Source organism: Mycobacterium sp. E2699 (assembly GCF_001666745.1).
GTDB lineage: Bacteria > Actinomycetota > Actinomycetes > Mycobacteriales > Mycobacteriaceae > Mycobacterium.
This window is the reverse complement of the sequence record NZ_LZJH01000035.1, coordinates 57672-168022: the sequence shown is the minus strand read 5'-3', so window position 1 is coordinate 168022 and position 110351 is coordinate 57672. Positions and strand designations below refer to the sequence as shown.

119 protein-coding genes and 1 pseudogene (2 of these 120 cut by a window edge) are annotated in these 110351 nt (G+C 68.2%); 67 read left to right on the top strand and 53 right to left on the bottom strand.

Annotation, left to right across the window (positions count from 1 at the left end; genetic code table 11):
- From aceE to A5696_RS04865, 7 genes are all read left to right on the top strand, one after another.
- On the top strand, positions 1-1094 hold the 3' portion of the coding sequence (aceE, locus tag A5696_RS04895; protein WP_067874230.1) for a pyruvate dehydrogenase (acetyl-transferring), homodimeric type. Its footprint begins 1696 nt before the window's first position; the window shows 1094 of its 2790 coding nt (coding positions 1697-2790); its start codon lies off the left edge, out of view; the stop codon is at positions 1092-1094.
- Positions 1095-1255: 161 nt separating this feature from the next.
- Entirely contained in the window at positions 1256-2572 is a 1317-nt protein-coding gene (locus tag A5696_RS04890) for a CdaR family transcriptional regulator (RefSeq protein WP_067874228.1), read from the top strand.
- A 152-nt stretch (positions 2573-2724) separates the two neighbouring features.
- On the top strand, positions 2725-3642 hold the full coding sequence (locus A5696_RS04885; RefSeq protein WP_067874225.1) for an ACP S-malonyltransferase: 918 nt from the start codon (positions 2725-2727) through the stop codon (positions 3640-3642).
- 81 nt (positions 3643-3723) lie between these two features.
- Positions 3724-4071, top strand: a complete 348-nt coding sequence (gene acpM / locus A5696_RS04880; RefSeq protein ID WP_003872368.1) for a meromycolate extension acyl carrier protein AcpM — start codon at positions 3724-3726, stop codon at positions 4069-4071.
- Entirely contained in the window at positions 4068-5318 is a 1251-nt protein-coding gene (kasA, locus tag A5696_RS04875) for a 3-oxoacyl-ACP synthase KasA (protein WP_067874222.1), read from the top strand. Before acpM ends, kasA begins: the two co-directional genes overlap by 4 nt.
- Before the next feature lie 36 nt (positions 5319-5354).
- Positions 5355-6608: a 3-oxoacyl-ACP synthase KasB gene (gene kasB / locus A5696_RS04870; RefSeq protein WP_067874218.1), complete on the top strand. Its 1254-nt coding sequence runs from the start codon at positions 5355-5357 to the stop codon at positions 6606-6608.
- A gap of 40 nt (positions 6609-6648) precedes the next feature.
- The gene (locus A5696_RS04865) at positions 6649-8070 is read left to right on the top strand and encodes an acyl-CoA carboxylase subunit beta (protein WP_067874215.1); all 1422 of its coding nucleotides are present in this window, start codon (positions 6649-6651) and stop codon (positions 8068-8070) included.
- A gap of 83 nt (positions 8071-8153) precedes the next feature.
- On the opposite strand, the gene A5696_RS04860 is transcribed toward A5696_RS04865, so the two are convergent.
- From A5696_RS04860 to A5696_RS04845, 4 genes are all read right to left on the bottom strand, one after another.
- Positions 8154-9692, bottom strand: a complete 1539-nt coding sequence (locus A5696_RS04860; protein ID WP_067874213.1) for an FAD-dependent monooxygenase — start codon at positions 9690-9692, stop codon at positions 8154-8156.
- An 88-nt stretch (positions 9693-9780) separates the two neighbouring features.
- Positions 9781-10398, bottom strand: a complete 618-nt coding sequence (locus A5696_RS04855) for a TetR/AcrR family transcriptional regulator (RefSeq protein ID WP_067874211.1) — start codon at positions 10396-10398, stop codon at positions 9781-9783.
- Positions 10399-10452: 54 nt separating this feature from the next.
- Positions 10453-11985 (bottom strand): glycerol-3-phosphate dehydrogenase/oxidase, encoded by a 1533-nt coding sequence (locus A5696_RS04850; protein WP_067874210.1) that lies wholly within the window; start codon positions 11983-11985, stop codon positions 10453-10455.
- Complete coding sequence (locus A5696_RS04845; protein ID WP_067874208.1) at positions 11982-12551, bottom strand: TetR/AcrR family transcriptional regulator; 570 nt, start codon at positions 12549-12551, stop codon at positions 11982-11984. The genes A5696_RS04850 and A5696_RS04845 overlap by 4 nt, the downstream gene beginning before the upstream one ends.
- A 47-nt stretch (positions 12552-12598) precedes the next feature.
- Here A5696_RS04845 and A5696_RS04840 point away from each other — a divergent pair, with 47 nt between their 5' ends.
- Together A5696_RS04840 and A5696_RS04835 are read left to right on the top strand one after the other, a co-directional pair.
- Positions 12599-14179 carry an FAD-binding oxidoreductase gene (locus tag A5696_RS04840; RefSeq protein ID WP_067874492.1) on the top strand — a complete coding sequence of 527 codons (1581 nt, stop codon included), beginning with the start codon at positions 12599-12601 and terminating at the stop codon, positions 14177-14179.
- Positions 14176-15102, top strand: a complete 927-nt coding sequence (locus A5696_RS04835; RefSeq protein WP_067874206.1) for a diacylglycerol kinase — start codon at positions 14176-14178, stop codon at positions 15100-15102. Before A5696_RS04840 ends, A5696_RS04835 begins: the two co-directional genes overlap by 4 nt.
- Here A5696_RS04835 and A5696_RS04830 read toward each other — a convergent pair.
- The 3 genes from A5696_RS04830 to A5696_RS04820 all read right to left on the bottom strand — a co-directional run bounded on the left by A5696_RS04830 (position 15083) and on the right by A5696_RS04820 (position 17593).
- A complete protein-coding gene (locus A5696_RS04830; RefSeq protein WP_067874489.1) occupies positions 15083-15595 on the bottom strand; it encodes a DUF3145 domain-containing protein in 513 nt (170 codons plus the stop codon). The two genes, A5696_RS04835 and A5696_RS04830, sit on opposite strands and share 20 nt — an antisense overlap.
- A gap of 160 nt (positions 15596-15755) precedes the next feature.
- Entirely contained in the window at positions 15756-16577 is an 822-nt protein-coding gene (locus A5696_RS04825; protein WP_067874204.1) for a serine hydrolase, read from the bottom strand.
- The gene (locus tag A5696_RS04820) at positions 16574-17593 is read right to left on the bottom strand and encodes a methyltransferase domain-containing protein (protein WP_067874202.1); all 1020 of its coding nucleotides are present in this window, start codon (positions 17591-17593) and stop codon (positions 16574-16576) included. Before A5696_RS04820 ends, A5696_RS04825 begins: the two co-directional genes overlap by 4 nt.
- A 180-nt stretch (positions 17594-17773) precedes the next feature.
- Between A5696_RS04820 and A5696_RS04815 the strand changes: the two genes are divergently transcribed.
- Complete coding sequence (locus tag A5696_RS04815; RefSeq protein WP_067874486.1) at positions 17774-18859, top strand: S-(hydroxymethyl)mycothiol dehydrogenase; 1086 nt, start codon at positions 17774-17776, stop codon at positions 18857-18859.
- Positions 18859-19482 (top strand): MBL fold metallo-hydrolase, encoded by a 624-nt coding sequence (locus A5696_RS04810; RefSeq protein WP_067874199.1) that lies wholly within the window; start codon positions 18859-18861, stop codon positions 19480-19482. Before A5696_RS04815 ends, A5696_RS04810 begins: the two co-directional genes overlap by 1 nt.
- A gap of 20 nt (positions 19483-19502) precedes the next feature.
- On the opposite strand, the gene A5696_RS04805 is transcribed toward A5696_RS04810, so the two are convergent.
- Together A5696_RS04805 and A5696_RS04800 are read right to left on the bottom strand one after the other, a co-directional pair.
- Entirely contained in the window at positions 19503-20558 is a 1056-nt protein-coding gene (locus A5696_RS04805; RefSeq protein WP_067874196.1) for a PE family protein, read from the bottom strand.
- Positions 20559-20718: 160 nt separating this feature from the next.
- Positions 20719-21429 carry an SHOCT domain-containing protein gene (locus tag A5696_RS04800; RefSeq protein ID WP_067874193.1) on the bottom strand — a complete coding sequence of 237 codons (711 nt, stop codon included), beginning with the start codon at positions 21427-21429 and terminating at the stop codon, positions 20719-20721.
- 97 nt (positions 21430-21526) lie between these two features.
- Between A5696_RS04800 and A5696_RS04795 the strand changes: the two genes are divergently transcribed.
- From A5696_RS04795 to A5696_RS04785, 3 genes are all read left to right on the top strand, one after another.
- Positions 21527-22483 (top strand): SDR family oxidoreductase, encoded by a 957-nt coding sequence (locus tag A5696_RS04795; protein WP_067874190.1) that lies wholly within the window; start codon positions 21527-21529, stop codon positions 22481-22483.
- Positions 22484-22496: 13 nt separating this feature from the next.
- The gene (locus A5696_RS04790) at positions 22497-23603 is read left to right on the top strand and encodes an SAM-dependent methyltransferase (protein ID WP_067874187.1); all 1107 of its coding nucleotides are present in this window, start codon (positions 22497-22499) and stop codon (positions 23601-23603) included.
- Positions 23604-23677: 74 nt separating this feature from the next.
- Positions 23678-24031, top strand: a complete 354-nt coding sequence (locus A5696_RS04785) for a hypothetical protein (protein WP_067874185.1) — start codon at positions 23678-23680, stop codon at positions 24029-24031.
- A gap of 13 nt (positions 24032-24044) precedes the next feature.
- Here A5696_RS04785 and A5696_RS04780 read toward each other — a convergent pair whose 3' ends face one another.
- Both A5696_RS04780 and A5696_RS04775 read right to left on the bottom strand, forming a co-directional pair.
- Positions 24045-25745 (bottom strand): Hsp70 family protein, encoded by a 1701-nt coding sequence (locus A5696_RS04780; RefSeq protein ID WP_067874183.1) that lies wholly within the window; start codon positions 25743-25745, stop codon positions 24045-24047.
- A 108-nt stretch (positions 25746-25853) separates the two neighbouring features.
- Positions 25854-26939 carry a dihydrodipicolinate reductase gene (locus A5696_RS04775; RefSeq protein ID WP_067874484.1) on the bottom strand — a complete coding sequence of 362 codons (1086 nt, stop codon included), beginning with the start codon at positions 26937-26939 and terminating at the stop codon, positions 25854-25856.
- Positions 26940-27024: 85 nt separating this feature from the next.
- Here A5696_RS04775 and A5696_RS04770 point away from each other — a divergent pair, with 85 nt between their 5' ends.
- From A5696_RS04770 to A5696_RS04760, 3 genes are all read left to right on the top strand, one after another.
- A complete protein-coding gene (locus tag A5696_RS04770) occupies positions 27025-27372 on the top strand; it encodes an MmpS family transport accessory protein (RefSeq protein WP_067874180.1) in 348 nt (115 codons plus the stop codon).
- Between the two features lie 11 nt (positions 27373-27383).
- A complete protein-coding gene (locus A5696_RS04765) occupies positions 27384-28679 on the top strand; it encodes a cytochrome P450 (RefSeq protein WP_067874177.1) in 1296 nt (431 codons plus the stop codon).
- An 86-nt stretch (positions 28680-28765) separates the two neighbouring features.
- Positions 28766-29305: an ester cyclase gene (locus A5696_RS04760; RefSeq protein WP_067874174.1), complete on the top strand. Its 540-nt coding sequence runs from the start codon at positions 28766-28768 to the stop codon at positions 29303-29305.
- A 21-nt stretch (positions 29306-29326) separates the two neighbouring features.
- Here A5696_RS04760 and A5696_RS04755 read toward each other — a convergent pair whose 3' ends face one another.
- On the bottom strand, positions 29327-30034 hold the full coding sequence (locus A5696_RS04755; protein WP_082968910.1) for a haloacid dehalogenase type II: 708 nt from the start codon (positions 30032-30034) through the stop codon (positions 29327-29329).
- A gap of 65 nt (positions 30035-30099) precedes the next feature.
- Between A5696_RS04755 and A5696_RS04750 the strand changes: the two genes are divergently transcribed.
- The 5 genes from A5696_RS04750 (at position 30100) to A5696_RS04730 (ending at position 33092) form a co-directional block, all read left to right on the top strand.
- Entirely contained in the window at positions 30100-30468 is a 369-nt protein-coding gene (locus tag A5696_RS04750) for a YidH family protein (protein WP_067874172.1), read from the top strand.
- Positions 30465-30785 carry a DUF202 domain-containing protein gene (locus tag A5696_RS04745; protein ID WP_067874169.1) on the top strand — a complete coding sequence of 107 codons (321 nt, stop codon included), beginning with the start codon at positions 30465-30467 and terminating at the stop codon, positions 30783-30785. Before A5696_RS04750 ends, A5696_RS04745 begins: the two co-directional genes overlap by 4 nt.
- A gap of 107 nt (positions 30786-30892) precedes the next feature.
- Complete coding sequence (locus A5696_RS04740) at positions 30893-31624, top strand: cutinase family protein (RefSeq protein WP_067874166.1); 732 nt, start codon at positions 30893-30895, stop codon at positions 31622-31624.
- A 68-nt stretch (positions 31625-31692) separates the two neighbouring features.
- Positions 31693-32211 carry a nitroreductase family deazaflavin-dependent oxidoreductase gene (locus A5696_RS04735; RefSeq protein WP_156738247.1) on the top strand — a complete coding sequence of 173 codons (519 nt, stop codon included), beginning with the start codon at positions 31693-31695 and terminating at the stop codon, positions 32209-32211.
- Complete coding sequence (locus tag A5696_RS04730; protein ID WP_067874163.1) at positions 32208-33092, top strand: alpha/beta fold hydrolase; 885 nt, start codon at positions 32208-32210, stop codon at positions 33090-33092. The genes A5696_RS04735 and A5696_RS04730 overlap by 4 nt, the downstream gene beginning before the upstream one ends.
- Here the strand turns inward: A5696_RS04730 and A5696_RS04725 are convergent.
- Positions 33071-33658: a TetR/AcrR family transcriptional regulator gene (locus A5696_RS04725; RefSeq protein ID WP_067874478.1), complete on the bottom strand. Its 588-nt coding sequence runs from the start codon at positions 33656-33658 to the stop codon at positions 33071-33073. The genes A5696_RS04730 and A5696_RS04725 overlap by 22 nt on opposite strands.
- An 88-nt stretch (positions 33659-33746) precedes the next feature.
- Between A5696_RS04725 and A5696_RS04720 the strand changes: the two genes are divergently transcribed.
- Positions 33747-34973, top strand: a complete 1227-nt coding sequence (locus A5696_RS04720; protein WP_067874160.1) for a S9 family peptidase — start codon at positions 33747-33749, stop codon at positions 34971-34973.
- Here A5696_RS04720 and A5696_RS04715 read toward each other — a convergent pair.
- From A5696_RS04715 to A5696_RS04705, 3 genes are all read right to left on the bottom strand, one after another.
- Positions 34970-35659, bottom strand: coding sequence for an Rv3717 family N-acetylmuramoyl-L-alanine amidase (locus A5696_RS04715; RefSeq protein WP_369803296.1), 690 nt, complete (start codon positions 35657-35659; stop codon positions 34970-34972). The two genes, A5696_RS04720 and A5696_RS04715, sit on opposite strands and share 4 nt — an antisense overlap.
- A gap of 77 nt (positions 35660-35736) precedes the next feature.
- Positions 35737-36075, bottom strand: a complete 339-nt coding sequence (locus tag A5696_RS04710) for a hypothetical protein (RefSeq protein ID WP_082956255.1) — start codon at positions 36073-36075, stop codon at positions 35737-35739.
- Positions 36076-36104: 29 nt separating this feature from the next.
- Positions 36105-37337: a condensation domain-containing protein gene (locus tag A5696_RS04705; protein WP_231964228.1), complete on the bottom strand. Its 1233-nt coding sequence runs from the start codon at positions 37335-37337 to the stop codon at positions 36105-36107.
- Positions 37338-37485: 148 nt separating this feature from the next.
- Between A5696_RS04705 and A5696_RS29095 the strand changes: the two genes are divergently transcribed.
- Entirely contained in the window at positions 37486-37854 is a 369-nt protein-coding gene (locus A5696_RS29095) for a ClpX C4-type zinc finger protein (protein WP_067874152.1), read from the top strand.
- 3 nt (positions 37855-37857) lie between these two features.
- On the opposite strand, the gene A5696_RS04695 is transcribed toward A5696_RS29095, so the two are convergent.
- The 5 genes from A5696_RS04695 to A5696_RS04675 form a co-directional block, all read right to left on the bottom strand.
- Positions 37858-38514, bottom strand: a complete 657-nt coding sequence (locus A5696_RS04695) for an enoyl-CoA hydratase-related protein (protein WP_067874150.1) — start codon at positions 38512-38514, stop codon at positions 37858-37860.
- Positions 38511-39143 (bottom strand): TetR/AcrR family transcriptional regulator, encoded by a 633-nt coding sequence (locus A5696_RS04690; RefSeq protein WP_067874147.1) that lies wholly within the window; start codon positions 39141-39143, stop codon positions 38511-38513. The genes A5696_RS04695 and A5696_RS04690 overlap by 4 nt, the downstream gene beginning before the upstream one ends.
- Before the next feature lie 181 nt (positions 39144-39324).
- Positions 39325-40119, bottom strand: a complete 795-nt coding sequence (locus A5696_RS04685; RefSeq protein ID WP_156738246.1) for a DUF3060 domain-containing protein — start codon at positions 40117-40119, stop codon at positions 39325-39327.
- 126 nt (positions 40120-40245) lie between these two features.
- Positions 40246-41484, bottom strand: a complete 1239-nt coding sequence (locus A5696_RS04680; protein WP_067874141.1) for a lipase family protein — start codon at positions 41482-41484, stop codon at positions 40246-40248.
- Positions 41485-41493: 9 nt separating this feature from the next.
- Entirely contained in the window at positions 41494-42435 is a 942-nt protein-coding gene (locus A5696_RS04675; protein WP_067874138.1) for a 2-oxo acid dehydrogenase subunit E2, read from the bottom strand.
- A 233-nt stretch (positions 42436-42668) separates the two neighbouring features.
- Here A5696_RS04675 and A5696_RS04670 point away from each other — a divergent pair, with 233 nt between their 5' ends.
- Positions 42669-43925, top strand: a complete 1257-nt coding sequence (locus tag A5696_RS04670; RefSeq protein ID WP_067874135.1) for a hypothetical protein — start codon at positions 42669-42671, stop codon at positions 43923-43925.
- A gap of 113 nt (positions 43926-44038) precedes the next feature.
- On the opposite strand, the gene A5696_RS04665 is transcribed toward A5696_RS04670, so the two are convergent.
- Positions 44039-44383, bottom strand: coding sequence for a helix-turn-helix domain-containing protein (locus A5696_RS04665; RefSeq protein ID WP_067874132.1), 345 nt, complete (start codon positions 44381-44383; stop codon positions 44039-44041).
- Positions 44376-44708, bottom strand: a complete 333-nt coding sequence (locus A5696_RS04660) for a type II toxin-antitoxin system RelE/ParE family toxin (RefSeq protein WP_082968906.1) — start codon at positions 44706-44708, stop codon at positions 44376-44378. The genes A5696_RS04665 and A5696_RS04660 overlap by 8 nt, the downstream gene beginning before the upstream one ends.
- 245 nt (positions 44709-44953) lie before the next feature.
- Between A5696_RS04660 and A5696_RS04655 the strand changes: the two genes are divergently transcribed.
- From A5696_RS04655 to A5696_RS28190, 5 genes and pseudogenes are all read left to right on the top strand, one after another.
- The gene (locus tag A5696_RS04655) at positions 44954-45652 is read left to right on the top strand and encodes a crotonase/enoyl-CoA hydratase family protein (protein ID WP_067874129.1); all 699 of its coding nucleotides are present in this window, start codon (positions 44954-44956) and stop codon (positions 45650-45652) included.
- Between the two features lie 7 nt (positions 45653-45659).
- The gene (locus A5696_RS04650) at positions 45660-46250 is read left to right on the top strand and encodes a TetR/AcrR family transcriptional regulator (protein WP_067874125.1); all 591 of its coding nucleotides are present in this window, start codon (positions 45660-45662) and stop codon (positions 46248-46250) included.
- Between the two features lie 43 nt (positions 46251-46293).
- Complete coding sequence (locus tag A5696_RS04645; RefSeq protein WP_067874122.1) at positions 46294-46566, top strand: type II toxin-antitoxin system Phd/YefM family antitoxin; 273 nt, start codon at positions 46294-46296, stop codon at positions 46564-46566.
- Positions 46566-46964: a type II toxin-antitoxin system VapC family toxin gene (locus tag A5696_RS04640; RefSeq protein ID WP_067874119.1), complete on the top strand. Its 399-nt coding sequence runs from the start codon at positions 46566-46568 to the stop codon at positions 46962-46964. The genes A5696_RS04645 and A5696_RS04640 overlap by 1 nt, the downstream gene beginning before the upstream one ends.
- A gap of 45 nt (positions 46965-47009) precedes the next feature.
- Positions 47010-47093 (top strand): annotated as a pseudogene (locus A5696_RS28190) (hypothetical protein); the annotation flags it as partial.
- 174 nt (positions 47094-47267) lie between these two features.
- Here A5696_RS28190 and A5696_RS04635 read toward each other — a convergent pair.
- Positions 47268-48191 (bottom strand): NADP-dependent oxidoreductase, encoded by a 924-nt coding sequence (locus A5696_RS04635; protein WP_067874471.1) that lies wholly within the window; start codon positions 48189-48191, stop codon positions 47268-47270.
- 112 nt (positions 48192-48303) lie between these two features.
- On the opposite strand from A5696_RS04635, the gene A5696_RS04630 reads away from it, so the two are divergent.
- Together A5696_RS04630 and A5696_RS04625 are read left to right on the top strand one after the other, a co-directional pair.
- Positions 48304-49098 (top strand): triacylglycerol lipase, encoded by a 795-nt coding sequence (locus tag A5696_RS04630; RefSeq protein WP_197516886.1) that lies wholly within the window; start codon positions 48304-48306, stop codon positions 49096-49098.
- Between the two features lie 157 nt (positions 49099-49255).
- Positions 49256-50092: an SDR family NAD(P)-dependent oxidoreductase gene (locus A5696_RS04625; protein WP_231964235.1), complete on the top strand. Its 837-nt coding sequence runs from the start codon at positions 49256-49258 to the stop codon at positions 50090-50092.
- Here A5696_RS04625 and A5696_RS04620 read toward each other — a convergent pair.
- Positions 50089-51048, bottom strand: coding sequence for an SMP-30/gluconolactonase/LRE family protein (locus tag A5696_RS04620; protein ID WP_067874109.1), 960 nt, complete (start codon positions 51046-51048; stop codon positions 50089-50091). The genes A5696_RS04625 and A5696_RS04620 overlap by 4 nt on opposite strands.
- Before the next feature lie 332 nt (positions 51049-51380).
- Between A5696_RS04620 and A5696_RS27565 the strand changes: the two genes are divergently transcribed.
- Positions 51381-53528, top strand: a complete 2148-nt coding sequence (locus A5696_RS27565; protein ID WP_156738244.1) for an McrB family protein — start codon at positions 51381-51383, stop codon at positions 53526-53528.
- 2 nt (positions 53529-53530) lie between these two features.
- Entirely contained in the window at positions 53531-55795 is a 2265-nt protein-coding gene (locus tag A5696_RS26900) for a DUF2357 domain-containing protein (RefSeq protein WP_082968905.1), read from the top strand.
- Between the two features lie 132 nt (positions 55796-55927).
- Here the strand turns inward: A5696_RS26900 and A5696_RS04600 are convergent, their stop codons facing one another.
- Positions 55928-56380 (bottom strand): VOC family protein, encoded by a 453-nt coding sequence (locus A5696_RS04600; protein WP_067874097.1) that lies wholly within the window; start codon positions 56378-56380, stop codon positions 55928-55930.
- An 86-nt stretch (positions 56381-56466) separates the two neighbouring features.
- Between A5696_RS04600 and A5696_RS04595 the strand changes: the two genes are divergently transcribed.
- The 3 genes from A5696_RS04595 (at position 56467) to A5696_RS04585 (ending at position 59257) form a co-directional block, all read left to right on the top strand.
- Complete coding sequence (locus tag A5696_RS04595) at positions 56467-57720, top strand: cytochrome P450 (RefSeq protein WP_067874468.1); 1254 nt, start codon at positions 56467-56469, stop codon at positions 57718-57720.
- A gap of 259 nt (positions 57721-57979) precedes the next feature.
- Positions 57980-58744, top strand: coding sequence for a potassium channel family protein (locus A5696_RS04590; protein WP_067874094.1), 765 nt, complete (start codon positions 57980-57982; stop codon positions 58742-58744).
- A 54-nt stretch (positions 58745-58798) separates the two neighbouring features.
- On the top strand, positions 58799-59257 hold the full coding sequence (locus A5696_RS04585) for a hypothetical protein (protein ID WP_067874090.1): 459 nt from the start codon (positions 58799-58801) through the stop codon (positions 59255-59257).
- A gap of 48 nt (positions 59258-59305) precedes the next feature.
- Here the strand turns inward: A5696_RS04585 and A5696_RS04580 are convergent, their stop codons facing one another.
- Positions 59306-60703, bottom strand: coding sequence for a CehA/McbA family metallohydrolase (locus A5696_RS04580; RefSeq protein WP_067874087.1), 1398 nt, complete (start codon positions 60701-60703; stop codon positions 59306-59308).
- 125 nt (positions 60704-60828) lie between these two features.
- Here A5696_RS04580 and A5696_RS04575 point away from each other — a divergent pair, with 125 nt between their 5' ends.
- Positions 60829-61683 (top strand): phytanoyl-CoA dioxygenase family protein, encoded by an 855-nt coding sequence (locus tag A5696_RS04575; RefSeq protein WP_067874084.1) that lies wholly within the window; start codon positions 60829-60831, stop codon positions 61681-61683.
- On the top strand, positions 61680-63059 hold the full coding sequence (locus A5696_RS04570) for an FAD-binding oxidoreductase (RefSeq protein ID WP_067874081.1): 1380 nt from the start codon (positions 61680-61682) through the stop codon (positions 63057-63059). Before A5696_RS04575 ends, A5696_RS04570 begins: the two co-directional genes overlap by 4 nt.
- On the opposite strand, the gene A5696_RS04565 is transcribed toward A5696_RS04570, so the two are convergent.
- Both A5696_RS04565 and A5696_RS04560 read right to left on the bottom strand, forming a co-directional pair.
- Positions 63056-64513, bottom strand: coding sequence for a serine/threonine-protein kinase (locus A5696_RS04565; protein ID WP_067874466.1), 1458 nt, complete (start codon positions 64511-64513; stop codon positions 63056-63058). The two genes, A5696_RS04570 and A5696_RS04565, sit on opposite strands and share 4 nt — an antisense overlap.
- 52 nt (positions 64514-64565) lie before the next feature.
- Complete coding sequence (locus A5696_RS04560) at positions 64566-65210, bottom strand: TIGR03085 family metal-binding protein (protein WP_067874079.1); 645 nt, start codon at positions 65208-65210, stop codon at positions 64566-64568.
- Positions 65211-65244: 34 nt separating this feature from the next.
- Here A5696_RS04560 and A5696_RS04555 point away from each other — a divergent pair, with 34 nt between their 5' ends.
- Positions 65245-66519: an alpha/beta hydrolase gene (locus A5696_RS04555; RefSeq protein WP_067874076.1), complete on the top strand. Its 1275-nt coding sequence runs from the start codon at positions 65245-65247 to the stop codon at positions 66517-66519.
- Here the strand turns inward: A5696_RS04555 and A5696_RS04550 are convergent.
- Entirely contained in the window at positions 66516-67109 is a 594-nt protein-coding gene (locus tag A5696_RS04550) for a TetR/AcrR family transcriptional regulator (protein ID WP_067874073.1), read from the bottom strand. The two genes, A5696_RS04555 and A5696_RS04550, sit on opposite strands and share 4 nt — an antisense overlap.
- Before the next feature lie 65 nt (positions 67110-67174).
- Between A5696_RS04550 and A5696_RS04545 the strand changes: the two genes are divergently transcribed.
- Positions 67175-67615 carry a DUF1707 domain-containing protein gene (locus tag A5696_RS04545; protein WP_067874070.1) on the top strand — a complete coding sequence of 147 codons (441 nt, stop codon included), beginning with the start codon at positions 67175-67177 and terminating at the stop codon, positions 67613-67615.
- 48 nt (positions 67616-67663) lie between these two features.
- On the opposite strand, the gene A5696_RS04540 is transcribed toward A5696_RS04545, so the two are convergent.
- The 3 genes from A5696_RS04540 to A5696_RS04530 all read right to left on the bottom strand — a co-directional run bounded on the left by A5696_RS04540 (position 67664) and on the right by A5696_RS04530 (position 69869).
- Complete coding sequence (locus A5696_RS04540; protein ID WP_067874067.1) at positions 67664-68461, bottom strand: lysophospholipid acyltransferase family protein; 798 nt, start codon at positions 68459-68461, stop codon at positions 67664-67666.
- A gap of 73 nt (positions 68462-68534) precedes the next feature.
- Complete coding sequence (locus A5696_RS04535) at positions 68535-68969, bottom strand: protease inhibitor I42 family protein (RefSeq protein WP_067874464.1); 435 nt, start codon at positions 68967-68969, stop codon at positions 68535-68537.
- Positions 68970-69059: 90 nt separating this feature from the next.
- Complete coding sequence (locus tag A5696_RS04530) at positions 69060-69869, bottom strand: SDR family oxidoreductase (protein WP_067874064.1); 810 nt, start codon at positions 69867-69869, stop codon at positions 69060-69062.
- Between the two features lie 85 nt (positions 69870-69954).
- On the opposite strand from A5696_RS04530, the gene A5696_RS04525 reads away from it, so the two are divergent.
- The 7 genes from A5696_RS04525 (at position 69955) to budA (ending at position 79067) form a co-directional block, all read left to right on the top strand.
- Positions 69955-71406, top strand: a complete 1452-nt coding sequence (locus A5696_RS04525) for a thioredoxin family protein (protein WP_156738243.1) — start codon at positions 69955-69957, stop codon at positions 71404-71406.
- Positions 71407-71577: 171 nt separating this feature from the next.
- Positions 71578-73170, top strand: a complete 1593-nt coding sequence (locus A5696_RS04520; protein WP_067874058.1) for a Na+/H+ antiporter — start codon at positions 71578-71580, stop codon at positions 73168-73170.
- A gap of 9 nt (positions 73171-73179) precedes the next feature.
- The gene (locus A5696_RS04515; RefSeq protein ID WP_067874056.1) at positions 73180-74337 is read left to right on the top strand and encodes an AAA family ATPase; all 1158 of its coding nucleotides are present in this window, start codon (positions 73180-73182) and stop codon (positions 74335-74337) included.
- A gap of 55 nt (positions 74338-74392) precedes the next feature.
- Positions 74393-75040, top strand: a complete 648-nt coding sequence (locus A5696_RS04510) for a TetR/AcrR family transcriptional regulator (protein WP_067874054.1) — start codon at positions 74393-74395, stop codon at positions 75038-75040.
- Positions 75033-76553, top strand: a complete 1521-nt coding sequence (locus A5696_RS04505; protein ID WP_067874052.1) for an FAD-dependent monooxygenase — start codon at positions 75033-75035, stop codon at positions 76551-76553. Before A5696_RS04510 ends, A5696_RS04505 begins: the two co-directional genes overlap by 8 nt.
- A gap of 26 nt (positions 76554-76579) precedes the next feature.
- Entirely contained in the window at positions 76580-78271 is a 1692-nt protein-coding gene (gene alsS, locus A5696_RS04500; protein WP_067874049.1) for an acetolactate synthase AlsS, read from the top strand.
- A 10-nt stretch (positions 78272-78281) separates the two neighbouring features.
- The gene (budA, locus tag A5696_RS04495) at positions 78282-79067 is read left to right on the top strand and encodes an acetolactate decarboxylase (RefSeq protein WP_067874046.1); all 786 of its coding nucleotides are present in this window, start codon (positions 78282-78284) and stop codon (positions 79065-79067) included.
- A gap of 31 nt (positions 79068-79098) precedes the next feature.
- On the opposite strand, the gene A5696_RS04490 is transcribed toward budA, so the two are convergent.
- Genes A5696_RS04490 through A5696_RS04480 form a run of 3 tightly spaced genes read right to left on the bottom strand, consistent with a single transcriptional unit; the run spans position 79099 to position 81165 of the window.
- Positions 79099-79491 carry a hypothetical protein gene (locus A5696_RS04490; RefSeq protein WP_067874042.1) on the bottom strand — a complete coding sequence of 131 codons (393 nt, stop codon included), beginning with the start codon at positions 79489-79491 and terminating at the stop codon, positions 79099-79101.
- 55 nt (positions 79492-79546) lie between these two features.
- Positions 79547-80218: a maleylpyruvate isomerase family mycothiol-dependent enzyme gene (locus A5696_RS04485; protein ID WP_067874040.1), complete on the bottom strand. Its 672-nt coding sequence runs from the start codon at positions 80216-80218 to the stop codon at positions 79547-79549.
- Positions 80215-81165, bottom strand: coding sequence for an LLM class flavin-dependent oxidoreductase (locus tag A5696_RS04480; RefSeq protein WP_067874037.1), 951 nt, complete (start codon positions 81163-81165; stop codon positions 80215-80217). The genes A5696_RS04485 and A5696_RS04480 overlap by 4 nt, the downstream gene beginning before the upstream one ends.
- Before the next feature lie 84 nt (positions 81166-81249).
- On the opposite strand from A5696_RS04480, the gene A5696_RS04475 reads away from it, so the two are divergent.
- Together A5696_RS04475 and A5696_RS04470 are read left to right on the top strand one after the other, a co-directional pair.
- Positions 81250-82032 carry a helix-turn-helix domain-containing protein gene (locus A5696_RS04475; protein WP_067874034.1) on the top strand — a complete coding sequence of 261 codons (783 nt, stop codon included), beginning with the start codon at positions 81250-81252 and terminating at the stop codon, positions 82030-82032.
- 91 nt (positions 82033-82123) lie between these two features.
- Entirely contained in the window at positions 82124-83239 is a 1116-nt protein-coding gene (locus tag A5696_RS04470; protein WP_067874030.1) for a glycosyltransferase, read from the top strand.
- A gap of 13 nt (positions 83240-83252) precedes the next feature.
- On the opposite strand, the gene A5696_RS04465 is transcribed toward A5696_RS04470, so the two are convergent.
- The 4 genes from A5696_RS04465 to A5696_RS04450 all read right to left on the bottom strand — a co-directional run bounded on the left by A5696_RS04465 (position 83253) and on the right by A5696_RS04450 (position 85608).
- Positions 83253-84092, bottom strand: coding sequence for a class I SAM-dependent methyltransferase (locus A5696_RS04465; protein WP_067874028.1), 840 nt, complete (start codon positions 84090-84092; stop codon positions 83253-83255).
- Positions 84089-84808 carry a TetR/AcrR family transcriptional regulator gene (locus tag A5696_RS04460; protein WP_067874025.1) on the bottom strand — a complete coding sequence of 240 codons (720 nt, stop codon included), beginning with the start codon at positions 84806-84808 and terminating at the stop codon, positions 84089-84091. Before A5696_RS04460 ends, A5696_RS04465 begins: the two co-directional genes overlap by 4 nt.
- The gene (locus A5696_RS04455; RefSeq protein WP_231964226.1) at positions 84792-85208 is read right to left on the bottom strand and encodes a hypothetical protein; all 417 of its coding nucleotides are present in this window, start codon (positions 85206-85208) and stop codon (positions 84792-84794) included. The genes A5696_RS04460 and A5696_RS04455 overlap by 17 nt, the downstream gene beginning before the upstream one ends.
- 118 nt (positions 85209-85326) lie before the next feature.
- The gene (locus A5696_RS04450) at positions 85327-85608 is read right to left on the bottom strand and encodes a DUF732 domain-containing protein (RefSeq protein WP_067874022.1); all 282 of its coding nucleotides are present in this window, start codon (positions 85606-85608) and stop codon (positions 85327-85329) included.
- 305 nt (positions 85609-85913) lie between these two features.
- Between A5696_RS04450 and A5696_RS04445 the strand changes: the two genes are divergently transcribed.
- Positions 85914-86762 carry a sulfurtransferase gene (locus A5696_RS04445; RefSeq protein WP_067874457.1) on the top strand — a complete coding sequence of 283 codons (849 nt, stop codon included), beginning with the start codon at positions 85914-85916 and terminating at the stop codon, positions 86760-86762.
- A gap of 19 nt (positions 86763-86781) precedes the next feature.
- Here A5696_RS04445 and A5696_RS04435 read toward each other — a convergent pair whose 3' ends face one another.
- A complete protein-coding gene (locus tag A5696_RS04435) occupies positions 86782-87684 on the bottom strand; it encodes a hypothetical protein (protein ID WP_231964225.1) in 903 nt (300 codons plus the stop codon).
- A 98-nt stretch (positions 87685-87782) separates the two neighbouring features.
- On the opposite strand from A5696_RS04435, the gene A5696_RS04430 reads away from it, so the two are divergent.
- From A5696_RS04430 to A5696_RS04400, 7 genes are all read left to right on the top strand, one after another.
- Entirely contained in the window at positions 87783-88589 is an 807-nt protein-coding gene (locus tag A5696_RS04430) for an alpha/beta hydrolase (protein WP_067874018.1), read from the top strand.
- The gene (locus A5696_RS04425) at positions 88586-89368 is read left to right on the top strand and encodes an SDR family NAD(P)-dependent oxidoreductase (RefSeq protein WP_067874015.1); all 783 of its coding nucleotides are present in this window, start codon (positions 88586-88588) and stop codon (positions 89366-89368) included. The genes A5696_RS04430 and A5696_RS04425 overlap by 4 nt, the downstream gene beginning before the upstream one ends.
- On the top strand, positions 89365-90249 hold the full coding sequence (locus A5696_RS04420; RefSeq protein ID WP_067874012.1) for an LLM class F420-dependent oxidoreductase: 885 nt from the start codon (positions 89365-89367) through the stop codon (positions 90247-90249). The genes A5696_RS04425 and A5696_RS04420 overlap by 4 nt, the downstream gene beginning before the upstream one ends.
- Positions 90246-90716 (top strand): hypothetical protein, encoded by a 471-nt coding sequence (locus A5696_RS04415; protein WP_067874009.1) that lies wholly within the window; start codon positions 90246-90248, stop codon positions 90714-90716. The genes A5696_RS04420 and A5696_RS04415 overlap by 4 nt, the downstream gene beginning before the upstream one ends.
- Positions 90716-91459, top strand: a complete 744-nt coding sequence (locus A5696_RS04410; RefSeq protein WP_067874006.1) for a hypothetical protein — start codon at positions 90716-90718, stop codon at positions 91457-91459. Before A5696_RS04415 ends, A5696_RS04410 begins: the two co-directional genes overlap by 1 nt.
- A 31-nt stretch (positions 91460-91490) precedes the next feature.
- Positions 91491-91979 (top strand): lipoprotein LpqH, encoded by a 489-nt coding sequence (locus A5696_RS04405; protein ID WP_067874003.1) that lies wholly within the window; start codon positions 91491-91493, stop codon positions 91977-91979.
- A gap of 167 nt (positions 91980-92146) precedes the next feature.
- Positions 92147-93136, top strand: coding sequence for an alpha/beta fold hydrolase (locus A5696_RS04400; RefSeq protein ID WP_067874000.1), 990 nt, complete (start codon positions 92147-92149; stop codon positions 93134-93136).
- Positions 93137-93145: 9 nt separating this feature from the next.
- Here the strand turns inward: A5696_RS04400 and A5696_RS04395 are convergent, their stop codons facing one another.
- Together A5696_RS04395 and A5696_RS04390 are read right to left on the bottom strand one after the other, a co-directional pair.
- On the bottom strand, positions 93146-94342 hold the full coding sequence (locus A5696_RS04395) for a cytochrome P450 (RefSeq protein ID WP_067873997.1): 1197 nt from the start codon (positions 94340-94342) through the stop codon (positions 93146-93148).
- An 8-nt stretch (positions 94343-94350) separates the two neighbouring features.
- The gene (locus A5696_RS04390; RefSeq protein WP_067873994.1) at positions 94351-94989 is read right to left on the bottom strand and encodes a TetR/AcrR family transcriptional regulator; all 639 of its coding nucleotides are present in this window, start codon (positions 94987-94989) and stop codon (positions 94351-94353) included.
- 166 nt (positions 94990-95155) lie between these two features.
- On the opposite strand from A5696_RS04390, the gene A5696_RS04385 reads away from it, so the two are divergent.
- Positions 95156-95941: a spirocyclase AveC family protein gene (locus A5696_RS04385; RefSeq protein WP_067873991.1), complete on the top strand. Its 786-nt coding sequence runs from the start codon at positions 95156-95158 to the stop codon at positions 95939-95941.
- Positions 95942-96011: 70 nt separating this feature from the next.
- On the opposite strand, the gene A5696_RS04380 is transcribed toward A5696_RS04385, so the two are convergent.
- Positions 96012-97205 carry a cytochrome P450 gene (locus A5696_RS04380; protein WP_067873987.1) on the bottom strand — a complete coding sequence of 398 codons (1194 nt, stop codon included), beginning with the start codon at positions 97203-97205 and terminating at the stop codon, positions 96012-96014.
- Positions 97202-98194 carry an LLM class flavin-dependent oxidoreductase gene (locus tag A5696_RS04375; protein ID WP_067873984.1) on the bottom strand — a complete coding sequence of 331 codons (993 nt, stop codon included), beginning with the start codon at positions 98192-98194 and terminating at the stop codon, positions 97202-97204. Before A5696_RS04375 ends, A5696_RS04380 begins: the two co-directional genes overlap by 4 nt.
- A gap of 199 nt (positions 98195-98393) precedes the next feature.
- On the opposite strand from A5696_RS04375, the gene A5696_RS04370 reads away from it, so the two are divergent.
- Positions 98394-99584 (top strand): MalY/PatB family protein, encoded by a 1191-nt coding sequence (locus tag A5696_RS04370; protein ID WP_369803294.1) that lies wholly within the window; start codon positions 98394-98396, stop codon positions 99582-99584.
- A gap of 52 nt (positions 99585-99636) precedes the next feature.
- On the opposite strand, the gene A5696_RS04365 is transcribed toward A5696_RS04370, so the two are convergent.
- Entirely contained in the window at positions 99637-100371 is a 735-nt protein-coding gene (locus A5696_RS04365) for a DUF2652 domain-containing protein (RefSeq protein ID WP_067873978.1), read from the bottom strand.
- 109 nt (positions 100372-100480) lie between these two features.
- On the opposite strand from A5696_RS04365, the gene A5696_RS04360 reads away from it, so the two are divergent.
- Positions 100481-101386, top strand: coding sequence for a haloalkane dehalogenase (locus A5696_RS04360; RefSeq protein ID WP_067873975.1), 906 nt, complete (start codon positions 100481-100483; stop codon positions 101384-101386).
- Between the two features lie 20 nt (positions 101387-101406).
- Here the strand turns inward: A5696_RS04360 and A5696_RS26895 are convergent, their stop codons facing one another.
- Positions 101407-101544, bottom strand: a complete 138-nt coding sequence (locus A5696_RS26895; RefSeq protein WP_369803289.1) for a hypothetical protein — start codon at positions 101542-101544, stop codon at positions 101407-101409.
- A gap of 10 nt (positions 101545-101554) precedes the next feature.
- On the opposite strand from A5696_RS26895, the gene A5696_RS04355 reads away from it, so the two are divergent.
- The gene (locus A5696_RS04355) at positions 101555-102001 is read left to right on the top strand and encodes a hypothetical protein (protein ID WP_067873972.1); all 447 of its coding nucleotides are present in this window, start codon (positions 101555-101557) and stop codon (positions 101999-102001) included.
- Positions 102002-102011: 10 nt separating this feature from the next.
- Here A5696_RS04355 and A5696_RS04350 read toward each other — a convergent pair whose 3' ends face one another.
- Positions 102012-102758, bottom strand: coding sequence for a 3'(2'),5'-bisphosphate nucleotidase CysQ (locus tag A5696_RS04350; RefSeq protein ID WP_067873969.1), 747 nt, complete (start codon positions 102756-102758; stop codon positions 102012-102014).
- A 121-nt stretch (positions 102759-102879) separates the two neighbouring features.
- On the opposite strand from A5696_RS04350, the gene A5696_RS04345 reads away from it, so the two are divergent.
- A complete protein-coding gene (locus A5696_RS04345; protein WP_369803288.1) occupies positions 102880-103497 on the top strand; it encodes a hypothetical protein in 618 nt (205 codons plus the stop codon).
- Positions 103498-103621: 124 nt separating this feature from the next.
- Here A5696_RS04345 and A5696_RS04340 read toward each other — a convergent pair whose 3' ends face one another.
- On the bottom strand, positions 103622-104797 hold the full coding sequence (locus A5696_RS04340) for a thiolase family protein (RefSeq protein ID WP_067873966.1): 1176 nt from the start codon (positions 104795-104797) through the stop codon (positions 103622-103624).
- 99 nt (positions 104798-104896) lie between these two features.
- On the opposite strand from A5696_RS04340, the gene A5696_RS04335 reads away from it, so the two are divergent.
- The gene (locus tag A5696_RS04335) at positions 104897-105280 is read left to right on the top strand and encodes a hypothetical protein (protein ID WP_067873962.1); all 384 of its coding nucleotides are present in this window, start codon (positions 104897-104899) and stop codon (positions 105278-105280) included.
- 202 nt (positions 105281-105482) lie between these two features.
- Here A5696_RS04335 and A5696_RS04330 read toward each other — a convergent pair whose 3' ends face one another.
- The 3 genes from A5696_RS04330 to A5696_RS04320 all read right to left on the bottom strand — a co-directional run bounded on the left by A5696_RS04330 (position 105483) and on the right by A5696_RS04320 (position 107035).
- Entirely contained in the window at positions 105483-105815 is a 333-nt protein-coding gene (locus tag A5696_RS04330; RefSeq protein ID WP_067873960.1) for a hypothetical protein, read from the bottom strand.
- Positions 105816-105924: 109 nt separating this feature from the next.
- Entirely contained in the window at positions 105925-106512 is a 588-nt protein-coding gene (locus A5696_RS04325; protein WP_067873957.1) for a TIGR03086 family metal-binding protein, read from the bottom strand.
- Between the two features lie 13 nt (positions 106513-106525).
- Entirely contained in the window at positions 106526-107035 is a 510-nt protein-coding gene (locus tag A5696_RS04320; protein ID WP_156738241.1) for a hypothetical protein, read from the bottom strand.
- Positions 107036-107139: 104 nt separating this feature from the next.
- On the opposite strand from A5696_RS04320, the gene A5696_RS04315 reads away from it, so the two are divergent.
- The gene (locus A5696_RS04315) at positions 107140-108027 is read left to right on the top strand and encodes a DMT family transporter (protein ID WP_067873954.1); all 888 of its coding nucleotides are present in this window, start codon (positions 107140-107142) and stop codon (positions 108025-108027) included.
- On the opposite strand, the gene A5696_RS04310 is transcribed toward A5696_RS04315, so the two are convergent.
- Positions 107998-108357 (bottom strand): VOC family protein, encoded by a 360-nt coding sequence (locus tag A5696_RS04310; protein ID WP_082956274.1) that lies wholly within the window; start codon positions 108355-108357, stop codon positions 107998-108000. The genes A5696_RS04315 and A5696_RS04310 overlap by 30 nt on opposite strands.
- Positions 108358-108604: 247 nt before the next feature.
- On the opposite strand from A5696_RS04310, the gene A5696_RS04305 reads away from it, so the two are divergent.
- Positions 108605-109936 carry a magnesium transporter MgtE N-terminal domain-containing protein gene (locus tag A5696_RS04305; RefSeq protein WP_067873951.1) on the top strand — a complete coding sequence of 444 codons (1332 nt, stop codon included), beginning with the start codon at positions 108605-108607 and terminating at the stop codon, positions 109934-109936.
- A protein-coding gene (locus tag A5696_RS04300; RefSeq protein WP_067873948.1) for an Nramp family divalent metal transporter crosses the window boundary here: on the top strand, positions 109933-110351 show its 5' end (the start). Its footprint extends 1228 nt past the window's final position; 419 of the gene's 1647 nt are visible here — the first part of the coding sequence; the start codon lies at positions 109933-109935; its stop codon lies beyond the right edge, outside the window. The genes A5696_RS04305 and A5696_RS04300 overlap by 4 nt, the downstream gene beginning before the upstream one ends.

Below are 110351 nucleotides of genomic sequence, written 5' to 3'. Positions count from 1 at the left end.
TCCCGTCGCTGAAGATCTACAACCGCCTCGGCCAGTTGTACACCGCCGTCGACGCCGACCTGATGCTGGCCTACAAGGAAAGCGAAGTCGGACAGATCCTGCACGAGGGCATCAACGAGGCCGGGTCGGTGGGCTCCTTCATCGCGGCCGGCACGTCGTACGCGACGCACAACGAGCCGATGATCCCGATCTACATCTTCTATTCCATGTTCGGGTTCCAGCGCACCGGCGACGGCCTGTGGGCGGCCGCCGACCAGATGGCGCGCGGCTTTTTGCTCGGGGCGACGGCGGGGCGCACCACGCTGACCGGCGAGGGCCTGCAGCACGCCGACGGCCACTCGCTGCTGCTGGCCGCCACCAACCCCGCGGTGGTGTCCTACGACCCGGCGTTCGCCTTCGAGATCGCCTACATCGTGGAGAGCGGGCTGGCCCGCATGTTCGGGGAGAACCCGGAGAACGTGTTCTTCTACATCACCGTCTACAACGAGCCGTACCCGCAGCCGCCGGAGCCGGACAACTTCGATCCCGAGGGCGTGCTGCGCGGCATCTACCGCTACCGCGCCGCCACCGAACAGCGCACGAACAAGGCGCAGCTCCTGGCGTCCGGCGTCGCGATGCCGTCGGCGCTGCAGGCCGCCGACATGCTGGCCGCCGAGTGGGACGTCGCCGCCGACGTGTGGTCGGTGACCAGCTGGGGCGAGCTCAACCGCGACGGCGTCGGCGTCGAGCGGGCCCGGCTGCGCCACCCCGACCAGCCGGCCGCCACCCCGTACGTGACCCGGGCCCTCGCGGGCGCCGAGGGCCCCGTGGTCGCCGTCTCGGACTGGATGCGGGCCGTGCCCGAGCAGATCCGGCCCTGGGTGCCCGGCACCTTCGTCACGCTGGGCACCGACGGGTTCGGCTTTTCCGACACCCGGCCCGCCGCGCGGCGCTACTTCAACACCGACGCCGAGTCGCAGGTTGTCGCGGTGCTCGAGGCGCTGGCGCGCGACGGCGAGATCGACCCGTCGGTGCCGGTGGCGGCCGCGCGTGAGTACCGGATCGACGACGTGCTGGCCGCGCCCGAGCAGACCTCCGACCCCGGCGTGGCCTGAGGGCGCCCCGCACCGCTCGGGGTGCCCCCGCCCGCCGAGCGTGAAGTTAGCTTCACGCTGGGCGCCGAGCGTGAGGCTAACTTCACGCTCACGGCCCGAACCGCCGCCAACACCCCGCCGCGTTGGCGGAAAGTTCCAGAAATCTGACGTAGATTTTAGGGATGAACGACAACGCCTTCGCCGGTCCGTTCGCCTCGGCGAGACCCAGGTCGCCGCTCGAACTGCTGGACCACGTGCCGGACTCGGTTTTGCGACGGCTGAAGCAGTACTCGGGCCGGCTGGCCACCGAGGCGGTCTCGGTCATGCAGGACCGGTTGCCGTTCTTCGCCGACCTGGAGGCCTCCCAGCGGGCCAGCGTGGCGTTGGTGGTGCAGACGGCGATCAACAACTTCGTCGAGTGGATGCAGGACCCGCACAGCAACGTCAGCTACACGGCGCAGGCCTTCGAGCTGGTGCCGCAGGATCTGGCCCGCCGGATCGCGCTGCGGCACAGCGTGGACATGGTGCGGGTCACCATGGAGTTCTTCGAGGAGGTGCTGCCGCTGGTGGCGCGCTCCGAGGAGCAGTTGACCGCGCTCACGGTGGGCGTGCTGAAGTACAGCCGCGACCTGGCGTTCACCGCCGCCTCGTCCTACGCGGAGGCCGCCGAGGCGCGCGGCACCTGGGACAGCCGGATGGAGGCCAGCGTCGTCGACGCGGTGGTCCGCGGCGACACCGGCCCGGAACTGCTGTCCCGGGCGGCCGCACTGAACTGGGACACCACCGCGCCCGCGACGGTCGTGGTCGGGATACCGGCGCCGGGTCGCGACGAGCCGGACGGCGAGATCGGCAGCCAGCGGGCCAGTCAGGGCGTGCGCGACATCGCCGCGCGGCACGGCCGGGCGGCGCTCACCGACGTGCACGGCACCTGGCTGGTGGCCATCGTGTCCGGCCAATTGTCGGCGACCGATAAATTCCTGGGCGATCTGCTGAACGCGTTCTCCGACGGCCCGGTGGTCATCGGACCGACGGCGCCCATGCTGACCGCGGCCTACCACAGCGCCAGCGAGGCGATCTCCGGGATGAACGCGGTCGCCGGCTGGCGCGGCGCGCCGCGGCCGGTGTTGGCCCGGGAGCTGCTGCCCGAACGGGCCCTGATGGGCGACGCGTCGGCGATCGTGGCGCTGCACACCGACGTGATGGGGCCGCTGGCCGACGCCGGGCCGACGCTGATCGAGACCCTGGACGCTTACTTGGATTGTGGCGGCGCGATTGAAGCTTGTGCCAGAAAGTTGTTCGTTCATCCAAACACCGTGCGCTACCGGCTCAAGCGCATCACCGACTTCACCGGGCGTGATCCCACCCAGCCGCGCGACGCATATGTGCTGCGTGTGGCCTCGACGGTCGGCCAACTCAACTACCCGGCGCCGCCGTCGAGCGTCGCCGCCAGGACCGTGGCGCCGGTTCCCCTGCCGGTCAGGAGCGGTACCACGGGTTAGCACCGGCGACAGTGATTTAGCCAACAGATCGCGCGCCGGTATCAAAAACGTAGCTTAAGAAGCCGTTTTGTAAGGTGTATACAAAAACCTAAGACGAGGTTCATAATCTGTTACACCCGCCAAAACCGTTTCCACAGTGTTCTCTTAGACACGTGATTGCATTGCTTGCGCCCGGACAAGGGTCGCAGACGGAGGGGATGCTGTCGCCGTGGCTGGAGCTGCCAGGCGCCGCCGACCAGCTCGCGCTGTGGTCGAAGGCCAGTGGCCTGGACCTGGTGCGGCTGGGCACCACCGCGTCGACCGAGGAGATCACCGACACCGCGGTGACGCAGCCGCTGGTGGTCGCGAACACGCTGCTGGCCCACCAGGAGCTGACGCGGCGCGGCCTGCTCAGCGATGAGGACCTCGCCGAAATCGTCGTCGCCGGCCACTCCGTCGGGGAGATCGCGGCCTACGCGATCGCCGGGGTGCTGGCCGCCGATGACGCCGTCGCGCTGGCCGCCACCCGGGGCGCCGAGATGGCCAAAGCCTGCGCCCTCGAGCCCACCGGCATGTCCGCGGTGCTCGGCGGCGACGAGGCCGAGGTGCTGACCCGCCTCGAGGAGCTCGAGCTGTTCCCCGCCAACCGCAACGCGCCCGGACAGATCGTCGCCGCCGGCCCGCTGTCGTCGCTGGAGAAGCTCGCCGAAGACCCGCCGGCCAAGGCGCGGGTGCGCGCCCTCGGGGTGGCCGGGGCGTTCCACACCAAGTACATGGCTCCGGCCCTGGACGGCTACGCGGCGGCCGCCGCCGCCGTCGTGACCGCCGAGCCCACCGCCACGCTGCTGTCCAACCGCGACGGCAAGCCCGTCGCCTCGGCGGCGGCCGCGATGGACACCCTCGTCGCCCAGCTGACCCAGCCGGTGCGCTGGGACCTGTGCACCGAGTACCTGCGTGCGCACAACGTGACGGCGATCGTGGAGTTCCCCCCCGCGGGGACGCTCACCGGCATCGCCAAGCGCGAACTTCGGGGGGTTACGGCTCGTGCCGTCAAGTCACCCGCAGATCTGGACGAGTTGGCAAACCTCTGAACCGCCGGCTTCTGCCAGTACAAATAACAACTGCAAACGTCAATCCGATTTGCACTCAACATATTACGAAGGGAATAGGCCGTGGCCGTCAGTCAGGAAGAAATCATCGCCGGTATCGCCGAGATCATCGAAGAGGTGACCGGTATCGAGCCGTCGGAGGTCACCCCGGAGAAGTCGTTCGTCGACGACCTGGACATCGACTCGCTGTCGATGGTCGAGATCGCGGTGCAGACCGAGGACAAGTACGGCGTCAAGATCCCCGACGAGGACCTCGCCGGCCTGCGCACCGTGGGTGACGTCGTCGCCTACATCCAGAAGCTCGAGGAAGAGAACCCCGAGGCCGCCGAGGCTCTGCGCGCCAAGCTGGAGACCGAGAACCCCGAGGCCGTTGCCAACGTCAAGGCGAGGCTGGAAGCGGACAGCAAGTGACCAAGCCTTCCACTGCCAATGGCGGTTACCCCAGCGTTGTGGTAACCGCCGTCACGGCGACGACATCGATCGCGCCGGACATCGAGAGCACGTGGAAGGGTTTGTTGGCCGGCGAGAGCGGCATCCGCGTACTCGAGGACGAGTTCGTCTCCAAGTGGGACCTGCCCGTCAAGATCGGTGGGCACCTCAAGGAGCCCGTCGATAACCACATGGGCAGGCTCGACCTGCGCCGCATGTCCTACGTCCAGCGGATGAGCAAGTTGCTGTCCGGTCAGCTCTGGGAGACCGCGGGCAGCCCCGAGGTCGACCCCGACCGGTTCAGCGTCGTGGTCGGCACGGGCCTGGGCGGTGCCGAGCGGGTCATCGAGAGCTATGACCTGATGAACGAGGGCGGCCCCCGCAAGGTGTCGCCGCTCGCCGTTCAGATGATCATGCCCAACGGTGCGGCCGCCGTCGTCGGTCTGCAGCTCGGCGCCCGCGCCGGGGTGATGACCCCGGTGTCGGCCTGTTCGTCGGGCTCGGAAGCAATCGCGCACGCGTGGCGTCAAATAGTCATGGGTGACGCTGACGTCGCCGTGTGCGGCGGCGTCGAGGGTCCCATCGAGGCGCTGCCCATCGCGGCGTTCTCGATGATGCGGGCCATGTCGACCCGCAACGACGAGCCCGAGCGTGCCTCGCGCCCGTTCGACAAGGACCGCGACGGCTTCGTGTTCGGCGAGGCCGGGGCGCTGATGATGATCGAGACCGAGGAGCACGCCAAGGCCCGCGGCGCCAAGCCGCTGGCCCGGCTGCTGGGTGCCGGCATCACCTCGGACGCGTTCCACATGGTGGCGCCCGCGGCGGACGGCGTGCGCGCCGGCCGCGCGATGACGCGGTCGCTGGAGCTGGCGGGCTTGTCCCCCAAGGACGTTGACCACATCAACGCGCACGGCACCGCGACGCCGATCGGCGACACCGCGGAGGCCAACGCCATCCGGGTCGCCGGTTGCGAGCAGGCCGCGGTCTACGCGCCGAAGTCGGCGCTGGGCCACTCGATCGGGGCGGTCGGCGCGCTGGAATCTGTACTGACGGTATTGAGCCTGCGGGACGGCGTGATACCGCCCACCCTCAACTACGAGACACCGGACCCGGAGATCGACCTCGATGTCGTCGCGGGCGAACCCCGCTACGGCGAATTCCGTTACGCGATCAACAACTCGTTCGGTTTCGGTGGCCACAACGTCGCGCTCGCCTTCGGGCGTTACTGAAGCACGGCAAGTACGGAAGGAACTTTCGTTAGACCCATGACCGAACTGGTAACCGGGAAGACGCTCCCGAATGTCGTCGTCACCGGCATCGCGATGACGACCGCCCTGGCGACCGACGCCGAGAACACCTGGAAGTTGCTGCAGGACGGCCAAAGTGGCATCCGCGTCCTCGACGACCCGTTCGTCGAGGAGTTCGACCTCCCGGTTCGCATCGGCGGGCACCTGCTGGAAGAGTTCGACAGTCAGCTGACGCGCATCGAGCTGCGCCGGACGGGCTACCTGCAGCGGATGTCGACCGTTCTGGGCCGGCGGGTGTGGGAGAACGCCGGCTCGCCCGAGGTCGACACCAACCGGCTGATGGTCTCCATCGGCACCGGGATGGGTTCGTCGGAGGAAATGGTCTTCAGCTACGACGACATGCGGGCCCGCGGGCTCAAGGCGGTGTCGCCGCTCGGCGTGCAGAAGTACATGCCCAACGGCGCCGCCGCGGCGGTGGGTTTGGAGCGGCACGCCAAAGCCGGTGTCATCACGCCGGTTTCGGCGTGCGCCTCGGGTTCGGAGGGCATCGCCCAGGCCTGGCGCAACATCGTGTTCGGCGAGGCCGACATCGCGATCTGCGGTGGTGTGGAGACCAAGATCGAGGCCGTGCCGATCGCGGCGTTCGCCCAGATGCGCATCGTGATGTCCACCAAGAACGACGACCCGGTGGGCGCGTGCCGCCCGTTCGACCGGGACCGGACCGGCTTCGTGTTCGGCGAGGCCGGCGCGCTCATGGTGATCGAGACCGAGGAGCACGCCAAGGCCCGCGGCGCGAACATCCTGGCCCGGCTGATGGGGGCCAGCATCACCTCCGACGGCTACCACATGGTGGCCCCGGACCCCAACGGCGAGCGCGCCGGGCACGCGATGGCCCGGGCGATCCAGCTGGCGGGCCTGTCGCCCAAGGACATCGACCACGTCAACGCGCACGCCACCGGCACCTCGGTGGGCGACGTGGCCGAGAGCCGCGCCATCAATAAGGCACTCGGCGGCCACCAGCCGGCGGTGTACGCACCGAAGGCCGCGCTGGGTCACTCGGTGGGCGCGGTCGGTGCGGTGGAGTCGATCCTGACCGTGCTCGCGTTGCGCGACCAGGTCGTTCCGCCGACACTGAACCTGGAAAACCTCGATCCGGAGATCGATTTGGATGTGGTGGCGGGCAAGCCGCGGCCGGGCGAATACAACTACGCGATCAACAACTCGTTCGGATTCGGCGGCCACAACGTGGCACTCGCCTTCGGGCGGTACTGAACCCGCTCCCCGCGAGCACCCTCGGAACAGGAGACCTGCGATGACACTCATGGCCCCCGAGTCGGTTGGCGAGTCGCTCGACCCCCGGGACCCGTTGCTGCGTCTGAGCAACTTCTTCGACGACGGCAGCGTGGAGCTCCTGCACGAGCGTGACCGCTCGGGCGTGCTGTCCGCCGCGGGAACCGTGAACGGTGTGCGCACCATCGCGTTCTGCACGGACGGGACCGTGATGGGCGGTGCGATGGGCACCGAGGGGTGCCGGCACATCGTCAACGCCTACGACACCGCCATCGAGGAGCAGAGCCCGATCGTCGGTATCTGGCACTCCGGGGGGGCGCGGCTGGCCGAGGGGGTGCGCGCTCTGCACGCGGTCGGCACGGTGTTCGAGGCCATGATTCGCGCGTCCGGCTACATTCCACAGGTCTCGGTGGTCGTCGGCTTCGCCGCCGGCGGCGCCGCCTACGGACCCGCGCTGACGGACGTCATCATCATGGCGCCGGAGAGCCGGGTGTTCGTCACGGGGCCCGACGTGGTGCGCAGCGTCACCGGCGAGGACGTCGACATGGCCTCGCTCGGCGGCCCGGAGACCCACCACAAGAAGTCCGGGGTGTGCCACATCGTCGCCGACGACGAGCTCGACGCCTATGAGCGCGGCCGCCGGTTGGTCGGATTGTTCTGCCAGCAGGGCCATTTCGACCGCAGCAAGGCCGAGGCCGGCGAGACCGACATCCACGCGCTGCTGCCCGAGTCCGCGCGGCGGGCCTACGACGTGCACCCGATCGTGACGGCGATCCTCGACACGGACGCGCCGTTCGACGAGTTCCAGGCCAACTGGGCGCCATCGATGGTGGTCGGGCTGGGCCGGTTGTCCGGCCGCACGGTCGGCGTGCTGGCCAACAACCCGCTGCGCCTCGGCGGCTGCCTGAACTCCGAAAGCGCCGAGAAGGCGGCGCGTTTCGTGCGGCTGTGCGACGCATTCGGAATCCCGCTGATCGTGGTCGTCGACGTCCCGGGCTACCTGCCGGGCGTCGACCAGGAGTGGGGCGGTGTGGTGCGCCGCGGTGCCAAGCTGCTGCACGCGTTCGGCGAGTGCACGGTGCCGCGCGTCACGCTGGTCACCCGAAAGACCTACGGCGGGGCCTACATCGCGATGAACTCCCGTTCGCTGAACGCCACCAAGGTGTTCGCCTGGCCGGACGCCGAGGTCGCGGTGATGGGCGCCAAGGCCGCCGTCGGCATCCTGCACAAGAAGAAGCTGGCCGCCGCGCCCGAGCACGAGCGCGAGGCGCTGCACGAGGAACTGGCGGCCGAGCACGAGCGGATCGCCGGTGGCGTGGACAGCGCCATCGAGATCGGCGTGGTCGACGAGAAGATCGACCCGGCGCACACCCGCGGCAAGCTCACCGAGGCGCTGGCCCAGGCGCCGGCGCGCCGCGGCCGCCACAAGAACATCCCGCTGTAGGTCACCTTTTCTTCCGCGAGCAGACGCAAAAGCCCCGCGACACGCCGAGTGTGGGGGGCTTTTGTGTCTGCTCGCGGAGGTGGTTACCGGCACACGATCGCCGAGAGTGCCTGGCGTAGTGCGCCATCCGGGTCGGCGGGAAACTCCTCGCAACGCCAGCCGACGAAATCGTCCGGGCGAACCAACAGCGCCCCGGACGCGTCGAGCCCGGTAATCGACTCCCACTCCGCGCTCCGGATGCGATGTGCGGCGACCGACACGGAAGCCGCTGCCGCACACCATCGCTCGTCCCCGGTCAGCACGGTGAACCCCGGACCGAGCAGGTCGAGCGTCGAGACGCCGTCGCGCACCCACACGTGCGGAACCCGGGTCCCCGGTTGCCCGCGCAGCTCCTCCACCAGTTGCACCGCATCAGCCGCGGGCTCGGCAGGCAACACCGCCGCCGAGCGGTACCGGTAGCCGATGAGCAACGAAAACATCGAACACTCCTCATCGGCGGGCAGTTGCGGCCGGTCGTCGCTCAAGGGCAGCACGGCCAGCGTCGGGCCGGTCAGCGACTGCCGGGCCGCGAAGCGCCCCACCGGATGACGCTCGGCGTGGTAGGTGTCTAGCAGTGCCGGACCGGCGGTCCCGTCCAAGACCGCGGCCAGCTTCCAGGCCAGGTTGTGCGCGCTCTGGATGGCGGTGTTGGCTCCCCCGGCCTTGAACGGCGGCATGGTGTGCGCCGCGTCGCCGACGAGAAAGACTCGCCCACAACGGAATTGGTCGGCCACCTGTTCGTAGGGCTGCCACGCCGCAACCTCGATGATCTCGGTGTCCAGCGGCTCGCCGAACGCCTTCGTGAGCGTCTCCCGGCAGCGTTGCGGCGTGAACTGGTCCGCCGTCTCGCCCTTGCCGGGGAAATAGGTGGTGATGAACATGCCGAGATCGCCCTTGGCCACCAGAAAGATGCCATCCACGTCGGCGTTCTTCACTTGCACGCCATCACCGTCACCGAGGTGCGGCACCAGCTTTCGCCACGGCGCGCGGAAGTAGATGAAGACGACATAGATCGGCAGCGCACCGTAACCAGACGTGTTGATGCCCAATCGCTTCCGGATCGGGCTGTGCACGCCGTCGGCGGCGACGAGGTAGTCGGCCCGGACCGTGTCGCCGCCGGACAGCACCGCGGTGACGCCGTCGTCGTCGACTTCGAGCGACGACAGTTCGGTCCCGTACCGCACTTCGCCACCGCGCCGTCGTGTCTCCTCGAGCAGCATCGGCTCGAGCCGGCTCTGCGGGCAGTACTGCGCGGCGGGCTCGGGGCTGAGCTTCTCCATGCCTGCGAAGATCGAGTCGACGTCGATGGCCAGCTTTTCGTCGGGGCTGTTCAGCGCCGGCTTGACCGTCATCGCCGACACGCGGTCGGCGACCGCATGGACTTCCTCGCTCAAGCCCAGGGCGCGCAGGATCTCCAGGCTGCGGAAGCTCAGGTTGCGGGCTTTCGGGTAGATGAAGGTTTCGCGCCGCTTCTCGACCAGCAGCGACCGAACGCCGTATTTGGCCAGCAGGGCCGAGCTGGCGAGCCCCGCCGCGCCGGCGCCCACGATCAGGACGGGGACGCGTGTGTCGTTGCTGCTCATGTCACCTCCGCGCAGTGTGCGAACCAGGCGGAACGTATCAGTTCCGTTCCACGGCTAGAGTCGCACGGATCGCGGCGCCACGCAAGCGCTAGTCGCCCGAGCCGGCCGTCGTCAGCGGCAGCAACAGCTGCTCGAGAGCGCGGCGAACGTAGACGCGATCGATCGGCCGTCCCGTCATCAGGCGCAACACGTTGAGGCCCATCAGCGCGTCGGGGACCAGGCTCACGTCGCGGCCCGGCGGAATCTCGCCGCGGGCAACCGCGTGGTCGAGGACCACCCTCATCATCTGGCGGGGGGCGGACAGCACGAGCTCGTCCAGCGCCGCCGCCAGGACCGGGTGGTGCATCGCCGCCGTCGCCACCCCGACGATCACTTTGATCGTGCTCAGGGCGGTTTCGTCGAAGTCGGGCACCGCGGCCACCAGCGCGTCGATGTCACCGCGAAGGCTTCCGGTGTCCGGCGGCTCGACCGGCCCGAGGCCCCGTCGCCAGTGGGCGATCGCATCGGCGACCACTGCGGCCTTCGACGGCCATCGGCGATAGATCGCGGCCTTGCCCACTTTCGCCCGCGCCGCGATGTCGTCCATGCTCATCCGGTCGTAGCCGCGTTCGGCCACCCCCTGCAGAGCGGCCTCGAGGATGGCGGCGTCGAGGGAGGGATCAAAGCGTCCGGGATTTCTCCCCACCGGTCGGCGTGCCGTGGTCAATGACGGGTATTCCTTCGCTTGAGGCGATACGTGTCAGTTCCGCCCAATCTATCATCAGCCCCGCAAGGCCAGGAACTCTTCCGCCACCGGCACCACCCGCTCCCGGTCCCCCGCCACCAGGCCGATGCGGGTCCGCCGATCGACGATGTCGTCGACGTCCAGCGCGCCCTCGTGGGTCACCGCGTACTCGAACTCCGCCCGCGTCACGTCGATGCCGTCGGCGACCGGATCGGCCGGACGGTCACACGTCGCGCTCGCGATGACCGTCGCCGCTTCACCGCCGTAGCGCGCCACCAGCGACGCCGGCACGGCACGGGACCCCGAGCCCGCACCCGGGTTGGCCGGCGCACCGATCAGCGGCAGGTCGCGGGTGCGGCAGTCGGCCGCGCGCAGGGGCCGCCGTCCGATCGCGAAGTCCAGCACGTCCTCGGCCATGTAGCGGTATTCGGTCAGCTTGCCGCCGATCACGCTGATGACGCCCGACGGCGCTTCGATGACGGCGTGCTCGCGCGACACGTCGGCGGTGCGGCCCTCACCGGTGTCGATCAGCGGCCGCAGCCCGGCGTAGGCGCCGGTCACGTCGCCGGCGCCGAGGGCGGTCCCGAGCGCGGTGTTCACCGTGTCCAGCAGGAACGCGACCTCCTTGCCCGACGGCTCCGGTACGTCGGGGATCGGGCCGGGCGCCTCCTCGTCGGTCAGGCCCAGGTAGACGCGGCCCAACTGCTCGGGCATTGCGAACACGAAGCGGTTGAGCTCGCCGGGGATCGGAATGGTAAGGGCCGCAGTCGGATTCCCGAACGCCCGTGCATCGAAGACCAGGTGTGTGCCGCGGCTGGGCCGCAACCGCAACGAACCGTCGATCTCGGCCGCCCACACGCCGGCCGCGTTGATCACCGCGGCGGCCGACACGTCGAACGACTGCCCGGTGCGCCGATCGGTCAACCGCACCGAGGTGCCCGTCGCCTCGGACGCCGCGACGTAGGTCAGGATCCGGGCGCCGTGCTGCGCGGCGGTGCGCGCGACCGCGGTGACGAGCCGGGCGTCGTCGATCAATTGGCCGTCGTAGGCCAGAAAGCCGCCGTCGAGGCCGTCGCGCCGAACCGTGGGCGCCATCTCCACGACGCGCTGCGCCGAAACCCGCCGCGACCGCGGCAGCACCGACGACGGCGTGCCCGCCAGCGCCCGCAACCCGTCACCGGCCAGGAACCCGGCGCGCACCAGCGCGCGCTTGCCGCGGCCCATCGACGGCAGCAGCGGCACCACTTGCGGCATCGCGTGAACCAGATGAGGGGCGTTGCGCGTCATCAGGATTCCGCGCTCGACGGCGCTGCGCCGGGCGATGCCCACGTTGCCGCTGGCCAGATAGCGCAGGCCGCCGTGCACCAGCTTGGAGCTCCAGCGGCTGGTGCCGAACGCCAGATCGTGCTTCTCCACCAGCGCCACCCGCAGGCCGCGCGACGCGGCATCCAGGGCGATGCCGGCGCCGGTGATGCCGCCGCCGATCACGACGACGTCCAGCGCGGCGCCGTCGGCGAGGGCATTCAGGTCGGCGGTGCGACGCGCGGCGTTCAGCGCGGTGGACCTCATGCCAGGTATCCGTTCAGCGAGTACGTGAGTTCGGCGGCCAGCGCATGGGCGTCGAGGATCGGCCGCACGATCCGCTCGGACTGGATCGTCGACTGGGCGATCAGCAGCACCATGGTGGCCATCTGCAGCGGATCGCCGGCGCGGACGCTGCCATGGCGCTGGGCGACCCGCAGCCGCTCGGCCAGGGCGTCGATCAACATCTGCTGGCTGGCCCCCAGGCGTTCGGTGATGTAGATGGGCGCGAGCTCCGAGTGCAGCACCGACATCACCAGCCGGTCGCGACGCAGCAGGTCGGCCACCGTAACGATCTGTCGCACAAGCGATTCCCGGTCATCGCCGAGCAGCGGGGCGTCGCGCAGCACGCCGGTGACGTGTTGGGTCAGCAGCGCCGCGACGATCGACTTGGTGTCGGGCCAGCGGCGGTAGACGGTCGGCCGGCTGACGCCCGCCCGACGCGCGATCTCGGCCAGGGTCACCCGGTCCACCCCGAAATCGACCACGCAGCTCGCCGCCGCCGCCAGGATCCGGTCCCCGGTGTCCGACGGAACGTTACTGATTGACAGCATGTGTAATACTGTAACGCATGACGCACGCCGAGGAACTCCTCCCGCCGATGAAATGGGACGCGTGGGGGGATCCCGCCGCGGCAAAGCCCCTGTCCGAGGGCATCCGCTCGCTGCTGGAACAGACTGTGGGCCTGCGGGATTCGCCCGAAGCCGAGCTCGGCGCCGACGACGTCAGGCTGCGACCGTCGGCGCTGTCGCCGGCCGACCAAGACGCGCTGGCCGGCATCGTCGGCGCCGAATACTGCCGCGCCGGCGACCGCGACCGGCTGCTGCACGCCGGCGGCAAGTCCACCCTCGACCTGCTGCGCCGCAAGGACCGCGGGATCCAGGACGCGCCCGACGCCGTCCTGCTGCCCGGAGACGACGACGCCGTCGCGGCGGTCCTGCGCTACTGCTCCGAGCACCGCATCGCCGTCATCCCGTTCGGCGGCGGGACCAACGTGGTCGGCGGGCTCGATCCCACGCGCGCCGGCTTCGACGCCGTGGTGTCGCTGGACCTGCGCCGGTTCAACGAGCTCATCGAGCTCGACGAGGTGTCGGGCCAGGCCGTCTTCGGCGCCGGCGTCACCGGGCCGGACGCCGAAAGTTTGCTTGGCGCCCAAGGCTTTTCGCTCGGGCATTTCCCGCAGAGCTTCGAGTACGCCACCATCGGCGGCTTCGCGGCGACGCGTTCGTCGGGTCAGGACTCGGCCGGCTACGGCCGGTTCAACGACATGGTGCGCGGGCTGCGGATGGTCACGCCGGTCGGCACGCTGGAGCTTGGCCGCGCGCCGGAATCCGCCGCCGGCCCCGACCTGCGCCAGCTGGTGCTCGGGTCGGAGGGCACCTTCGGCGTCATCACCCGGGTCCGGCTGCGGGTGCATCGCATCCCGGAGGCCGTGCGCTACGAGGCCTGGTCGTTCCCCGATTTCGAGACCGGCTCCGCCGCCCTGCGCGCCGTCACCCAGACTGGCACCGGTCCGACAGTCATCCGGCTCTCCGACGAGGTCGAGACCGGCGTCAACCTGGCCACCACCGAGGCGATCGGCGAAAGCCAGATCACCGGCGGTTGCCTGGGAATCACGGTGTTCGAGGGCGCCAAGGAGCACGTCGAAAGCCGACACGCCGAGACCGGCGCCCTGCTGGCGGCGCGGGGCGGCACATCGCTGGGTGAGGCACCGGCGCGGGCCTGGGAACGGGGCCGGTTCGGGGCGCCGTACCTGCGCGACTCGCTGTTGTCCGCGGGCGCGCTCTGCGAGACGCTCGAAACCGCCACCGACTGGTCGAACGTTCCCACGCTGAAAGCCGCTGTCACCCAAGCGCTTACCAGCGCGCTGGCCGAGTCGGGCACCCCGGCGCTGGTGATGTGCCACATCTCGCACGTCTACCCCACCGGCGCCTCGCTCTACTTCACCATCGTCGCCGGGCAGCGGGGCAATCCGATCGAGCAGTGGCGCGCGGCCAAGAAGGCCGCGTCGGACGCGATCGTCGCCAACGGCGGCACCATCACGCACCACCACGCCGTGGGCGCCGACCACCGACCCTGGATGCGCGACGAGGTCGGCGAGCTGGGCGTCCAGGTGTTGCGCGCGGTCAAGGCGACGCTCGATCCGGCCGGAATCCTCAACCCCGGCAAGCTGATTCCGTGATCGGGCGTGAGGTCGCCAAGGTGACTGCGCTGACGAATCCCGTCTCGGGACACGGCGCCGCGATCCGCGCGGCCCAGGTCGCGATCGCCCGGCTGCACGAGCGGGGGGTGGAGGTCACCGAGATCATCGGCGACGACGCGCGGGACGCGCGTTATCTCGTCGGCGCGGAGCTGGAACGCGGGACCGATGCGGTGATGGTCACCGGCGGTGACGGCGTCGTCTCCAACGCGCTGCAGGTGCTGGCGGGCACCGATGTCCCGCTCGGCATCGTCCCGGCCGGCACCGGCAACGACCATGCCCGTGAATTCGGGATCCCGACAAAGGATCCCGCGGCCGCCGCGGACGTCGTCGCCGACGGCTGGGCGGAAACCATCGACCTGGGCCGGATCCGGTGGGGCGACGACGACAAGTGGTTCGGCACCGTCGCGGCCACCGGCTTCGACTCGCTGGTGACCGACCGCGCCAACCGGATGAGCTGGCCGCACGGGCGGTTGCGCTACTACCTCGCGATGCTCGCCGAGCTGTCGGCGCTGCGGCTGCTGCCGTTCCGGCTGGTGCTCGACGGCACCAAGGAGATCGACGCCGACATCACGCTGGCCGCATTCGGCAACACCCGCAGCTACGGCGGCGGGCTGCTGATCTGTCCCAATGCCGATCCCACCGACGGTTTGCTCGACATCACCATGGCGCACTCGGCGTCCCGGACCAAGCTGGTCCGCCTGTTCCCCACCGTCATGAAGGGCACGCACGTCGACCTCGACGAGGTGACCACCGCGCGGGCCACGACGATCCACGTCGAGTGTCCGGGCATCAACGTCTACGCCGACGGCGACTTCGCGTGCGCGCTGCCCGCCGAGATCTCGGCGGTGCCCGCGGCGCTGCGGATCCTGCGGCCGAGTGCGCCTAGCCGACGCCCCGGCTGAGCCAGGTCACCTCGCCGGCGTCGCCGCCGTCGCGATAGACCTCGAGCGCCTCGTCCCACGCCGTGCCCAGCACCGAGTCCAACTCGGCGGCCAGATAGTCGGCGCCCTGCGCCATCATCGAGCGCAGCCGCATCTCGCCGACCATGATGTCGCCGTTGGCGCTCATCGACCCGCTCCACAGGCCCAGTTGGGGGGTGTGGCTGAACCGCTGGCCGTCGACCCCGGGGCTGGGATCCTCGGTGACCTCGAAGCGCAGCACCGACCAGGACCGCAGGGCGTTGGCCAGCCGGGCGCCGGTGCCGACCGGCCCGACCCAGTTGGTGACCGCGCGCAGCTGCCCCGGCATCGCCGGCTGCGGTGTCCAGACCAGGTTGGCCTTGGACTGCAGGGTCGATGACAACGCCCACTCGACATGCGGGCATACCGCCGCCGGCGAGGCATGGACGTACACCACGCCTGTCGTCACGTCGGCGAATTGGTTCGACGCACGCATCTCCTGCTCCTTCGGTTCCACGAGGGACGTCTTCCCCAACGACCTGGTGGACCGCTCGAAGCGGGATGCATGGCGGATATCCGCCCGTATTTTTTGTGTCCTGCGTGTCTATTGTGCCCTCTGATACCCCTGTTGCGCTAGTGTGCGGAGTGGCTGAATATCACTGGGCCAAGACCCGGTCCGAAAGCGCAGGCCACGGCGCCAAAGCCCACTCCCCGAAATCGCGGTCGGTGAGGACCACCAGCGCCAGGTCCGCCTCGGGATCCACCCAGATGAAGCCGCCCGCCTGGCCGAAGTGGCCGTACGTCCGCGCCGAGTTGCGCGCCCCCGTCCAGTGCGGCGACTTGGCGTCCCGGATCTCGAAGCCCAGGCCCCAGTCGTTGGGTCGCTGCACCCCGTAACCCGGCAGCACCCCGTCCAGGCCGGGGAATTGCACGGTCGTGGCCTCGGTGTGCAGCTGCGCCGACACCGTCGACGGGCGCAGCAGGTCAGCGGCGAATAACGCCAGGTCGGCGACCGTCGACGTCGCCCCGAACCCGGCGGCCTCGGCGCCGCCGACCAGCCGGGTGCGCGCCATGCCCAGCGGCTCGCACACGGCCTCGGTCAGGTAGCGGCCGAATTCGATGCCCGACTCGGCCTGCAGGGTCCGGGCCAGCACCTCGAAACCGTAGTTCGAGTAAATCCGCCGGGTGCCGGGCCTGGCCAGCACTCGATCGTTGTGCATCGCCAGACCCGACGCGTGCGCCAGCAGGTGGCGGATCGTGGCGCCGGGCGGGCCGGCCGGGGTGTCCAGCTCGACGACGCCCTCCTCGATCGCGACGTGCGCGGCCCGGGCCACCAGCGGCTTGGTGACCGACGCCAGCTCGAAGACCCGCCCGGTGTCGCCGTGGCCGGCCAGGAGCCCGTCGGGCCCGACGATCGCGGCGGCCGCATTGGCCACCGGCCAGTCGGCAATGAAGTCGAGCGCGTCGAGGGCGGTCACTTCCTGGCGATGTAGTAGTTGTTGATCGGGTCGCCCTCGACCTCGGTCACCCGGACGTCGTCGAACCCGGCGTCGGCGAGCATCGAGGTGGCCAGCTGCGTCCCCCAGGCAGTGCCCAGCCCGGCGCCGTCCAGCGCCAGCGACACCGTCATGCAGTGCATCAGCGAGACGGTGTACAGGTAGGTACTCATCGGGATGCCGACGTTCTCCTCGAGCCGGCTCGACGCCTTGATGTCGGCCATCAGGAAGACACCGCCCGGCCGCAGCGCGCGGTAGATGTTCTCCAGCACCCGCGCCGGGTGTGCCTGATCGTGGATGGCGTCGAACACGGTGATGACGTCGTAGGCCTCGCGCTTGTCGAGCTGCGTCAGGTTGTGGCTCTCGAAGGTGGCGTTCGTCAGGCCGAGGGCGGCCGCCTCGGCGACGCCGGCCGCGACGGCCTCCTCGGAGAAGTCGATGCCGGTGAACCGGCTCGCCGGAAACGCCCGGGCCATCACGTTGATCGCGTGGCCGCTGCCGCACCCGAAGTCGGCCACGTCGGCCCCCGCCCGCAGCCGTTGCGGCAGGCCGTCGACCAACGGCAGCACGACGTTGACGAGCGAGATGTCGTACACCGCGGCGCTCTGCTCGGCCATCAGCGCGTGGAAGCGCGGGAATTCGCTGTAGGGCAGCCCGCCACCCTCGCGGAAGCAGCCGACGATCTTCTGCTCGACCTCGGCGAGGTGCGGAATGAACAGCGCGACGAGCGCCAGGTTGTCCGGCCCGGCCGCGCGGGTCAGCACGCCGGCCCGGTGCGCGGGCAACGAGTAGGTGCCGGCGTCGGCGTCGTAGTCGATGACGTGCCCGGTCGTCATGCCGCCCAGCCACTCCCGGACGTAGCGTTCGTTGAGGCCGGCGGCCCCGGCGATCTGCGCGCTGGTGGCGGGCGGCAGGCCGGCCATCGTGTCCAGCAGGCCGGTCTGATGCCCGATGCTCAGCAGGAGCGTCAGGCTCGCGCCGTCGATGGCCGCAACCATTCGCCCCGCGAAATCTTCGGTGGTTTCCGAGGTGGTCTCAGGTGCCGTCACGCTCTGCAGACGCTACACCGCCTTCCTTCACACCGAGACTGCGCTCAGCGCGTCCATTTCGCCGAGTTGGGCGATCTCAGCGCAGACTCGATGCGACCAGAGCGCCAGGCCGCCAGTAGGTTGGAGGCCATGAGTCAGACAGTGCGCGGAGTGATTTCACGCAAGAAGGGCGAACCGGTCGAGCTGGTCGACATCGTCGTCCCGGACCCCGGGCCCGGCGAAGCGGTGGTCGACATCATCGCCTGCGGGGTGTGCCACACCGACCTGACCTACCGCGAGGGCGGCATCAACGACGAGTACCCGTTCCTCCTCGGCCACGAGGCCGCCGGCACCGTCGAGGCGGTCGGGCCGGGCGTGACGGCGGTGGAGCCGGGCGACTTCGTGATCCTGAACTGGCGCGCGGTGTGCGGGCAGTGCCGGGCCTGCAGGCGCGGCCGGCCGCAGTACTGCTTCAGCAGCCTCAACGCCGAACAGAAGATGACGCTGACCGACGGCACCGAGCTGACGCCGGCGCTGGGCATCGGCGCGTTCTGCGACAAGACGCTGGTGGCCGCGGGCCAGTGCACCAAGGTCGACCGACAGGCCGACCCGGCGGTCGCCGGGCTGCTGGGCTGCGGCGTGATGGCCGGGCTGGGCGCGGCGATCAACACCGGCGGCATCACCCGCGACGACACCGTCGCCGTGATCGGCTGCGGCGGCGTGGGCGACGCCGCGATCGCGGGGGCCGCGCTGGTCGGGGCCCGGCAGATCATCGCCGTCGACACCGACAACACCAAGCTGGACCTGGCCCGCAAGTTCGGCGCCACCCACACCATCAACGCCCGCGAGTTCGACGTCGTCAAGACCATCCAGGACCTCACCGACGGCTTCGGGGTCAACGTGGCGATCGACGCGGTGGGCCGGCCGGAAACGTGGAAGCAGGCGTTCTACGCCCGTGACCTCGCCGGAACCGTTGTGCTGGTTGGGGTTCCGACGCCCGACATGCGACTGGACATGCCGCTGCTGGACTTCTTCAGCCACGGCGGGTCGCTGAAGTCGTCGTGGTACGGCGACTGCCTGCCCGAACGCGACTTTCCCACCCTGGTCGACCTGTACCTGCAGGGCCGGCTCCCGCTGGACAAGTTCGTCTCCGAGCGCATCGGCCTCGGCGACGTCGAGGAGGCGTTCCACCGGATGCACGGCGGCAAGGTACTGCGTTCGGTGGTGATCCTGTAATGGTCACGATCGACCGGGTGATCACGCACGGCACGTTCGAACTGGACGGCGGCAGTTGGGAAGTCGACAACAACATCTGGCTCATCGGTGACAATTCGAACGTCGTGGTCTTCGACGCCGCTCATGACGCGGCGCCGATCGTCGAGGCCGTCGGCGGCCGCCACGTGGTGGCGGTGGTGTGCACGCACGGGCACAACGACCACGTCACGGTGGCCCCCGAACTGGGTAGGACACTCGACGCGCCGGTGCTGCTACATCCCGCCGACGAGGTGCTGTGGCGAATGACCCACCCGGACAAAGATTTTCGCAGCGTGTCCGACGGTGAGAGGTTGAGTGTCGGCGGAACCGAGCTGACGGCGCTGCACACCCCGGGCCACTCCCCCGGATCGGTGTGCTGGTACGTGCATGACCTGGGCGTCGTGTTCAGCGGCGACACCCTGTTCGCCGGCGGTCCCGGCGCGACGGGACGCTCCTACTCGGACTTCCCGACGATTTTGCGGTCCATCTCCGAGCGGCTGGGCACGTTGCCCGGCGACACCGTCGTGCATACCGGTCACGGCGACAGCACCACCGTCGGCGACGAGATCGTCCACTACGAGGAGTGGGTCGCCCGGGGGCACTGAAAGGTGTTGCCGGCGAACGGCTATGCGTTTCCGGGCGGTCGAAGGCCCAGAGCGCCCAGCAGTTCCTCGCGTCCCCACGGCTTGCTCTTGGCAGCCTCGCGGAGTTCCTCGCGCCATTCCTCTTTGTCTCGAAGCCCGGACCGCATGCCGCGGCGTAACCCCCTCGGTATGCGAAGCCTGAGCAGGGGAAGGGGCACCGCCGCCTTGTCGTGGGGAATATCGGCCGGGTGGGACGCATCGCCGGATTGCGCCGGGTTGCCCTGATGCAGCGGCTGGCCCTTGGGGGCCGTCGGTATCGGCGGCGGGGCCGCCGGGGAGGCGGCCACGGCGGAGGCCGCGGGTACCACCGGTTCAGCGAAGCCGCCGATCGCGGCCGGATCGCCGCCAAGGCCGACCGCGGCAGGCACGCCCAGCCCCGCCGCTGCCGGGTAGCCACCCGCGACGACGGGGGGCGCGGCCGGCGGCGTGGCAAAGTGCGGCATCACTGGCCCAGTCGGCGCCGCCGGCGCCACCGGTGCCCAAGCGGCTGGGACGGCGGCGGCCGCGGCAAGGCCCGGACCGGCGACGCCCCCGCCATTGGTCGCGCCCACGGCTGCGCCGCCATCACCGCTGGCGCCGCCGCCGGCCGTGACGCCTTGCGGACCACCGGGCGCGGCCGGGTGGGCGTCCGCGCCGGATGGGCCGAGCCCGCCGCCCGCCAGGTTGCCGCTGGACATGCTGACGCCGCCGCTGGGCACCGGCGCGGCCATGCCCCCATGCTGGGCGGTACCCGCGCCGCTGCCCAGGTGCGACGCGTTCGCGGTCTCGGCATTGCCGTAGGTTCCCGCGCTCGCCCGCAGGACCTGTACAAACATGTCGTGAAAGTAGTTCGCCTGAATGCCGGCGGCCTGATAGGACTCGGCGTGCGCGGCGAACAGCGCCGATACGTACGCCGACACCGCGTCGCCGCCCGGGGCGTCCACTTCAGCGGTGCCGGCCGCCGCGTTCGCGTTGGCCGTGTTGATCGACGAACCGACCGAGGCCAAATCCCCGGCCGCAGCCTCCACCGCGTGCGGCGTTGTTGTCACGTGCGACATGAGCGAACTCCCAACCATCTGCCCGTGCAGATCGTAGCGCGACGGGAACCGACATCCTAGGGTTTCGTGGCACGGCCTTCTGGGTGCCGCGAGCGTAACCACCCTGCGAAATTCGGCCGCCACATGCGCGGCCAGGTTACGCTCGCGGACGACAAAGGCCCTAATGCCCCTCGAGGATCCGGCGCTTCTCGGCCTCGAACTCCTCGGCGGTCAGCGCGCCGGAATCCCGCAGCGCGGCAAGGGTTTTGAGCCGTTCGAGGCGCACCCCCTCGTCACTGGGCTCCACAGGCGCCACGGCGGGCGGGTGGTACGGGCTGGCCGCCACCACGGCCCGCCGCCGCGTGCGACCCAGCCACATTCCGGACATGATCGATCCGGCCAGCCCCACCACGAACAGCCCGACGAACAACCACACCAGAAAGCCGTAGGAACTCCTGCGGCCGAAGGCCAGTCGCGGATTGATGTATCCGTTGACCTGGCCGTCGGTGGTGATGTCGTAGTTGCCGCTGACCGGAATCTGAGCCACCCACACCCGCACGTGCGCGTCGTTGTTGACCGTCGTTGTGCTGCCGATGCTTTCGTTCAGCGCGGGCTGCGCCACCCCCTCGGGCGGCGCGATCGTGACGCCCAGCGGCGGCACCGGCAGCCCCCCGTTGGGACTGCCGATGATGACGGTGTGCAGGCTGACGGTGACCTCGCCGGCCGGCAGGTAGACCCTGCCGGTTCCCGGGATCGGCACCTCGCCGTAGGCGTTGTACTTGTCCAGGAAGAACGCGTTGAGTACCAGGGCGACGATGAAGCCGCCCACCGACACGATCATCAGCACGACGGCGGCGGCCAGCGAAACCTTGGCGAGCCGCCTGCTGTTCATCCAGGCAGTGTGTCACCTCCGCGTCGGGGACGACACTGTCGACGAGCCGAGACAAAGAGCACACTATGACGGGGCGCTCAGGAAAGGAGTTGAACGCATGGCCAACGATCTCGTCGCCACGGTGCCCGACCTGTCAGGCAAGCTGGCGATCATCACCGGCGCCAACAGCGGGCTGGGCTTCGGGCTGGCCCGGCGCCTGTCGGCCGCCGGCGCCGACGTCGTCATGGCGATCCGCAACCGCGCCAAAGGGGAAAAGGCGATCGAGGAGATCCGCGCCACGGTCCCCGACGCGAAGCTGACCATCAAGCCGCTGGACCTGTCGTCGCTGGCCTCGGTCGCCGCCCTGGGCGAACAACTCAACGCCGAGGGCCGCCCGATCGACATCCTGATCAACAACGCCGGCGTCATGACGCCACCGGAACGCGACACCACCGCCGACGGTTTCGAATTGCAGTTCGGCAGCAACCATCTCGGGCACTTCGCGCTGACCGGGCACGTGCTGCCGCTGCTGCGCGCCGCCGACAAGGCGCGCGTCGTCTCGCTGAGCAGCCTGGCCGCGCGCCAGAGCGGCAAGATCCATTTCGACGACCCCAACTTCGAGAAGTCCTACGCGGCGATGTCGGCCTACGGCCAGTCCAAGCTGGCGGTGTTGATGTTCGCCCTCGAGCTGGACCGGCGCAGCCGCGCGGGCGGCTGGGGCATCGTCTCCAACGCCGCGCACCCCGGCCTGACCAAGACCAACCTGCAGATCGCCGGGCCCTCGCACGGCCGCGAACAGCCCGCGCTGATGGAGCGGTTGTACCGGGCGTCGTGGCGTTTCACCCCGTTCTTGTGGCAAGAGATCGACGAGGGCATCCTGCCCGCGCTGTACGCGGCCGCCGCGCCGCACGCCGAGGGCGGCGCGTTCTACGGCCCCCGCGGGTTCCAGGAGCTGGCCGGCGGAGGGGTCCGGCAGGCCAGGGTCCCTGCGAATGCCCGCAACCAGGACGACTGCCGGCGGCTGTGGGAGCTGTCCGAGCAGCTCACCGGCGTGCGCTACCCGGAGACCGACTGACTATCGTTGGTGCATGCGGCCGGAACCCCGTCTGCCCGAATCGAGCATCGTGGTCCGGCCCGAGCCGACGGACAGCGCCACCTACACCCAGTCGTCGCGGCTGCAGGCCGCCGGCCTGGCGCACGCCATCGCGTTGTTCGAGCGGGCCGCGGAGCAGGTGCCGCTCCCGGCGGCCCCGCAGCCGATCGTCATCGCCGACTACGGCGCCGCCGACGGGCACAACTCGCTGAAGCCGCTGTCGGCGGCCATCGCGGTGCTGCGCCGGCGCACCCGCTCCGACCACGCGATCCTGGTGGCGCACACCGATGTTCCCGGAAACGACTTCACCGCGCTTTTCCAAACCCTGGCCGACGACCCGGACAGCTACTTGCACACGGACACAACGAGTTTCGCCTCGGCGATCGGCCGGTCCTTCTACGGACAGATCGTGCCGTCCAAGACGGTCAACCTCGGCTGGACGTCGTGGGCCACGCAGTGGGTGAGCCGGATCCCCCACGAGCTCCACGACCACGTGCACGCCGCCTACAGCACCGACGAGGCGGCCCGCGCCGCCTACACCCAGCAGGCGGCCAAGGACTGGCACGACTTCGTGGCGTTCCGCGGGCGCGAGTTGGCGCCCGAGGGGCGGTTGGTGGTGCTCACGCTGGGCGTCGACGACGACGGCAAGCCGGGCTTCAAGACGCTGCTCGACGCGATCGTGGCGGCGCTGGCCGATCAGGCGCGCGACGGCCTGCTCGGCGAGGACGAGCTTCGGCGCATGGCCATCCCCACGTTTGGCCGCAGCGAGAAGGACTTTCGGGCCCCGTTCGCCCCGAGCGGGCGGTTCGAGGGCTTGACCATCGAGCACCTCGAGATGTTCAACGCCGAGGACCGGTTCTGGGCCCGCTACCAAATTGACGACGACGCAAACGCTTTCGGAGCGCGGTGGGCGGCGTTCGCGCGGTCCGCGGTGTTCGCGGCCCTGGCTTGCGGGCTGGACGGCGGCGCCGGCGACCCGCGGGCGGCCCAGTTCGTCGACCGGCTGGAGTCCGCGGTCGCCGGACGTTTGTCAAGCGCGCCAGAGCCGATGCGGATTCCGCTCGCGTCGGTGGTGCTGGTCAAGAGCCGCCGCTCGGGCTGACGAGAGTTTCGACACAGTGCAACAGCGGGTACCCGCCGCATGGTCGGAACTGCGACTCCAAAGGGGGTAGGTGCATGAGCGTGCAGGACGACAAAGAGGCTGGCCAGGAAGAGGACCAGAAGTTAACCGAAAAGCCCGAGGTCCAGGAAGAGCACAAGCAACAGGCCGCCGAGATGATGAAGGCCTATAAGGACGAGCCGACCGTGGTGCTGCCCGGATCCGGCGGCATGGTGTCCGGCACGGCGGTCAACGATTGGCTGGACGAGGGCGGCAACCCCCAACACAACGTTCCTGATGGGCGCGACTCGGACGAGGGCGACGAAGGCAGGGACGATGAGGCCCGCAAAGAGCAGATCGAGAAGGACAAGGCTCTCAACGAGGAGCTGAGGAAGGCCGCGGCCGCGGAGAACAAGGGCGAAAAGGGCTGAGCTGAAATCCAATTCAGTGGGCGCGCGGGGCGATCTGGCTGATCAGGGTGGGGATTTCCGGGAAACCGGGGATCGGCGCGTTGAGCCCCGGTATTGGAGGCAGCGGCGGGATCTCGGGGATTCGGATGCGCGGAATCGCGGCCCGCGGGGGCGGCGGCGCAGGCGCCGCCGGGACGTCTTGAACCGCAGGTGGAGCGGCGGCGGTCGGCGTATCCGGCGCCGGTGCCGGGGTGGTGTCCGGGCTTGAGGGCGGCGGTGGCTGCTGGGTCGGCGGCGGGGGCGGAGAACTGGTGGTGCTCGTCGGGGGCGCCGGCGAGGCGGGAGTCGTGCTTGCGCCCGGATTGGTCATCACCTGGTTATTCGAGCCCAACCCGATCGCCAGGGCGACGCCGGCGAGCACCATCACCGCCAGGGCGCCGAGGACCAGGATCAGCGGCAGCCGGCGCCAGGGAATCACCGACTTCTTGGGTGCCGGCGCGGCGGGTTCGGGCTCCTCGACCTTCACCGCGGCACCGGCGGCGGTTTTAGGCCAGGGGCGCGCGGCAGTGGGCATGGCGCTCGAGCCGGCGCCGTCCTGCGCCCAGGCCCGGGCGGGCATCCCGCCGGACACCGCCGCCGGCGCCCAAGCCGCGGCCGCCGCTGTCGCCGTTGCCGTTGCCGTTGCCGCCGGGGCCTGCGCGGTCGGGCCGTTGTCGTCGGGACGGCGCTCCGCGCGCAAGGCGGCGCCCGTGGCGGCCGCCAATTGCGGTCGGGGCGTCGTGACGACCGGGACGCGGAGGTGTCCGGACAGCCGGGTGGTGACCGCCGGGATGTTCGCGCCACCGCCCACCGAGACCACCGCGACGAGATCGCGAATGCCATTGCGCCGCAAGGACTCATCCAGCAGCGCGACGAAGTTGTTCAGCGAGTCGCGGATCGCGTCGTCGAGCTCGTCGCGGGTGAGCCGGACGTCGGACAGCGTGGCCACGGTGTTTGACGAGAGCTGCTCCTTGGCGCCGCGGCACCCGGTTCGCAGCCGGCTCAGCGAGCCGATCGCCGAGGTACCCGAGGGGTCGAACGCGCCCGTGCTCGGCATGTTGGCCATGACGGCGGTCAACAACGCCTGGTCGATCATGTCGCCGCAGAAGTCGTGATGCCGCACGGTCGGCGCGATCGGCTGGTCGCCGGCGGCGTCCATCAACGTGATGCTGGTGCCGCTGCCGCCGAAATCGCATACGGCCACCGTTCCGCGCCCGGGAATGCCCGGACTGGTCCGCACCGCCGTCAGCGTCGCCGCCGCGTCGGAAATCAGCACCGGCGGCCGGGCAAGATCGGACCATTCGACCACCCCACGCAGCGCACCGCGCAGGGCGTCCACCGACTTGGCTGACCAGTGCGCCGGGTAGGTCACCGCGACGCTCTCGGGCAACGGGCGCCCGCCGGTGGCGGCGTAGGCCAGGGCGCGCAGGGCGTCGGCGATCAGCGCGCCGCTGCGGTGCACCGAGCCGTCGGCGGCCACGATGCCCACCGAGTCGCCGACCCTATCCACGAAATCGGTGACGACCAGGCCGGGCTCATCAAGCCGCGGGTTCTCCGAGGGCACGCCGACCTCGGGCCCGCGCTGGCGATACAGCGTGAGGACAGGCTTGCGGACGAGTGCGAGATCTGCGGTCACGGCCGCCAGGTTGGTGGAACCTATCGACAAACCCAGCGCCGGTCTTGCTCTGACGGCCATCTATCCATCCCCATATTCAGCGGCACTGGGTATTGTGTCGCTGATTCCTATAGCCATTCAAAGCGTCCGCTATGCGTGAGCTGTGCGACTCCAGGGCCGCGGGCGCGCTCAGCGAATGGCGCCCACCCCGGCGATCAGCGGCAGGTCCAGCGGGGTGACCCAGCCCGGACGCAGGTCGTTGACGGCCGGCACCGCGTTGAGGGCCCGCATCCCCGTCGCCAGGCACCCGGCGGTGGCCGCGTCGCGGCCCGAGCCGTCGGTGAACCGGAACGCGGTCTCCTGAAAGATGCTCGGGGTGCCCTCGATGTCCACCCGGTAGACGTCGTTGTCGTGGCCCGACGGCCAGTCCGGGGCGGCGTCGAGCCCGATACGGTTGACGTGCTCGAGCTGAATTCGCGTCTCCCCCTTGTAGATTCCGTTGATGGTGAACCGCACGGCGGCGACGTGCCCGGCCTTGATGACGCCCTTGACCGTCGTGCGCTCCGTCGGGGTCACCCACTTGTCCCACGTGGTGGTGATCTCGTCGAGCATGATGCCGGCGGCGTGCGCGATCATCGGGACTGTGGCGCCCCACGCGAAGATCAACATGTTGGAGTCTTCGAGCAGCGGGCTGTATTCGGGCTCGCGCCCGATGCCCATCTCGACTTCGTAGTCGCCCTCGTAGTTCGTGTAGTCCAACAGCTCCGAGGCCCGGACCCGGCGCACCTCCGAGCACAGGCCCATCAGCGTCATGGGGAACAGGTCGTTGGCGAAGCCGGGGTCGATGCCGGTGGTGAAGCACGACGACTCGCCCAGCTCGCACGCCTCGGTGATGGGCTCGATCCAGCTCGGCGGGTTGAGGTGCATCGTCGGCCACACCCACGGCGTCATCGCCGTCGAGCACACGTCGATGCCGGCCCGCAGGAAGCGGGTGATCAGCGCGATGTTGTCCTTGGCGTGCATCGCCGTCGGACCGTAGTGCACCAGCGCGTCGGGCTTGAGGGCGATCAGCGCGTCGACGTCGTCGGTGGCGATGATGCCGGTCGGTTCGGGCAGCCCGCAGATGTCGGCGACGTCGCGGCCGACCTTGTCGGGGTTGCTCACGCCGACACCGACCAACTCGAACAGCGGATGCTTGACGATCTCGGCGATCACCATCTTGCCGACGAAGCCGGTGCCCCAGACCACCACGCGCTTTGAGCCGTGTTCCGACATACACACCTTCCTGACCTTCAGCCCCCGGTTCACCCGCGTTCACCCTATAGACCAGGCGATGTTCGTGGTGACACGATGTGAAACCATGACCAGTCATCTGCGCGGGCCCGCGATCCTGTTCGCCGTCGGCATCGGGCTCGCCAACAGCTGCGGCGGCGTGGCGAGCGCGAACGAGAACCCCCAAGTCCGCTACGAGGTGAGCGGACCCGGCGTCGCGGAGTACATCTCGTATCAAACCAACGGCGGCCAGCAGCGCGCGGTGAACGCGAAGCTGCCGTGGTCGACGCAGTTCACCGGCTTCGGGGGCGAGGTGTTCGTGCTAAGTGCGCAAGGGCCCGGGCCGATCAACTGCAAGATCCTGATGGACGGCAACGTCGTGAGCGATGCGACGGCAACGGTGGGGGCGCCGGCCAGGACCGTCTGCACCCACTGAGAGGAATTTCCGTGCCACTCACGACCGGTATCGCGACGCGAGTCAACGGTGCGCCACCGCCCGAGGTGCCGCTTTCCGACATTCATCTCGAGTCGCTGGAGTTCTGGGGGCGCGACGACGACTACCGCGACGGCGCTTTCGCCACCCTGCGCCGCCAGGCGCCGATCTCGTTCTGGCCGGCCATCGAATACGAGGGCTTCGAGGCCGGCCCCGGGTATTGGGCGCTGACCAAGCTGGACGACGTGCACTACGCGAGCCGGCACCCGGACGTCTTCAGCTCCGCGGGCGGCATCACGATCGGCGACCAGATGCCGGAGTTGGCCGAGTACTTCGGTTCGATGATCGTGATGGACGATCCGCGACACCAGCGGCTGCGCTCGATCGTCAGCCGGGCGTTCACCCCGAAGGTGGTGGCGCGCATCGAGGCGTCGGTGCGCGAGCGGGCGCGGCGGCTGGTGGCGTCGCTGATCGCCGATCATCCGGGCGGCGAGGCCGACCTGGTCAGCGAGCTCGCCGGGCCGCTGCCGTTGCAGATCATCTGCGACATGATGGGGATTCCCGAGGACGATCACCAGCGCGTATTCCATTGGACCAACGTGATTCTCGGGTTCGGCGACCCCGACCTGTCAACCGATTTCGAGGAGTTCACCCGGGTTTCGATGGACATCGGCGCCTACGCCACCGCGCTGGCCGAGGATCGCCGCGTCAACCACCACGACGACCTGACCACCAGCCTGGTGGAGGCCGAGGTCGACGGCGAGCGGCTGACGTCGCAGGAGATCGCGTCGTTCTTCATCCTGCTGGTGGTCGCCGGCAACGAGACCACGCGCAACGCGATCAGCCACGGCGTGCTGGCCCTGTCGCGCTACCCCGACCAGCGGGAGAGGTGGTGGGCCGACTACGACGGCCTGGCTCCCACCGCGGTCGAGGAGATCGTGCGGTGGGCCTCGCCCGTCGTCTACATGCGACGCACCCTGACCCGCGACGTCGAGCTGAGCGGCGTCAAGATGGCGGCCGGCGACAAGGCCGCGCTGTGGTACAACTCGGCCAACCGGGACGAGTCAAAGTTCGCCAATCCCTGGATGTTCGACGTCGGCCGCGACCCGAATCCGCATCTCGGTTTCGGCGGCGGCGGCGCGCATTTCTGCCTGGGCGCCAACCTGGCCCGCCGCGAGATCCGGGTCGTCTTCGACGAACTGCGGCGCGAGATCCCCGACATCGTCGCGGTCGAGGAACCCGCGATGCTGCTGTCGCAGTTCATTCACGGCATCAAGCGGCTGCCGGTCGCCTGGACTCCCCCGAGCTGACCTCTCGCGAGCAGTCACAAAAGCCCCCTGCGCCCCGGCGTGTCGCGGGCTTTTGCGTCTGCTCGCCGGACCATACGCTGGCCAGCGTGACCATTCCCGCCTTTCCCGCTCCCGAGGTGCTCGCCGCCCGCGAGAAGCTCGTGCTCGACCACTTCCACGACGAGGTCCGCCAGGACTGGGACGACGTGTTGGCGACCTTCCCGCATCCGCGCTACGAGCTGATCCCGCAGATGGTCGTCCACGACGGCGACGAGGCGGTGCGCGGCTACTACGTCTACACCCGGACCGCGTTCCCCGACCAGGATCACGAGATCATCGCGCTGCGGCACAGCGCCGACGCGGTGATCGTGGAGTTCTGGCTGATGGGCACCCACCGCGGGTATCTCGGCAAGGTTCCGCCGACGGGCAGCCGGTTCCGCGTCCGCATGACCGCCTACTTCGTCTTTGACGACGCCGAAACCCTTGTCTGCGAACGCATCTACTTCGACACGCTGACCATGATCAAGCAGCTGCTGGGCGGGCTGGACATGAAGAAGCCGGCGAACTGGCTGCTGGCCGCCCGCTGCGTGCGCGGCTTCCTGTCGATGTCGTCGGAAAAGCCGGACCCCGCACTGACTTCGGCATAGCACGGCCGCAGCGGCCCACCGCTAGCAGCCCAGTTGGGCTGCTAGGTCGAGGAAGTCGGACGCGTTGACGTCGAAGTCGTCGGAGTAGGCCACGTCGGCGTCGCCGTCGGCCCCGAACTCCAGCGGCCGCGCGACGAAGGCCGTCGCAAACCCCAGCCGGCCCGCCGCACGGATGTCGTATTTGTGGCTGGCCACCATCATGATGTCGCGGGGGTCCAAGCCGAGGTAGGTCGCGGCCAGGCGATAGATCGCCGGGTCGGGCTTGAACACCCCGGCCATCTCGGCGGCGAAGATCGCGTCCCAGGGCAGGCCCGCGCGCTTGGAGATGTTGATCACCGCCGACGCGTCGGCGTTCGACAGGGTGGCCAGCGTGTACCGGCTCTTCAACCGCGTCAGCCCGGGCACCACGTCGGGCCACGGCCTCAGCCGCTGCCAGGCCAGCGTGAGCTCGTCGCGTTCGGCGTCGGTGAATCCCGCGATGCCGCAGCCGTCTAGGGCGGTGTCGAGCGCGCGGCGATACACCGAGTGCACCGAAACCCAGCCGCTCCCCTGCCCGCCCTGCAGCGCCGCGAAGTAGCCTGCGCGCCAACGGCGCACCAGCCCGGGCCAATCGGCGCCCGGGTGCCGCCCCGCACTGATCCGCGCCGCCTCGTCGCACACGGTCGAATGGAAATCCGTCGCCGTGCCCTGCACGTCGAACAACAGCGCCTTGACCACACGCCTCATCATGCCTTGCTGCGATTAGAATCTGCGGCGTCCAAACGCTTGACCCCACAAGCCCTGCGAGGTACGCCGTGGCCGACGACACCGCCACCGGGCACGACGAGCGCGAACCCGACTACCGCTTCACCCTCGCCAATGAGCGCACGTTCCTGGCGTGGCAGCGCACCGCGCTGGGGTTGCTCGCCGCGGCGGTCGCCCTGGTGCAGCTGGTTCCGGAGCTGGCCGTCCCCGGCGCGCGGCGCGCGCTCGGGATCGGGCTCGCGGCGCTGGCCACCCTCACCAGCGGGATGGGGCTGCTGCGCTGGCAGCAGGCGGACCGCGCGATGCGGCGCGGCGATCCCCTGCCGCGCCATCCCACGCCGGCCTACCTCGCGGTGGGTCTCAGCGTGGTCGGGCTGGTCGCGCTCGGGCTGGTGATCGCCAAGGCGGTCATGGGTTGAGCGATTATCGGCGGCCGCCCGGCCAGACCGAGGATCGGACGGTCCTGGCCTGGACGCGAACGTCGTTCGCGTTCCTGGGCAACGGCGCGCTGCTGATGATCCGGAACCTGCACGGCCCCGCCGGCCCGCTGCAGTTGCTGCCCGCCTATCTGGCCGCCGCCGTGGCGTTGGGCACATACCTGATCGCGCTGCAGCGCCAGCGCACGCTGCAGCGACGGCCCCTCCCGGCGCGGATAAACCCCCGCCGCTCGGTGTACGTCATCGGTACGGCCGTGCTGGTGCTCATCGTCGTCACCACCGTTGCCCAGCTGATTTAGCGCGCGGTACCGGCGGTTCGTCGTTTCGTGGCGCGAGCCGAGCCAGGCCCGAAACCCCAAGCAATTTCACAGGTTTGGGACACGCTCCCGCGGGCAAATTTGCCGTCATGATCGCACGTCACATCACCCGTTTCGTTGTTTCTGCAGTCGTCGCGGCGTCCGGTCTCAGCGCCTCGGTCCTCGCGCCTGCCCTCCCCTTCGCCTCCGCCCAATGCCCGGACGTGCAAGTGGTTTACGCCCGCGGCACCGGTGAGCCCCCCGGCGTCGGCGCCACGGGGCAGGCGTTCGTCGACGACCTGCGCTCGCGCATCGGCGGCAAGTCGCTCGACGTCTACCCGGTCAACTACCCCGCCAGCAACGACTGGGACACCGGCCTCGACGGCATCCGCGACGCCGGCGCCCACGTCGTGTCCATGGCCCACGACTGCCCCAACACCAAAATGGTGCTCAGCGGCTACTCCCAGGGCGCGGCCGTGATGGGCTTCGTCACCTCCGCCGCCGTGCCCGACGGCGTCGACCCCAACACCGTGCCCAAGCCCATGGACCCCTCGGTCGCCGACCACGTGTCCTCGGTCGTGCTCTTCGGCATGCCCAACGTCCGCGCGATGAACTTCCTCAACGAGCCCCCGGTCGCCATCGGCCCGCTGTATCAGCCCAAGACCATCAAGGTCTGCGCCCCCGAGGACCCGGTGTGCTCCGACGGCATGAACTTCGCCGCGCACAACACCTACGCCTCCGACGGCCAGATGATCGACAAGGGCGCGGCCTTCGCGGCCAGCCACCTCGGCGGGAACGGCGCAGCGCCGGCGTCGGCTCCCGGTGGGGGCTTCGGCAGCTGAGCCGATGACTTTCGTCCCTGGCGGACCACCCGGTGCCGGCGGTCAACTGGGTGCCGAGGGAGGTGGTCATGGGCAAGCGACTGGCTGGGCTGCTGCTGGTGCTCGCGGTTCTCGGCTGGCTGGTGGTGTTGCCGAGAATCATCAGGCGCAACCGTGGCATTTTGTTCAACCGCGGCTGGTTCAAGACGTTTTTGACGACGTATAACGGGATGACCCGCAAGATTTCGGGAACGAAACGCTCGTCGTGGGGGCTGCTGACCCACGTCGGGCGCCGTAGCGGGCGCGTCTACCAGACGTCGCTGGGCACGGCCGCGTACGGTGACGGCTTCCTGTTGCCGCTGGGTTATGGCCGGCAGACCGACTGGTACCGCAACCTGATGTCCGCGGGGACCGGCACGCTCGCCTGGAAGGGGCGCACCTATGCGCTCGAGCGGCCCGAACTGATTTCCGGGCCCGAGGCGATGCGAGCGTGGCCGCTCGTGTCGCGGATGCTGTTGCGGCTGTCAGGAATACACGAGTTCGTGTGGCTGCACCACAGCCAGGCCGCGGAGCCGCTCGCCTCGTCGGCGCAACACGCAACGCAGTGAAGACCTTGCCGGTCCCGGGCGGGGTGGACAGCCGTGACGTCGTCGTGCGCGGCGTCCGCACCCGGGTGTACGAGGTTGACCCTCGCAACGACGCCACCCCGCTGTTCCTGCTGCACGGTGGTGGGGTCGACTCGGCGCTCGTCACGTTCGGGTCCGCGCTGGTGGCCCTGGGGCAGCGCCGGCGGGTGATCGCTCCCGACCTTCCCGGGTACGGCGAAACCGACTTCCCCGAGTCAGACTTCTCCATCCCGTGGTACGCCGACTGGGTCGACGCTCTCATTGGGGGCTACGGCTTCGACCGGGTCGATCTCGGGGGGCTGTCGCTCGGCGGATGGATCACGCTCGAAGTGGCCATCAGCCACCCCGAGGTGGTGCGCCGCATCGTCGCGATCAATCCCGGCGGTATCACCGAGACGTTCAAGTTCCTGCGCACCGCGAAGTGGTTGGCCAACCGGCCGCGACTGGCGAACCGCATGGACTGGTTGTCGGTGAGCCTGGGCCGCAAGCTCCTTCGCATGCAACTGCGCGCCGGCCTCGGCATGCAGAATGCCTCGGCGCTGACCGACGAGCTGGTCGACGCGGTCATCGTCAGCGGCAAGCGCCCGCATGCGGGCGAAGCGTTCGCGGGCACACAGCGCTGGGCCTTCAGCGCGGGGTCCGAGGGCCTGTCGCTGGTGTCCCGGCTGCCAAGGATCGGCGCCAAGACGCTGTTCATCGCAGGGCGTGACGACAGGCTGGTGCCCGTCGCGGATTCGATTAGGGCCGCGCAGCTCGTCGCGAACGGGGACGTGCGGGTGTTCGAGCGGTGCGGTCACTGGCTCGTGCGGGAGTGCCCTGCGGAGTTCGTCGACGCGGTGAATCAATTCCTCGACGCGCCATGACCTTTGGGCGGCCGGGCGAGCGCGCGATCGACATAGGCGGCGAGGCGCGCCTCGGTGATCCCGCCGATACCGAAGATCGTTCGGAAGTAAATCGGCGCCAAGATGCAGTCGTAGACATCGGTCTGGTCGAGGGCGGCCTCGCCGCGTTCGCCACCGCGGTCAAGCATCGCCTGGATCCGTGCACCACGCGCACGCAGCGCGGCGCTACGCGAAGGTTGGCCTTGCTCACCGACGGCGAGCACGGCCTGCAGGAAAGCCAACCCCCCGGGGCGGGCGACGTCGCCGGCCGCACGGGCGGCGAAGGCGAGCAAGTCGCCGCGCAGTGTTCCCGTGTCGGGAAGCGGCGGAAGCCGCGCCGCCTCGACATCGAGGACGAGCGCCTCAAGGGTGCCCCAGCGCCGGTAGATGCTGGTCGGGTTCACGCCCGCCCGCTCGGCTATCTCGGCAACCGTGAGCTGACGCGGGTTTCCCTGCGCCACAATCTTATTGACCGCGCCGTGCACCGCCGCGACGACCCTTGCGCTGCGCCCACCCGTGCGTCGTCGTACCTCCCGTACATCCGTCACGCTCAAATGTTAACGCAACTATTATTGCTTTAGCGGGCGATCCGGTCGTATTGTCGGTGACTACTAGCTGTTGATTGAGGAATCCGCAATGAAGCCGCTCCTGTTTCCCGAGGACACCTCGTTCTGGTTTGAGACCCTGCGGGTCCTGGGCCACACCGCGTACGGCGGTGCCGACATCGGCGAGGTGCTCACCACAGCGCAGGCCATCACCGCCGGCGATTACGACAGCTGGTATGACGAATGGTCGGCCACCGCGGACTGGGTTGCGGCCGAGGCCGAAAAGGCTCTGGCCGCAGGCCACCGCATCAGCGCCCGCGATGGGCTCATGCGGGCCAACAACTACTATCGGTCCGCCGAGTTCTACTTGCACGGAAACCCCGATGATCCCCGCATCGACCACGTCTACAACCGAAGCCGCGAGTGCTTTCACACCGCCGCCACTCTCTTCGACCCACCGATCGAGCCCGTTGAGATCCCTTATGAGGGAACCGTGTTGCACGGCTACTTCTATCGGGCGTCCGGAACCGGCGACGAAAGCGCCACGCGCCCAACGGTGATCATGCACAGTGGATTCGACGGCACGTGCGAGGAGCTGCACTGGTTCGGCGCCGCCGCCGGGCAGGAACGCGGCTACCACGTGCTGACGTTCGACGGGCCAGGGCAGCCCGCGGCCCGTCGCCTCGACGGCCTGGTCTTTCGTCCCGACTGGGAGAACGTCGTCACTCCCGTGCTCGACTGGCTCCTTGAGCGTCCCGGCATCGACCCGGCCCGAACCGCGCTCTTCGGTCTCTCCATGGGAGGCCTGCTCGCTCCACGGGCCGCCGCATTCGAGCACCGATTGGCCGCCTGCATTGCCATGGACGGCGCCTACGACCTCGGCATCACTGTCACCGAGCCCATGCCGTTGGCACGCGCGGACGCCGAGGCCCTACTCCGGGCCAAATCGGCACCGGAGGCCGACGCGATGATCGAGCAGTTGATCGCGTCCAACCCGAATATCAGATGGGCGACCGCCCACGGCCAATACGTTATGGGCGTCAACACCCCCCGCGCCTTCCTGGCCTGCTATCTCGACTACACGCTGGCCGATGGCATCGCCGAGCGCATCAGCTGCCCCACCCTGGTCTGCGACGCCGCCGAGGACATCTTCTTCCCGGGTCAACCCAAGCTGCTTTTCGAGCACCTGACGTGTGAGAAAACGCTTTTGGCGTTCACGGCAGCCGAAGGCGCGGAAGCGCACTGCCAATCCGGCGCCCAACGCCTCGCGCTGGGGCGCGTCTACGACTGGCTCGACACCGTACTGGCCGGCACCTAGCCGACCTTGGCGTTCAGGAACGCGACGATCCCCCGGGTGACGGCGTCGGCGTACCTCGCCCGGCCGTCGGGGGTTTCCATCCGCGCGGCTTCGTCGGCGTTCTTCATATTGCCCAGCTCGACGAGGACGGCCGGATACTCGGCCAGGTTCAGCCCCGCCAGGTCGTCGCGCCCATACAGGCCGTCCGACCCGATGTAGGTGGACGGGTGGAAACCCGCCTGCACCAACGCGTCCCGCATCGCGCGCGCCAGCTGCAGGGAGGGTCCGGCTTGGGCGTCGTTCAACGGCGGGCTCGAGTAGTTCACGTGGAATCCCGAGCCCGACGCCGGTCCGCCGTCGGCGTGGACGCTCACGATGGCGTCCGGGCGCATCGCGTTGGCCAGCGCGGCACGCTGGTCGACGCACGGTCCAACGGACCCGTCGTTGTCGCGGGACAGCTGGGTGCGAACGCCCATCTGGTTGAGCTGACCGGCGATCAGCCCCACCACCGCCCAGGTGAACGCGTGCTCCGGGTAGCCGTCGTCGGCCGCGGCGCCCGACGTCTGACACTCCTTGGTCCCGCCCCGGCCATTGGGCACCTGCCGGGTGATCGAGGCGTCGTTCACCGCGTTGTGGCCCGGGTCGAGAAAGACGCCCATCCCCGCGATGCCGGCCCCCGCGCGGGGGGCGTTGATCAGCGCGCCCATCCCCAGCAGTGCCGGCGCGGCGACGGCGCAGCGCAAGGCGTCACGCCGTGAAAGGGGCCGCAGCCAACCGGGGTCACTCACTCGCGCGATGGTAACAACCGCTGCAGAGACCTCCTTTCGGGATAGAGGTAGTGCATGAGCTTGGCGCCTTCGACGCCGTAGACGCCGCGGTCGTCGCCGCGCAGCACCCAGTTGTGCTGTTGATCGGCGCGGAAGCGGAGCGCGGCCCGATGGGCTGCACGGAGTTCGGCGCGCCGGCGCCCGTCTCGCACGATGGCCCGCACCAGGAAAAAGAGGCCGACAAGCGCCGCCGCCCCGGCGATCCACCAGATCAACTTGACGATGATCCAGATGATCAGCGCCAGCCCCAACAACCCACCCAGCCCGCCGGCCGAGCTCGCATTGGCCTTACTCATGCCAAGAAGGTAACCGGCCCCACCGACATTTACGGCTCGTCGACGGCGGCCGCCAGGGCGTCACCGACGCTCTTCAAGAAGGTGGCCGGCACGCTGTAGCCACAAGTCACCATCCGCAGCCCACCCTCGTAGGTGGTGATCCCGGTGACGTACTCGCCGTCGGTCTGGCCTTGCACGAGCGGCCCCCACACCGCCGTGGGCCGCAGCGGTCCGGCGCCGTCGAGGTTCTGCACACCTAGGTTGCTGACGAGCATGTCGAACGGGCACACCCGGCTGAAGAGGTCCTCGGCGTGGCCGGTTTCGGCGTCGACCGTGATCGCCTGCTGCACGGCGAGCGACGCCGTGCGGATCCCCCGCGCCGAGCGGGCCACCGCGAGGTGCGCGGTGATCTCGCGGGCCTGCTCCCAGAACGGCGCGCCGTCCCACGGCGCCAATCCCGTCCAGGTCGACTGGATGTAGAGCCCACAGTCCTGTCCGGCGCCGATCAGCGCGCGGAAGTTGATGGGGTTGAGCACGCGCACGAAGTCTTCGCCGCGCTCGAAGGACCGCACCCGGCACATGGCGACCACCATCGCCGAGTGCACCGTGGTGCACTCGGCGCGGCAACGCTGAACCAACCGCTCGGTGTCCACGGCCGCGATTTCCGTCGTGTGCACATTGGTCAGGGCGCCGTCGAAGGGCCGGATGGTGGTGGGCGTTCGCATCCTCGGGTCGTCGGGCAACTCGGCGGGGTCGAACGGCTCGGCGTCCCCGAGCGCGTGTGCGGTCAACTGCTCCTGTGATTGCGGCACAGGCAGATTCGACAGCGTCTCGCCGTTGAGCGCGGCGAGAATGTCGTGGAGAACGAGCACCGAGGAAATCCCGTCCGCGAGGGTGTGGTCGAAGGTCAGCAACAGCGCACTGCTCGACGGCCCCTGCAGCAGTGAGGCCCGCATCAGCGGCGCCCGTGAACGGTCGAAGGTTCGGCTGAGCTCCTCGGCCGCGACCGCGTCCCAGGACAATTCCGCGCTGCGGTGCACGGTCAACTCGATGCGCGCGACCGCCGGCGCGCGGTAGAAACCGAGGCGGGTGCCCGGGCGGTCCTCGACGTGCACCGTCAGCAAGGGGTGGCGGCGCTGGACGGCGGCCAGCGCAGGCCTGAGCCGGGCGGCGGTGAGCACTTCGTCGAACTCGGCCACCAACAAGAAGTGCGTCGGGTGGCGCTCGCTGTAGCGGTAGAAAAGTCGTTCTGCGGCGCCGAGGGGGCGAACGCTTTCGATCACCAAGTCTCCAAACGTCGTTGGGTCACTGCGACACCCTGCAGACGGGTCCCGGCGACGCTCGGTTCAGGCCGGAGAAGACAACGGGGGTTGTCGGGCCGATCCTGACGACGTACGGTTGTCAGGGAAAGCCTGACACCAAGGAATCGCGATGAGCCCTACCGCCGACAAGACCGCGCAAGTGTGGTGTTCGTTCTGCGGCAAATCCAACACCGAGGTCGACAAGCTGGTCGCCGGCCCGGGCGTGCAGATCTGCAACGAATGCATCGATTTGTCCCAGGCCATCATCGACGAGTATCGCGACAAGCCGAACGAGCTTCGCATGCCGATCTGGGAATCGTGGAGCGACGAGCAGATGCTCGACCACATCCCCCGCATCGCCGTGGTGGCCCGGCGGGTGGAGGCCGACCTGCGCGACTGGGTACGCGAACTTCGCCGGCGCGGCATCACCTGGGCGAAAATCGGCCACACCCTGGGCATTACGCGCCAGTCCGCGTGGGAGCGATTCTCCGGCGAATAGCTCTCAGGTGTTGGTCAGCGCCCGCGCCGCGGCGCGGAACATGGTCTGCTTGATCGCGCCGAGCGTGCCGGGATCCTTGCTCCCCAACGGGCGCAACGAATCAGCGGCCGCGGCGGTCACCTCGCCCTCCGCCGCGGTGGCGTCGACGATGCCGAACTCTGTCGCCTCGAGGCCGCCGAACCGCCGCCCGGTCGTCATCGACGCCACCGCTGCACGGGGGGTCAGCTTGGCCTGGATCAGCGCGGCCATGCCGTCGGTGAACGGGATGCGGATGTCGACCTCGGGGAAGCAGAAGTAGCCGCGGTCGGCGCGCATCACCCGCACGTCGTGGGCCATGGCCAGCATGGCCCCGGCGCCGAACGCGTGTCCGGTGACGGCGGCGGCGGTCGGGATCGGGAAGGTCAGCACGCGCGCCAGCAGGGCCTGCACGCGGGCGACGTAGGGCTGTCCCTGCTCGGCATGGGCGGCGAGCCAGTCCAGGTCCAGGCCGTTCGTGTAGAACTTGCCGCCCGCGGTGGTGACCAGACCCTGCGCGCCGGCCGTTTTGACGTCGTCGAGGTGGGCGTTGACGGCGTCGAGAAAGCCTGGCGAGAACCGGTTTTCGTCGTCGCCGAGGTCGACGACGGCGATCTTGTCGTCCCAGGTCAGTGTCGGTGTCATTTCGTGTTCCCTTCTCTGGTTCTGCGCCGTGGCGGGGGCGGGCCGACGGCCAGGACAGCGCGGACGGCGGCTTGGAGGCGGTTTTGGGCGTCGTGGTCGTGGATTCGGTTGCGTTGCAACAGAATCGCGGTCGGCAGATCGACGATGCACATGGTGATGACGTCGACGGCCGCCGCGTCCTTGCGGTCCCACAGGGCGCGGGCCAGTCGGATCATGGTCTCGACGAGCAGCCGGTCCAGGTCATGCATTTGGGTGGCGATCTCGGGCGGCGTTTCGGCGCCCAGGAGCTCGTCGCGGCGCACCGTCAGCAACAACTGCGACGAATGCGGATGCTCTTCGGCGAACACCGCGGGCGCCTCGGCCGCGGCCACCACCGCGGCAACGGCGTCGCCCTGGGGTGCGGCGTCGATCAATTCACCTTGCGCACTGAGGAATCGGTGCCCGGCACGCAGCCAGGCGCGGCCAACCAGGCCCGCGCGGGACCCGAACGTGTGATAGACCGCGCCGTTGGACACGCCGATCGCGTCGCTGATCGCGCGGATCGTGACGGCATTCGGCCCCGACTGCACGGCGATCCGCTCGACGGCATCCAGGATCTGGTCCTGGTCGTACAGGCGGGGGCGCGGCATGCCGACACTATAACAGAGCGATCGCTCTGTTATGTGGTAGCGCATCCGCCACCACGTTCGCGGGCCACCTCATCCCCGCAACCACCCGTCCCGGGGGCATGTGGTGGTCGCCGAACTCGGTAGCACATCCGCCACCACGTTCGCCGTTATCGAGCCGGGGGCCCCAGAGCGGCTCCCCGATTCAGCCCTGCTGAATGTTGTTGTCGTAGCCCGAATCGGTGATCTTCGGTGTGCCCGAGTGGTAGGTGACATTGTTGGAGTATCCGGAGACGGTGATGCTGTCGACGCTGTCGACGGTGACCTTGTTGTTGTAGCTGGAGATCGCGAGGCTGGCGCAGTGGCCGGTGACGCTGAATTCGATGCCGTAGCTCGACAGCTTCAGGCTGCCGTTGTTGCAGGCGTGGTCGATGACCGTGTTGCTGTAGCCGGTGGACTCGAGGGTGTCGGCGCTGTCGACGGTGACGTTGTTGTAGTAGCCGCCCGCCGTGACGCTCGCGCAGTGGCCGGTCACCACGTATTTGCTGTTGTAGCCGGCCAGGATGAGCCTGCCGTCGTTGCAGGCGACCTGCCTGGTCTCGCCGGTGCCGCTCAGTCGCAGCTCGCCGCCCTGGGGTACGGCGGTGGGACCGCTCGACGTCGTCTTGGCGCCGCCGCCCCGGGAGATCGAGGTGCTTGAACCCGACCTGACGAAGACCATCACCAGGCTGACGACGGCCGGCACCACCACCGCCAGCAGGATGAGGACGAGGAACCAGCGGTAGGGCTTTCTGCGCCGCGGTGGCGTGCCGAAGCCGTACGGCGCGCCGCCCGTGTATGTCGGACCGCTCGTGTACGTCCCACCGCCCGTGTACGGCGGGGGATTCTCGGTATACGTCGCGCCCCCGGTGTACGGGGGCGTGCTCGGCGGGGTCCGCGTGACGTCGGCAAGCTCTTGTTCCAGCTCGCGGATCCGCTTTTCGGGATCGTCGTCCTTCATTTGCCACATGGTTCCACATCCGCAGCCCGCCGCACAGCCCTCAATTTGCGGGGGATCGGCGGGCGGCGAGCAAGGCAATTTGCTTTGGCGCATCGCATTTTTGGCACGCCTGGCCGAGACGAGCCCCTACGGAAGCGGTAACGGCGGGATCGGGTTGCCCAACGGGATCGACGAACAGTTCTGCGGCGCAGGCACATTGGCGAAGCGCTGCTTGATCCAGGCGATCGAGTTCGGCAGCCACAGCGCGAGGCTCAAGATGTGGCTGAGCGCGGCGTACTCCTCGTAGTGGATCGCCGTGCCCGCCGCGCAGTAGTCGCGGGCGAGCGTGCGCACGTCGCCGGCGATCATCACGCCGTCGCCGGCGCCGATGCCCGGCTTGTTGCCCGCCGTGCCCTCGCGCTCCCCGCCGGCGCCCTGGCCGATGAACAGCGGGATCTTCGGCGTGCCGCCGGTGCCCATGATCAGCTTGTTGACCGTCTCGACGTAGATCGGGATGCTCTCGGGGGTCGGGTACTCGGGCTTGGCCAGCTGCTGCCACGTCAGGCCCGCGTACCTCAGGCCGAGGACGTCGACGATCGACGCATTCTGCAGCTCCTTGCAGATCTCGATGCCGCGGTCACTGAGATACGGCGTGAAATCGATTGCGAACGCGCGCGCGATACCGACGAGCGCCATTGGCATGACACCGGCCCACATCTGGCTGCCCTCGACGTAGTGCAGGTTGTGCGCCGGGTGGACGAGCACGCCGCCGATCGCCGCGCCGATCAGGTGCTGGTAGACGTCGGGTGCGTACGTCTTCGCGTATTCGGCGGCCCACTCGGTGGCGATCGCACCGCCGGAATACCCGAGCATCGCAACCTTGGCGTCGCTGTCGATGGCCGACGAGTTGAACGCGGCCCGGATCGAGTCGAGCGTGTTGATTCCGTACTCGGGACCCGCGGCGAAGTCCGCCGCCTGACCCTCGGTGTCGGGGACGATGACCGTGTACCCCTCGGCGAGGAACGGGCCGAAGACGCCCAGCTCGACGTTGGGGACGAGTCCGGCGAGCGTGGGTCGTCCGCCCGAGATCGCATATGACGGCTCGTCGTTCTGGTTGAGCGAGTCGTAGGCGGACTGATACGAGATCACCTTCGTCTTGTGTCCCAACCCCCGCGGTCGGATGACCGACGTGACATTGACGGTCGGGGTGTTCCTCTGGCCGGTCGACCGGTAGAGCAGCTGCGTGGTCTCGAGCAGCGTTGGCAAACCCACGATGTGGTACGGAACGTGGCGCGTCTTCAGCACCGTTCCCGCCGTGATGTCCGGCAGCGGCTTGTCGCCGGTGTACGAGTAGAACGGGTCATCCTTCGGATGCGGCGGGATCATGGCCTCCCCTTAAGCGTGGCGCTGCGCCTTCGACCGGCTCGGCGCGGTCGCTGGCCTCTTGCCGTTGGACCGCACGGTGGCAGGCTGCCGCTTGCGTGGCGGGATGGTCCTGGGCACCCGGTCGAAGGCGGCGGGGTCGGCCAGGTACGCGCGGAAGATGCCGGCCATCGTCGCCGCCTGGTAGCCGTCGACGAACCGGTGGTCCAGGCCGATCGACAGCGGCAGCACCGGGCGCACGACGGGTTGGCCGCCCAACGCCAACACCTTGTCCCTCACCGCGCCGATCATGATCCCGAGCGGCACATGGCAGAACGTGGGCCAGGGGGCGGCGGCCGTGTCGAGGCCGTAGGTGCCCACATTGCTCACGAGTATCGAGCCGTACGGGCGGGCTTCCAGCCCGAGGAAGGGAATGGGCAACTGCAGGCTTTCGGTGATAAAGCCCATCGCATCCATCACCGGGCGAAGGAGCAGCGGCGGCAGCCCCTTGACCATCGCCTTGCCCTTCTTGAACTGCGGATCCTCGTCGTGGCGAATGCGTGCGACGTGATCGGCGAGTTCCTTGGCGATCGCCCAGGGCGGTTTCTCGTTGATGCGGCGCACCACGGTGCCGGAGAGATCGGTGCCGGCGGCTGCGGCTCCGGATATCAGGTCCGTCCGCAGCGATACCACGAAGAAGCAGTCGACGGTCGGGGACGGCAGGAAGCCGCCCAGCACCACCCGGCCGTTAAGGCCCGGCAGCGCTTCGATGACCTTGCCGGCGGCCCGACCGACGAGGTCCATGGGGGTGACGTGCTGGCCCGTCGCCTCCCGGACCTGGCGCAGGTACTCGAGCAGCCGCGCCGCTTCGATATCCATCGTCGCCCAAATGATCGGGTCTTTCCGCGGCCGCCAGGTGGCCATGGCGACCTTCCGCCAGACGGAGAACGGGATGACGGATGGAGTGGTCCACATGATCGGAACTTCCTCTTCGAAGCAGGTACCCGAGTCTTCGCCCGGAGTCGGAATGCGGACAGAGCACAAGGTCCCCTCGTCCCCGGGTGAATTCCTGCCCAACAGGCGGCGAAGCGGAAGGATCGCGCGGAAACACGGGTGTAACGTCCGGACTCGACAGACCACCTGCTCACTCTTGGCCTGCTCGCCTGCAAGCCAACGGATTCATAGGGGATGCCGTGAGCACATCCGAGATGGCCGACGAGGTCGTCGTCTCCCTCCACGACGAGGGGTTGCTGCTCGGCGGTGACCCCGCCGCCGTCGAGTCCTACCTGGCGCGGCTGCGGGCCACTGCCGGGCACGCCATGCGGGTCGCCGGGATCGACGGCTCCTCGCTCGCGAGCGGGCTCGCCGGGCTGGCCGCTCTGCTTGCCGAGTCCGGCAAGTACGTGCAGCTGCATCGTGACGGCCTCGAAGCGTTGCGGGATGGCAACCTGGTTCCCCTCAGCGACGGCATCTTTCGGTTGACGACGGGCGCTGAGGTCCTCGCGCCCCTGCAGTGGCGACCGGCGGGGCTCGGCCCAGAAGCGATGCTGTCGGCACAGATGATTGCCGTGCAGATGGCGTTGACGTCCGCGGTGGCCCAGGTGGAGGACGCCGTCCGGCGCGTGGAGGACAAGGTCGAATCCGTGCTCGAAGTCGCCCGGGCCCAGCGTGCCGGCGACGTGCTGGGCAATAACCTGACGCTGTCGCGGATGGTCGAGTCGCTGGAAAAGTACGGGTCGCTGCCCGAGGCGTACTGGGACTCGGTGGCCGCGCTGGGGCCTGCGCTCAATGTCACCGTCGAGCAACTGCGCAACCATGTCCGGCGCATCCTGGCGTCGTTCGATCACACCGTGGGTGTGCAGCACCGGGCCGAGAAGTTGCGAAATGCGATCAACGACAACCGGCTTGGCGACACGCTGAGCCTGCTGGTGATCGCGGAGGAAGCGCTGCACAAGTGGCAGCGCCTGCACCTCGCGCGCATCGAGTCGACGCAACCGGAGGAGCTGCTGCGCGCGATCGATGAGGCTCGCGAGCTCGTCGACCATCATTTCCGCGAGGACGTCGACATCTACGGCAGCGCGAAGGAAGTCCTCGACCGGTTCGGGAAGCCTTCGGTTCTCGACGGTTTCCGATTCTGGGCGGTGCGGGAGCTGGCCAAACAGCGCTGCGCGCTGCGCGACGAGCTCGACCGTTTCGCCGAGGCCCGCCACCACCAGGTAGAGACCTGGGAGGACTTCCACATTCCGAGCGTGTTCGACGCGGCCTTCGCCACTATCGGTGCTGTCGGAGCCACCACCGGCCATGCGCTGGTTGCCGTGGGCCGCGGGCTCGTCTGGGTGGGCGGTCAGCTGGCGGGGCCGTTCCGGGACAAGGGCGCCGAAGAGGGGCCGAATGTCAAGGACGGCAAGGACTCTGAATGTCAGGCGGACAGCGCCGGGCTCGAGGAAACCGCGTCACTGCCATAGGCCCACATCGGGCCGCGTCGGTCACCTCCGTCCACCAGCCTCGCGGCCAAACCACCATGCGAAGTGTCCGCCTAACAGCGACTTTCAGCGACAAGGTGGTTACTGCCGTCAGGTCAGCGCCGACCGAGCGCTTTGCGCTTGCTCGACGTGGCCCTGGTTGAGCGATCCGCGGGGCCGCCTTTGACCTTCTTGGCCGCGCGCACCGGTCGAACATCGAATGTCAGGCCGACTGGTGCGAGCATGTTGACCAGGGCATCGAGGCTGAACTTGGTGATCTTTCCGTTCAGGAGATCCGAAACTCGGGGCTGGGTCACGCGCAGGCGCGCGGCGGCTTCGGTCTGCGTCCAACCTTCTTCCCTGATCCGCTGCTCGATGGCGATCATGAGGAGGCCGCGCGCGGTCAGGTTGGCGGCCTCCTCTGGGGTCTCAGCGAGGTCGTAGAACACGCTGTCAGCCATCTCTTGCCTCCCGGTAGCGCTTCCTGGCCAGATCGATATCGGTCTTCGGTGTCCTCTGCGACTTCTTCGTCAAGACGTGAAGGACGCAGATCGTGCCGTGGAACTTCGCGACGTACAAAAGCCGCGCAATGCCGTCGGCGTCCTGCACTCGTATCTCGTAAGCACCAGGGCCTACGGCGCTTACCGGTTTGTAGTTGTTGGGCATCAGCCCCATCTGCAGTCGAAGCAACTGCTGGCCGAACTCATACCGAATGGCCGGACGTTGCTCGCGGACGTCGTCGCGACTTGTGCCAAGCCATCTAATCGGCTTCAGGGCAATGCCCACTTTATATCAGAACCAATATAGATGCCAGACGCGGAAACTCGCCCGGCAACTGACGTCGACGGCCATGACCGCATCTAAGCGCCGGACACCGACACGTAACCACGACTACGGCAGCCCGCCCGCGGCGCGGGCCGGAGGCTGCCGTGTCGGCCCAGGACGACAGACCTCGGGCTGAAATCGGCTCTTGCTTTTCGTAACGTTGTTTCGTAACGTCGATACAAATCAATGCGGCCTGAGGGAGCATCATGAGCGGACCGGTCACCTATCGTCGCGACGAGTCCATTGCGCTGATCACGATGGACGACGGCAAGGTCAACGCGCTGGGGCCGACCATGCTGCAGGCGCTCAACGAGGCGCTCGACAACGCCGATCGCGACGACGTCGGCGCGGTGGTCATCGCCGGCAACCACCGGGTGTTCAGCGGTGGCTTTGACCTGAAGGTCTTCAAAGCCGGCGAGCCACAAGCGGCGATCGACATGCTCAGGGCCGGGTTCGAGCTGTCCTACCGGCTGCTGTCCTCCCCGAAGCCGGTCGTCATGGCGTGCACGGGCCCGGCCATCGCGATGGGAGCATTCCTGGTGTGCAGCGGCGATCACCGAATCGCCGCACCGGGATACAACATTCAGGCCAACGAGGTCGCCATCGGGATGGTCCTCCCCTACGCGGCCCTGGCGATCATGAAGCTGCGCCTGACGCCGTCGGCGTATCAGCAGTCGGCCGGGCTGTCCAAGGTGTTCTTCGGCGAGACCGCCCTGGCCGCGGGATTCATCGACGAGATCGACCTGCCGGAGCGGGTGCTCGGCCGCGCCCAGGAGGCCGCCCTCGAATTCACCAAGCTCGATCCCGCCGCGCATGCGGCCAGCAAGCTGCGCGCCCGCGCCGATGCCCTCAAGGAGCTGCGCGCCGGAATAGACCGCGTGCCAGCCGAACTCGGGGCCCAGTAGCAGCGGGATGCCGAGGCCCAAACAGCGCACCCCGGAGCTTCGCGACCAACTGCTGAAGGTCGCGGTCTCGACGCTGAACGAGGAGGGCCTGTCGGGGTTGACCACCCGGCGCGTGGCCGAGCAGGCCGGCACCTCGGTGCCCGCGGTGTACGAGTTGTTCCAGGACAAGCGCGGGCTGTTGCGTGCGGTGTTCTTCGAGGGATTCCGGATGCTCTCCGGCCGGCTGCTCGCCGTGCCCGAGACCGACGACGCGGTCGCCGACGTGCAGCGACTCATTCCGGTGTTTCGCCGGTTCTGTCTGGACTATCCGGCGCTGGCCCGGGTGATGTTCTCGCGACCGTTTCAGGATTTCGACCCCGGCCCCGAGGAACTCGAGGCGTCGCCGTCAATGCGAGAAATCTTCGTCGGCAGGATCACGCGGTGCACCGATGCCGGACTGCTTACCGGCGACCCGCTCGATATCGCACACGTATTGCTTGCTCTGGCACAGGGTTTGGCGGTGCAGGAGGGCGGCCGCTGGCTGGGCGAGTCGAAGGCGTCGGTGAACCGGCGCTGGGAGGTCGGGGTCACCGGGATTCTGAGGGGCTTTGCAGGCTGAAGCCTCGGCCCTCGTACTACAAATACGTAGTACAATGGCTGGCATGTCCGAAGTGCCGGTGCGTGAGCTTAACCAAAATACTGCCGGGGTGCTCGCACGCGTAAAGCGCGGAGAGCAAATCGACATCACCGAGCGCGGCGTCGTCGTGGCCCGCCTGGTCCCGGCGCAGGAAAATCCCCTAGCCGAAATGATCAGCGCGGGAAGGCTTCATCCCGCCACCCTCAGCGGACCGGCGCCGCGTCCATCCGGACCGGTGAAGACCGACCATGAGGCCGGCCAACTGCTGCGCGAGCTGCGAGACGACGAGCGCTACTGATGCTTTATCTCGACACGTCGGCCCTGATGAAACTGATACGGCGTGAACCCGAAAGCGATACGCTCGCCGACTGGCTTGACGCGAGAACGCCGGCGCCGTGGGTGTCGTCGACGCTGATCGAGGTTGAAATCCCCCGCGCCCTCCGCCGGGTCGAGCCTTCGCTGCTCGCCGATGTTCCCGCGATCGTGGCTCGAGTGGGGCGCTACGAAATCGACGAGGTGGTCCGGGCCGCCGCCGCGGCGTATCCGGACACAGCGTTGCGGCCGCTCGACGCGATCCATCTCGCGACCGCGGACGCGGTGTTCGGGACCCGGTTGACTGCGTTCGTTACCTACGACGAACGCCTCCTCACGGCCGCGGCGGCAGCCGGCCTGCCGACCGCTGCTCCGGGCCGCTGAAAGTCTGAAGTCCGAACCTTGCGGTGATTGACAGCGGTCGAGACTGGGGAGATCGGCCCGATCGCGGGCCGCAACGCGCTGCCCGGATTTACCGCGTCGACGGCGCTGTTCATCGACGACGCGACATGAGCCGCGGCCTGGGCGTGGGCATCCAATAGACGGCGAACAGGAGGGTTCAGGCACATCGGCCGTGCGGACGCACACAGTGCCAGATGACAGAGCGTCCGCGCTAGGATCCATGCGAGCGAAACCTGTTGTGCCGCAGAGAACCACCGAGCACGAAGCGGCTCGCGATCGGCAGCGCTACGGCCGCAGGACGATTTTGCCCCGAGTGTGGCGCCGTTCCAGGGTGCGGTAGGCGCGCTGAACCTCGTCGAGCGGAACAACTTCGGCGATCGGCACTTCCAATTCGCCGGCCGCGATCAGTGCGGCGAGCTCGGCCAGCACCGCGGCGTCGGCGGCATCCTGATTGCCGACGAACATGACCCCGAATCGCTCCAGCGCCGGAAAGTCGATGAGCGTATCAATGCGCTGCGGCGCGATGCCCAGCTCGGTCACGGCCAATTCGACGTAGCCGCCGCCAAAGAAGTCCAACAGGGCGTCCACTCGGCCGTCGGGTGCCGCGGCCCGTAGCCTGTCCGCGAGACCATCGCCGTAATTGACGGGGATCGCGCCGTGCGCAGCCAGCCACTCGTCGTTGGACGGGCCGGCGATGCCGAGCACGGTCGCGCCGGTGCGTTGGGCCAGCTGCACGGCTATCGTGCCCACCCCGCCGGCGGCGTTGGCAATGGCGACGGTGTCACCGGGCGCCAATGCGACCGACCGGACCGCGGCGTATGCCGTGGTGCCCGCCACGAACAGGCCCCCCGCGGCTTCCCATGACACCGCCGGCGGCTTGGACGTGAGCTGACCGGCGGGCACCACCACGAATTCGGCCTGGCTGGCTCGGTCGTTCGTGAAACCCAGCACCTCGTCGCCCACGGAGAAGGCAGCGACGCCGGTGCCGACCTCGGCGACGACACCGGCGAGATCACTGCCCTGCCCGGACGGAAATGTCGCCGGGAAGATCTGCTCCATCGCACCCTGGCGAATCATCGCCTCGCCCGGGTTGATGCCGGCTGCCTTCACCTCGACCAGCACTTCACCGGCACCAGGTTGCGGGCGGGGAACCTCGCGTACATCGAGGACGTCTATACCGCCATAGCGATCGAATCGCACCGCTTTCATGCGCTGTCCGCCCTCCGCTTTTTGGGTGTTGCGCGGCACCGGTGATGATCCAGGTTGTGAGTGGGATGCTAGTCGTGACGCGCCAGCCACCGCGTGCAGTAAGGAGACACCGATGTCCGCTGCTTTTGATCGAGCGGCCGAAGCCGCTGGCGTGCCCGATGCCGTCGGCGCGACTGCTCCGGGCAACCTGCTGCGCGCCGGAGAACTGCGGGCCATTTCCGAATACCTGGTGGCGCAGCTTTCCCGCGACGTGATTGCCCGCTGGCCCCACGGCGACGGACACCCCGTGCTGGTGATTCCCGGGTTTCTGGCCGGTGCGCGATCAACACAGTTCCTGCGCAGCGTCCTGCGCCAGCTGGGATATCACGCTCACGACTGGCGACTCGGTGTCAACCTGGGGTACCGGCCCACCATGAACGACCAGCTGCCGGCGCGTCTTCACCAGCTAAAGTCGCGCCACGGGCGGCGGGTCAGCATCATCGGCTGGAGCGCCGGCGGCATCTATGCCCGCGAGTTGGCCCGCGCATTCCCCGAGGATGTGCGGTCGGTGATCACCTTGGGTTCCCCATTCCGCGGCGACCACCGCACCAACCACGCCTGGCGCATGTGGCGGCTGCTCAACCGCGGCCCGAGCGCCACCGCGGTCGTCTCGGAAGCCGGCCGCATCAGGCGCGAGCAGCCGTTGACGGTGCCGACCACCTGCATCTACAGCAAATCCGACGGCGTCGTGGCCTGGCAGTGCTGCACCAGCCTGCCCGCGCCGCACACCGAAAACATCGAAGTCCATGGCAGCCATTGCGGATACGGGCACAGCCTCGAAACCCTCTACGTGATCGCCGATCGCCTCGCGCAACCCGAAGGCCGCTGGCAACCGATGCAGCGTTCCGCCGATCAGGAGTTGCCGTAAGCAACGAGGTGGTCCGGCCCGTCCGACGCTTGCACCCAACAACTTCCGGTGATTGACAGCGGTCGGGGCTGTCTCAATACTCCACCAGTACGACCGTCGGCCAGCACCGGTCCGAGGCTGACTGGTTGGGGCGCAAGGGAGGTCGGCCGTGATCGATATGGGACTATCCGGCAAGCGCGCCGTGGTGTCGGGCGCGGGCTACATCCCGGAGCGCGCGGGCCACGGCTGGTTCACGTCGCTGGCCCTCGCCGAGGCGGGCGCGATGGTGGCCTGTATCGACATCGACGAGCAGCGCGCGCATCGCATCGTCGACGAGATCGCCGGCCGGGGAGGCAAGGCCGTCCCGATCGTCGCCGACATGACCGACCCCGTGCAGGTCGGTCGGGCGATCGACGACGCCGTCGCGGCGCTGGGCGGGGTCGACGTGTGCGTCGACATCATCGGCGGGGCGACCTGGTCGAAGGTCGAGGACTTCACCAACCAGTTGTGGGACGCGGCGATCCACTACAACCTGACCCAGGTGTTCTACCTTTTCCAAGCCGTTGGGAGGTACATGATCGCCCAGGGCAGCGGTGGATCGTTGGTGGCGATCGCCTCGGTCGACGGCATTGCGGCGGCGACCTACCACGCCGCCTACGGCGCCGCCAAGGCCGGCGTCATCTCGCTCGTCAAGACCTTCGCAGACGAGCTGGGACGGTACGGCATTCGCGCCAACGCGGTCGCGCCCGGCAACGTGGGCACCGGCAACGAGGACCAGCCGCCAAACGAGTACGCCGTCAACGGAATTAATCCACTGGCGGCGCCCCGCGCGCATGACATCGCCAACGCCGCGTTGTTCCTGTCCTCCGAGCTGGCCGCCCGAATCACCGGTCAGACGCTCGTCGTCGACGGCGGTGCCACCATTCGGCAACTATGGGACCTGTCCGCATCGAGGATCCCGTCCAACCCGGAGGACGCGCTGCCCGACTTCATGCGGCCCGGGCCGTCGGGCTAGCGCTGGTGGATTAGCGGCAGGCCCGGCACTGAGCTTCTCCCCTTGAGCACGTATGGGGTCGTGATCGAGCCGATGTAAATGTCACGCATGTGGTGGCCGCCCCAGGCGATGCTGGTCGGGCCGCTCAACAGCGTGCCGTCGGTGTCTTCGATCACGGTTGTCGCCCGCCCGTCCGGGCTGATCGCCACGATCTTGTTGGCGAGAACCAGTGTCACCCAGAGGTTTCCCTCGGCGTCGAAAGCACATCCGTCGGCCATCCCCCACCGGCGACCCACCTGCGGGTAGGCCAGGAACCGGCCGTGCTCGGGGCCGAATTCGTCGGCGCGCCGGCCGCCCAGCGGCGGGCCGAATCGCTCTGGCGGCCCGAGTGTTTCGCCCCGTATAGGAAACCGCACCACGTCTGCAGCTACCGTGCGGACCACATACAGATAGTCCTCGTTGCGGTCGAGCGCCATGCAGTTCGGGAAGCCCACCGCATCGGCGACCACTCGTGCCGACTGGCGATCCGGTGCGACCCGAAAGATGAATCCATCGGCGGTGCCGCGCGCGATGGTATCCATAAGGTCGTCTGCCATAGTGCTCACCGAACACCACAACGTCCCAACGGAATCCACTAGAACAAAGTTCAGCCATCGCAGCGGGCGTCCGTCGAGGTGTCCTTCCAGCACCGCCGTAATCGCACCGGTCACCGGGTCGAGATCCTGCAGCACGCCCAAGCCCCAATTGGCGATCAGAAAGTGGCCGTCGCGGTCGAGCGCGATCCCGTTCGGCTCGCCGCCCGCCCGTCCGATACGCCGAACGTTGTTCTCATCAACGAGTTCTGCGACACCTGAGACCTTGTCGGAGGCGAACACCAGACCGTCAGCGGCCACCACAACGTGTTCCGGGCGTTCCACGCCGCGCCCGACGGGGTGCAAACCGGTCACCCCGATGTTGGTCTCACCCGTTTCGTTCATCGGTGCCCCTTGTGGACCGGTAACAGCGCAGTGTCAGGTTAGCGGAGGTGGCGCGCCATAGAACTGCGTGGATCGCAGTGGGCGTTTTCCAGCGCGCCCGACTCCGTGGCGGGTCGCGGGATACTCGGACGGTGCAGCACTCGGTATGCGATTACCGTCCTCGCTGAGGACCGCCGGCCGGCATTCGGTTAGCGATAAGGCCGATGCCCAGTCCAACAACGCCGATCCTTCCCGAACCGTTTGGACGGTTGTCCGCCTCTTAGGGGACACGGGGGGCGGGTGCGTCTCGGATACTGGGCGCCGCTGGCCTTCCCAACTAGCCTGAGACTGTGATGGCCATCCCGACCCTCAAGTTCAGCTATGGCAATTTGCTGCTCGCGCGCCTGCGCGAGCTTGGCTCAGCGAATATCGAAGAACTTCTCGGCGACCATGCAACGCAACTCTTCAAGTCTGGCGAATCAATTGAGAACCCGAAAACGCGGGCCAGTGATTGTCTTCGGTTCGCGCGAATGCTTGATCTGGTGGTAGAGGAGGAGCGCAGATTCAAGCTGACCCCGTCGGGTCTCAAGTATGCCGAAAACGTTGATCCCAGCAATCCTTGGATTGTAGATGAAACTCAGGCTGGCGTCCTTCGTGACCGGCTATCCGGTAGTGCTGATCTGGCTAACGACGCCCGAATCGCTCTTCAGATTGTTCATGAAAAACCAGCGGGCTGGTCCAACGACGATCTCGGGCGCGCGCTAGCGGAGCATTCGAATTCCGGCCAATGGCAATCGGACCGGACCTTCGAGTCGCAAGGCGCTCGCTACCGAGAACTTCTCACAGAGAGTGGGCTTATTGATAGAAGAGGTGAACTAACCGAGCACGGAGTCTCTTTTCTTGGACGGCAAGCTTCGGTCTGGTGGGTGAATCAAGGCGCCAGTTACGCGAAGGAGCGCGATGGTGGGTTCCTGTGGGCCCCGATGCGGAATAAGGCGGGCCGCACGCTATATCACTGGGAGACCATGGATGAGGTTCGCGAAGGTGACGTTGTTTTGCATTACAGCAACGGCTCATTGCGAGCCGCGAGCCATGTAACCGCAGCTGCGAGGCCGGCGCCGAATCCGCTCGACGACCAAGCTTGGGAGGCCGAGGGCCGACTGGTCGAGTTGCAGTATCAGGAGCTGAATGAGCCGGTCGCACTTGCCGCCATCGACGAGGGCGCCCGAATTAGGCAGGGTTCGCCGTTCACCGTGACGGGATCCGTCCAGCAAGTGTATCTCGTTCGCCTCCAGGGAGACTTCATAAGCGAACTGGCCCACCGGTTCCCCGAGCTCGCGCCCCACCTGCCTTCGGGCCCGGCCACTGCTCGTTTAACACCAACACTGCCGGATGCGCCGACGCCGTCCGAACTATTCCGTGACTTTGCCGAAGCGGTGGAAGCTTCTGGACTCCGCTTCTCAGCAGGCTCGAACCTCATTCGATCATTCTTGAGCAGTCTGCTTGCCAAACCCTTCGCGATCCTGACGGGACTCGCCGGCTCGGGCAAGACTCAGCTCGCGATGAGACTCGGTGAATGGTTCGGCACAGATGAACGCGGACGTCATCGCCACGTCGTCGTACCCGTGCGGCCTGACTGGACAGGCCCAGAATCCATCTTTGGTTATGAGGACGCGCTACGTTCGTCAACGTCTGGCGCCCCAGTGTGGTTCGTTCCGGAAGCATTCGAGTTTGTTCTCCGCGCAGCGAACGACCCCGAGCACCCGTACTTGCTGATCCTGGACGAGATGAACTTGGCCCACGTCGAGCGTTACTTCTCGGACTTTCTCTCCGGGGTCGAATCACGGCGCCCTGTCTTACCGGATCTGGTCTTCGATCAACCTTCTCGCCAATGGGTCCTGCGCGACGTAGAAGCGCAGAGGCTGCCGTTGCCACGGAACCTTTTCGTAGTCGGTACCGTCAACGTGGACGAGACGACCTACATGTTCTCGCCGAAGGTTCTCGACAGGGCCTCCACCTTTGAGTTTCGGGTGACCTCCGAAGAACTCGACGCCGAACTTCAACGACCCATTGCTACGCCTGCGGCGGACGACCAGAGAGTGCGCGCCTTCGCGTCGCTGGCAGAAAACGACGATTGGCAGCGAGAGCATCCTCATCCGGCTCGCGCCGAAATTGTGTCGACGCTTCGACAGGCGCACGGGATCTTGACTGGCGCCAACCAAGAGTTCGGGCACCGGACGCTGTACGAGATCCTGCGGTTCTGCGCGTTCTTCGCAGCGACGGGAGACACCGATGTCGATACCGCGCTCGACCTCGCGATTATGCAGAAGGTTCTGCCGAAGGTACACGGGTCGCGACGGCGCGTCGAACCCGTTCTCACGGAGCTCGATGCGCTGGCAGTGGGCGCCGGTCCGGCCCCGCGGCTGCCTATTACGCACCACAAGATCGTCCGCATGATCGAGTCCGTCCGCGCGAATCAGTTCGTCAGTTTCGCCGAGTAACCATGTCCCAGGGTTCCGTGCGTTGGGCGCTTCGAAATGACGATGGTCACGTCGTCGGTGAACTGCTGGTCGCCAACCTTCCAGGTCGGCAGGACACTACGTTCTCGCGGCGCGGTGAGGTCGCATTGCGTGAAGCGGCGACCTACCGTTACGAAATAATCAGCGATGCAACGAATGTCAACCTTGAGCCACGTGAGTTGTTCGATCCGGATGACGCGAGTTGGAAGCAGGGGCGGCTACAACCCGGTCAAGCCGTTGGCCGCGTCCGGATTCGGGTCGTTGATTGTGCGATGGGGCTATCAGGGACGACCGAAGTCGACGTTCTGGCAGTCAAACTGGACCACGAGACTGAGTACCGCCAGATGCTGACTGATATCTCCACTTTCGCTGCTGAGGCAGTGTTGCAGGGATTTGCGCCAAGTTTGTTGGATCTTGCGCCAAGCGAGCTACCTGTCGAACTGCTATACCTCCGCTTCGCGATGATCGCCGCGTATCTGCGTGATCCGACGGTCGAGGCCGCAATTGCGCGTGTGACCTCGCACCCACACCGCACATGGGTGTCTGAGCAAGAGATCCGTCCGGTTGGATCGCCGTTTCCAGCGGGGGCCGCTTTTCGTCGCGCAGTATGCGCGCCCGGTCGACGGGTGCCGTGGACGGGTGGTTCAACCACACTCGATTCTTTGCCTGCCGCTCTCACCCGTCACCGCACCGAAGCGAGCGTCGACAACTCCGCTAATCAGTTCGTCAAGTTTGCTTTAGAGAGTTGGCGAGCCGTCGCGCTCGAACTGTTGAGTGGGCTATCCCTAGCCTCGCAGAAGGTCGAGTCAGGGCCGCTGCGCCGCGGTCAGCAGATCGCTGCTGAGATCGGTGCTCAACTCGACGAGTACCTGGCTCATCCACACTTCCGCGAGGTTAGCTCCTTAAGGAGAATGCCTAATTCGGACCAGGTGTTACTCAAGCGGGCGGGCTACCGCGAAATTTTCCGAACGTTTGCGATGACTGAGTCGGGCGCCACTGTGCAGATTGATCACAGGGATATGACCGATGTCTTCGCAGCTTCGCAACGCAACATTGCGACGCTCTACGAGTTCTGGTGCTTTCTTGCGATAGTGAGTTCACTCGGACGAGTGTGCGAGGAAGACCAGACTGCGCGGGCCTTCACGGCCGCCGCTGATGGCACCTCCATGATTATGCGGTCAGGCAGCGCGTCGAAGTTGTCGTGGTCGATCAAGCGAGGAGGCCGTCCACTTCGTGTCGAAGTTTTTTTTAATCGGACGTTCGCCGGACGAGACGATCGACGGGGCTCATGGAGCCAAGCGATGCGTCCTGACTGCTCGGTGCGCATCCGACCAGAAGGCAGCACGCCTTCGCGGGTCCCCATGCAAGAGTTCGAGATCTGGCTTCATTTCGATGCGAAGTACCGTGTCGACAATCTGCTTGCGCAGCTGACAGCAGCTACTGATTCGGATGAATTGGTCAGCGAATCGACGACCACTGGCGGTGCTAAGCGCGACGACCTGCTCAAGATGCATGCCTACCGAGACGCGATCTCGCGAACGGCAGGAGCCTACGTGCTGTATCCGGGGTCAGAGATTAAGGACATCCGGCGACATCCCGGCTTCAAAGAAGTGTTGCCTGGCCTCGGTGCCTTTCCGCTCAGGCCGAACAGCGATGGCCTACCGTCGTCATCGCAAGCCCTCGACCAATTTTTAAGCGATGTGCTGACGCATGTCGCCAGTCAGGTCACGCGTGACGAGCGGCATCGGTTCTGGACCGCAACTGTGCATCGACCTGGTAGCCCCACCCTCACGTCATTACTGACAACGGACTTTTTGGATGAACCTCCTGCCGATACGGATGTGCTTCTGGGTTTCGTCCGAAATTCTGAGCACCTTCGATGGATAGAGCGGTTGCGGCAGTACAACATTCGTGCGGGAGATCGGACTGGCGCGGTCGAAATCGGCGGGCGCGAGCTCGGTGCCAAGCTTCTACTCTTGTACCAGAACCTGGACGGTTACCTCCACGTGGCCAGCGCTGCAAAGGTAGTGCGCTGGCGCCCAGCGACTGCGGGCGACTTGTTGGCCACTGGCTATCCCAACCCTCGCGGTGATATCTACTTCCTAGCCGACCTCGAGTTCGTTGAACATCTGCCCACGTGGACCGACTCGATCGACCTCGAGCTTCTAACATCAGATGTCCGTGAAGGGGCGCCAATTGTCGTGACCTGGTGGGACGTCATCCGAGCTGCGTCGATTGTCGAACCCTGAGCCGATGGGCGACCAAGGCGGCATCGATGCCCGTTTACACGTCATATCCCATACCGCGCGAGTACGCAGTGGGCGTAGCAATTCCCACGAGGGCGTGTCGCGTAGGTCAACTCAAAACTGCATCGCCAAACCCTAAGGTCGAGGCGGCAATGCCGACAACCACCCGTCCGCAAGCAGTTCCAGCAACTGTCCATCGGGATCGCGGATCATCGCCATCGCCTCCGTGACAGTCGCGTCGACCACCGCTCCCCCGAACTCCTCGACCTTTTTCAACGCGCCGCCCAGATCGGACACTGAAAACGAGATGTGCGTCAGACCAATCTGATCCATCACCCGTTCCGACCCGGTGTGAACCTGACGCTTTGAGTAGTCCATCAGTTCGAGCACAAACCCGTCGCGCACCAAGTAGGTCGCATGCACCCCAAGCGGCTCGGGGAGCTGCACAAGCTTTGCGGTCGGGCCGTCGGGCGGATCAAGCTCCCACCAGAACTGAAAGCCGAGCACGTTCTCGTAGAACCGCCGCGACCGCTCGCGATCGGAGACACACAATCCGACGTGGTTGAAGGTCGTCCGGTGACTACTCATCGCGGCCTTTCTCGACGAACCCACGAGCGTAATAATGCAAAGATAGTGTAGATAGCCGAGCTCTCGTCGCGGTGGAGGAATTCCGGATGACAACCCGTCCCGACGTCGCCGATGACGCAATAGTCAACTTCGACCATCACTCCGACGACTTCAACCTCAACGAGCTGGCCGTCAACGCCGAACTACGACACAAGTGTCCCGTCGCCTGGAACACCAACTACGGCGGCTTCTGGTTCCTCGGCAGCTACGACGCGGTCAGCCGAGCGGCAAGAGATGGCGACATCTTCGCCCACAAATACGAACCCAATGCCCCAGACGGCGTCGACTACCAGGGCGAGATGGGCGTCCCCCGCCCCGAAGGCCAGCCGGCCCTGGGCATCGGCGAGGTCGACGGCCCCTACCACCTTGCCCTCCGGCACGCCCTGGCTCCGTTCCTGTCACCCGGCGCCGTTCTAAAGCTAAAGCCGTTCATGGAGCAAAAATCCCACGAGTTCCTCGACCAGAAAATCGAAGACGGCCACATGGACCTCGTCCTCGACTACGCCAGCCCGGTCCCGGCCATCCTCACCATGAAGCTGATGGGCCTGCCCCTCGACAACTGGCACCTCTACGCCAACCTCTTCCACTCCGTCATGGCCGTCCCGCAGGACAGCCCTCAGTACCTCGACGCCATCGCCAAAGTCCCGGAAATGATGCAAGGCGTCCTCGACTACGCCGCCACCCGACGAGCCAACCCGAAAGACGACCTGACCAGCTTCCTCCTGCAGTTCGAATTCGACGGCCAGCGCCTCACCGACGAACAGCTGCTCAACATCCTGTGGAACCTCATCGGCGGCGGCGTCGACACCACCACCTCCCAGACCGCGCTGACGCTCCAACACCTGGGCACCCACCCGGCCCTCAGGCAGCAGCTCATCGACCACCCGGAGCTCTACCGCACCGCCACCGACGAATTCCTGCGCTACTTCTCGGTCAACCAAACCCTGAGCCGCACCGTCACCAAAGACGTCGAGCTCAACGGCCAACACCTCCGCAAAAACGACAGAGTCGTCATCAGCTGGCTCTCCGCCAACCACGACGAGAAGGAATTCGAAAAGCCCGAAGAGATCATTCTCGACCGAACACCCAACCGCCACCTCGCCTTTGGACTCGGACCGCATCGCTGCATCGGCTCGCACCTGGCGCGCCTGATGTCCGAGGTGATGGTCAGGGCGGTCCTCGACTGCATCCCCGACTACCAAGTCGACGTCGACAACGTCCACCACTACCTCGGCAACCCGAGCATGACCGGGCTAGGCAAGCTGCCGGTCACCTTCACCCCTGGATCCACGCGAGCCTAGACAACCGCCGCGGCCGGCCAGCGGTTCCCTCGACCTCAACCGTATGCAAGCTGATCTCCAGCGCGAGGTCGTCGACGGTCCGAGGTCTACGCCCAAATGACCCACCGGCCCAGCGAAATGTCAATGCTAAGCACAGGCTCACACGAATTCTTACAAATCTGCTGTGATCAACGCTGTCGGCGCATACGCTCCCATCGACGAAGTGGGTGACGTCAGCCAGGGGAAGGTCACCAAGCGGGGAGGTTGGGGGCGTGTTGTCATGAGTTCGCGATCGATGCTGGAACGCTGGGAAGGCCGCACAGAATGGCCGCTTGCCGGCATTGCTGTCTTCTTCCTGGTCACCTTCTCCGTCAAGGTGCTCGCCCACCCCGGTGGACTCGCCTTGCGCGCGCTGGACCTGATCTTGTGGGCGCTTTGGGCGGGATTTTCCGTCGACTACTTGGTCCGGCTTGCGCTCACACCCCAGCGAGGGCGGTGGTTCATCCGACACATCTTGGATTTCGTGATAGTCGCCGTCCCATTCCTACGACCACTCCGCTTGCTGCGATTGGTCGTGATCGTCGCGGCCCTGCAAAAGGCGTTCGGCGATGCCGTGCGCGGGCGCATCGTCATGTACACCGCCACCACCGCCGTGCTCCTCGTCTACGCAGCATCGCTTGCCGTTCTTCAAGCCGAACGTTCCGACCCAGCCGCCCACATCAAAAACTTCGGCGACGCCGTCTGGTGGTCGATCACCACCATCACCACCGTCGGATACGGGGACTTCTACCCGGTGACCACACAAGGTCGGTTGGTTGCGGTGTTGCTCATGATCGGCGGTATGAGCCTCATCGGCATGATCACCGCGACGGTGGCGTCTTGGATCGTCCATCGTGTCGCGGAGGAAGACACCACAAAGCAGGCCGCTACGGCCGCGCAAATCGACGAGCTGCGCTTGCAGATCGCCCAACTCACGACGTTGTTGACGAAAACTTCCGGCGAGCCGGTTGCCGTCGCCCCGCGACGCGCTGCGGCAACGCCGTGATGACTGCAGCGGTCGGTTAGGAGAGCACAGCGGACCCGAATTAGGAACAACACCATGACCGTTGACAAGACCTATCCCATCAGCGACGAGCTGTGGACCGAGCTGGCTGGGCACCTGAAAACCAGCGGCTGTCTGCTCGCCCCTGCGCTGCGCTACATGGAGCAAGGGCTGACACCAGAGGACTACGCCGCAGCAATCGACGCCAACCTTGAGTACGAGCGGTGGAAGTACTCGATGATTCGGGACATGCAGCGGGGCCGCGTCTATGCTGGGACGTCCGAGGGCGCTCACCTCGTCGCCATCAACTACCGCTACGTTCTGGACCAACCACTGTCACCAGAATTACGCCACTACGTGAGCCAGATCATCGGAGAACTGCATCGGGCATTTCCCGAAGTGCTGGTGACTCCGGCGCGAATACTTGGGCCCCAAGGACATTGGCGCTCGAATGTGAAGCCCGATCCGCCACTGTGCCCAGAGTGCTGGCAACACCACGTCGGCGAATGCCTCTAATTCGCACCGCAACCGACTGACTTCTCCCGCCTTGGAGGCGTTGCCTCTTCAGGCCAGCCACACGGGATTTGTCAGCGCCACCATCGCGCCGAGCGGGCGCCGCGGCGCCTCGCGGATCTCCAGCCGCGCGAAGCGTGCCGACGCGGCGTCGACTTCCCACCGCAGCATGGTCCGCGCTGGCCCTCGCACCGCCGCCCGGCCGACGCAACCCTCCGCGGTGACCAGGGCGGCGGTCGTCCCGGCGGCCCCGGTGATCATCGCGGTGACGGTCACCGGCGCCTCGGGCGGCACCCGCAGCGTCTCACCGGGACCGGCTCCCCGACCCGCACACGATGCGGTGAATTCGACTGTGACAGAACGTGATCGCGCGATATACGAACGACCACGGCGCAACCCGTCGACCAAAGCCGGTGTCGACAGCTCTCGCGCGTACACAACCGTCTGCGGCGAACCCACCGGCTGTTGACGAGCATGGGAGTCGCTGCCGCCGACCGCCACGACGCGCCGGCCCTGACACAGCAGCCGCTGCCACATGCGCAGCGACACCTCGTCGTCGAGGTTCCACCGGCCGTTCCACACCTCGAGCCCATCGACATGGTCAAAACCGAACTCCCACAACGACCCCGGCACCGGCGCGGCGGGATGGGCGGCAAAAACCAGCCCGCCGGCCGAGCGGACCTCCGAGGCGAAGCGCGGGAACACCCCGTCGCGCGGCGCGTATCGCCAATCGACCCAGCCACCCGGCGGCAGCCCGACGGCGAGCCAGTGCCCGTGCCTGGTGGTGACCTCCTCGCCGGGAATCACCAACAACCCGCCGGTGCGGCACGCCGGCCACACCCGGTTGGCGGAGTTGGTGTTGTGGTCGGTGGAGACGATGAAGTCCAGACCGCTGTCGTGCGCGGCCGCCACCAGCTCACCCGGATGGCGTTCGCCGTCGGAGTGCACGGTGTGCAGGTGCAGGTCCCCGCGGTACCAGCCGGCACGGCCGGCGGGCGGCGCCGGATACGCGACGAACGGGCCGCTGTCCGGGCCGGGCTGCCCGCGTTCCAGGGTGACGCGCGCCTCCCAGGCCATTCCCCACGGGCTTAGCACCACCGGACCGAGGGCCACCGCCCACAGGCCCGGCTCGATGCGCCCCGCCAGGTAACCCGGGGTGGCGTGGCCGGCGGAGATCTCAAAGCCGTCGCGGGCGCCGCCCGACCATCCCCGGAATCCGGCCGCATTGCCCAGGTCGTGACCCGCCGGCCCAAACATGCCCAGATCCAACACGTTTCGGATCGGCCCGCCCACCGCGAAGCGGTCATGCGACGTGGTGACCCGGATTCGCTGCACGCCCAACGGGACCTCGAACGGCAGGTAAGCCCACTGATCGATCCCGAACCGGAACCGGCCCGAAAACAACAGCTGGATCGCCTGTGCGTCGCGCTGCTCGGTCGCGATGCTCACGGCCTTCCTCCCCTATCGGTACAGGCCCAGGATCCCGCACGAAGGAGTAACCACCCGTTACTGCGACACGAACTCCCGCCGTCGGGCCACTGTCATTTGGATGCTGAGTTACTTAGGGTCTGCGTATGAGCATCGACGACGAGCCCGTCACGACGCTGGACGACCTCAAAACCGATCTGGCGGGCCGGCACAAATGGACACCGAGCGGCGGCGCGTCCGTCGACCCCGCGATCGTCGACGCGGACATGGCGGCCCTCGACCGCGACGGCTACGTCATCTGGGAGAACCTGCTCGGCGCCGACGAGTGCCAACAGATCCGCGACACCGTCGGCCCGATGCTCGCCCACACCGGACGCAACTCCTTCGAGGGACGGCGCACCCAACGCATCTACAGCGTGCTGAGCAGGACCCGCGTGTGCGACCGGCTCGTCGATCACCCGCGGGTGCTCGCGGTGCTCGACCGCCTCCTGATGCCCAACTACCTGCTTTCGGCGTTGCAGGCCATCAACATTCAGCCCGGGGAGTCGGCGCAGCTGGCCCATCACGACGACGGCTTCTACCCGATCCCGCGGCCGCGGGCTCCCCTGGCCGCCGCGACGATCTGGGCGATCGACGACTTCACCGCCGACAACGGCGCCACCGTGCTATTCCCTGGCAGTCACCACTGGGGCGCGCGCCGGCCCGGGCCCGACGACCGCGCGCTGCCCGTCGTCATGCCCGCCGGCTCGTGCGTCTTCTTCGTCGGAACCCTGTGGCACGGCGGCGGCGCCAACACGACCGCCCACGCGCGGCTGGCCGTCACGGCCCAGTACTGCCAACCGTGGCTGCGGCCGATGGAGTCATACACTCTGTCGATGCCACGCGACGTCGCCCGCACGGTCTCCGCCGACATCCAGCGCATGATCGGCTACAGCATCCACCCGCCGTTCGTCGGCAACGTCGACGGCCTGCACCCGCTGCGCCTGCTGGAGCAGCCGTGAGCGACGTGGCAGAACGGTTCGCGAGCATCGTCGGCGAGCACAACTTCCTGACCGGCGACGCGATCCCCGAGGACTATTGGCACGACGAGGTGCTGACGACGCCGCCGCAGAAGCCGGCCTACGTCGCCAAACCGGCCACCGCGGAAGAGGTTTCGCAGCTGCTCAAAGCCGCCAGCGAGAACAACATCCCGGTGACGGCCCGCGGGTCGGGCAGCGGCCTGTCCGGCGCGGCGATCCCGCGCGCCGACGGGCTGCTGATCTCCTTCGAGCGGATGAACGCGATCCTCGAGGTCGACACCACCAACCAGGTCGCCGTCGTCCAGCCCGGCGTGACGCTGACCGAGCTGGACGCCGCGACCGTCGACTCCGGGCTGAGCTACATGGTGCACCCGGGCGAGCTGTCTTCGAGCGTCGGCGGCAACGTCGGCACCAACGCCGGCGGCATGCGCGCGGTCAAGTACGGCATCGCCCGCCACAACGTGCTCGGGCTGCAGGCGGTGCTGCCGACCGGCGAGATCATCCGCACCGGCGGCAAGATCGCCAAGGTGTCCACCGGCTACGACCTGACCCAGCTCATCGTCGGCTCCGAAGGCACCCTCGCGCTGGCCACCGAGGTCATCGTCAAGCTGCACCCGCGGCTCGCCCACGCCGCCACCGTGCTCGCCCCGTTCGCCGACTTCGACCAGGTGATGGCGGCGGTGCCCCAGGTGCTGGCCAGCGGCCTGGCGCCCTACATCCTCGAGTACATCGACAACATGACGATGGCCGCGCTCGTCCACACCCAGAACCTCGAACTCGGCGTCCCCGACGACGTCCGCGACAGCTGCCAGGCGTATCTCGTTGTGGCGCTTGAGAATCGCACCGCCGACCGGCTGGACGAGGACGTCGAGCGGGCCGGCGAGCTGGTGGTCGAGCTGGGCGCCGTCGACGCCTATGTGCTGGAAGGGATCTCGGCGCGCAAGCTGATCGAGGCGCGGGAGAAGGCGTTCTGGACGGCCAAGGCGATCGGCGCCGACGACATCATCGACACCGTGGTGCCGCGCTCGGCGATGCCGAAGTTCCTCGCCGGCGCGCGGAGCCTGGCAGCCGAAGCCGGTGGCGCCGCGGCGGGCTGCGGACACGCGGGCGACGGCAACGTGCACCTGGCCATCATCTGCAAAGACCCGGCGAAAAAGAAGCAGCTGATGACCGACATCCTGGCGCTGGCAATGGAATTGGGCGGCGCAATCTCGGGCGAACACGGCCTGGGCCGCGCCAAGACCCCGTACTTCCTGCAGCTGGAAGACCCGGTCAAGGTCGACCTGATGCGCCGCATCAAGCAGAGCTTCGACCCGGCGGGCATCCTCAACCCCGACGTGCTGTTCGGCCAGCGCTAAGTGGCCGAGGCGTATTCCAGCACCGGCTCCGACGAGTCGACGTGGCCGTTGCTGATGATCCGCAGCCGGTCTGGGCGCACCTCGTAACGAACCCCGTTGTCCGGATTGGTCACATCGAATCCGCCCGAAGACCGCACCGCGTCGGTCAGCTCGATGTGGGCGCCGTCGCGGATGCGCTCGCCGCGGTAGTAGAAACTGCCGGGCGCGCTCTGGCACACCACCGCGAGCGACTGGGCGGTCCGCACCACTGCGGCGGGCGGGTTGCCCGGGTCGCATCGCGCGGTATGGCCGACGAAGCCCAGGCCGTCGGCGCCCTGGACGGGCCGCGACAGCGACGGCGTCTTCGTCGTCGACGGCGCCGGGGGCGCCCCCGATGCTTCCTCATGGGGTGAACCGCCGTGGTTGCCGAACAGGATCACGAACGTCGCCATGACCGCCGCGACCACCAGCAAAATCGCCGCCGCCCCGGCGACGACGATCGGCGCCCGGCGAACAGCCGGACTCAATGGCCGCTGGCGCGGAGGCGCGGGAGGTGGATACGGGCTGTAACCGGTGTCGTCGGGGTTGGGGAAGACCGCCGAGAACGGCCGAGTGCGCGACGGCGGTTCGGGCGGCGCCGCCGGCGTCTGCCCGAAGGCCGCCCTGGCCAGTTCACCCGCGGACGAGAACCGCGCGGCGGGATCCTTGGCCATGCCCCGGGCGATGACGCCGTCGAACGCCTTGTCGATCCCCCGGCGCATGATGCTCGGCCGGGGCGGCGGCGAGAACAGGTGCGCGCTGATCAGCGGCGGGATTTCGGCGGCCTCGAACGGCGGTTGACCGGTGAGGCATTCGTAGAGCACGCACGCCAGCGAGTAGACGTCGGTCTGCGGGCCCACCCAGGTGCCGTTGAATCGCTCGGGCGCCATGTAGGCGCACGACCCGATCAGCGGCCCGCCCGCCGTCAAGCTGGGATCCCCGCCGGCGTAGGCGATGCCGAAGTCGACCAGGTACGCGAACCCGTCGTCGGTGAGCAGCACATTCTCCGGCTTCACGTCGCGGTGCACCAGCCCGTCGGCATGCGCCGCGTCCAGGGCGGACGCCACCTGGGCCGTGATCGACGCCGCCTGCGCGGGTTCGAGCGCGCCGCGCTCGCGCAGCAGGTCTTTCAGGCTGCGGCCATCGACCAGGCGCATGTCGATGAAGAGCACGCCGTCGATTTCGCCGAAGTCGTGCACCGGGATGACGTGCGGTTCCTGCAGCCGCGCCGCCAGCCGCGATTCTCGCCGGAAGCGCTCCTGGAAACCCGCGTCCGCCGCCATCTCGGGACGCAACAGCTTCAGCGCGACCATCCGGCCCTTCCGCGTGTCGAAGGCCCGGTACACCTCGCCCATTCCGCCCGCACCGATCAGCGATCGCAGCTCGTAGGGCCCGAACCGGGTGCCCAGGCGCGGGCGACGGTACGTCGAAAACACGTCGACCAGGGTTCCCACATCGAGCGCGCAGATAACCCCAGACGCGGCCGCCTCACATGCCGAAGTGCGCGCGCCCCATTGCGTCGACGGCCTCGCCCGGCCCGCTCACCTCGACTTTCGCCGCGCCCCGGCGCCCAAAGAGATAGAGGAGGAGTTCGCCCGGCGGACCGCTGAGAAGCGCCGTCGGTGCACCCGGCCGCACGACCACCCGCTCGTCGGTGCCGGCCCACTCGAGCTCGAGCCCGCACCCGCGCAGCCGACGGCTCAGAAAGCGGCCGCCGCGGCGCACGTTTCGCCACAACCCGGCGTCCATGGCCGGCGTCAGGCCGCGAACGCCGAGCCCGTTGGCCCTGCGGAGGTCTTCGTGATGGACGAAGCACTCGTTGAGGTTTGCCATGTCGCGCACCCATCCGATGCGGAAGAACCCGACGGGCGGACCGGACCGGATCCGCGCTACCAGCCCCGCAAAGTTCGAGCGCCCGGCCAACCGAGCCCGGCGCCGCTCGGCGAACCGTTCGAAGGGCCCGGGCAGCACGAGGCACGGCCCCCCGAGGAGATCATGTTCGCGCTGCACGAGGTGGGCGGCGAGATCGTGCGCGGTCCAGCCGTCCAGCAGCGTCGGGACGGCAGGGCCGAGCTCCCCGAAAGAATCGCAGAGCTCGACGCGCTCCTGGGCATCGAGCGGGACGTCACCCACGAAGCCGGAGTTTACGAGCGGTTATGGTGGCCGCATGCAGAAGGCTCGACTCATGGACCATCTCCGGCAGATCGCGTCGCTGGTGGTCACGGCGGTAACGGCGCTGTCCACCCTCAACGCCTATCGACCGCTGGCGCGCACCGGTTACCTGTCGCTGTTCTCGTGGATGTTCGGCCTGGTTGTCACAGAACTGCCGCTGCAGACGATGGCCAGCCAGCTCGGCGGGCTTGCGTTGACGTCCCGCCGCCTGACCCGGCCGGTGCGGGCGCTCGCGTGGGTCACGGCGGCGGTCTCGGCGGCGGGCCTGCTGAATTTCAGCCGTGCCGGCCACCAGGCCAACGTGCCGCTCAATAAGGCCCTGGACGACGGGCTGGGGGCCGCCCGCCGCACCGACTCGGAGGGCCTGTGGCGCCGGCCGACCGGCGCCGGCAGCGCCAAGGCGCCCGGCCTGCTGCGCATGATGCGGATCTACCGCGACTACGCTCACGACTCCAACATCAGCTACGGCGAATTCGGCAGCGCCAACCACCTGGACATCTGGCGGCGCCCCGACCTCGATCCACATGGCAAGGCGCCGGTGCTCTTCCAAATCCCCGGCGGCGCCTGGACGACGGGAAACAAACGCGGACAGGCCCATCCGTTGATGAGCCACCTCGCCGAGCGCGGCTGGATCTGCGTGGCGATCAACTACCGCCACAGCCCGCGCAACACCTGGCCCGCCCACATCGTCGACGTGAAACGGGCGCTCGCCTGGGTCAAGGCCAACATCGCCGATTACGGCGGCGACCCGAACTTCATCGCCATCACCGGCGGTTCGGCCGGCGGCCACCTGTCGGCGCTGGCGGCGCTGACGCCCAACGATCCGCAATTTCAGCCGGGTTTCGAGGACGCCGACACGAGTGTGCAAGCGGCCGTGCCGTTTTACGGGATCTACGACTTCACCCGGCTCGACGACTCGCTGCACGCGATGATGCCCGGCCTGCTGATCAAATCGATCATCAAACAGCGGCCCTCGACGCACCTGCAGACGTTCGCCGACGCGTCGCCGATCCATCGGGTCAACGCCGATGCCCCACCGTTTTTCGTGCTGCACGGCAAGAACGACTCGCTGGCCTTCGTCGAGCAGGCGCGCGCCTTCACCACCAGGCTGCGCGAAGTCAGCAACCAACCCGTGGTCTACGCCGAATTGCCATACACCCAGCACGCTTTCGACATCTTCGGCTCGGCCCGCGCGGCGCACGCCGCGGTCGCCGTCGAGCAGTTCCTCGCCGAGGTCTACACGGCGCAGCTGAAGGCCAACGCGGCCTAACCGAGCACCCGCTCCACCACCCCCGCGATCAACGCCTCCGGGTCCTGCTCGATCCCGACCGCGGCCAGCTCGCCGCCGATGGCAAGCGACGCGACGCCGTGCACCAGCGACCACAGCGGCGCGGCAACCGCCCGCGGATCCTGAGCGTCGGCGAGCCCCGCGATCGCGTCGAGCAGGTCACCGAACGCCCGATCAGCGGCCGCCCCCAGGGCCGGGTGCTCCGCCTTGGAGATCTCCGACCCGAACATCACCCGGTAGTGGTCCGGATGCGCGACGGCCCAGCGCACGTAGGCGCGGCCCAGCTCGACCACCCTGGCCTTCGGGTCGGACGCGCCGTCCGCGGCCGCGACCAGCGCAGCGTGCAGATCGTCGAATCCCTGTTCGGCGACGGTGGCCAGCAGCTCGGCCTTGTCGGCGAAGTGGCGGTACGGGGCCGCGGCGCTGACGCCGGCGCGGCGCGCGGCCTCGGTCAGGGTGAAGCCCTTCGGCCCCTTCTCGGCCACCAGCGACAGCGCGGCGCTGGTCAGCGCCCGTTTGAGGTCGCCGTGGTGGTAGCTGCCCCGCCGCGACGCGGCCGTCTTCCGTGACATGTTGACGACATTAACATCGTGGTCTATGTTAATGCTATTCACATCAGCTGGAAAGGGAAGTGACCATGACCGCCACGACCGTCCGCGTCGGCAACCGCGACCGGCAGACGACCGCCGATCGCCTGGGACAGGCGCTCGCACAGGGCTATCTGGGGTTGGACGAGTACGAGCGGCGCGTGCAAAGGGTGTTCCAGACGCACACAGCCGGGGAGCTCACGGACGTGGTCGCCGACCTGCCGCTCGATCGCATCCGGCGCGCCGACCCCCGCCGCCACGCCGCCAAGGCCGCCGCCGCCCGACTCGGGGTGCGCATCCACCTCGGCGCGTACCTCGCGATGACGGCCATCGTGCTCGCCGTCTGGGCGGCGGTCGCGGTCACGAGCGGCGCGACGTACTTCTGGCCGATCTGGCCCATCCTCGGCGCGGCGATCGGCCTCGTCAGCCACGCCTTGGCCGTCCGGCCGGTCACGAAAACCGCTACACGCCAAGGAGCTTCAGCCGCGTGATGCCCGGGCCGCTGTCGGCGCGCGTCGCCGGGCGGATGTGCAACCGGCCTAGCCCAGGATCGGGAAGCGGCGCTTGCGCGCCAGCTCATCGAGGCACTTCTGCATCAGGCCGCGCACGAGCGCGTCGAGGTGTTCGACGTCGGGGGCCTCACCGAATTCGGCGGTGATGTGGATCGGCTTCAACACCTCGGTGACGATCTTGGTGGGCAGTGGCACGTTGACCGGCGCAAGCACGCTCAGGCCGAACGGCCACCCGAAAGTGATTGGCAGGATGTCGGTTCGGAAGAACTTGCGCTCGAACTTGGTGAGCCGAAGCAGCCGCGACAGCCACGTGCCGCGGCTCAGGTACAGCTGGCCCTCCTGCCCGCCGATGGAGACCGCCGGCACGATCGGCACCCCGGCCTCGATGGCCGTGGTCACGTAGCCGGTGCGGCCGCCGAAGTTGATGACGTTCTCGCGCATGCTGGGCCGATAGACGTCGAAATCCCCGCCGGGGAAGACCAAGACGACGGCGCCGGAGGCCAAGGCCTTGGCCGCGTTGTCGCGGGTCGCCCGGATCACGCCCGTGCGGTTGAGGAATTCGCCCGCGGGTCCGGCGAATATGGTGTCGAACCCCAGCGCAAAAAGCGGGCGCTCGTAGCCGAATTTGTCGTAATAGTCGACGGCGAACACCGACAGGTCGAACGAAGTGAAGCCGCCGGAATGGTTTGACACCACCAACGACGCGCCGGGCGGGATGTTGTCCAGGCCGCGGACCTCGGACCGGAAATAGCGCTTGACGATCGGCCGGGTCAGCGCGACGACGTGCTCGGTCAGGCCGCGATCCCATTTGTCGATGTCGCTCATTCACCGAGTTTCATCCGCACAAATAGCGGTCAATAGGGTATTTGGTCAGCTAGAGCTTGCGACGAACGCCTGGCTACTGCACCGTCACCCTCGCCGTGTACGTGCACGCGGGTTGGGTGTTCTTGCCGACGAAGCTCGTGTACGAGGTGGTGATCGTCGTCGTCCCCGGTTTCAGCGCCGCGAACGTCCACACCTCCGTGCCGGGCGCCCCCAGCGCGTCGGAGGTGGGTTGCACGAACTCGTGGCTGGTTTGCTTGATGACCGTCGAATCCCCGATCTTGGTGTCGATCGCCCACCGGTACGGGGTGGAATAGTTGGAGCCCAGCTTCACCGTGAGCGTGTTGCCGACGGCCAGCGTGACGTTCTGCGTGATGGCGCTCTGCTTCAGCACGTCACCCATGGGGACCTCGAGCGTCTTGCTGTTCGGCGGGTTCCTGGATCCGAAGTGACAGCCCACGGCCATCGACGCCATGAGCACGGCGACCGCCAGGAGCAGCCTGGTCTTCACGAACATTCCCCCTTCGATGCGCCTTCCAACGCCTCCGCACCCTAATATCCCAGCTTCGGCGTTGTCGCGAAGGTGCGCTGGTAGCGGGGGTCAGTGCGACCGTCTGCGGGGGCCGCGCGGCAGATATGCGCGGATGGCGTCGCGGTAGGGCAGTTGACCCGCGGCCAGCTGTTCGCGGAGGTATTGCTCGAAGGTGATGGTTCCGGCGGCGTTTTCCGGGACCAGCAAGGCCCCGGCGCGGATGCCGCCAAACACCTTGCCGGGCAATCGGATCGGGACGACGGGTCGGCGCTTACCGACAATCGCCAGGTAGCCGGCGGCCAGGTCGTCGAGCCCACGCGCCCGCGGGCCGCCGAAGTCCGGGGCGCGCCCGACCGGCTCGCCGAGCGCCAGGTGGGCCAACCGCGCGCCGACGTCGCGCACGTCGACCGGTTGGAACCTCAGGCCCGACGGCAGCGCCATGACCGGCGGTTTCGCGAGCATGCGCAGCACGAAGGCGATCAGGTCGTGGAACTGCGTCGCGCGCAGCACGGTCCAGGGCAGGCCCGACGCGGCGATCGTGCGCTCGTTGGCGAGCATCGTGCGATACAGGGCGAACGGGACACGGTCGATCCCGACGATGGAGACGTAAACCAGGTGCGGCGATCCCGCCTGTTCGGCGGCCGCGACCAGGTGCTCGGTGGGATAGACGCAGTGCACGATCGTGTCGACACCGTTCATCGCCACGTCGAGCCCTGCACCGGTTCGCACGTCGCCGACGACATGTTCGACGTCGGCGCCCTGGTGCGGCCGCCGCCCGCGGCTCAGGACCCGCACGTCTTTGCCCGCGGCGGTCAACTGTTCGACGACGACGCGGCCCACGGTGCCGGTGCCGCCGGTTACCAATACTCGATTCGCCATGGCCTAGGAACCGGGCAGGCGCGCCGGATGTGACAGCAGATCGCTCACCCTGCCAGCCTGCCACGCCGGTGCCTACGATTCGCAAGTGACGTTATTGGCGGCGCGACTGGTCCTGGCGGGAATGTTCACGGTCGCCGCGCTGGCGAAGCTGTCAGATCGCGGTGGCGCGCGGCGGGCGGTGACGGCGTTCGGGGTGCCAAGCGCGGCTGCGGGATTCGCGGGAACGGCGCTGGTCGCCGCCGAGTTCGGCGTCGCGGCGCTCCTGCTGACAGCGCCGCGGACGGGCGCGGTGGCCGCCTTGATCGCGCTCGCCGCATTCAGCGCGGCCGCGCTGGTGAGCCTCTGTCGCGGGCGGCGCCTGGAGTGCCACTGCTTCGGGCGGTTGTCGTCCGGACCGCTGGGGTGGTCCACACTGGCCCGCAATGGATGCTTCGCGGCGCCGGCCGCATTGATGGCTCTCGACGGTCACTTCGCTTGGCTCACAACGACTTTCGCGGTGGTCATGCTCGGGCTGTGGCTCGGCCCCGCGTCGCGCCGGCGGTCTACCGCCACCGGCTTGGCGCTGCCGGGCCGGGACGGCCGGATCCGGACGCTCGACAGCCTGCAGGACGACCACCGGCCGCTCGTCCTCGTCTTCAGCCAACCCGGCTGCGGCGCGTGCGAGGCGTTGCTGCCCGAGCTGGCCGGCTGGCAACGCGACCTGGCCGGGCGCGTCACCGTCGCACTGATCAACGGCGGTCCCGCCGGCAACCGCGTGCCGACGGAGCTCGTCGACGAGTCGCGGGCGGCGTTTGCCGCCTACGGCATCACCGCCACGCCCAGCGCGGTGCTCATCGACGGCGGCCGCCGGGTGGACACGGCGCGCGGCGCCGACGCCATCGGCGAGCTCGTCCATCGCGCGGCGCAGGCTTCCGGTCGGACCGGGCTGACCCGCCGCGGACTGCTCCGGGGAGCATCGGTGGGCTTGCTTCCCGCCGTCGCGGCCACCGCGGCCGCCTGCGACGGGGGTGGCAAGAACAGCCTGCCGAGCAACATCGACGCCTTCGAGGTCGACGGCGCCTGGTTGTGCAACCAGACCTTCGCGCTCTGCACGACGGCGCCCTGTGTGCCGTCGCCGACCGACCCCGGCATCTCGGTGTGCGACTGCGTCGTCGTCAACGGCTACTCGGTCGGATTCCGCAATTGCAACGACCGGGCACAGTCGGGCAGCAAGGTGCGGTCGGCCTTCTCGACGGTCAACGTCAACGCGAATTTCGGTGTGCTGACCTGCCCGTCGGGGGTGCCGTGGGCCAACTGCCTCGACGTCGAGTGCGAGATCGATCCCAACAACCCGGCGGTGGCCAAGTGCCAATGCCTGACGGTGACGACCGGCGAGTCGCGGACCTTCGCAGGCGGCTGCCAAACCGCCACCTGCACGTCGACCATCTGGTCGGCCGCCACGCCGGACCTGCCGGCCACCGCCCAGTACCGCAAAGGCATGAGCCAGATCGGTCAGCCAGTTAACTTTCCGAAAACCTGTCCGGCGCCGCATCCCTAGGCCGGCGTTTCGGGCCCCGCGGCGCACGGGTCGGTCCGACCCCCGGCCCGACTCGCGAACTCGATAGCGCATGCGCAACCGCTTTCGAGATCCGCCTGGCACCCCGCGCACAGAGCTTGAGGCCCTGACCCACGCGCCGCGCAAACCGCGCGGGTCCGGCAGGATGGGCTGGTGTTTGGCCTCGTCCTGATCGTCGCGCTCGTCTCCACCGTCATCGTGGGGACGGTCATTGGCCGGCGCTACCGCGTGGGCCCGCCGGTGCTGCTCATCCTGCTCGGCGCGCTGCTGGGCCTGATCCCCCACTTCGCGCACATCAAGATCGACGGCGAGCTCGTGCTGCTGCTGTTCCTGCCCGCGATCCTGTACTGGGAGGGGCTGAACACCAGCTTCCGCGAGATCCGGGCGAACGCCCGCATCATCGTGTTCCTCAGCGTCGCCCTGGTGATCGCCACCGCGGCGGCCGTGTCGTGGACGGCACGATCGCTGGGCATGGACCCGCACGCGGCGGGCGTGCTCGGCGCCGTGCTCTCCCCGACCGACGCCGCCGCCGTGGCCGGCCTGGCGAAAAAGCTGCCGCGCCGGACGCTTACGGTGCTCAAGGCGGAGAGCCTCATCAACGACGGCACCGCCCTGGTGCTGTACGCCGTCAGCGTCCACATCGCGGTCGGCGGGTCCGCGATCAGCCCGCTGCAGGTAAGCGGCCGGTTCGTCCTTTCCTACCTCGGCGGCATCGCCGCCGGGCTGCTGGTCGGCGGGGCGGCGACGCTGATCCGCAAACGACTCGACGCCCCGCAAGAGGAAGGCGCCCTGAGCCTGCTCACGCCGTTCGCGGCGTTCCTGCTGGCCCAGGCATTCGACTGCAGCGGCGTGGTCGCGGTGTTGGTCTCGGCCCTGGTGCTCGCCTACGCGGGCCCGCTGGTGATCCGGGCGCGGTCCCGCCTGGAGGCCTACGCCTTCTGGGACATCGCGACGTTCCTGCTCAACGGCTCGCTGTGGGTGTTCGTCGGGGTGCAGATCCCCGGCGCGGTGCGCGGGATTTCCAACGTCGACGGCGGACTTCGCCACGCCGCCTACCTCGCCCTGGCCATCACGGGCGTCGTGATCGCCTCCCGGATCGTGTGGGGCGAAGCGACCACCGCGCTGCTTCGCCTCGTCGACCGCCGGGCGGTGCAGCGTGAGCGCCGCGTCAACTGGCGTCAACGTTTCGTCACCGCATGGTCGGGGTTCCGCGGGGCCGTGTCGCTCGCGGCGGCGGTGGCCGTGCCGACGACCACGCTCAGCGGCGCGCCGTTCCCGGACCGCAGCCTGCTGATCTTCATCGTGGTCTTCGTCATCCTGGTGACCGTCCTGGTGCAGGGCACCACGCTGCCGGCCGTGGTCCGCTGGGCCAAGATGCCCGACGACGTCGCCTACGTCCGGGAACTGGAACTGGCCCGAACCCGCGGCGTCGAAGCCGCCCTCGCCGCGCTGCCCACCGTCGCCGACGAGGTCGGCATCGGCGACGACCTGCGGCGCCGGTTGCAGAAGGAATACGAGGAGAAGGCCGCGCTCGCCCAGGCCACCGAGGACGGTTCGGCGAACAGCCGCCTGCTCAAGGGCAAGGAAAAGGTCCGGCGGGTGCGGCTCGGCGTGCTCGAACACAAGCGTCGCGAAATCACCGATCTGCGAAACCAAAACCTCATCGACGACATCGTGCTGCGCGAGTTGCAAAACGAGATGGACCTCGAGGAAGTGCAACTGCTCGACGCCGCCGACGACCGCTAGGGCGCCCTGATGTTGCAGACGGTCGCCGTCCGCGGGTACCGCTCGCTGCGCGAGGTGATCGTGCCGCTGGCCGGGCTGTCCATCGTCACCGGGGCCAACGGCGCCGGGAAGTCGTCGCTCTACCGCGCGCTGCGGCTGCTGGCCGACTGCGGGCGCGGCGAGGTGATCGGCTCGCTGGCCCGCGAGGGCGGGCTGCAGTCGGTGCTGTGGGCCGGCCCGGAACAGCTGGCCGGCGCCCGGCGCACCGGCAAGGCCCAGGCGACCGTGCGCACCCGGCCCATATCCCTCGAATTGGGCTTCGCCGCAGACGATTTCGGCTATCTCGTCGACCTCGGCATCCCGCAGATGGCGGGCATCAAATCCGCCTTCGCCCGCGATCCCGAGATCAAGCGCGAAGCGGTGTTCGCCGGCCCCGTGCTGCGGAACGCCACGACGCTGGTGCGCCGGACCCGGGATTTCGCCGAGGTGAGCGCCGAATCGGGCCGCGGCTTCGACGAGCTGAGCCGATCCCTGCCGTCGTATCGCAGCGTGCTGGCCGAGTACGCCCATCCGCACGCGCTGCCCGAATTGGCCGCCGTGCGTGAGCGATTGCGCGGGTGGCGCTTCTACGACGGCTTCCGAGTCGACCCGGGATCGCCCGCGCGGCACCCGCAGGTGGGCACGCGCACCCCGGTGCTTTCCGACGACGGCCATGACCTGGCCGCCGCGATCCAGACCATCATCGAGGCCGGCTTCGACGACCTGAGCCGCATCGTGGCCGATGCCTTCGACGGCGCCACCGTCTCGGTCGCCGTCAACGACGGGGTGTTCGATCTTCAGCTCAAACAGCGCGGCATGCTGCGCCCGCTGCGGGCCGCCGAATTATCCGATGGCACATTGCGATTCCTGCTCTGGGCCGCCGCGCTGCTCAGCCCACAGGCCCCGTCGCTGATGGTGCTCAACGAGCCCGAAACCTCCCTGCACCCCGACCTGGTGCGACCACTCGGCTCACTGATCCGCGCCGCCGCCGGCCAGACGCAGGTCGTCGTGATCACGCATTCCCGCGCGCTGGCCGAGGCCGCCGGCGAGAAGGCCGTCGAGATCGAGCTCTACAAGGAGTGGGGCGAGACGCGCATCGCCGGCCAGGACCTGCTGACGACGCCGCGCTGGGACTGGGGCAAGCGCTAGAACTTGCCCGTCAGGCAATCTTGCCCGCCGTGCAAGTTTCGCGTACGTTGGGCGCATGCCCGACCAACCGACCGGACTGCGCGAGCGCAAGAAGGCCGACACCCGGCGCGCGCTCAGCGACGCCGCGCTGAACCTCGCGTTCGAGCGCGGGCTGGAAAACGTCACGCGCGACGAAATCGCCAGCCTGGCCGGGGTGTCGCTGCGCACCTTCAACAACTACTTCAGCGGCAAGTACGAGGCGCTGGCCTACCGGCAGACCGAACGGATGCGCCGCGGCATCGCGGCGCTTCGGCAACGCCCCGCCGACGAACCGCTGTGGACGGCACTCAGGCACGCGGCGCTACAACCCCTGGAAGAGGATTTCGACGACTTCTACGGTGCCGAGAATCAAGTGCCGAGCCGCCGGGAGCTTGTCGAAGTCCGCAAGCTGCTGATGAACTCGCAGGTGCGTAACGCCTTGCCGCAGCAACTTTTTGACGAGCTGATCGAGGTCATCGCCGAACGCACCGGCACCGACCCCGAACACGACCTGTACCCGCGACTGGTGGTGGCCGTCGTGCGCGCGATCGGCGACGCGGCGGCCGAGGCCTACGTGCGCGCGGCTCCGCCGGTGGCCATCACCGACCTGGTCCGCGACGGCTTCGCCGCAGTCAGCGCCGGCCTGCCCGAGCCCACCAAACCCGAGGAGCCACAGCATGACTGAACACGCCGACATCGTCATCGCCGGCGCCGGCCCCAACGGACTGATGCTGGCCTGCGAGCTGGCAATGAGCGGCATCCGGCCCGTAGTGCTGGATCCATTGCCCGGGCCCAGCCCCGAGCCCAAGGCCAACGGCCTCATCGGACACGTGGTTCGGATGCTCGACATGCGCGGCCTGTATCAGGTGTTCACCGGCGACCCCAACCCGCCCCAGCCCGTCCACGGGTGGATCTTCGCGGCCATGACGCTGAACTTCTTTGGCATGCCGGACAACCCGATGTACGCGCTGGCGATCCAGCAGCCCCGCGTGGTGCGGCTGCTGGAGAAGCGGGCGCGCGATCTCGGGGTCGACGTGCGCTGGGGGCACGAATTCACCGGCCTGCGTCAGGGACCGAAGTCCGTTGAGCTGACGGTGTCCTCGCCGGAGGATGAGTACCGCATCGCCGCCGGGTATCTGGTGGGCGCCGACGGCGGCCGCAGCCTGGTCCGCAAGACCGTCGGCATCGACTTCCCCGGCTACACATCGCAGACCGTCGGCCGGCTCGCCCACGTGCACATCCCCGACGGGCTCCGCCGCGCCGACGGCGGCCTCGACGTCCCCGGATTCGGCCGGATCGCGTTCGGCCACAACCGGTTCGACAACGGAGGCGTGATCTTCGCCGAGTTCGAACCCGGCCGCTCGCTGTTCGGCACCATCGAGTTCTCGCCCCCCGTCGAGGACACGCCGATGAGCCTGGACGAACTGCGCGCCAGCGCGCGCCGCATCCTCGGCGTCGACCTCCCCCTCGAGGAACCGAAAGGCCCCGGGCCGCATGCCCTTCGCCGCATCAACGGCCAGAACACCCGCCACGCGGAGCGCTACCGCGACGGCAGGGTGCTGCTGCTCGGCGACGCCGCCCACGTGCACAGCGCGATGGGCGGGCCAGGCCTGAACCTCGGCCTGCAGGACGCGGTGAACCTGGGCTGGAAGCTCGCGGCCCACCTCAACGGCTGGGCGCCCGCCGGATTGCTCGACACCTACGAGTCCGAACGCCACCCCGTCGGCGAGCGCGTCATGATGCACTCGCTGTCGCAGACCGCCCTCATGGCGCCCGGGCCTGAAGTCGCCGCGCTACGAACGCTGATAGGCGAGCTCTTCGCGATCCCCGACGTCGCCCGGCACATGGCCCGCCTGCTGGCCGGCACCGACGTGCGCTACGACGTCGCCGACGACCACCCGCTGTCGGGCTGGCCGGTGCCCGAGCTGACCCTCGAGGACGGCCGGCGTGTCGAGGAACTGCTGCGCGACGCCCGACCGGTCCTGCTCGATCTCGGCGGCGGCGTGGGCGCCACGTCGCGCGGGTGGGCCGATCGCGTCGACGTCGTCGAGGCGACCGCCGCCGACCGCCCCGCCGCGGCGCTGCTGATCCGGCCCGACGGCTACGTCGCCTGGGCGGCCGACGCGTTCGGGACGGCCGAGCAAGACGGTCTGCGGGACGCCCTGCGCCGCTGGTTCGGGCACGAGTCGAGCGGATAGCCGAGCCAGCGACCAGACTGGGCGGCATGGCCCCCACGAATCCCGGTGCACCGGCGCGCAGCGCGCAGAAGATCGTCGACGTCCTGTCCGCGCAGGGAGTCGAGTACATCTTCGGCGTGCCCGGAGCCAAGATCGACGCCGTCTACGACGCCCTGGTCGACGGCGGCCCAACACTGGTGGTTTGCCGACACGAACAAAACGCGGCGTTCATGGCCGCTGCGGTCGGCCGGCTCACCGGCAACCCGGGGGTCGTGCTGGTGACGTCCGGTCCCGGCACCGCCAACCTGGCGACCGGCCTGCTCACCGCGACCACCGAACAGGATCCGGTGGTCGCGCTGTGCGGGGCGGTGCGCCGCGAGGACCGGCTCAAGCGCACCCACCAGTCGATGGATGCCGCCGCGATGCTGCGCACGGTCACCAAGTTCACCGGCGAGATCAACGACCCCGACAACGCCGTCGAGGCCACCATCGGCGCGTTTCGCGCCGCCGCCAGCGAGCCGCGGGGGGCCGCCGCCGTCGTCCTGCCCGCCGACGTGCTGGCCGCCCCCACATCGGAGGGCATCACGGCCCGTCTCCCGATCCCGCCGCTGGGGGCCGCCCCGGCGCAGGCCGTCGCCCGGGCGGCCGAGCTGATCCGCGCCGCGCAGCGCCCGGCGCTGCTGGTCGGGATCCGCGGCGCCGACCCGGACAGCTGCGCGGCGCTGCGCGAACTGGTCGCCGCGACCGGGCTGCCCGTCGTTGAAACCTTTCAGGCCGCGGGGGTGATCTCCCGCGCCCTAGAGGGTAACTTCCTCGGCCGCGTGGGCCTGTTCCGCAATCAGCCCGGCGACGTCATCCTCGACCACGCCGACGTGCTCGTCACCATCGGCTACGACTCCGTCGAATACGACCCGGTGCAATGGAACAACGACCCCAGGCTGCGAGGGCGCACCATCATCCACATCGACTCGGTGCCCGCCGACATCGACAACCACTATCAGCCGGCGCTGGAACTGCTCGGCAACGTCGCGACCACCCTCACCGACCTGACCGGCAAGCTGGCCGGCCTCAGGCTCACCGCCGAATACCGCGGCCAGATCGACACCCAGCGAAAAGCCTTGGCCGACATCGACAACGCCGCACGCGACGACGTTCCGAGCGGGCCCGGACTCAATCCCGTCGCGGTCGTGCTGCGCCTGCGCGAGGAACTCGACGACAACGCCACGATCGCGTGCGACATCGGCTCGGTGTACATCTACATGGCGCGCCACTTCCGCGTCTACGAACCCAGGCGGCTGCTGTTTTCCAACGGCCAACAGACCCTCGGCGTGGCCCTGCCGTGGGCGATGGCCGCCTGCCTGGTGCGGCCCGGCACCCCCGTCGTGTCGGTGTCCGGCGACGGCGGATTCCTGTTCTCCGCACAGGAACTCTCGACCGCGGCCCATCTGGGGCTGACATTCACCCACATCATCTTCCGGGACAACACCTACGACATGGTCGGCTTCCAGGAGGTCCTGAAATACCGGCGCAAGTCCGGCGTGCAACTCGCCGACTACGACATCGTCAGCTACGCGGCGGCTTTCGGCGCCCGCGGTTACCGGGTGAAAACTTTGGAAGAGTTCGGCGCCACCCTGCGCGGGGCGCTGGCCGAGGAGGGCCCCTCCCTGATCGACGTCCCGGTGGACTACAGCCGCAACACCGACCTCGCCGCGCACCTGCACGACGACCCCTTCGAGTGAGACGGGAAAGATGAGCAACGCATACGATCGATTCCGCCATTGGGCCACCAGCATTCTCGGTCACCACCATGACGACGAGGTGTACCAGTTCTCCACGATCAGCGCCCTGCTCGACGGCGTCTACGACGGCGACGCCACCGTCGCCGACATCCTGCGCCACGGCGACTTCGGCCTGGGCACGTTCAACCACCTCGACGGCGAGATGGTCGTCCTCGACGGCGTCTGCTACCGGCTGCGCGCCGACGGCACCGCCACCCGGGCCGCGCCGGCCGACCGCACCCCGTTCGCTGCGGTCACGCGGTTCCACGGCGACTTCGAGATCCCGGTTCAAGCGCGCACCGGGCGCGCCGAGCTGACCGAGGCGATCGATCGCCAAATCCAAAGCCCGAACCTGATTTACGCGATCAAGATCACCGGGCGCTTCGCCGAACTGCACACCCGGACGGTGATGGAGCAGAAACGGCCCTATCCCCCGTTGACCGAGGCGACCGAAGAGCAGGCCGAGACCGTGTTCACCGACGTGTCGGGCACGGTGGTCGGGTTCCGCACCCCCGACTTCGAACAGGGCATCTCCGTGGCGGGGTACCACCTGCATTTCCTCAATGACGATCGCACCGCCGGCGGGCATGTCCTCGACTTCGGCCTCGAGCGCGGAACGGTCGCGGTCAGTGGCGCCTCGCAATTGCACCTGAGCCTGCCCACCTCCGGGGCCTTCCTCGGTGCGCAGCTGTCCGGTGACGACCTCGCCGAGCGGATCGGCAAGGCGGAGGGGCCCAAGGGTGGGGATTCGAGTTGACGAACCGCGGTCGGTCGGGACAAAGTGTCCGCTACATGACCGGCTGGTTGAAATCGATCCGAAACCTCTTCGGCTTGTCGGGATCAGCGCGCACCTGAACAGTCATGCCGGGCTGTGCGGCGGCCAACTCTTCGGGTTCGAATTGTCTATACACGCTTTTGATGTACGGTTCGCTGCCGGGGATATGCACTTCCAGTTCGACCGTGCCCCATACCTGGCGGAGGCCCGAAGCCGCTTTGAGTGATAACACCTGCGCAGATCCTCTGAGCGTCGCCCGTTCATCTGGCGGCTCGGCGGGAGACATGCGGTTCCAAACCCAGCCGGTCAGGAAAGGGATTGCCAACGCCGCGACAACATATGCGACCGCGATTGCGATGGTCCGGGGATCGCTGGGCAGGCGACCGGCCAGGTGCACCTGGTTCATCGGCGCATGCTAACACCGACCTCGCCACGCCGATCCCGAACGGACCCGCGGCCCGTCAGCGGAAGATGTTGACACTCTCGGGGAGTCGCAACAACGCAGCATCCCCCCGGCCCGTCGCGACGAGCAGAAAATCGTGCGCCGCAATGCCGGTCTGACGCGTGAAGTCCTCAGCCGACAGGTCCAACAGCCGCGCGATCGCCGGTTCCGCGGCGGCGGCCGCGTCCCGCAGCAATGCGCCGAGCACGAAGTCGAGGCTGGCGTACAGGCCCGGCCCGGTATCGGACGGCAGGCCGAGTGCGGCACGAACGTCGTCGCCGTGCACGTACGCGTCGTTCAGCAGCGCGTGCACGCCCTGGCCCACAGTGAGCCCGGGCACCGGGCTGGGTGACGCCCACACCGCGTCGTCGAACACCGTCGCAAGCCGCGCCACCGCTTCACTGGCGGCATGCAGCCGCGCCGCGAGCGAGCCAGGGGCCTCGCCACGCAGGGCGGCGGCCTGGTCGTCGGGTGTTCGGGTGCCGATCGCGCCGCTGACGGTGTCGACCGCCTGCCCCACCAGGTGGCCGGCGATATCGCGCACCTGCCACCCGTTACAGCGGGTTGCACGGGTCCAGTCCAAAACATCCAGCGCGCCAAGGATTTCAGCGAAAGAACGGTATTCGTCGAGTAGGCCGCTGACGGTCCGCTCGCGCACCGGTCCCGGCCGCTGGATGGGCGGGGTGCTCATCGCAACGCCTCCCCGACGGCGCGCAGCCGGTGCAGCTGCTCGACGAACCCGTCCGGGCCCAGCACGCCGACCCGGCAGACCAGGTGCCTGGCGCCGGCGTCGAGGTAGCTCGCCAGCCGGGCTGTGACGGCCTCGGGTGTCCCCGCCGCATACGTCTGTATCTGCTCGACGGCCTCGATGCCGAAACCGTATGTCCGGGTGGCGAAATGATCCAGCGCCGCCCGGCCACCGTCGGCGTCCTCGGTGACCAGCACGGTGACGAACAGCGCCGGCGTCACCTCATCGGCGATGCGACCGGCGCGCGTGGCCGAGGCGCGCACCTCGGCCAGGCCCGACCGATAGCCCTGTGGCGTTGGCGGATACGGCAGCCACCCGTCGTAGAGACGGCCGGCGCGGGCGCGGGCGCCTGGGGTGTCCGCGGCCAGCCACACCGGCGGGCCGGATTCACCGAACGGCGTGATGCCGGCCGGGATATCGTCGAGATGCAGCACGGCGCCATGAAACGAACTGGGTTCCTTGGCATTCCACAGTTGTCGCCACAATGCCACGGTGTCGTCGAGGCGAGCGAACCGCCGGGGCCACGGCACCTCCGAGGCGGCATACTCCACCTCGGACAGGCCCGGAAAGCCCGCACCGGCCGCCACCGCCAGCCGCCCGCCCGACAGCCGGTCGATGGAGGCCAGGACGTGCGCGGTCTGCACCGGCCGGCGCAGCACCGGCTGCAGGGCGGCGGTACCCAGCGTGATCCGATCGGTGACGGCGGCCGCCGCCGACAGGAACGTCAGCGCTTCGATGCGGGGCCTTACCAGCGAGTCGTTCGCCCACAGCGAGTCGAAACCCAGATCCTCGACGACGCGCGCGAAGTCGAGGAGCCGGCGTAGATCGGCGCCGGCCCAGGGCTCGGCAGCCAGGGGCGGCATGACGCCGAGGCGGAGTGGCTCTTCCATGAGGCGATGGTGGCGCCGACGGTGATGCGCGGCAATTCCCGGCAAGGAATAGCGCCCAGCGTCGCGAACGGGTTGACTGGTCGCATGTCGGTTTCGGTGCAGGGCGACTTCGGCACCGCGTTGCGTGAATGGCGTAATCGGCGACGGCTCAGCCAGATCGACCTCGCCAACGATGCCGGCACCACCCAACGGCACCTCAGCTTCTTGGAGCAGGGACGCTCGGCGCCGGGGCGCGACATCGTCAGCCGGCTCGCCGACTCGTTGGGCCTGACGCTGCGGCAACGCAACGCGCTGCTGTCGGCGGCGGGCTTCGCGCCCGCGCACCCCGAGTCTCCGCCGGACGCGCCGCTGCTGCGGCCCGTGCGCGAGGCGCTCCAGCATGTCCTCGACGGCCACCTGCCGTATCCGGCGATGGTCATGGACGGCTTCGGCGAACTGGTCGCCGCCAACGGCGCGTTCGGGCTGTTGACCGACGGGGTGGCGGGATGGCTGCTGGAGGCGCCGGTCAACGCGCTGCGGGTCGCGCTGCACCCCGACGGCATGGCCGCGCGCATCGTGAACCTCGACGACTGGCGGCGCCACATCCTGCACGGCCTGCGCGAGCGTGGCCCGCACCCCCGCATCGAGGCGCTGATCGAAGAACTCGAGGGCTACGGCGTGCCGGCGCCGGGCGGCCGGCCGATCGAATCGCTGGGCTTCGCGGTGCCGCTGCACCTGCGTTCCGCCGACGGTGACGTGCGGCTCGTCGCGACGATCTCGACGTTCGTCACCGCCCTGGATGTCACCGTGTCCGAGCTCCGCCTCGAGGCTTTCCTGCCCGCCGACCGGGAGACCGCCGCGATTCTCGCCCGCCGTCACGCAGGTTGAGGCGCCGCAGGGTTGACGAATTCACGGACTGTTCAGGCACACGTCGGTTCCACATCGATGACTGCACACGCGCGCCGCGTGTCCTCACGGTATGCGCGTTGTACAGGTCGCCAACTTTTACGGCCCCCGCTCCGGCGGCCTGCGCACCGCGGTGGACCGGCTCGGCGCGGAATACTGCGCCACCGGGCACGAGGTGTTCCTGATCGTCCCCGGCCGAAGTCCCGAACGCACGCAACTGCCCACGGGCGTGGTGCGAATCACGATGCCCGCCCGGTTGATTCCGTTCACCGGCGGCTACCGCGCCGTCATGCCGGGGCCCGTCAAGGCGCTCTTGAAAGCGCTGCGGCCCGACGCGCTGGAGGTTTCCGACCGGCTCACGCTGCGGTCCCTGGGGCCCTGGGGCCGCGACTACGGCGCCAAGACGGTGATGATCTCCCACGAACGGCTGGATCGCCTTGTGGGACAGATACTTCCGCGGCGCAGCGCGGAGAGGTTCGCGGACTTCGCCAATCGGCGCACGGCCGCCAACTACGACACCGTGGTGTGCACGACGGCGTTCGCGCGCGAGGAGTTCGACCGCATCGGCGCGACGAACACCGTCACCGTCCCGTTGGGCGTGGATCTGCAGACCTTTCACCCGCGCCGGCACTCGTACCTGGTGCGCCGGCGCTGGGCCGCCCCGCAGCAGATCCTCTTGGTGCACTGCGGCCGGCTCTCGGTGGAAAAGCGCGTCGACCGCAGCATCGACGCGCTCGGCGCGCTGTGCCACGCCGGTGTCGACGCCCGGCTGGTGGTCGTCGGCGAGGGTCCGCTGCGGGCCCGGCTGGAAAGGCAGGCCTCCCGGCTGCCCATCGACTTCACCGGGTTCATCAACGACCGGCACACCGTCGCGGGCCTGCTGGCCACCGCCGACGTGACACTGGCGCCGGGGCCGCACGAGACCTTCGGGCTGGCGGCGCTCGAATCGCTGGCCTGCGGGACGCCCGCGGTGGTGTCGCGCACGTCGGCGCTCACCGAGATCGTCACGCCGGACAGCGGCGCCCTGGCCGACAACGACCCGTTCGCCATCGCGTGGGCGGTCGGCGCGATCGTCGGCCGGCCCGAACACCACCGCCGCAGCTCCGCCCGGCGCCGCGCGGAGAACTTCACCTGGGAGCGGGCCGCCGCCGGCATGCTGGCGTCGCTGGACACGAAGCAAACCGCCTAGCGCTCAGGCGAACTCAGAACCCGTAGCAGACGACGACGGTACCGATAAGCCGTGACCAGTACACGCTGGCGGCCGCCATGCGGGCCGTCGCGCGCATCGTGCACGGAAGCCCCGCGACCTCAGGTGCCCGCGTGAGGAAGATCTCGTCGACGAGAGTGAGTCCATCGACCCAGCGCTCGGGTTGTCGTGGGTCATTGAAACCAGGATTGACGACGTCGCCCGCGATGACGGACATGCCCGGAGCGTGCTTCACCGCCCAAATGGCATAGCGGGTATATAGATTGAACGCCACCTCCCCGCTCGGGAAGTGACCGACGAGCCGGTCCAGCAGCGAAACGAATCCGTCCTGCGTGAGGAAGGCGATCAGGCCGTCGCCGACGATCACGGCAGGCCGCGAACTGGGAACGTCGTCGAGCCAGTGCGGGTCGGTAAGGTCCGCGCCGATGCTGTGGGCGTTCCCGTGTTGGGGAACGACGCGAGAGCGCAGCGCAATGACCTCGGGGAAATCGATGTCGTACCACGCCACGGTGGGCGGCGGGTCAATGCGAAAGATCCGGGTGTCCAGGCCGGCGCCTAGATCCAGCACCACCGCGTCCGGATGGTCGGAGATGAAAAGACGCACCAGATCGTCAAGTGTTTTGGCCCGCACCGAGATGTCAAAGACCCGCGATCGGGGGTCGAGGAATTTGGTTGTGAGCGCGGGAAACCGGGCAAGGTCGTAGCCGACCTTGGTGAGGATCTCGTCGGCCATGGTGTCGCCGAGGAACGGGCGCGGTAAGCGGCTGTCGAGGGCCCTACCGCCCAACGTGAGAAACAGGCTCTCCTGCGCGGGCTTGAAGTCCGGAAGTCTCATGGCTTGTCTTCCTCCCAGATTCGCGGCAACGCCGCGACCAACGCCTCGACCTGCGCGCGTGTGAGTGCCGTGACGCTCCCGTCCGGCAGCCCGAGGACACGGTCGATGGCGAGCCCGTGCAGCCTGAATCGCGCTGTCAGGCGGTCGATTGCCGCCTCGCGCGCGGACTCGTCGCCGGCCTGTAACACCTCGATGACGTTCGAGTTCGTGCGTGCCGCGAGGCCGTAGATCATGTCGGCGACACCCTCGGGGTCAAACGTGTCGAAGACGCCTTCGGCAACACCCTCGGATATCAGCCGCGTCAGCAACGGAAGGACCATCGCTTCCTCGACCGCGAGGATTCGCGCGTAGAGATGCGCATTGTCCGAGCGCAGCAGGGACACCATCGCCGCCAACTGCTCCGGTCCGCCCAATTTCAGGTTCGCGTCAAAACCGGCCCGCAGGCTCGCGTTGAGCCGGGCCAGCGCGTCGCCCTGGCAGGCGGCGACGGCGTCCTCCACGGCGGCGAACGCCTCGCTCGCGCTCCGCTCGGCCAACGCGGTGATCAGGGCCTCTTTGGACGGAAACCAGTGGTAGAACGCGCCTTTCGACACACCCGCGTCGGCGATGAGGTCGTTGAGGCTGACGTTGTCGTAACCGTCGCGCACGAACAACGAGGCCGCCCGGTCGAGCAGCTCCGCTCGCCGGATGTCGGGATGCTTAACTACCCGCGGCATGCGGGCGATCGTCGGTCGGACGTTCCGGCTTCCAGCCGACGTAGGTCAGGTAAAGGCCGGCCGAGGCCAGGCAGGCGAACAGCACCCAGATCACCGCCGACGCGCCCGAGCTGTAGATGGCGTTGCCGGCCGCGTCGTATGCCCGCGGAACGGTCAGCAGGAGCAGGCCGCGGACCAGAAAAAACCAGCCGATCACCGAGACGATGATCGCCGGAGGGCTGCGCCAATACTGGTGAAACGCGATGATGAAAAGGCCGCCTGCCAAAAGAATGGCACCATACAGCCACGACCACATCGGGTTGGCCTTGAATTCGCTGAACAGTTCCGCCATGTACTGCCCGCGCACCGCCACCGTGGTCGGGACGATGGTGAGGAACGGCCCCATCACCCGGGCGAACATGCGGGTGCGGATTTGGGATTGCGCAGGTGCGCTCATTGCTCTACCTCCGTGGTCGCCCACGAAGTATAACCGACCGGCGGTCGGTATAACAGACCACCGGTCGGTAGAAGCCTGGGCGCTACCCGCCGCTGGGCTTGGTGGGGCTGTGCTTGCCCGGGCAGTAATCCGCGGTGGCGGCGCCGATGAACGTCTCGGCTTGCGCCTGGGTCAGCTTGTGCGAACCCGTCAGCTGGTCGATCTCGTCCTTCTGCGTGTAGCCGGCTTCGAGGTCCTGGCACATCACGCGCGCCATGTTGACCGCCTGGGCGGGCGAACCGAGGTTGATGCCGTGCGATGACAGGTAGTCGGCGAAATCCTGGTCCGTCTGGTCGGCGTGCGCGACGGCCGCCGGCACCCACATGACAGCCAGCAGAGCGCCAAAGGCGCATGCGGAAAGTTTCTTTTTCATTTCCCCATCACTTTCGAAGCTTCGACGCTCAATGTAGCGAATCGTCGCGCGCGAGCGGTCGGCGGTCAATAGCCCGACGGCGCTACCACCACGCGCAAGCCAAAGTTCAATCCGCCGTTCAGTTTTAGTTCTGAGCGAGTTTAATTCCGAGCGTGCGGCCGCCCCGGTTCGCCAAACAAGAGTTCACCTCGAGTTCCGATAGCGTTCACCTCGCGAAGGGTGGCTAGGCTCGCGGTGAACGCGAGGAGGTGGAGCCCGTGCTGGCGCGCGACCAGGTGCTGATCACGGCGGCCGAGCTGGCCCGCCTGATAGAGGCCGGCGACCCGTCGGCGATACTCGACGTGCGTTGGCGGCTCGACGATCCCGACGGCCGTGCGGCCTACCTGCAGGGCCACCTGCCTGGCGCGGTCTATGTGTCGCTGGAAGACCAACTCAGCGACCACAGCGTCGAAGGGCGCGGGCGGCACCCGCTGCCGTCCGGGCGCGACGTGGAGGCCGCCGCGCGCCAATGGGGCATCCAGCAGGACGGTTTGGTCGTGGTGTACGACGACTGGAATCGCGCGGGATCCGCCCGGGCCTGGTGGGTGCTGACCGCGGCCGGCATTCCGAACGTGCGCATCCTGGACGGCGGCCTGTCGGCGTGGCGCTCGGCCGGACGGGGCCTGGAGACGGGCCCGGTCCACCCGGCGCCCGGGAATGTGACTGCCCCGCACGGGGATCTGTATGCCGGTGGTCGGCCGACGCTGACGGCGGAGCAGACCGGCGACGTGACGCTGGTCGACGCGCGCGCACCCGAACGCTTCCGCGGCGACGTCGAGCCGCTGGACCCCGTCGCCGGTCACATCCCGGGCGCCATGAACCTACCGAGCGGCGCCGTTTTGTCGGAGGACGGAACGTTCGTCGGCGAGCACGCCCTCGGCCAATTGCTCTCCGACCGAGGCATCGACGCAGACGGCCGGGTGGGCGTCTATTGCGGCTCGGGCGTCACGGCGGCCGTCACGATCGCTGCGCTCGCCGCGACGGGCCGAGCGGCCGCGCTGTACCCGGGGTCGTGGTCGGAGTGGTGTTCGGATCCGACCCGACCGGTGGGTCAGGGCCCCGAATAGGCCGCGGCCCCAGGACAATTCAGCTGTCCGCCCAGCTCCGCAGAAAGGCCGCCGCCACGCGGGCGGCGTTCTCCGCCGCGATCTGCTTGTAGAAAAAGAACTCGAACGGGAAGCCCGGCAGGCGCAGCGGGTCGCCGGCGCCATCCGAGATGCCGCGGATGCCGAGGAATGGGACCCCGTGGGCGTCGGCGACCGCCTGCGCGGCGGCCGTCTCCATGTCGGTCGCGTCAAACGCCGGGTTCGCGATAGGCGTGATGTTGAGGTTGCTGATCAGAGCCCTCCGCAGCCAGGGCCCGACCGCCCGAAAGAAGTTGCCGGTGTAGAACAATGAGCGATCCGGGGCCCTGCGGGGTTGACATCCGAACACGCCGCCGCCGTTCGGGATGCACGGGAACGCCTGGCCGCTGTTGTTGTCGGAGCTGGACCCGTCGCCACCCACCACCAGCCGCGGCCGGCGCTTCAGGTCGATCAGCTTGACGCGGGGGGCTTTCTGGCGCAGGTGGTTAACGCTCCCCAGGTCGACGCTCAGCCCCCGCACCGCGGCCAGCATGCCCGGGTCGACCGGGTGAAACGTTGCGCCACCGTCCCCCGACCAGCGGCCCGGTACGGCGACGTCGCCGATGCTGACGCGCGCGCCGCCGCCGGCGACGCCGGAGAACAGCACCGCGCCAATGGAGATCGACGACGCGTGAGTGAAGCGAGCGAGGGCGGTTTGGGCGGTCTCGGTCGCGTTGACCAAGCCGATCCCGGTCATCGCCACGATCACCTTCTTGCCGCCGATCGTGCCGAGGTAAAAGTGCCGACGGTCAAACCGCACCACCGGGTGGCGGTCTAAAACGGTGCGGGAAAGCACCGCGTCGGCTTCGGCCGGGAATGCCGACAAGACCAGGGTGCGTCGTTCCGCCGGTTCTTCGTCGGTCACAAATGCTTGATTTTGGCGCATCGGACGCCGCCGAATATCCAATACGGTTCTTTTTGTTCAGCGCTTTCGTGCCCGTTATTCGCGCTAGTCTCAGCGACGTGCTCGAAGTGATCGAAAAAGGGCCCGCGGGTGATTCCGGGAAAACGCCGCTGGTCTTCGTCCACGGCGCCTACCATGGCGCCTGGTGTTGGAATGAGCATTTCCTGGACTTCTTCGCTGCGAGAGACTATCGATCACTGGCGCTGAGCCTGCGCGGCCACGGCAACAGCCCCGCACCAAGCCGTAAGCGGTTCTGTTCGATTGCGGACTTCGTCGACGACGTCGCCTCAGTCGCCGACGGCCTCCCCCGGCGGCCCGTGGTGATCGGGCATTCCATGGGCGGCTTCGTGGTGCAGAAGTACCTGGAGTCGCACGACGCTCCGGCCGCCGCGCTGCTCGCCTCGGTACCCCCGAGCGGGATCGCCCAATTCTTTCTGCACCGGTTCCAGCGGCACCCGTGGCTGACCGCGCGAAGCCTGGCCATGGGCAAGTCATTGCCCAGCATTGGCGGAACGCCGGAATTGACCCACGAGACGTTCCTGTCCGCGGCGTTTCCGCCCGCCGACGTGGCGCGCTACACCGCGCTGCTCGACGAGGAATACGTGTCGAAATTCGTGCTCGAGATGCTGTTGCTCAACCTGGCCAAGCCGCACCTGGTCAGCACCCCAGTGCTGGTCCTGGGCGCCGAAGACGACATCGTCTTCACTCAGCAGGAAGTCCGCGCAACCGCGGCCGCCTACCGCACCGAGGCGGAGTTCTTCCCGGGAATGGCCCACGACATGATGCTCGAACCCGGGTGGGCAGCCGTCGCCGAAAGGATCCACGCCTGGCTCGAAACCCGCTGTCCCACAACGTTGCCCCGATGACCGGCCGGCTCGACGGCAAGGCCGCGATCATCACCGGGGCGAGCACCGGGCTGGGCCCGGTGATGGGCTCGCTGTTCGTCGCCGAGGGCGCCCGGGTGCTGCTGGCCGCGCGGCGCGAAGAGCTGGTCCGCGACGCGGCTGCGGCGGCCGGCCCCGGAGCCATCGCAATGCGCGCGGACGTGACCGACGAGGGTGATGTCGCGGCGATGGTCGCAAGGGCCGTCGACGAGTTCGGCCACGTCGACATCCTGTGCAACAACGCCGCCGCGCCCGGACAGGACCGCTGGATCTGGGAACAGACGCTGGACAACTGGAACGCCACCTTCGCCATCGACGTCACCGCGGCCATGCTGTGCACCCGCGAAGTGCTCAACCAGTCGATGCTGCAACGCCGCCGCGGGGTCATCCTCAACTTCTCCTCGACCGCCGGGTACTCCGGCATCGTCCGCAAGACCCACTACGTCACCGCCAAGGCGTCGCTGCGGGCGTTCACCAAAGCGGTTGCGCTCGAGGTCGGCCAGTACGGGATCCGGTGCAATTGCATCGTGCCCGGCGCCATCGACACCGAGCTGTTTCGCAATTGGGTGCAACGCACCGCCGACGAGCAGGGCGTCGACTTCGCGACCGTGCGCGCCAGGTCGGTCAAAGGCGTGCCGTTGCAGGATATTTCGACGCCCGAAGACGTTGCCAACCTGGCGTTGTTCCTGGCCGGCGACGAGAGCCGCACCATCACCGGGCAATCGATACCCGTGGATGCCGGCGGGTACATGCAGGGATGAGCACCGGCACGCCGAAACTATCGGTCGCCACGCCCGTGGTGACGATGTTCCCGCGCGCCAGCGCCGAGTGGGAGAAACAGGCCTCCATCGAGGATCTGGCCCAGATCGCCGAGGCCGCGGACCGCCTCGGCTACTACCACCTGACCTGCAGCGAGCACATCGCGCTGCCCGCCGCCGAACAACACCGCCGCGGCGCCCGCTACTGGGATCCGCTGGCCACCTTCGGCTTCCTCGCGGCGCGCACGCGACGGATCCGGTTGGCCACCAACGTGCTGGTGCTCGGGTATCACCATCCGCTCGAGATCGCCAAGCGCTACGGCACCCTCGACAAGGTCAGCAACGGCAGGCTCATCCTCGGCGTCGGCGTCGGCAGCCTCAAAGAGGAGTTCGAGCTGCTCGGCGCCCCCTTCGACGACCGCGGAGCGCGCGGCGACGACGCGCTGCGGGCGCTGCGCGCCTCGCTGTCGGTTCCCGAACCCTCCTACCACGGTGAGTTCTATTCCTTCGGCGGCATGGTCGTCGACCCGTGCGCCGTCCAGGAACGGGTTCCGATCTGGATCGGCGGGCGCACGCTGCGATCGCTGCGCCGCGCCGCCACCCTGGCCGACGGCTGGGCCCCCTTCGCGGTGAGCCTGCAGCAGGCCCGAGAGTGGTTGCGCCGCTTCGAGCTTGGACCGGGCTTCGAGGTCGTGTTGCCGCCGCCGGCGCCCCTGAATCCGATCAACGAGCCGGAACGAACCCGCGACACGATCGCCGAGGTCGCGGCGCACGGCGCCACCATCGTCAGCGCGATTTTCACCCACACTTCGCTGCAGCATTACCTGGAGAATCTGCATGCGCTGGCCGAGTTGCACCCGTCCGCTTTGAGAGGGCTCCCATGACATCTGCGATCCGGTTACTCGTCATCGTCGCGACGGGTTGCCTCGCGGCGTGCGCGTCGCCACCACAGGCGTCTGCGCCCAGCGCGACGAAGCCACCGCCGGCGACCGTTGCGCCCGTCACCGCCACCACGACCACGCCAACCTGCGTCGGGCTGTCGATATGCCCGCCGCCCCCGCCGGACGCTGAAGGCAATCCGGGGTGTTACTACTCCGACGGCTGGCGCGATGCGCCGGGCGGCGGGATCGAGGTGTGGTACTTCCATGAGCCGCAGAACATTTCGAAGCCGGACAAGGTCACGGCCGTGGTGCGCAAAAAGGACGGCACCAGCGAGTCGCAGGACGCCAACATCGACGCGGGCCAACAGGTGCACCGCTTCGAGTTCGCGGCCATCGACAAGTCCGCGGTTCAAGAGGTGTTCCTGACCACGAGCGGCGGCCGCTGCTACGTGGCCGGGCCAGGTGCGTGATGCGGGTCAAGGCAGGCTTTTTCAGCCTCACGGCGCCCGCCCCGCACGGCGACGACGGCAGCTACCTGCGATGGCACCTGCTGGATCACATGCCCGAGCAGTACCAACTGCCCGGGATCGTGTACGGATTGCGGTGGATCGCCGACGGCGACTACCTCGATCGCCGCCTCGCGGCCGACGGGCCGTTGGGTCAGGTCGGCAATGCGGTGCACTACCTGGTCACTGACCCCGTCGAGCAGACCTTCGACGACTTCGTCGCCCTCGGCCGCGCCCTGCGGGAAAACGGCCGCTTCCCGGTCACCCGGCCATCGCTGCAAGTCGCCGGATTACGCCTGCTGCAGTGGCACGCCGCGCCACACGCGCTCGTCTCCGCCGAGGTGGTGCCGTTTCGGCCGCACCGCGGGATCGTGCTGATCGTCGAGCAACCCGGTGCGGGCCGCCCGGACCAGTGGCTGCGGTGGCTGCACGCCGAGCACTACCCGGCGCTGCTCGCCACGCCCGGCGCGGCGGGCGCCTGGACTTTCGGTTCGAGCGCCGGTTGGAGCCACCCGCCCGCCGGATGGACGACGGACCACCAATACATCACCGTCGTTTACCTCGACGGCGACCCGCTCACCACCTGCGATGCGCTGAGGCCCCTCATCGAGGAAAGGTGGCGGTCCGCTGCGGTTCGTCCTGTATTCGCCGGACCGCTACGCACCATGGTCAGTTGGGAAGCGTGGCCGCGCGAGCGGGCCCTATAGTCCTTCGTGACGACCTACCGAAGGAAGTGAGATGACCAATCGACGGCTCGTTCTCGCCGCCGCCGGGCTCGCCTTGTTGGGCGCCAGCCTGCCGGCCTGCTCGAGCAAGGGTGGTCAGCCTTCCGCCACGAGTTCGAGCGCGGCTCCGCCGACGACAACCATCATGATGGACGGCAACAAGCACACCATGACCGCCGGCGTCGAGTGCACCAACTCCGCGGCGGTGCCGCCGGCCGAGTCGGGCGATCTCACCACCCACATCAGCGTGCACGACGATTCGGCGTCGATAACCCTGTCCCTGTCGGACGAGAAGCCACCCAGCGTCGACGGTTTCTCTCTTTCGCTCAAGACGGGATCCGGCCAGTATCAGCTGCCCTGGCAGGCGCCCCAGTCCGCGACCCAGGTGCAAGCGAACAAGGACGGGAAGAGTTACACGATCACCGGGACGGGCCAGGGCGCGTCGCCGAATCAGGGTGACGTCCACCAGGTGACGTTCGGGCTGCACGTCACCTGCCCGTAGACCCCAAACTCGTTGCCGGCGTAGTTATCTGCGCGTCCGGCACCCGCGTCACTCCGAGGAAGTGCCCACCCTTTTCCGGAAAGCGGTATCGCATGCGATACCGCTTTCGCAAGACGCTCCAAAGGTCGCGGTTGTCGAACGACGATGCCCTCTGACATGCTGGCAGCTTGGACATCTTCGCGGAGTGGCAGGACGGCGGGACGGAACTTCGGTGGCGGTCGACCACCGCCGCCAACGAGGGGCAGGAAGTCACCGTGTTCAGCCGCCGTTGCGGCACACCCGGGGCGCCCGCGCTGGTGCTGGTGCACGGCTTCCCGACGTCGAGCATCGACTATTTCGGGCTGACTCGCGAACTCGCCAATGACTTCGACATGTTCGTGCTGGACTTTCCCGGCTACGGATTGTCCGACAAGCCGCCGGCCCCCCACGTGTATTCGCTGTACGACGACGCGCGGCTGCTGGTCTACGCGATCACCCAGGTGTGGAAGCTGACCGAATTCCGGATGCTCACCCACGACCGCGGCAGCAGCGTCGGCATGATCGCGCTGGAAATGTTGGCGGCCCAGGACGAGCCCGTTCTGCCCGCCGACCTCATCCTCACGAACGCCAACATCTATCTCCCGCTGTCGAATCTCACCGTGTTCCAGAGCGCCCTGCTCGACCCCGCGACCGGGCGAGACACCGCGGCGGCCACCACGCCGGAGATGCTCGCTGCGGGCCTGGGCGCGAGCACCTTCATGCCGCGGCGAACACTGGACGACCCGGAGATCGCCGCGTTGGCGAAGTGCTTCGCCCACAACGACGGAATCCGCGTCCTGCCGGACACGATCCAGTACCTCAAGGAGCGCGCCGCGGACGAAACCAGTTGGCTGGAGGGGATTTCCAAGCTCCACGTCAACACCACCGTGGTGTGGGGCCTGCACGACAACGTCTCCCCGGTGCGCGTCCCCAACTACGTGTGGCAGACGTATCTCAAGACCAAGCCCGGCACAAACCGTTACTGGCTGGTGCCCGGCGCGGATCACTATCTGCAGTGCGACGCCCCCGGGCAGCTCGCCCAGATCGTTCGCCTAACGGCTCAGGGCGGCGACATCCCGCTTCAGACGCTCGGAAACCAGCCCGACGGCGCCGTTCTGGTGGACGAAAGCGCCTCATAGGCCCCGGCTTCACCCGGTGACGACGGGTAGGCGCGCCCACCCGCGCACGCTTGCGGTGTGCGCCCGTTCGGCGTTGGCGTAGTCGACTTCCCAATCGGGCCACCGTTTGAGGACCTCGTCCAGCGCCACCCGGGCCTCCATCCGGGCCAGCGCCGAGCCGAGGCAGAAGTGCAGGCCCTGCCCGAAGCTGAGGTGGCCGCCCTCGCGGTGGATGTCGAAGCGGTCGGGATCGGCGAATCGGCTTTCGTCCCGATTGGCGGAACCGTTGAGCAGCAACATGAACGAGCCTTCCGGGACGACGCGGCCGTAGTGCTCGGCGTCGCGGGCGACGTAGCGGGCCTGCACCGGCGACGGGGGTTCGTAGCGCAGCGTCTCCTCGACCGCGCCGGGGATCAGCGACGGATCGGCGCCGAGTTCGCGGCGCTGGTCCGGGTGGTCCGACAGCAGCTGTCCCATGAAACCGATGAGCCGGGCAGTGGTTTCGTTGCCGGCGCCGGCGATCATGGCGGTGTAGGCCAGCACCTCGGTGCGGGAGAGGGGGCGACGCGTGCCGTCGGGCTCCTCGATCTCCGCGCGCAGCAGATCGGTCATCAGGTCGTCGGACGGGTGACTGGCGCGCCACTCGATGTACTCGGCGAACATCGCGATGGTGTCCGCGAACAGATTCGGGTTGACCTCGCCGGGCTTGCGGCCCTCGGCCATCTCGATGAAGGCCCCGTTGCGATCCCGGATGTTTGCCTGGTCCTCCTCGGGAATGCCCAACAGGTAGCCGATGGTCCGCATCGGCATCATCGCCCCGAGGTCCGCGATGAAGTCGAACCCGCCGGCGCCGATCAACGGGTCGAGTTCGCGGACGCAGAATCCGCGCACCATCGACTCGACGGCCAGCATGCGCCGCGGCGTGAAGACACGGGACAGCAGGCGGCGGTGCAGATCGTGCAGCGGCGGATCCTCGAACAGCAGGATGCCCGGCGGCACTTCGATGTTGTTGAACAAGATGTCGGCGGTGGTCCCGCGGCCGGATCGGTACGTCTCCCAGTTCGGCAGTTCGCGCGCCACGTCCTGGTACCGGCTCAGCGCGTAGAAGTTGAACTTTTCGTTGTAGTACAGCGGCGCCTCTTCGCGCATGCGCTTCCACACCGGGTACGGGTCGTCGTCGATCTCGACGTCGTATGGGTCGTAGTACAGCTCGGCTGAACGTAACATCTGGCCTCTCAATCGTTTCGGTGCAGGAAGCCGTGCAGGATCGCCTGGACAAGCTCCTCCACGATGACCTCCCGCGACGGCTGCTTGGTCCCGAAGTAGGTGGAACGCAGCGCGGCCATGCCGGCGATCATCGCCACGGTGGAGTGCGCCGGCAGGTCCGGATGGTCCGACCGCAGGCCCCGCAGGTGCATGCCCTCGGCGCTGATCCGGCCGAGCACCGTCAGCGCCCGCCTGACGTCGGCGATGCCGGCGTCGGTCATCTCCTCCTCGGTCAGGGCCTCCGATGCCATCAGCGTCAGGAGCAGCCCCTGGTGTTCGACGAACACGTCGTAGAGCTGCCCAACGAAATGCCCGGCGAGCTCCTCCTCCTTGGTCTCCTCGGGGATGACCGAATGCCACGTCTGGCCGAATTCGTCGACGAAGCTGGTGAAGGGCAGGACGAGGGCCTCGCGGAACAGCGCCGCCTTCGAGCCGAAGTGGCGGAACAGCAGGTGTTCGGTGACGCCCGCGGCCTGGGCGATTTCGCGTGTGGTGGTGCTGCGGTAGTCCTGGCGCGAGAAGAGATCCCGCGCGGCCTCGAGCAGCAGCTTGCGCGGTGCGCCGCGGGGCCGGCGCGTGGCCGCCGTCGTTGCGGGTCGCTTGGCCATGACTTTTAAGATAGCATGCACTATCTTGAAGCGCTGCGGGAGAGGACGCGGACGTGGGCGCAGTCGTCATGCTTGGCACGCTGTTCGGGCTGATCGTTTTGATCTTCGGCCTGGTGCTGCGGTTCGATCCCGAGGCGCGCCGCTCCCCCGGACGCGAGGGCGATCGATGAGCGCCGGGATGACGCCGCTGATGCAGGCGGCCAGTGGCTTCGCCCTCGTCGGCGGGATCACCTTCACCGCGATCGGTGTGTACCTGAGCATTCGCCAGCGCCGGATACACCCACTGCTGCTTCTGTGCATCTCGGCGATTTCGTTCTCGTGGATCGAGGCGCCCTACGACTGGGCGATGTACGCCCAGTTCCCGCCCGCCATTCCGCGAATGCCGTCGTGGTGGCCGCTGAACGTCACGTGGGGTGGGCTGCCGTCGTTCGTTCCCATCGGCTACATCTCCTACTTCGTGTTTCCGGCGGTGACCGGCGCGGCGCTAGGGAGATGGGTCAGCGCGAAATTCCAGTGGCGCAGGCCGATAACGCTGCTGATCGTCGGCCTTGTCGTCGGCTTCTGCTGGGCACTGTTCTTCAACGGGTTCCTGGGAGCCAAGCTCGGCGTCTTCTATTACGGCCGTGTGATTCCGGGGCTGGCGATGCGCGAGGGAACAATTCACCAGTACCCGCTCTACGATTCGCTCGCGATGGGCATACAGATGATGGTGTTCACCTACCTCCTCGGACGCACCGATGCGCGGGGACGCAACGTCATCGAAATGTGGGCCGATAAAAGGTCGTCGAGTCGTCTCGGAGCGTCTGTTTTGTCCATCGTCGCCGTTGTCGTGATCGGAAACCTGCTCTACGGGGCGGTTTTCGCGCCCCACCTGGTGACGAAGCTGGGCGGCTGGGTGACCGCGGGGCCGGTGTGCCAGCTCTTCCCGGGCGTACCCAACCAACCCCGATAGGCGCCGAGCGTCGAGTTGTTGCGCGAATTCGGCCGCTTTTCGCGCCACAACTCCACGTTGGGTGCACAAATCAAATAAACACCGGCAGCTTTGACCAGCCCCGCACGCTGGAGGTGTGCGCCTTCGTCGCGTTGACGTAGTCGACTTCCCATTCCGGCCAGCGCTTGATGACTTCCTCCAACGCCACCCGCGCCTGCATGCGCGCCAACGCCGAGCCCATGCAGAAGTGCAGCCCGTGACCGAAACTCAGATGGGTGGCGCCGCGGCGGATGTCGAACTCCTCGGCGCCGGGGAACCGGCGTTCGTCGCGGTTGGCGGATCCGTTGATCAGCAACATGATCGAGCCCTCGGGGACCGTCGTGCCGTGCAACTCGACGTCGCGGGCGACGTAGCGCGCCTGCACCGGCGAGGGCGCTTCGAATCGCAAGACCTCCTCGATGGCCATGGGAATCAGCGACGGGTCGGCGACGATCTGCCGGCGCTGATCGGGGTGCTCGGCCAGGAGCTGGCCGATGAAACCGATGAGGCGCGTGGTCGTTTCGTTGCCGGCGCCGGCGATCATGCTGGTGTACAGCAGCACCTCGGACCGCGTCAGCCGCCGGGTCCCGTCGTCGTCCTCGACCTCGGCGTTGATCAACTGCGTCATCAAGTCGTCGGAGGGGTGGTCCACCCGCCAATCGATGTAGTTCGCGAACATCTCGTGGCTGTGCTCCAGGAAGTCCTGCGGAACCGCCCGGAACGTGCCCTTTTTCAGTGTGAGCTGGCTGCCGCCCTTGTCGCGGATGGATTCCTGATCGGCCTCGGGGATGCCCAGCAGGTAGCCGATCGTGCGCATCGGGACCATCGCGCCCAGGTTCTCGACGAAGTCGAACCGGCCCGAGCCCACCGACGGGTCGAGCGCGCGCACGCAGAACGCCCGCGTCAGCGGCTCGATCGCCTCCATCCGCCGCGGCGTGAAAACCTTGGAGAGCACGTGGCGATGGACGTCGTGAATCGGCGGGTCCTCGAAGAGGATGACCCCGGGCGGCAGATCGATGCCACTCATGATGATGTCCATCGTGGTGCCGCGACCCGACCGGAAGACGTCGAAGTTCATCAGCTCGCGGGAGACGTCGTCGTAGCGGCTCAGCGCGTAAAAGTTGTACTTGTCGTTGCGATACAGCGGCGCCTCGTCGCGCAGCCTCTTCCAAATCGGGTACGGATCGTCGTCGATGTCGAAATCAAACGGGTCGTAATAGACCTCTGCGGTGCTTGCTCCAGTCATAGCGGCGTCTTTCTCTCCGACAGAGCCTCCGGAACCACGACCTCCCCCACCCGCTTGAGATACGGCCACGCGATTTCCGGCGACAGCCCGCCGCACAGCGGCGACAGGTTGAGTATCTGGCCGGCGCGGACCCGCGAAATCGCTTCCGGCACCGAGATGATCACGTGCGATGCCGGCGCGGCGCGCAGCTCCTCGACGGTATCCACGTGCGAGAAGCCGGCCGTCGTCTCGTCCCCGGGATTCCACGCGGCATACGTTCGCACGTCGTGCAGCAGATGCTGGCCAAGCTCGTCCCAGGCCTGGTCCACGTCGTCGGCGACGAACACGACCGACGGGGTGTCGCGGCTGGGAAACATCGTCGGGCCAGGCTCATGACCGTGCTCGCGGCAGGCCTCCTCGTAGGCCTCCCGCATGCCGGGTGCGTTGGCGTTGCCCAGCATGCCCAGGCCGTACCTGCCGGCCCGGCGGGCCGCCGCCACGCTGCCGCCGCCCCACATCAGCCCCGGGCCGCCGGCGGTCTCCGGGCGCGGCGTCACCATGATCCGTCGCCCGTCCCGGCTGACCGTTTTCTCGGAAAGCAGCGAGCGCAGCAGCTCGAGCTTCTCGTCGGCGAGCCGCCCGCGACCCTTCAGCGCCACGCCGAAGTGCTCGAACTCCTCGGGCCGGTATCCCAGCGCCAGGATGTACGACGCCCGCCCCCTGCTGATGATGTCGAGCACCGCCATGTCCTCGGCGAGGCGCACGGGGTCGTAGAACGGCAGGATCAGGATCAGGCTCAGCGCCAACCGCTGGGTTCGCGACGCCACGGACGACGCCAGCAAAAGCGGCGACGGCAGATAGCCGTCCTCGGACCCGTGGTGCTCACAGAACACCGCGGCCAGGCCGCCATGATCCTCGGCCCACGCACACATTTCGGGCACGGCGGCGTACAGCGCCACGCGCGGCGCTCCCCACGACGGGGCGCGCATGTCGAAACGCAGTGTGAACACGCCCAACTCCTAGACGACCTAATATTTGTCCACGTACGCTACGGTGCCGCCGAGAGCCGCGTCAACGCCTGGGCAAACACGTGCCGCGGCAAAGTCGTCGGGATATCCAGCGTCGAACCCGGGTGTAAACACCCCTGACGATTCCAAGCACGCATTCGCCACCTAGTCTGCCGGGGTGGGCTTTAACCCGCTCGAGGAAATGACGCTGTCCCAACTGCGGCTACGCACCAGCATGAAGTGGCGCGCGCACCCGGACGACGTGTTGCCGCTCTGGGTCGCGGAGATGGACGTCAACCTGGCGCCGACGGTGGCCGGCGCGCTGCGCCACGCGATCGACATCGGCGACACCGGATACCCTTGCGGCACCGCGTTTGCCGAGGCCGTCAGCGAATTCGCCTCGCGGCGTTGGCAATGGCACGACCTGGAGGTCGCCCGCACCGCGATCGTTCCCGACGTCATGCTCGGCGTGGTCGAAATGCTGCGCCTGGTCACCGACCGCGGCGATGCCGTCGTCGTCAACCCACCGGTCTACGCGCCGTTCTACGCTTTCGTCTCGCACGACGGCCGGCGGGTGATCGAGGCACCGCTCAGCGCCGACGGCCGAATCGACTTGGCCTCCTTGGAGGACGCCTTCGCGCACGCCGGCGCTTCGGGCGGCAAGGTCGCCTACCTGTTGTGCAACCCGCACAACCCGACCGGGTCGGTGCACACCGCCGAGGAGCTGCGCCAGGTCGCCGAACTCACCCGCCGCTTCGATGTCCGGGTGGTGTCGGACGAAATCCACGCGCCGGTGATCTTGTCGGGAGCACGGTTCGTCCCCTACCTGACCGTGCCCGGCGCGGAGAACGCCCTGGCCCTGACGTCGGCCTCGAAGGCGTGGAACCTCTCCGGCCTGAAGGCGGCCCTGGCCATCGCGGGTCCGGAGGCGGCCGCGGACCTGCGCCGCATGCCGGAGGAGGTCAGCCATGGTCCGAGCCACCTCGGCGTCATCGCCCACGCGGAGGCCTTCCGCAGCGGCGGCGACTGGCTCGACGCGCTGCTGGCCGGGTTGGACGAGAACCGGACGCTGCTGGGCGACCTGGTCGCCGAACACCTCCCGGGCGTGAAATACCAATGGCCGCAGGGCACTTACCTCGCCTGGCTGGATTGCCGAGACCTCGGCTTCACTGAGGAGACCGCCGACGGGCTGGCGGTGGTCGCCGATCTGGCCGGGCCGGCGCGCTGGTTCCTCGACCACGCGCGCGTCGCGCTCAGCTCCGGCCACGTCTTCGGGACCGGCGGAGCCGGATACGTGCGGCTCAACTTCGCGACCTCGAAAGCCATTCTGGCCGAGGCGCTATCGCGCATGGGCCGGGCGCTTGAGGCCGCCGGGCATCGAAATCGACGCTAGCGTACGACGCACTCGCAGTTCTTCGCGCGACCGTCGGTTTCGACGAAACAGGTTATGCGGGAACATCCTCGGCGCGGTCCAGGTTGCGGAAGCCTTCCGCGGGCTTCTTGATGCCCAACAGGAAAGGCAGCGCGCCGAACTCGAGCTTCGCCGTCGCCCCGAACCGGCCGAGACGGCTGCGCCGGGGCGGCGTCGGCAAAACACCCGGCACCTCCGTCGTGGCAAGGTCGATGTAATGCGTCGACGTATCCCCGATGCCCTCGAAGTGGTGGACCAGCGGCTTGCACAACCCGCGCATCGGGTCTTCGAGGCATGCGGCGACCGGATCGGTCATCAACACGTACTCGAGCACTGGCACCGAGTTTTTCAGCATCCGATGCACGAGGATGACGTCGACGCCGGCGAGTTCGACGTGCCGCTTCACCCGTTGCTCCGCCACCTCCCCCTCGTGCACGACGAACTTCAGCGACAGGTTGTCCAGCTGCGAACAGCTGGCGCACTCGCAGGCAATGTCCGCCTTGAAGCGCTCGCGCTGCGCCAGGAACGCCCCGCGCATCCGTGACAGCCGGTCGCACACGAGCACTTTGGCGTTGCCGTCCGGCGCCCAGAAGAACGCCGCGTCGCCCTCCAGCTTGGCCAGTTTCAAGCCTTTGCCGGCATCGATCACCGCCTCCAGCAGTCCGGCCACCGTCAGCTGCGCGTGCGCCAGGTGGGTGCGGTTCCAATTCATGTAATGCGTGTACCCGCCGATGTCGGCGATGAGCAGGACCGCGCGCCGGATGGCCATGATGTGGGCAGTTTAGTGGTTGCCAGTCGGCGTCTCAATGAATCTTGCACTGGACGAAATCGCCTCGCCGCGAGAGGCTTGCAAAGGTCTCACCCCGGAGGAGCCGAATATGGATGTGCTGCGAACCCCAGACTCCCGATTCGAAAACCTGGAGGGCTATCCGTTCGTAGCGAATTACGTCGACGTGGCCGCGAGCGACACCCGGCCGCTGCGCATGCACTTCCTCGATGAGGGACCGGCCGACGGGCCGCCGATCGTGCTGCTGCACGGCGAGCCCACCTGGAGCTACCTGTACCGCACGATGATTCCGCCGCTGGCCGACGCCGGGAACCGCGTGCTGGCGCCCGACCTCATCGGCTTCGGTCGCTCCGACAAGCCCGGCCGGATCGAGGATTACACCTACCAGCGGCACGTCGAGTGGGCGACCGCCTGGTTCGAGCGCCTCAACCTCAAGGACGTCACGCTGTTCGTGCAGGACTGGGGTGCGCTCATCGGTCTGCGCATCGCCGCCGAGCAGGGTGACCGGATCGCGCGGCTGGTGGTGGCCAACGGCTTCCTGCCCACGGCGGAGCGGCCGACGCCGCCCGCCTTTTACGCCTGGCGCGCCTTCGCCCGCTACTCCCCCGTGCTTCCCGCCGGGCGCATCGTCGCCGCGGGGACCGTCCGCCACGTGGCGTCCAAAGTGCGGGCGGGCTACGACGCCCCCTTTCCCGACAAGACCTACCAGGCGGGCGCCCGCGCGTTCCCTCAGCTGGTGCCCACGTCGCCGCATGATCCGGCGATCCCGGCCAACCGGGCCGCGTGGAAGGCCCTGAGCCGCTGGGAGAAGCCCTGCCTGGCGATCTTCGGCGCGCGCGACCCCATCCTCGGGCGAGCGGACCGTCCCCTGATCGCCCACATCCCCGGCGCAGCGGGCCAGCCCCACGCGCGCATCAACGCCAGCCACTTCATCCAGGAAGACGCCGGGCCGGAACTGGCCGACCGCGTCCTGTCCTGGCAGCAGGCCCTGCGCTGAGCGTCCTTACCGGGTGCTGATCAGTCGCGAGACGCCGCGCCGAGGCGGGGGAACAGCGCCAGCGCGTTGGTGCGCTCGATCGCCGCCCGCGCGCCGGCGTCCAACCCGCGGTAGGTCTCCAGGCCGGCTCCTCTGTTGCCGCGCGCGACCGGATGCAACGATCAGCGAATGGACATGGTGACGATGGGCCTGGTGGGTACGGTCGTGGGCGCGTCGGCCATGGGCATCGCGGGCGTCGCGAGGTCCGCCGCCGACAACTTGCTTCCCGGAATGGTAGAGGGCACCAGGAGCAAGCATCAGATGAAGATGCACCTGCACTCCCAGCGCTGTGACGCGATCCAGCGCTGGCGCAGCGGCTTGGCGAACGCGCGGGACGCCTACCGGCATTGGGCGTGCGGTCCCCGCGACGGCGACCCGCCCAACGTCGTCGGCGATGAATGGTTCGAGGGGTTGCGGCCGTACCTGCCGACCACCGGGGAAGCTTCCCTACTCCGCACCGCGCACGAAGTGCATTGCGACAACCCGACTCTGATGCTGCTGTCGCTGGAGATCGGACGGATCGAGAAGGAGTGGACCGAGGAGGCGAAGGGGCGCCGGCGCCGCCTACGCTCCTAGGGTCGGGTGACTACTGCGCGTCCGGCGCCGACGTGACGGCGAGGACCGCTTCGGCGAGCTCGGGACGGCACACCACGAGATCGGGCAGTTTGGGGTCCGGCTGGTTATAGGCCAACGCCGATCCGTCGATGCGGGAGGTGTGTAGGCCGGCGGCCCGGGCCACCGCGACGGGGGCGGCCGAGTCCCATTCGAACTGGCCGCCGGCGTGCACGTACACGTCGGACAGGCCCTGCACGATCGACGCGACTTTGGCTCCGGCGGAACCCATTTCGACCAGGACGCCGCCGAGCGCGTCGCGAACGGTGAGCGCGATCGCGGGTGGGCGGGTGCGGGAGACGACGATGCGGGGCCGGCCGGGCGCGGTGGGAGGCGCGTCGACGTGCGGGGTCGCCAGGGTGAGGCCCTGCGCCGGCAGCGCCACCGCACCGGCCACGAGCTCACCGGCCTGCCAGAGCGCGACGTGGACCGCCCAGTCGTCGCGCCCGAGCTCGGAGAATTCCCGCGTCCCGTCGAGCGGATCGACGATCCAGACCCGATCCGAACGCAATCGCACCGGGTCGTCGGCGCCCTCCTCGGACAGCACCGCGTCGCCGGGCCGCCCACCGCCGAGCGCCTCCATCAGGAAGTCGTGGGATCGCTTGTCCCCCGCTGCTTTTCGTTCGCCGGCGTCGGCTCCGGCGAACTCCTCCCGGACGGAAAGCAGCAGCCGCCCGGCCTCGGTGGCCAGCCGCGCCGCCAGCGCGTGATCGTCGTTCATCCGCAACTCCACGAATCGGTACTAACCTGAATAAGTTGGTAGTGTTGACCGACTTTACCCCGCCATGATTGGTGGCGCCGTCGACCCCCGGGCCCGACGTTTCTGCCATAATCTGGTGAACGTGAGCGGGGGCAACGTCACATCGTCGAGCCGGTTGCGGTTTCCGGGAGGACACCTGGGGCTGGCCGGCGCCGTCGTGGCCGTGCTGCTGGTCGGCGGGCTGGTCTTCGGCGCGGTGAAGCTGATCGGCGGCGGGCGAAGCGCGTCCCCGCAGCCCACCACCCCACCGGCCCCGCCGACCTACTTCGCCATTCCGGGCTGCTACAACCCGTCGGTCCCGCCCGTCGAGCGCCCGAAAAGGCTCAACGTGCTGGGGTGCGCGAGCGTAGCCGTTGCGCTGCAAGACATGTCGTGGACCTCCTGGGGACCACAGGGCGCCGACGGGACCGGTACCGCCGTCTTCAAGATCTGCGACCCGAACTGTGCGGCCGGGTATCAGCTCACCGACCCCGTCGTCGTGCACGCGTGGAATGCCCAGCCGCCGCGGCCGGACGCGATCTGCCAGGCCGGGCTGAAGATCTTCGCCGACCTGGTGCTGGCGTTCCCCAAGGCGGCCCCGCCACCGACCGCGCAGAAATTGAACACGCAGTACAACGGGATGCCCGCGGTGCATTACGTCAACTATTCGCCCGCCAATAACCGCGACACGCAGTTCATCGGCTACACGTTCTGCAACTGAGCGTGTCAGAGGCTAGAACCGATGGCGGCGACCCGCTTCGCCCGGCTTCGCCGCCCTCGCGATCGCCGCTAGAGCCGATGGCGGCGACCCGCTTCGCCCGGCTTCGCCGCCCTCGCGATCGCCGCTAGACCTCGATGACGACCGCGCCGCCCTGGCCGCCGCCCGCGCACATCGCCGCCACGCCGATGCCGCCGCCGCGGCGGGCCAGCTCGTAAGTCAGGGTCGTGACCATGCGCGCGCCCGAGGCCGCGATGGGGTGGCCGAGGCTGCAGCCGCTGCCGGAGAAATTCACCTTCTCCTCGTCGATGCCGTACTCCCGGCATGCCGCGATCGGCACAGAGGCGAACGCCTCGTTGATCTCCCACAGCGCCACGTCGTCGACCGACAGCCCCGCCCGCTGCAGTACCTTCGCGATCACCTTGACGGCGCCGAGGCCGGTGTCCCTGGGCGGCACGCCCACGGCGGCCCATGCCCTGACCGTGCCCATCACGTCGAGCTTCTCGGCGACGGCGTAGTCGCGGTCGACGAGCGCGACCGCCGCGGCGGCGTCGTTGGTGCCGCTGCTGTTGCCCGCCGTGATGGAGAATCCCTCGATCTCGGGATGCAGCACCTTGAGCCCGGCGAGCTTCTCGACGGTGGTGTCCCGGCGGGGATGCTCGTCGACCGAGAACTCGGTGACCGAACCGTCGGCCTGGGTGATCTTCAGCGGGACGATCTCGTCGAGGAACTTTCCCTCATCCATCGCGGCGATGGCACGCTGATGCGACCGGGCGGCCCAGGCGTCCATCTCCTCGCGGGTGATGCCGACCGCCTGCGCGGTGTTCCACCCCACGGTGATCGACATGTCGCGGGTGGGCGCGTCGGGCGCCTCCACGTGCGTGGGCGGTAGCCATCGCTCCTCGAACTTGAGCTCGGGGCCGGGAATCCGCTGATTCATCAATGGGGTCATCGAAAGGGACTGCACGCCGCCGGCGATGAGCACCCGCTCCATCCCGGAGCCGATCTGCGCCGCGGCGTTGCCGATGGCGGTGAGGCTGCCCGCGCAGTGCCGGTTCACCGCTTGGCCCGGAATGTCCTCCAGACCCGTCGCGGCGGCGGCATACCGCGCCAAATCCCCTCCACCGTAATGCGATTCGGCGAAGATGATGTCGTCGATGGCAGACGGGTCGATGCCCGCCCTGCGCACCACCTCGGGAAGCACCGTGGTGATCAGCGTCTCGGGCGGCGTGTTGACGAGCGCCCCCTTGAAGGAGCGGCCAATCGCCGTCCTGGTGGCTCCGACGATAACGGGTGTGGCCATGTTTTACCTCGAACTGTTGGGTGCCAAGTTTACGAGAATCGCCTCAAGTGTAACGCCACGGCGCGCCCGGTATCCGGCCGGTGCCGCTAGGCTCCCGCAATGACCACCACACCCCTCGTGAAACCCGATACGACCGCATATCGAGTTGCGGCGATGCTGATGGGCATCGGCACCGTCCACTTCCTGGCGCCCAAACCGTTCGACACGATCGTTCCCGCCGAGCTGCCCGGCGACGCGCGGCTCTACACCTACGCATCCGGAGTCGCCGAGATAATCACCGGCGCGCTCTTGGTGCCGCGGCGCACCCGACGGCAGGCCGCGCTCGCGGCCGCCCTGCTGTTCGTCGGTGTGTTCCCGGCCAACGTCAACATGTGCCGGTTGTGGTGGGGCAAACCCTGGCCGATGCGCGTCGCCGCGCTGGCCCGGCTGCCGCTGCAGATCCCGATGATCACCACCGCGCTCAAGATCAGGCGTAACAGCTGAGTTTTCACATCCGCCACATCAGCCTCGGCTGTCGGAGGGGTGCTTCTTTTGTCGCCTCAGAGCGACAAATCCCGTCATACGGCGCGACGGCCGCACATTGTCGCTCTGAAGCGGACCGACTGTGTGCCCGCGGATCCGGGGACTGCAGTGGCGGATGTGACCACCACGACGCAAAAACGCGTCAACAAGGTTGGTGCGCAGGTCAAACCGCCGTATTGCTCGACGAGCTTGCCGAATCAAGCTTCCTCCACTGAGAGCCCAGGTACGCGGCCACCAGAAGTGCGATTGCGCCCCCGACAACGCTTTTCACGAAGTCCGGGCCCCGCGACGGATAGATCCCGGTGCGCACCAGGTGAACCCGCCCGAGGACCTCGAGCAGGACGAAGACGATGCCGAGTAGGCCACCGGTTCTGTTCTTCGGCAGTAACGACAGGCCGGCGGCAACGTAGCAGGCCCCAACGGCCGAAGTACGGAAAGACGGTTTCAGCGGCTTGGACAGCAACCCCAGCCAATTGCCGGTGATGCCGACCCACACCTCGGACAGTCCCGCGAAGATGCAATACGCGGCGGCGATCCGTATTCCGGTCCGCCTTGGGGGTGTCGCGCATGTTGTTGTCCCGCCTCGGTCCATAGAACTCCCGCAGTTAGCCGCCGTCATCGACCGAGCGTCCGAGATAGGCCATCAACCGGGCCGTCGGTGTGGAACCCTCGGGCGCAATCTGCGCCGGCCCGAAGCCACCGGGCCGGCGCAACAGGTCCTGCGGCACCGACTCCACCAGCCCGCGGCACAGCGCCAGCAGGTCCCCGGGCAGCTCGACGAGCCGGCCCAGCGAGCGGTGCACGTCCCAGCTGTGCAACGCCAAGTCGGAGACGGGATAGGTCAGCGCCCGGTGCAACGGAACCTCACCCTGCGGCGACTTTCGCGCCGCGTCAAAATCGGTGCCGGGCAGCGCCTCTCGCAGCCGGGCAGCCAGCTCGCGCAGCCGTGCCGCCGGGTCGTCGGACGCCCAGTCGGCGGGCTGGGAGGGACGGTCCCAGACCTCGCCGTCCTCAACGAGCGTCACGATCTTCGCCGCGCTGCCGGTGGCGTGGCCGACCAGGTCACGCACGCTCCAACCCTCGAGGTTGGACGGCTTGTCCCAGCTCTCCGACGGAATCTCTTCCACCGCGTCGATGAGCAGGTGCATAGCCTCGGCTGCCGAAGTGCCGATCCGCGCGGGCGTGTCGTTCATGAGTGCCAGGCAATCATCCCGCGGCCGCTTGGCTTTTCGGCGTACCGGCGCGGTGCAGCCACACGAAGTCGTTCTGTCCCGCGGCGCCCGCCAGGAAAGGCCTGACCAGCAACGGATAAGCCTTCATCGCGTCCTTGCGCGGAATCACCTCGGGCCGTTCCAGCGCGTACTGGCCACCGTTCCAGGTGAGTGTGCAGTGGCCGGCGGCCAGCACATTCTCCAACCAGTCAACGCGGGGGTAGGCGGCCGCGAGCACGAAACCATCACCGAGCGGATAGGCGCTCAGCGGCGTCACGTAGGCTCGGCCACTGCGCCGACCGACGTGGTGCAATGCGCTGAGGTTGAAATAGAGCATTCCCGGCCGGGTTCCGGCGACCTTGCGCAGATAGGGATTCAGCCGCTTGGTGGCGCGGCGCGTCCGATCGCTGATCCGCCTCACGTGCATCAGCATGCCCCAGCCGAGCAAAAGCAGATAGGCGGCCACCACGGCGCCGACGACGACAGCGGGCACCATCACCAGCATCTGCGGAAGTTTTCGGCGGGCCACGAACACCGACTTTTCGCGGCACACCGCCAACGGTCTAGGGTCGCAAGTCCCTAGGTCGATCGATCAGACGGGAGGTCCTCGTGGGCAGGACGGGTGTCGCGGCACTGCTCGCGATCGGGGCGGCGTTCATGATCGGCATCGGCGACGTCCTCGAACAGCGCTCCGCCCAGCAGGTCACCGACAAGCCGGTCGGCACCTTTGCCCTGTTCCGCCGGCTGCTGCGCGATCGGCGATGGTGGGCGGGCAGCCTGGTGGCCGCCGCGGGATTCGGTCTGCAGGCCGCGGCCCTGGGCCTCGGTTCCGTGGTTCTCGTGCAAGCACTGTCGGTGACCTCGTTGCTGTTCGCCTTGCTCATCAGCGCCAGGGTCAACCACCGCAGAATCACGCGCTGGCAAGCGATTTGGGCCACGCTGCTCGTCGCCGCCGTCGCGGTCGTGGTGACCGTCGGCAACCCGCAGGCCGGAAACCCGCGGGGCTCGGCTGAGACATGGACCGTCGTGGGCCTGGTCATGGGCCCGGCGCTGATCCTCTGTGTGATCGGCGCCCGCATGTCCTCGCCTTCGGTCAGCGCGCTGTTGCTGGGGCTGATGTCCGGCTCGCTGTGGGGTGTGTTCTCGGTGTTGACCAAGGGCGTCGTCGACCAGCTCGACCGCGGCATTCCCGCGTTGCTGCGCACGCCCGAGCTGTACGTGTGGGCGGTGCTGGCCATCGCCGCCACGGCCTGGGAGCAGTCGGCGTTCCGGGCCGGACCGCTGACCGCGTCGCTGCCCGCGGTGACCGTCGCCGAGCCCGTCGTGGGATCGGTGCTCGGCGTGGTCGTGCTGGGCGAGACGCTGAACACCAACGCGGGCAGCCTGATCGCACTCGGGTTATCCGTGGCCGTCATGGCCGCCGCGACGGTCGCGCTGGCGCACAGCCAGGCCGCCGGGGCGCCGCGGTCAGCTCAGCCGCGAACCGACGCGGAGTAGCGTGCCGTCCGGGTCGACATACGCGAATTCCCTTAAGCCATAGGGCGTGTCTTCCGGGTCGGTGAGGCGGCCGGTGAGGTTTTCCAGCGCGGCCCATTCCGCGTGGAGCGCGTCGGCGTCGCGGACGTAGAGGTAGACCATGGCGTCCGTGCTCAGCGGATCGTGCTCGGCCCATTCGGTGAGGTGAATCGACACGGCCCCACGGTCGGCGAACCCGTAGCGCTCCGGGCCCTCGTAGGCGCGGGCTTCGAATCCCAGTCTGCGGTAGCGGTCGAGTGCGACATCCAGATCCCGGACGGGAACGATCGGCGACACCGAGTCGAAATCGATTTCGCGCACACCACAGTGTGTCAGGTCTTGCCGCACATCGGATTCGCAGGGCCGCGCGATGCTGTCGTATCCCCGTGGCCACCCGGCGTTTACCTGTTCGCTGTGGTCATCCGCCGCGACGGGGGCGTATGCTCTGGCGGCCGAGCCGGTCATGTCACCATACTTGCGCCATCACCGAACCTGGTTGTAAGCCGCACCCGCACGTGGCATTCTGCGGGCGACTATCGCACAGCGTTGAGGAGGACAAGTGAGCACATCGCAGACCGCGGAGCCCCGCGGCGCGCTGCCGGTAATCCATCTCTCCGAGCTGCTGCGCGCGCCGGTCCTGGCCCGCTCCGGTGAGGCCGTGGGCCGCGTCGAGGACGTGATCGTGCGGCTGCGGGACGCCGACGACTATCCGCCCGTGACCGGGATCGTCGCCGGGGTCGGCGGGCGGCGGGTGTTCGTCGGCAGCAAGTCCATCGACGAGTTCGCGCCGGGGCGAATCGTGCTGACAAAGAACAAGGTTGACCTCCGCGGCTTCGAGCGTCGCGACGGCGAGGTGCTGTTGCGCGCCGACGTGTTGGGCCACCGGCTGATCGATGTGGCCGCCGTCGATCTGGTGCGTGCCTACGACGTCGAGCTGGAAGACACCGGCTCCGGGTGGGTGCTCGCGCGCCTGGACACCCGGCGCCCGCCGCGGCTGTTCGGCTTGATCAAGCAGTCCGGCGGGCATGCCGCCCGGGACTGGAAGGCGTTCGAACCGCTGATCGGCCACGCCCGCTCCGATGCCGTGCGGCGTCTGTCGGACCGGTTCGGCGAGTTCAAGGCCGCCGAGATCGCCGACCTCCTCGAGGAAGCCGATAAGGCCGAGGGCGGCGAAATCCTCGACCGCGTGCACAGCGACCCGGAGTTGGAAGCCGACGTGTTCGAGGAGCTGGACCCCGAAAAGGCCAGCCGCCTCCTTGACGGCATGCCCGACGACGAGGTCGCGGCGCTGCTGGGCCGGATGCGCGCCGACGACGCCGCCGACGCGATCGCCGACCTGCGCCAGTCGCGACGCCGGCGCGTGCTCGACTTGATGCCGGCCCCACAGCGCACCAAGGTGATCACGCTGATGGGGTTCAACCCCGAGAGCGCCGGCGGCCTGATGAACGTCGACTTCGTCTCGTGTGCCGCCAATGCCACCGCCGGCTCGGCGCTGGCGCTCATCGGGGCCGCCCGCGCGGTTCAGCCGGAGGCGTTGGTCAAGGTGCACATTCTCGACGCGGCCAAGCGCCTCGAGGGCGTGGTGTCGGTGATCACCCTGCTGCAGGCCGAACCCAGTGAAAGCGTTGGGGCGCTGATGGATTCGGATCCGGTGTGCGTCAGCGCCGACGCGGACCTTACCGACATCGCGCTGTTGATGGCAGACTTCAACCTCTACTCCATCCCCGTCGTCGACGAGCAGGACCGCGTGCTCGGGGTGGTGACCGTCGACGACGTCCTGGAAGAGACCATTCCCGAGGACTGGCGCCGGCGTGAACCCGCACCCCGCCCGTTCCGCGAAATCACCCAACCCGATGGCCACGGGCCCGTTTCCGGGGGTGAGACAACGTGACCCCGAGCGCCGACAAGACCGCCGAACCCGTGGCCGCGCACAGCGCGGTGCTCGACTCCGCGCACCTCGGTGACATCGAGGGCGCGTTCGGGCGCATCAAACTCAGCGAGGTCGACCATCCGCGGACGTGGAAGACGCGGCTGCTGACGCTGCTGGCGATCGTCGGTCCCGGCATTATCGTGATGGTCGGGGACAACGACGCGGGCGGGATAGCCACCTACGCCCAGGCCGGCCAGAACTACGGCTACTCGCTGCTGTGGGTGCTGCTGCTGCTCATCCCGGTGCTCATCGTCAACCAGGAAATGGTGGTCCGACTCGGCGCGGTCACCGGTGTCGGGCACGCCCGGTTGATCAACGAACGCTTCGGCCGCGGCTGGGGCTGGTTTTCCGTCGGCGACCTGTTCCTGCTCAACTT

What these genes read in the sequence shown, in the direction of transcription:
- budA (WP_067874046.1), top strand. Translation starts at nt 78,282, where the DNA reads ATGAGCAACGCATACGATCGATTCCGCCATTGGGCCACCAGCATTCTC.
- A5696_RS04785 (WP_067874185.1), top strand. Translation starts at nt 23,678, where the DNA reads ATGAGCGTGCAGGACGACAAAGAGGCTGGCCAGGAAGAGGACCAGAAG.
- A5696_RS04450 (WP_067874022.1), bottom strand. Translation starts at nt 85,608, where the DNA reads ATGTGGGTGCCGGCGGCCGTCGCGCACGCCGACCAGACGGACCAGGAT.
- A5696_RS04810 (WP_067874199.1), top strand. Translation starts at nt 18,859, where the DNA reads ATGGTCACGATCGACCGGGTGATCACGCACGGCACGTTCGAACTGGAC.
- A5696_RS04655 (WP_067874129.1), top strand. Translation starts at nt 44,954, where the DNA reads ATGAGCGGACCGGTCACCTATCGTCGCGACGAGTCCATTGCGCTGATC.
- A5696_RS04335 (WP_067873962.1), top strand. Translation starts at nt 104,897, where the DNA reads ATGACCACCACACCCCTCGTGAAACCCGATACGACCGCATATCGAGTT.
- A5696_RS04505 (WP_067874052.1), top strand. Translation starts at nt 75,033, where the DNA reads ATGACTGAACACGCCGACATCGTCATCGCCGGCGCCGGCCCCAACGGA.
- A5696_RS04490 (WP_067874042.1), bottom strand. Translation starts at nt 79,491, where the DNA reads ATGAACCAGGTGCACCTGGCCGGTCGCCTGCCCAGCGATCCCCGGACC.
- A5696_RS04480 (WP_067874037.1), bottom strand. Translation starts at nt 81,165, where the DNA reads ATGGAAGAGCCACTCCGCCTCGGCGTCATGCCGCCCCTGGCTGCCGAG.
- A5696_RS04620 (WP_067874109.1), bottom strand. Translation starts at nt 51,048, where the DNA reads ATGAACGAAACGGGTGAGACCAACATCGGGGTGACCGGTTTGCACCCC.
- A5696_RS04585 (WP_067874090.1), top strand. Translation starts at nt 58,799, where the DNA reads ATGACCGTTGACAAGACCTATCCCATCAGCGACGAGCTGTGGACCGAG.
- A5696_RS04410 (WP_067874006.1), top strand. Translation starts at nt 90,716, where the DNA reads ATGCGGGTCAAGGCAGGCTTTTTCAGCCTCACGGCGCCCGCCCCGCAC.
- A5696_RS04630 (WP_197516886.1), top strand. Translation starts at nt 48,304, where the DNA reads ATGTCCGCTGCTTTTGATCGAGCGGCCGAAGCCGCTGGCGTGCCCGAT.
- A5696_RS04840 (WP_067874492.1), top strand. Translation starts at nt 12,599, where the DNA reads ATGAAATGGGACGCGTGGGGGGATCCCGCCGCGGCAAAGCCCCTGTCC.
- A5696_RS04360 (WP_067873975.1), top strand. Translation starts at nt 100,481, where the DNA reads ATGGATGTGCTGCGAACCCCAGACTCCCGATTCGAAAACCTGGAGGGC.
- A5696_RS04465 (WP_067874028.1), bottom strand. Translation starts at nt 84,092, where the DNA reads ATGAGACTTCCGGACTTCAAGCCCGCGCAGGAGAGCCTGTTTCTCACG.
- A5696_RS04515 (WP_067874056.1), top strand. Translation starts at nt 73,180, where the DNA reads ATGTTGCAGACGGTCGCCGTCCGCGGGTACCGCTCGCTGCGCGAGGTG.
- A5696_RS04425 (WP_067874015.1), top strand. Translation starts at nt 88,586, where the DNA reads ATGACCGGCCGGCTCGACGGCAAGGCCGCGATCATCACCGGGGCGAGC.
- A5696_RS04625 (WP_231964235.1), top strand. Translation starts at nt 49,256, where the DNA reads ATGGGACTATCCGGCAAGCGCGCCGTGGTGTCGGGCGCGGGCTACATC.
- A5696_RS04675 (WP_067874138.1), bottom strand. Translation starts at nt 42,435, where the DNA reads ATGTGGACCACTCCATCCGTCATCCCGTTCTCCGTCTGGCGGAAGGTC.
- A5696_RS04740 (WP_067874166.1), top strand. Translation starts at nt 30,893, where the DNA reads ATGATCGCACGTCACATCACCCGTTTCGTTGTTTCTGCAGTCGTCGCG.
- A5696_RS04395 (WP_067873997.1), bottom strand. Translation starts at nt 94,342, where the DNA reads ATGTTACGTTCAGCCGAGCTGTACTACGACCCATACGACGTCGAGATC.
- A5696_RS27565 (WP_156738244.1), top strand. Translation starts at nt 51,381, where the DNA reads ATGGCCATCCCGACCCTCAAGTTCAGCTATGGCAATTTGCTGCTCGCG.
- A5696_RS04640 (WP_067874119.1), top strand. Translation starts at nt 46,566, where the DNA reads ATGCTTTATCTCGACACGTCGGCCCTGATGAAACTGATACGGCGTGAA.
- A5696_RS04860 (WP_067874213.1), bottom strand. Translation starts at nt 9,692, where the DNA reads ATGAGCAGCAACGACACACGCGTCCCCGTCCTGATCGTGGGCGCCGGC.
- A5696_RS04795 (WP_067874190.1), top strand. Translation starts at nt 21,527, where the DNA reads ATGGCCAACGATCTCGTCGCCACGGTGCCCGACCTGTCAGGCAAGCTG.
- A5696_RS04380 (WP_067873987.1), bottom strand. Translation starts at nt 97,205, where the DNA reads ATGACTGGAGCAAGCACCGCAGAGGTCTATTACGACCCGTTTGATTTC.
- A5696_RS04755 (WP_082968910.1), bottom strand. Translation starts at nt 30,034, where the DNA reads ATGATGAGGCGTGTGGTCAAGGCGCTGTTGTTCGACGTGCAGGGCACG.
- kasB (WP_067874218.1), top strand. Translation starts at nt 5,355, where the DNA reads ATGACCGAACTGGTAACCGGGAAGACGCTCCCGAATGTCGTCGTCACC.
- A5696_RS04890 (WP_067874228.1), top strand. Translation starts at nt 1,256, where the DNA reads ATGAACGACAACGCCTTCGCCGGTCCGTTCGCCTCGGCGAGACCCAGG.
- A5696_RS04715 (WP_369803296.1), bottom strand. Translation starts at nt 35,659, where the DNA reads ATGGGCGCGCTGATCAACGCCCCCCGCGCGGGGGCCGGCATCGCGGGG.
- A5696_RS04555 (WP_067874076.1), top strand. Translation starts at nt 65,245, where the DNA reads ATGCAGAAGGCTCGACTCATGGACCATCTCCGGCAGATCGCGTCGCTG.
- A5696_RS04645 (WP_067874122.1), top strand. Translation starts at nt 46,294, where the DNA reads ATGTCCGAAGTGCCGGTGCGTGAGCTTAACCAAAATACTGCCGGGGTG.
- A5696_RS26900 (WP_082968905.1), top strand. Translation starts at nt 53,531, where the DNA reads ATGTCCCAGGGTTCCGTGCGTTGGGCGCTTCGAAATGACGATGGTCAC.
- A5696_RS04650 (WP_067874125.1), top strand. Translation starts at nt 45,660, where the DNA reads ATGCCGAGGCCCAAACAGCGCACCCCGGAGCTTCGCGACCAACTGCTG.
- A5696_RS04775 (WP_067874484.1), bottom strand. Translation starts at nt 26,939, where the DNA reads ATGTCGGAACACGGCTCAAAGCGCGTGGTGGTCTGGGGCACCGGCTTC.
- A5696_RS04800 (WP_067874193.1), bottom strand. Translation starts at nt 21,429, where the DNA reads ATGAACAGCAGGCGGCTCGCCAAGGTTTCGCTGGCCGCCGCCGTCGTG.
- A5696_RS04820 (WP_067874202.1), bottom strand. Translation starts at nt 17,593, where the DNA reads ATGGTTGCGGCCATCGACGGCGCGAGCCTGACGCTCCTGCTGAGCATC.
- A5696_RS04540 (WP_067874067.1), bottom strand. Translation starts at nt 68,461, where the DNA reads ATGAGCGACATCGACAAATGGGATCGCGGCCTGACCGAGCACGTCGTC.
- A5696_RS04680 (WP_067874141.1), bottom strand. Translation starts at nt 41,484, where the DNA reads ATGATCCCGCCGCATCCGAAGGATGACCCGTTCTACTCGTACACCGGC.
- A5696_RS04575 (WP_067874084.1), top strand. Translation starts at nt 60,829, where the DNA reads ATGAGCATCGACGACGAGCCCGTCACGACGCTGGACGACCTCAAAACC.
- A5696_RS04420 (WP_067874012.1), top strand. Translation starts at nt 89,365, where the DNA reads ATGAGCACCGGCACGCCGAAACTATCGGTCGCCACGCCCGTGGTGACG.
- A5696_RS04670 (WP_067874135.1), top strand. Translation starts at nt 42,669, where the DNA reads ATGGCCGACGAGGTCGTCGTCTCCCTCCACGACGAGGGGTTGCTGCTC.
- A5696_RS04385 (WP_067873991.1), top strand. Translation starts at nt 95,156, where the DNA reads ATGAGCGCCGGGATGACGCCGCTGATGCAGGCGGCCAGTGGCTTCGCC.
- alsS (WP_067874049.1), top strand. Translation starts at nt 76,580, where the DNA reads ATGGCCCCCACGAATCCCGGTGCACCGGCGCGCAGCGCGCAGAAGATC.
- A5696_RS04845 (WP_067874208.1), bottom strand. Translation starts at nt 12,551, where the DNA reads ATGCTGTCAATCAGTAACGTTCCGTCGGACACCGGGGACCGGATCCTG.
- A5696_RS04475 (WP_067874034.1), top strand. Translation starts at nt 81,250, where the DNA reads ATGTCGGTTTCGGTGCAGGGCGACTTCGGCACCGCGTTGCGTGAATGG.
- A5696_RS04780 (WP_067874183.1), bottom strand. Translation starts at nt 25,745, where the DNA reads ATGGCCGTCAGAGCAAGACCGGCGCTGGGTTTGTCGATAGGTTCCACC.
- A5696_RS04720 (WP_067874160.1), top strand. Translation starts at nt 33,747, where the DNA reads ATGAAGCCGCTCCTGTTTCCCGAGGACACCTCGTTCTGGTTTGAGACC.
- A5696_RS04850 (WP_067874210.1), bottom strand. Translation starts at nt 11,985, where the DNA reads ATGAGGTCCACCGCGCTGAACGCCGCGCGTCGCACCGCCGACCTGAAT.
- A5696_RS04790 (WP_067874187.1), top strand. Translation starts at nt 22,497, where the DNA reads ATGCGGCCGGAACCCCGTCTGCCCGAATCGAGCATCGTGGTCCGGCCC.
- A5696_RS04350 (WP_067873969.1), bottom strand. Translation starts at nt 102,758, where the DNA reads ATGAACGACGATCACGCGCTGGCGGCGCGGCTGGCCACCGAGGCCGGG.
- A5696_RS04690 (WP_067874147.1), bottom strand. Translation starts at nt 39,143, where the DNA reads ATGCCGCGCCCCCGCCTGTACGACCAGGACCAGATCCTGGATGCCGTC.
- A5696_RS04600 (WP_067874097.1), bottom strand. Translation starts at nt 56,380, where the DNA reads ATGAGTAGTCACCGGACGACCTTCAACCACGTCGGATTGTGTGTCTCC.
- A5696_RS04695 (WP_067874150.1), bottom strand. Translation starts at nt 38,514, where the DNA reads ATGACACCGACACTGACCTGGGACGACAAGATCGCCGTCGTCGACCTC.
- A5696_RS04665 (WP_067874132.1), bottom strand. Translation starts at nt 44,383, where the DNA reads ATGGCTGACAGCGTGTTCTACGACCTCGCTGAGACCCCAGAGGAGGCC.
- A5696_RS04815 (WP_067874486.1), top strand. Translation starts at nt 17,774, where the DNA reads ATGAGTCAGACAGTGCGCGGAGTGATTTCACGCAAGAAGGGCGAACCG.
- A5696_RS04830 (WP_067874489.1), bottom strand. Translation starts at nt 15,595, where the DNA reads ATGCGTGCGTCGAACCAATTCGCCGACGTGACGACAGGCGTGGTGTAC.
- A5696_RS04340 (WP_067873966.1), bottom strand. Translation starts at nt 104,797, where the DNA reads ATGGCCACACCCGTTATCGTCGGAGCCACCAGGACGGCGATTGGCCGC.
- A5696_RS04485 (WP_067874040.1), bottom strand. Translation starts at nt 80,218, where the DNA reads ATGAGCACCCCGCCCATCCAGCGGCCGGGACCGGTGCGCGAGCGGACC.
- A5696_RS04355 (WP_067873972.1), top strand. Translation starts at nt 101,555, where the DNA reads ATGGACATGGTGACGATGGGCCTGGTGGGTACGGTCGTGGGCGCGTCG.
- A5696_RS04590 (WP_067874094.1), top strand. Translation starts at nt 57,980, where the DNA reads ATGAGTTCGCGATCGATGCTGGAACGCTGGGAAGGCCGCACAGAATGG.
- A5696_RS04865 (WP_067874215.1), top strand. Translation starts at nt 6,649, where the DNA reads ATGACACTCATGGCCCCCGAGTCGGTTGGCGAGTCGCTCGACCCCCGG.
- A5696_RS04550 (WP_067874073.1), bottom strand. Translation starts at nt 67,109, where the DNA reads ATGTCACGGAAGACGGCCGCGTCGCGGCGGGGCAGCTACCACCACGGC.
- A5696_RS29095 (WP_067874152.1), top strand. Translation starts at nt 37,486, where the DNA reads ATGAGCCCTACCGCCGACAAGACCGCGCAAGTGTGGTGTTCGTTCTGC.
- A5696_RS04365 (WP_067873978.1), bottom strand. Translation starts at nt 100,371, where the DNA reads ATGGCCATCCGGCGCGCGGTCCTGCTCATCGCCGACATCGGCGGGTAC.
- A5696_RS04710 (WP_082956255.1), bottom strand. Translation starts at nt 36,075, where the DNA reads ATGAGTAAGGCCAATGCGAGCTCGGCCGGCGGGCTGGGTGGGTTGTTG.
- A5696_RS04735 (WP_156738247.1), top strand. Translation starts at nt 31,693, where the DNA reads ATGGGCAAGCGACTGGCTGGGCTGCTGCTGGTGCTCGCGGTTCTCGGC.
- A5696_RS04470 (WP_067874030.1), top strand. Translation starts at nt 82,124, where the DNA reads ATGCGCGTTGTACAGGTCGCCAACTTTTACGGCCCCCGCTCCGGCGGC.
- A5696_RS04530 (WP_067874064.1), bottom strand. Translation starts at nt 69,869, where the DNA reads ATGGCGAATCGAGTATTGGTAACCGGCGGCACCGGCACCGTGGGCCGC.
- A5696_RS04320 (WP_156738241.1), bottom strand. Translation starts at nt 107,035, where the DNA reads ATGCTGGTGATGGTGCCCGCTGTCGTCGTCGGCGCCGTGGTGGCCGCC.
- A5696_RS04390 (WP_067873994.1), bottom strand. Translation starts at nt 94,989, where the DNA reads ATGGCCAAGCGACCCGCAACGACGGCGGCCACGCGCCGGCCCCGCGGC.
- A5696_RS04545 (WP_067874070.1), top strand. Translation starts at nt 67,175, where the DNA reads ATGACCGCCACGACCGTCCGCGTCGGCAACCGCGACCGGCAGACGACC.
- A5696_RS04370 (WP_369803294.1), top strand. Translation starts at nt 98,394, where the DNA reads ATGACGCTGTCCCAACTGCGGCTACGCACCAGCATGAAGTGGCGCGCG.
- A5696_RS04635 (WP_067874471.1), bottom strand. Translation starts at nt 48,191, where the DNA reads ATGAAAGCGGTGCGATTCGATCGCTATGGCGGTATAGACGTCCTCGAT.
- A5696_RS04595 (WP_067874468.1), top strand. Translation starts at nt 56,467, where the DNA reads ATGACAACCCGTCCCGACGTCGCCGATGACGCAATAGTCAACTTCGAC.
- A5696_RS04455 (WP_231964226.1), bottom strand. Translation starts at nt 85,208, where the DNA reads ATGTTCGCCCGGGTGATGGGGCCGTTCCTCACCATCGTCCCGACCACG.
- A5696_RS04415 (WP_067874009.1), top strand. Translation starts at nt 90,246, where the DNA reads ATGACATCTGCGATCCGGTTACTCGTCATCGTCGCGACGGGTTGCCTC.
- A5696_RS04685 (WP_156738246.1), bottom strand. Translation starts at nt 40,119, where the DNA reads ATGAAGGACGACGATCCCGAAAAGCGGATCCGCGAGCTGGAACAAGAG.
- A5696_RS04325 (WP_067873957.1), bottom strand. Translation starts at nt 106,512, where the DNA reads ATGAACGACACGCCCGCGCGGATCGGCACTTCGGCAGCCGAGGCTATG.
- A5696_RS04460 (WP_067874025.1), bottom strand. Translation starts at nt 84,808, where the DNA reads ATGCCGCGGGTAGTTAAGCATCCCGACATCCGGCGAGCGGAGCTGCTC.
- A5696_RS04405 (WP_067874003.1), top strand. Translation starts at nt 91,491, where the DNA reads ATGACCAATCGACGGCTCGTTCTCGCCGCCGCCGGGCTCGCCTTGTTG.
- A5696_RS04770 (WP_067874180.1), top strand. Translation starts at nt 27,025, where the DNA reads ATGACCAGTCATCTGCGCGGGCCCGCGATCCTGTTCGCCGTCGGCATC.
- A5696_RS04805 (WP_067874196.1), bottom strand. Translation starts at nt 20,558, where the DNA reads ATGTCGCACGTGACAACAACGCCGCACGCGGTGGAGGCTGCGGCCGGG.
- A5696_RS04510 (WP_067874054.1), top strand. Translation starts at nt 74,393, where the DNA reads ATGCCCGACCAACCGACCGGACTGCGCGAGCGCAAGAAGGCCGACACC.